We start from the raw sequence: 113215 nt of genomic DNA, 5'->3' as shown, positions 1-113215 counted from the left end.
GATGCGGCAGCGCTGCGACCAGGTCCTCCGCCCCGGCCATCTGGGGCACCTTGGCGGGGTTGACGAACGATCCGGCTTCCAGGTGCCGCAGGCCGGCGGCGACGAGCGCCTCCGCGATCGCGACCCGGTCGGCCACCGGCACCACGGCCGCCTCGTCCTGCAGGCCGTCGCGCAGCACCACGTCGGTGATGGTCACGCTCACCTCAGATCACCTTCCGCTCGCGGTAGCCGGACAGGCGGTCGGCGCCGATGCCGAGCAGCCCGCCGAGCACGGCTTCGGTGTGCTCGCCCAGTTCCGGGCCCGCCCACCGGACGTCGCCGGGGGCGCCCGGCAGGCGCGGCACCACGCCGGGGAAGCGGATCTCCTCCGGCTCGGACTCGACCACGACCTTGAGGGGGCGCAGCATGTCCCGCGCGCGGTAGTGCTCGTCCTCGGCGATGGCCCGCGCGTCGTGCACCGGCCCCGCAGGCACCCCGGCTTCGTTGAGGATCCGCACCGCCTCCGGCGCGGTGTGCGCCGAGGTCCACGCGGTGATGGCGGCGTCGAGTTCGTCTTCCCGGGCGGAGCGGGCGTCGCCGTCGGCGAGCGCCGGGTCCTCGGCCAGGTCCTGGCGGCCGACCGCGGTCATCAGGCGGCCGAACGCGCCGCTGGAGTTGCCCGCGATCATGACCGACTGCCCGTCGGCGGTGGGGTAGACGCCGCTGGGCACCACACCGGGCAGGTTCCCGGCCGTGCGCTCGCGCACCACGCCGTAGGCGTCGAAGTCCGGGATCAGCGACTCCATCATCATGAACACCGACTCGTAGAGCGCGACGTCGGCGACCCGTGGGCCGTCGTGGGGGAGACCGCGTGCCTTGCCCAGCAACAACATCAGCGCGCCGACGACGCCGTAGAGCCCGGCGGTGGCGTCGGCGATCGGCGCGGCCGGCCGCACCGGGGGACGGTCCGGGTGCCCGGTGACCTGCCGCAGCCCGCCGAAGGCTTCGGCGACGCCGCCGAACCCGGCGCGATCGCGGTAGGGGCCGGTCTGCCCGTAGCCGGAGATGCGGACGACCACGAGGTCCGGGTTCACCGCGGTGAGGTCGGCCGGCCCGAGGTCCCAGCGTTCCAGCGTGCCGGGGCGGAAGTTCTCGACCACCACGTCGCACTGCCGCACCAGGTCCAGGACGAGCGCGCGGCCCTCGTCCTTCTTCAGGTCCAGTGTGACCGACTTCTTGTTGCGCGCGATGGTCCGGAACAGCATCGACGTGCCGCCCCGGGTGCGGCGCCAGCCGCGCAGCTCGTCGCCGACGCCGGGCCGTTCGACCTTGATCACCTCGGCGCCGAAGTCGGCGAAGACGCGGGTGGCGAAGGGGGCGGCGATGAAGTTGCCGAGTTCGAGCACGCGGATGCCGGTCAGGGGAGCGTCGGCCACAACGCCTCCGTTCTCAAATAATGACTAACGCTGTCATTTAACGAGAAGGACCATAAGCCGCGAGAGCCCGGCGCCACAAGACCGGCGCGCGACTTCAGCGGTGGCGCAACGCCCTTTCCAGGGTTTCCGCGGCCGCGACCACGAGGTCGCCGTACTGCGCGCCCGGCCCGTCGCCCGACACCCGGAACACCGGGGCGGCCAGGCAGACCGCCGCGACCACGTCGCCGCGATAGCGCACGGGCGCGCTCACCGAACACAGGCCGGGGGTCCGCTCGGACACGCTCGCCACCCAGCCCCGGCCCGCGCCGGTGAGCGCCAGAGCCGCCGATCCCTTGTCCGACAACGGCAGCACCGTGCCCACGGGCACGGCGGCGCGCAGCTCGTGGGGCGACTCCTCGCTCGCCACGCACAGCCGGTCCTCGCCGCGCAGCACCCACAGCTGGGCCGTCTCGCCGGTCTCGGCGCGCAGCCCGGTGAGCACCGGCGTCGCGGCGGCCGTCAGCGCGGACGAGGCGAACCGGGGGCCGATGTGGTGGCGGCCGTCGTCGTCGCGGTGCAGCAGACCGTGCTTGACCATGGCGGACACCAGGCGGTGGGCGGTCGGCACCGACAGCCCCAGCGCGCGGGCGATCTCGCTGGCCCCCATCGGGTTCGCCTCGACCGCGTCCAGGATCGCGACCACCCGGTCCAGCACACCGACCCCGGTCGACACCGTCTCGCGCCGCTGCTCGTCGTCCGCCACGCCGACACCGTAGCGCCGCCGGTGCGTGGTCGCCGCGGCGGCTCGCTGGACAAAATGACCAGTGAAAGCGGCCAAACGCGGGGCAGAACGCGCACAGTGATCAGCGTCCGGGGCGACACTTGCGCAGCTTCGGCGCCGCCCCGCACCCTTCCGCCATGCACGAAGCTGATCTCCCCGCGCTCCACCGCCTGATGGTCGTGGCGCGCCGGCTCGACGAAGAGGCCATCGCGCTGCAGCGCCAGGGGGTGTTCCCCGCCTACGCGCCCGCCAGGGGCCAGGAGGCAGCGCAGGTCGGCAGCGCCGCCGCGCTCGACCTGGCCCGCGACTTCGCCTTCCCCTGCTACCGCGAGCTCGGCGTCGCGGTGGCGATGAGCGTCGACCTCGTCGGCTACCTCGCGACCCACCTCAACGTGTGGCACGGCGGGCTCTACGACCCGAAGGTCTCCCGGCTGGCGCCGTTCAACGCCGTCGTCGGCGGCCCCGTCACCCACGCGGTGGGCTGGGCGATGGGCGCGAAGTTCGACGACACCGGCGGCGTGGCGATCACCTATTTCGGCGACGGCGCCAGCTCACAGGGCGACGTGCACGAGGCGATGAACTTCGCCGGCGTCTACCGGCTGCCGGTGGTCTTCTTCTGCCAGAACAACGGCTGGGCGATCTCGGTGCCGGCCGCGGAGCAGGTGGCGGGCGGCTCGGTCGCCGCCCGCGCCGCCGGGTACGGCATCGAGGGCGTGCGCGTCGACGGCAATGACGTGGTCGCGGTGTTCGACGCGACCCGCGCCGCGCTGGACCGCGCCCGCGACGGCGGCGGCCCGACCGTGATCGAGGCGATGACCTACCGGCTGGGCCCGCACTCCACATCGGACGATCCCGGCCGGTACCGCACGCTGGAGGACGAGCGCGTGTGGCTCGACCGGGACCCGCTGACCCGTGCCGCCGCGCGGCTGTCCGCCGACGAGGTCGCCGCGGCCGAGGAGCACGCCGCCACGGTGGTACGCGGTGTCCGCGACGGCCTGCTGGCGCTGAAACCGCCGCCCGCCGAGGAGCTGTTCTCGTTCGTCTACCGCGAGCCCACGCCGGCCCTGCTGGAGCAGCAGCGGGTGTGGAAGGAGTCCCTCGATGCCTGAGTTCTCGTTGCAGCAGGCGCTGAACGTCGCCCTGTGCCACGCCTGCGAGGACGACGACCGGGTGCTGATCTTCGGCGAGGACGTCGGCACGCTGGGCGGGGTGTTCCGGGTGACCGACGGGCTGCGCGACAAGTTCGGGGAGCACCGCGTGTTCGACACCCCGCTGGCCGAGTCCGCGATCATGGGCATGGCGGTCGGGCTGGCGGTGGCCGGGTGGCGGCCGGTGCCGGAGATCCAGTTCGACGGCTTCAGCTACCCCGCGATCGACCAGATCGCCAACCAGGTCGCCCGCATGCACTACCGCAGCCGGGGGGTGCTGAACATGCCGATCACGTTGCGGCTGCCCAGTTTCGGCGGGATCAAGGCGCCCGAGCACCACGGCGAAAGCCTGGAGGCGCTGTTCGCGCACGTGCCCGGCCTCAAGGTCGTCGCGCCCGCCACCCCGAGCGAGGGCTACCACCTGCTGCGGCAGGCCATCGCCGACCCCGACCCCGTGATCTTCCTCGAACCCAAGTCCCGGTACTGGCACCGCGAAACGTTCGACCCCACCGAGCCGGCCGAGATACCGCCGCCCGGCACCAGCCGCATCGCCCGGCCCGGCGAGCACGGCACTCTGGTCGCATGGGGCGCGATGGTCGCCCGCTGCCTGCAGGCCGCCGAACTGGCCGCCGAGGACGGGGTCGAGCTGGAAGTCCTCGACCTGCGCTGGCTCAAGCCGATCGACGCCGACGGGCTCGCGCGGTCGGTGGCCCGCACCCGGCGCGCGGTCGTCGTGCACGAGGCGCCGCTGTCCGCCGGGCTCGGCGCCGAGGTGTCCGCGCTGATCACCGAACGCTGCTTCGCCGACCTGCGCGCGCCCGTGCAGCGGGTCACCGGGTTCGACGTGCCCTACCCGTCCGGAGCGCTGGAGGACGAGTACCTGCCCAGCGTCGACCGCATCCTGACCGCCGTGCAGACCACCCTGGAGTACCGCCGTGGCTGAAGTGACCTTCCCCCTGCCCGACCTCGGCGAGGGCCTGATCAGCGCCCGCGTGCTGGAGTGGCTCGTCGCCGAGGGCGACTGGGTCGAGCGCAACGCGCCGCTGGTCGAACTGGAGACCACCAAGTCCGCCGTCGAGATCCCCTCGCCCCAGTCCGGCCGCGTCGCCCGGCTGCACGTCGGCGAGGACGAGGAACTCGCGGTCGGCGCGCCGCTGGTCACCTTCACCGTGGAGGACGCCGGGATCGTCGGCACCGTCCCGGAGGAGCGCAAACCGCACCGGCGCGTCCGCCTGACCCTGCCGGAGGACTGAGGCGTGTTCGCCACCGCCGCCGACGGCACCAAGATCTGGTACGACCACGCCCCCGGGTCGCGGCCGGTGCTGCTGGTCCACGGCTTCGCCTCGGACAGCGCCCGCACCTGGGAGCAGACCGGCTGGTTGCGGGCGCTGGCCGGGCTCGGGCACGTGGCCGTGGATCTGCGCGGGCACGGGCAGAGCGGCAAGCCCGCCTCCGGGTATTCGCCCGGCGGTCTGGCGCGGGACGTCCTCGCCGTGCTCGACGACGCCGGGGTGTCCACTGTGGATGCCGTGACGTACTCGATGGGCGGCCTGGTCAGTTGGGAGCTGGCGCGCCTCGCCCCGGGACGGATCCGCCGGATGGTGCTCGGCGGCATCGGCGGGCGCCCCGCCGCCCGCGAGTCGATGGAGCGCGTGCGTGAGGCGCTGTCCGGCGGCGGCCTGGACGGCTGCGTCGCCGGGATGGCCGGCCACCGGCTCGGCGGCCCGCCGCCGGTGCCCGTGTTGTTCGCCGCCGGTGAGCAGGACGAGATCGCCACGGGCGCCCCGGAGTTCGCGGCGTCGCTGGGTGCGCCGTTCGTGTCGCTCGGACGGCGCACCCACCTCAACGCGGTGTCCAGCCGCAGGTTCAAGGACGCGGCGCTCGCGTTCCTCGCCCCCGCAGGATGACCAGCGCCCACTGGTACAGCGCGGGCCGGGCCATGGCCGGAGACTCCAGGCGGTCACCGCCGGGTCAGGCGGACCACCGGGTACTCGCGGTGGCTCTTGCGCTGGTACTTGCCGTAACGCGGCTGCGCCGCGACGATGCGCTGCCACGCCCGGTCGCGGTCGGTCCCCTCGAGCCGCTGCGGCTTCACCGGCACCCGGTCCGGACCGGACAGCTCGATCGCCGCCCGGTCCGGGCGCGCCATCAGGTTCGCGTACCAGTCCGGGTTCCGGTGGCCGCCGCCGGAGGCGACGAGCAGCCAGTCGTCGCCGTCGGCGAACCAGGTCACCGGTGTCTCCCGCGGCTGCCCGCTGCGGCGGCCGGCGGTGTGCAGGATCAGGACCTCCATGCCCATCATCCGGCCGCCCTTGCGGCGGATGCGGGTGACGGTGCGGGCGTTCATGCGCCGCTGGAACCAGAGTAAAGGCTTGCTCGCCATGCCGGACAGTCAACCGCGCGGCGCGGGCCGGTGCTTCTCGATTCCTGACCGGTTCGCGGGCGTGACCAGCCCGGACTCGTAGGCGAGCACCACCAGTTGCGCGCGATCGCGCGCGTGCAGCTTGGTCATCGCGCGGTTGACGTGCGTCTTCGCGGTCAGCGGGCTGATCACCATGCGCTCGGCGATCTCGTCGTTGGACAGTCCCTGCGCGACCAGCGCCACCGCCTCGCGCTCGCGGTTGGTCAGCTCGCCGAGGCCGGGGCCGGGGTGCAGCGGGCGGCTGACGTACCGGTCGATCAGCTTGCGGGTGATCGACGGGGCCAGCAGCGCGTCACCGCGGGCGGCGACCCGCACAGCGTGCAGGAAGTCCTCCGGCTGGATGTCCTTGACCAGGAACCCGGCGGCCCCGGCCCGCAGCGCGTCGAACACGTACTCGTCCAGGCCGTAGTTGGTCAGGATGACCACGTGCACCGCCGCGAGCGCCGGGTCCGCGGCGATCCGGCGGGTGGCTTCGATGCCGCCCACGACCGGCATCTGGACGTCGACGAGCGCGATGTCCGGCACGTGCTCGCGGGCGAGCGCGACCCCGGCCGCGCCGTCACCGGCCTCGGCGACCACCTCGATGTCGTCCTCGTTGTCCAGCAGCGCGCGGAACCCGCTGCGGATGAGCGGCTGGTCGTCCACCAGCAGGACGCGGATCACGGCACCCGCTCCACGGGCAGTTCGGCGTGGACGCGGAACCCGCCGCCGTCCCGGGGCGCGGCGACGAGGCGGCCGCCGAGCGCGGTGACCCGCTCCCGCATGCCGAGCAACCCGACTCCGGGCGACGGCGCCGCGTCCACGGTGGCCGTTCCGTCGTCGTCCACGCGGATCTCCATCGCGCCGGGCCGGTATCCGATGTGGACCGACGCGCTGGCGGCGCGCGCGTGCCGGGCCACGTTGGTCAGCGATTCCTGGACGATCCGGTAGGCGGTGCGCTGCACGGCGGCGGGCACCTCGTCCCGTTCGCCGTCGATCGTCAGCGTCGTCTCCAGGCCGGTGGATCGCGCGCGCCGCACCAGTTCCGGGACGTCGTCCAGCCCGCGCGGCGGGCTGGTGTCGTCGTCGCGCAGCGCCTCCAAGGTCGCCCGCAGCTCGCGGGCAGCCTCCCGCCCGGCGTCCCGGATCGCCAGCAGCGACTCCGGCACGTCCTCGCCGCGCTTGCGGGCGAGGTGCACGGCGACCTCGGCCTGCACCTTGATGACGGAGATCTGGTGGGTGAGCGAATCGTGCAGCTCGCGCGCGATGTGCAGGCGCTCCTCGTCGGCGCGGCGCCGCGCGGTCTCCTCCCGGGTGCGCTCGGCCTCGTCCGCCCGGCGCTCGGCCTGCCGCACCGCCTCGCCCGCCGCGCCGGCGGCGACCAGCCACGCCAGCTGGAGCACCTCCCGGGAGTGGGCGAACGCCGCGCCGACGGTCTCCTCGTGCGAGATCAGCAGCACGAACGGCAGCGCGGCCAGCATGACCACGGTGGCGGCCACCGCGGCGAGCCGCCGCCCGGCGCGGACGGCGGCGAACACCGCGAACAGGTAGGCCAGCGCCGGCACGACAACCCCGATCGCCTGGGCGCCCAGCGCGCTCAGCCCGGCCACCGCCAGCACGGCCACCGGCGCCCGGCGGTGCGCGGCCAGTGCCAGACCACCGGCGGCCAGCAGCGCGTAGCCCAGCGGCACGAGGGCCGGGGCGGGCGCCGACAGCGCGGTCACCAGGAGGATCGCCGCCATCCCGGCGCCGATCGCCCAATCCCCGGCGCGGATCGTCCCGTTGCCGGCGCGGATCACCCGGTTCCCGGCGCGGCTCATGCACGAAACCCTAGCCGGATCGTGGCGAGGGCGAGTCCTGCGCGTGGAGCATCCCGCCACTACCGCGGACGCAGTATTTCCGCTGGTCCTGCGGCGCCGGCGGCAGTGCGGATTGCCTGCGCTCGCCGGACGACCGGCGGCATGATCCGGCGCAGGATCACCGGTGTCGGAAAAACCGTTGCGGCAGAAGGAGTTCCCCATGTTCGTCCAGTACGCGCTCGCCCAGTCCGTCGGCGCCGGAACGCTCACCACCGGGCGGCTCGTCGGAACAGTTGCCGCGCTGGTGGCGCTGGCGGGGGTGATCGCCGGAGCGCTCGCGGTGGCCCGGCACCGGCGGCGGGGCGCCACCGCGGCACTGGCCGCCGGTGTGGCCGGCATGGCGACCGGCGGGATCGTGGTGGCGATGGCCGAGGGCGGTCCGGGCACCGGCTACGGCATCGTCGGCGGGTTAGCGGCGCTGGCCATCGGGCTGGTCGCCGCCGCGCTGGGCGGGCTCGGGCTGGCCCGCGCCCGCACCCGCGTCTGAAACCGGTCGCCCGGGCGGGCGGGCGCTGTTAGCTTGCGAAGCGTGGATCTCTTCTCACGCTCGTGGGCGGCGCTGCGGACCGCGGTCGCCGGGCTCGCCGACGACGACCTCGCCCGTCCGTCCGGCTGCGCCGGCTGGCTGGTGCGGGACCTGGTGTGCCACCTGATCATCGACGCGCAGGACGTGCTGATCACGCTGGTGACCCCGGCGGACGAGGAGCCGACCCGGGACGAGCTGACCTACTGGGAGGTCAGCGACGAGCCGCCGACCGGTGAGGACCCGCTCGACGCGCTGACCGTCCGGCTGGCCGCGGCCTACGGGGAGCCGTGGCTGCTGAAGTTCCACCTCGACGACGTCGGCTCCGCCGCCGGGCGCGCCGCGGAGCTGGCCGACCCGTCGGCGCGGGTGCGCACGCGCGACCAGGTCCTCACCGTGGCCGCCTACCTGTCCACCTGCGTCATGGAGTGGACGCTGCACCACCTCGACCTGGTGGCCCAGCTGCCGTCCGTGGCCGGGCCGCCCGCCGAGGGGCTCGCCGCGTCGCGCGAAATGCTGGAGAAGATCGCCGGGGCGCAGTTCCCCGAATCGTTCTCCGACGCGGACGCGTTGCTGGTCGGCACCGGGCGGCGGGCCCCCACCGAGGCCGAGCGGGCGGCGCTGGGCCCGCTGGCCGCGCGAGTCCCGTTCGTGCTCCGATGACGGCCGGGGTGATGCTGCCGCGGGATCTCGCGGCGGCGGAGATCGTGCCGTTCGCCCGGTGGGCCGAGGAACTCGGCTTCGGCGAGGTGTGGATCGTGGAGGACCTGGGCTTCCACGGCGGCATCGAGCAGGCGGCGACGGTGCTTGCGGTGACGTCCCGGATCCGCGTGGGGATCGGCATCCTGCCCGCCGGGGCGCGCAACGTAGCCTTCGCCGCGATGGAGCTGGCGACGCTGGCGCGGCTCCGCCCCGCGTTGTTCGCCGAGTACGCGCGGACGCTGACGGGGTTGCTGCGCGGAGAGCGGGTCCGCGTCGACGGCCGGTACGTGCGGCTCGACGGCGCCGGGCTGGAGACCGTCCCGGCCGCCCGGGAGGATCTCCGCCGCGGACGGGACCGGCCGCCCGAGGGCAGGTAGATGAGCCTGCGCTGGAAGGCGACGGCGCTGCCGAACACCACCGCCACGATGATGACGACCACCGCGGCGCCGATCAACAGCCGCCCGCGCACCACCCCATCATCCGCATGTGGCCGCAGTCACCGGCAGAATCGGGTCATCGTGTTAAAAAGGCTGCCAATATGATCGCGCGCTCCCCGACCGGGGTCGGCCACGGGGGAGCGCGACCAGGAGTACGTCGACGTACGACACCCGGCGTTCGTCGTCCAACCGTGGACGAGGTGATTCGATGCTGGTCGGAGTGCTGAAGGAGGCCACCCCCGGCGAAACCAGGGTGGCCGCGACGCCCGCGACGGTGGCCCAGCTGCTCAAGCTGGGGTACGAGGTCGTGGTGGAGCCGGGCGCCGGGGAGCTGGCGAGCTTCTCCGACGAGGCGTACGCCGAAGCCGGCGCCTCGATCGGGAACGCCGTGCAGGCGGAAATCGTCCTGGGGGTGAACGCGCCGGCCAAGGAGCAGCTGGACGCGATGAAACCGGGCGCGACGCTGATCAGCCTGCTGGCCCCGGCCCTGAACAACGAGCTGGTCGACGACCTGGCGAAGCGGCCCATCACGGCGATGGCGATGGACGCGGTGCCGCGGCTCTCGCGGGCCCAGTCGCTGGACGTGCTGTCGTCGATGGCCAACATCGCCGGGTACCGCGCGGTGGTCGAGGCGGCACACACGTTCGGCCGGTTCTTCACCGGGCAGGTCACGGCCGCGGGCAAGGTGCCCCCGGCGAAGGTCCTCGTCGTCGGCGCGGGCGTGGCCGGTCTGGCCGCCATCGGCGCGGCGGGCAGCCTGGGCGCGGTGGTGCGCGCGACCGACCCGCGGCCCGAGGTGGCCGACCAGGTCGCCTCGCTGGGCGGGGAGTACCTGTCCATCGAGGCGCCCGACGTCGAGGTCTCGTCCACGGGCTACGCCAAGGAGATGAGCGACGACTACAAGGCCCGCGAGCGGCAGCTGTACGAGGAGCAGTGCCGCGACGTGGACATCATCATCACCACCGCGCTGATCCCTGGGAAGCCGGCGCCGAGGATCATCACCGCCGACATGGTCGCCTCGATGCGGCCGGGCAGCGTGATCGTGGACATGGCCGCGGCCAACGGCGGCAACGTCGAGGGCACGGTCGCCGGCAAGGCCGTCACCACGGACAACGGGGTGACGATCCTCGGCTACACCGACCTGCCCGGGCGGTTGCCTGCGCAGTCGTCGCAGCTGTATGGCACGAACCTGGTCAACCTGATGAAGCTGGTGACGCCGGGCAAGGACGGCACGCCGGTGTTCGACCTGGAGGACATCGTCATCCGGTCGATGACCGTGGTCCGGGAGGGCGAGCTGCTGTGGCCGCCGCCCCCGGCGCAGGTGTCGGCGGCCCCGGCGCAGGCCGCGCCGAAGGCCGTCGCCAAGGAGCCGGAGCCGGAACAGAAGAAGCTGTCCCCGGCCGCGCGGATCGGGCTGGTCGCGGCGGCGGGCGCATTGCTGTTCCTGCTGGTCGCGGCGTCGCCGCCGGCGTTGCAGGGGCACCTGACGGTGTTCGCGATGGCGGTGGTGATCGGCTTCTACGTGATCGGGCACGTGCACCACGCGCTGCACACGCCGCTGATGTCGGTGACCAACGCGATCTCCGGGATCATCGTGGTCGGCGCGCTGTTGCAGCTCGGGCACGGCGGCGGGGCGGTGACCTGGCTGGCGTTCGCGGCGGTCCTGCTCGCCTCGATCAACATCTTCGGCGGGTTCGCCGTCACCCGGCGCATGCTCTCGATGTTCTCCCGCAGCTGAGCCCGATCAGGAGACCTGAACTCATGACTCTCGACACGATCGCGCAGGCGGCCTACCTGGTCGCCGCGTTGTTGTTCATCCTGGCGCTGGCGGGGCTGTCCAAGCACGAGACCGCCAAAACCGGCAACGGGTTCGGCATCGCCGGCATGGTCGTCGCGCTGGCCGCGACGATCGCGCTGGCCGTGCACCGCGACATCTCCACCCTCGGCGTGGTGCTGCTGGTGGTGGCGATGGTGCTCGGCGCCGCCGTCGGCCTGCAGCGCGCCCGCGTGGTGCAGATGACCGGCATGCCCGAGCTGATCGCGCTGCTGCACTCCTTCGTCGGTCTGGCCGCGGTGCTGGTCGGCTGGAACGGCTACCTGGAGGTCGAAGCGCATCCCGAGGGCGCCGAGGCGCGGACGCTCGCGGCGCTCGGACTCGGCGGGATCCACTCGGCCGAGGTGTTCGTCGGCGTGTTCATCGGCGCGGTGACGTTCACCGGGTCGATCGTCGCGTTCCTGAAGCTGTCGGCGCGGATCAACTCGAAGCCGTTGATGCTGCCCGGCAAGAACTTCCTCAACCTCGGCGCGCTGGCGGTGTTCGTCGCGCTGACGGTGTGGTTCGTCATCGACCCGCGGCTGTGGCTGCTCGTCGTGGTCACCGCGGTGGCGCTCGCGCTGGGCTGGCATCTGGTCGCCTCGATCGGCGGCGGGGACATGCCGGTGGTGGTGTCGATGCTGAACAGCTACTCCGGCTGGGCGGCCGCCGCGAGCGGGTTCCTGCTGGAGAACAACCTGCTCATCGTCACCGGCGCGCTGGTCGGCTCCTCCGGTGCCTACCTGTCCTACATCATGTGCAAGGCGATGAACCGCTCGTTCATCTCGGTGATCGCCGGCGGGTTCGGCCTGGAGAACACTGCGGCCGGGTCCGATGTCGACTACGGCGAGCACAAGGAGATCACCGCCGACGGCGCGGCCGAACTGCTCGCCGACGCGAGCAGCGTGATCATCACCCCCGGCTACGGCATGGCCGTCGCGCAGGCCCAGCACGGCGTCGCCGAGCTGACCCGGCGGCTGCGGGACCGCGGGGTCGAGGTCCGGTTCGGCATTCACCCGGTCGCCGGCCGCCTGCCCGGGCACATGAACGTGCTCCTCGCCGAGGCCAAGGTGCCCTACGACATCGTGCTGGAGATGGACGAGATCAACGACGACTTCGCCGACACCGACGTCGTCCTCGTCATCGGCGCCAACGACACGGTCAACCCGGCCGCGGCCGAGGACCCCGGCTCGCCGATCGCCGGCATGCCGGTGCTGCGCGTGTGGGAGGCCCGCAACGTCGTGGTGTTCAAGCGGTCGATGTCCTCGGGTTACGCGGGCGTGCAGAACCCGCTCTTCTTCCGCGACAACTCCGCCATGCTCTTCGGCGACGCGAAGGAACGGGTCGAGGACCTGCTGCGGGCACTGCCCGCCCCGAGCACGGCCGGGGCCGGGGCCCGCGCCGGGAACTGAGAACGGCGAAAGCGCTTCCCCGGCGGGCCCGCCGCACGTGGTCCGCCGGGGAAACGCCCGGGTAACAGACCAAGGCCGATCACCCGGTTGATCTACCCACCTGCTATGTTCGCGCTCCCCACCGTCGAGAACTCCACAAGGACAACGACATGGAAACCGAGAGCGACCAGCACGCTGCTTCAACCGACGTGATAAGCAGCGCGGCGCACGCCGCCCGCCTGGTCATGTTGGACACCATGGACGAGAAGATCCGGTACGCGTGCGAGACACTGGGTGAGCCGTCGACCTCCGACGTGCTGGCCTTCCTGGTGACCTACGGCGTGGTCACCAACCCCAAGCGCGAGCGCGCCGCGGTCGCGGAGAAGGTCGGCAAGTGGCGGGAGGAGCGCGGGCTCGGCGACACCGGGGACCTGCCGAGGCTGTCGGTGAAGATGCTGGCCGAGCTGGACGGCCGCAAGGAAGCCGACGCGGCCGCCGAGGCGGAGCCGCAGGGCGACGAGACCGACACGCCCACCGGGGAGATCACGGAGACCGCCGAGGCGGCCAAGCCGGCGAAGCGCAAGTCGCCGGAGGGGTCGCGCGGCTTCTACCTGGTGGCGTTCATGTCGCTGCTGGTCTCGGTGGACACCTCGTGGCGCTTCTTCGGGGAGAAGCTCGGGATCACCAACGTCTACGAGCGCGCCGCGATGTTCGCCGTGGTCGAGGTCGCGCTGATCGCGTGCGGGTTCGCGATGCGCGCCGAGATCCGCAGCCCCAAGGGCAAGCCGGGCCCGGCCCGGCTGATCCTGTGGGCGCTGTGCGCGGCGTCCGGCTACATGGCCTTCGACCTGGCCGGCCCGGTGTCCGGCCTGGCGCGGGTCACCCTCGGCCCGGTCCTCGGTGTGGTCATGCTGCACCTGGCCCTGGGCATCGAGCTGCGGCACACCCGCGCCCGCGTCACCACCTGGTCGCGGGTCAGCCGTGAGCTCAAGGAGCGCTTCCTCTCCCGCCTCGGCCTCGGCGACGACGAGCGCGACGCGCTGGCCCGGACCCGGGACCGCGCCGCCCGCCGCGCCGCGCACCTGGCCCGCGCGTCCTGGTTCACGCCGTTCCGCAAGACCCGGCTGGACCGGGCCCTGCGGGCGGCCAACGCCGCGCACGACGACCGGATGCGCGCCCGGCTGATGGCGGAGCTGGCCGCGGTCCAGCACGCCGATGAGCTGCGCAGGCTCGACCTGGCCTCGCCGTGGTCGGACTCGCTGTCCAACAGCCTGAAGTTCCTCAAGCGCTGACAACTCGTCCCGTCCGGAAACGGCCGCGTGCCGCCACGAGATCGTGGTAGCACGCGGCCGTTCCGCTGTGGACGGTCAGCGGCCGGGGCGGAAGACCGCTGTCCTTCTTGGGCTTGAACAGGTCGTGCCCGTTCGCGCCCGTCGAGCGGCAGCGTGCGCGTGACCCCGTGCCGGGTCAGTCGCCCGCGCCGACCTCGACCACCTCGCCGGGGAACTCGTGGCCCAGCGGGGCTCCTGGCGATGTTCCTGCCCAGCGGGCCAGCCCCGCGCTCGCGGAAGACCCGGAGGGCCGCCGGAGCTTGCCTGGGCAAACAGTCCGATTTATAGTCCCGCGATGGCAAGGGCCTCCGCCGTCCATCTGGTCAATCTGGACCTCAACCTGCTCGTGGTGCTGCGCGAGCTCCTGCGCGAACGCAACGTCACCCGCGCGGCGGCGCGCCTCGGCGTGACGCAGCCCGCGGTGAGCGCGTCGCTGGCGCGGTTGCGCCGCCACTTCGACGACGACCTGCTGGTGCGCAGCGGCAACGGCTACGTGCTGTCCCCGCTGGCCGCGCAGCTGACCGATCAGGTCGAGGCGATCTGCGGCGCCACCGAACGCCTCTTCGGCACCGGCCACGACTTCGATCCGGGCGTCTCCGGCCGCGAGTTCACGGTGTTCATGGCCGACTACACGATCGAGGTGCTGGGCTCCCGGCTGTCCGCGGTCCTGGCCGAGCAGGCGCCCGGCGTGCAGCTGCACGTCCGGCTGGTCCGCGAGGCGTTCGCCAGGGACATCGGGGGCACGATCCGCCTCATCGACGGCCTGGTCGCGCCCCCGGCCAGCCGGTTCGACCTGCCTGACGTGCGGTCGGTGGAGTTGTTCACCGAGCGGTGGGTGTGCGTCGTCGACGCCGCGAACCCGCATGTGACCGGGGACGAGCTGAGCCTGGCGCAGCTGGCGGAGATGACCTGGGTCGCGCCGTTCCAGCCCGACCGCGGGTTCGCCCCGGCCGCGCCGATGAGCCGCCAGCTGGTGTTGTTCGGCATCCAGCCACGCATCCGCGTCCGGGTGGAGAGCTACCAGGCGGTGCCGCACTTCGTGGCGGGCACCGACCGGGTGGCGCTGCTGCAGGAACGGCTCGCCCGGCGCGTCGCTCCCCGGCTCGGCCTGCGGGTCCTGCCGTGCCCTGGCGATCCGGAGCCGATCGTGGAGCGGTTCTGGTGGCACACCGACTACGACGGCGACCCCGCCCACCGCTGGTTCCGCGAGGTCCTGGTGTCGCTGGCCGCCGGTATCTGAACCACCATCAGCGCTGTTTATGCCCGCGCAGCACGATCTTCTATTTCCGGCCGCCCGGCGCACCCGCTTAGCGTGTGATCCATGCCGCACCCCCTCACCGAGCTCAAGGTCCACACGGTCCGCAAACCCCCCGGGCCCGCCACGCACCACGTCACCGCCGACGTCTGCGTGGTCGGCGCCGGGATCGCCGGCCTGTCCGCCGCCGTCGAATCCGCCCGCCTGGGGCGCTCGGTGGTCCTCGTCGACGCGCTGCCGGTGCTCGGCGGCCAGATGGTCAACTCGCTGATCGGCCTGTTCTGCGGGGTCTTCGGGAACGCTCCCGGCTACCGCCAGCTCACCCACGGGATCTTCGACGACATCTTCCGCGACCTGGACGCCACGGGCGACCTGTTCTACAACCGCCGGCACACGATCACCGTCGGCTACGACGAGGTCGCGCTGGGCCGGTGGGTCGAGAACACCGTGCGCGAGCACGGCATCCAGGTGATCACCGGCGCCTCGATCACCGGTGTGCACCGCGACGGGGAACGGATCGAGTCGGTCACCGTCGCGACCCGGTACGGCTCCGTCGAGGTCGGCGCGGTCGGCTTCGTCGATGCCAGCGGCGACGCCTCCCTGGTGTGGGAGGCGGGGCTGCCGTGCCGGCTGCCGGAGCGCGAGATCTACGGCTCCCAGCAGCTGGTCGTCGAGCACGTGGACGAGGACGGCACGCCGGACCCGGACGTGCTGGCCGAGCGGGTCGGCGCCAAGGCCGCGGAGTACGGCCTGCGCCGCCACGACGGGCTCGCGTTCTACTTCCCCGGCCGGGGCACCGCCGTGCTCAACATGACCCACATCGAGGCGCCGCTGGACCCGATCGCCGCCGCGCGCGCCCAGCTCGACGGCAAGGCGCAGGCCGACCGGGTCGTGGCGTTCCTGCGCACCGAGTTCCCGGAAGCGTTCGCCCGGGCCCGGGTGCGGGCCTACGGGTTCCCCGGGCGGCGTCAGACCCGCTGGGCGCAGGGCGCCCACCAGCTGACGCTGGACGAGGTGCGGTCCGGGAAACGCTTTCCCGACGCGGTCGCGCGCACCGCGTGGCCGGTCGAGCTGCACGACAGCCCGGAGGGCTACGTGTGGGAGACGTTCGGGCCGGACCACGTGCACTACGTGCCGCTGCGCGCGATGACGCCGCCGGAGGCGCACAACGTCCTGGTCGCCGGCCGCTGCGTCGACGGCGACGCGGCCGCCCTGTCGAGCATCCGGGTCATGGGCCCGTGCGGGGCGATGGGCATGGCGGCCGCGCACGCGCTGGACCTCGCGGGCAAGGACAGCGTGCACGACATCGACCACGGCGATCTCGCCGCCCGGTTGTCCGCCAACCTCGACGGCTGAGGAGGACAGAACCCTTGGTACGCAGCGACTTCCCGCCCGGCACCGTGCGCTGGGCGACCCGGCGCGCCCAGTGGCGCGCGCTCGGCCTCACCGACGACGACCTCCGGAAACCCAAGATCGCGGTGGTCAACTCCTCGTCGGACCTGGCCATCTGTTTCAGCCACCTGGACGAGATCGCCGCGCGGATCAAGAAGGGCATCGCCGCGGCGGGCGGTCTCGCGTTCGAGGTGCGCACGACCGCGCCCAGCGACTTCATCCACTCCGCGGGCCACGGCGGCGGCTACATCCTGTCCGCCCGCGATCTCATCGTCAACGACATCGAGGTCGCCGTCGAGGGCGCCCAGCTGGACGGCATGATCTGCCTGGCCAGCTGCGACAAGACCGCACCGGCGCAGCTGATGGCCGCCGGGCGGCTGGACATCCCCACGCTGCTCGTCGCGTGCGGCTACCAGCCCAGCGGGTGCTTCCGCGGCGGGCACTGCGACATCGAGGAGGTGTTCCTGCACGCCTGCGGGTCGTCCACAGTGGACGAGCTGACCGAGATGAGCGACGTCGCCGTCGGCGGGCCCGGGGTGTGCCCGGGCATGGGCACCGCGAACTCGATGCACATCGTCGCCGAGGCCCTCGGCATGGCGCTGCCCGGGACCACCCCGGTGGCGGCGAATTCGCCCGCGATGTGGGCCGCCGCCGACGACGCCGCCGCCCGGATCGTCGAGATGGTCGGTGAGGACCTGCGTCCGCGCGCCGTCCTCACCGAGGCGGCCTTCCGCAACGCGGTCCGGGTGACCCTGGCGGTCGGCGCGTCGATCAACACCGTCAAGCACCTCCAGGCCGTCGCGGCCGAGTCCGAAGTGGACGTCGACGTCCTCGGCCTGTACGCCGAGCTCGGCCCTGCCACACCGGTCCTGTCCGCCGTGCGGCCCAACGGCCCGCACACCATCGAGCAGTTCGAAGCCGCGGGCGGCGCGGCAGCCGTGATGCGCGCGCTCGGCGACCTGATCGACCCGTCGCCGGTGACGGTGACCGGCGCCACCGTGGGCGAGAACCTGGCCCCGGTCACCGTGGCCGATCCGGAGGTCATCCGCCCACGCGACCGGCCGTTCACCGGCCAGCCGCTGATCGTGGTCCTGCGTGGTTCCCTCGCCCCTTCCGGCGGCATCGTCAAGCTCGCCGTCGGCGACGAGCGGCCGGCCGCCTTCACCGGCCCCGCCCGCTGCTTCGAGTCGCAGGAGGACGCCGTGGCCGCGCTCGCGGACGGGCGGATCGCGCCCGGCGACGTCGTGATCGTCCGCGGGCTGGGCCCGCGTGGCCGCCCCGGCATGGGCATGGCCTCGCAGATCGTGTTCGCGCTCGACCGCGCCGGGCTCACCGGCCGGGTCGCGGTCGTCACCGACGGCCAGCTCTCCGGCCTGGTCAACCGCGGCATCGTGGTCGGCGAGGTGCGCCCCGAGGCCGCCGACGGCGGACCGCTCGCGCTCGCCCGCGACGGCGACACCGTCCACATCGACCTGCCCCGCCGGGTCTGCGACCTGCGGGTCGCCCCGGCCGAACTCGCCACCCGAAACCCCCAGCCGGCCCGGGACCACGAGGAGACCGGCTGGCTGTCCGTCTACCGCCGGACCGTGCGTCCCCTCGACGACGGCGCCGTGCTCCGTCCCTGACCTCACCCCGACAGGAGGCCGCAATGGCGCTGCCCGAAGTTCCCCCGTCCACCGCCATCGGCGAAGCCGACCAGCGACGGTCCGCCCGCGGCGGGGCGTTCTCGATGTTCGTCGACAGTTTCGACGTGTATCTGCCCGCGCTGGTCCTGCCCGCGGCGATGGCCTACTTCATGCCGCCCGACCTGCCCGCGTCGGTGCGCGCCACGTTCACCACCCTGCTGTTCACGGTCGGGCTGGTCGGCCGCCCGATCGGCAGCGTGATCTTCGGCAACCTCTCCGACCGCATCGGCCGCAAGCCGGTCACCATGATCAGCGGCTGGGGTTTCACCATCGTCACCCTGCTGATCGGCCTGCTGCCCGGGTACGGGTCCTGGGGCTACGGCGCGATCGCCGTGTTCGCGGCGCTCCGGCTGATCGGCGGGATCTTCCTCGCCGGCGGGTACGCCGCGCCGATCCCGCTCGCGCTGGAACAGGCGCCACCCGGCCGTCGCGGTCGCGTGGGCGGTCTCATCGGCATCGGCGCCCCGGCGTCGTTCCTGGTGATCAACACGCTTCTGCTCGGCATGCTCGACGTGCTCCCGCACAGCGGTTTCCTCTCCTGGGGCTGGCGGATCCCGTTCTTCCTCGGCTTCGCGCTCGGGGTGGCGTACCTGATGCACTACCGCCACGTCGTCGAGGACGACTCCGCGCGCACCGCCCGTCGGGGCGCCCGTCAGCCGGTGGTCGAGCTGTTCACCGCGCACCGGGCGCTGATCTTCAGCGTGTTCCTGTTCACCTGCGGCTACTGGTTCGCCACCCAGATGTCGGTGTCGTTCCTGCCGACGCTGCTCGTGCAGGTGCTCGACCAGAGCCCGCGGCTGTCGTCGGCCGTGGAGATCATCGGGTCGGTCTGCTCGATCGTGCTGATCATGGTGCTGGCCGCGGCCGGGCAGCGGTTCGGGCGGCGGGCGCTGCTGATGCGGTGGGCGCTGGTGCTGGCGTTCGTGGTCGGCGGCGCGTTCGCGCTGCTGGTCGTCGCCGCCCGGGCGGGCGCTCCGGTGTGGCTGATCGCGCTCATCGCGGTGGTGGCGAAGGTGCTGCCGTCGGCGCCGCTGGGCGTCATCCTGGTCTACCTCAACGAGCGGTTCCCCGCCTCGGTGCGGGCCAGCGGGTACGGGATCGGTTACATGTTCGGCCTGATCCTGCCCGGCCTCTACACCGTGTGGCTGCTCGCGTTGTCCGCGATCATGCCGTACGAGTTCACCCCGATCGTGCTGATCGTGTTCGGCGGCCTGCTGATGTTCGCGGCGGTGCGCCGCGGGCCGGAGACGAACCCGATGGGGCAACACGCGCCCGTCGTCGCGAGCGAGGTGGTTCGGTGATCCTCACCGAGGAGGAGAAGGCCATGCGCGACGGCGCCGAGGGCCCGGCCGTCGCGGCCGCGATGGACCTGCTCATCCGGTACGGCGACGCGCTGGGCGCCCAGCGGCTGTGCGACACCCGCAACGTGGCGGGCACCAGCACCCAGCCCTCGCCGCTGAAGGCGAAGCTGGTGGCCGAGGGCGGCTGGCACAAGGCGTTCGCCGTGCTCAACCTCGACTGCGACGATCCGGTCGAGATCCCGGACATGCGGGTGCCGACCTGCCAGCTGCAGCAGGGTTTCGGACCGGACTCGGCCGGCGTGGTGCCGTATCCGAAGGAGTTCGTGGAGCTGCAGAGCGACGCCGAGGCCTTCTACGGCCGGCGGGGCGTGAACATCCTGGCCACCTGCACGCCCTACCAGGTGGGCAACCTGCCGGTGCGCGGCGAGCACTGCGCGTGGATGGAGTCCTCCGCGGTGGTCTACTGCAACTCGGTGCTGGGCGCCCGGACCAACTGCGAGGGCGGCACGTCCACCGGGGCGGCGTCGCTGACCGGGAAGATCCCGTGCTGGGGCAACCACCTCGCGGAGAACCGGTTCGGCACCCACCACATCCGCGTCGAATCCGGAGTGCGCGACTTCCTCGACTGGGGCATGCTCGGGTACTTCGCCGGGGAGCTGGTGCAGGACCAGCGGCCGGTGGTCACGGGCGAGTTCACGCGGCCGGATCTTGTGGACCTCAAGCACTTCGGCGCGGCGGCGGCGTCCTCCGGCGGCGTGGAGCTCTACCACCTGCCCGGGATCACGCCGGAGGCGCCGACCGTGGAAGCGGCCTTCGACGGCCCCGTCCCCGACGCCGTCGTCTACGGCCCCCGCGAGCGGCGGGCCATCTACGAGAAGCTCAACGACCAGGGCCGGTCCACCGACGTCGACTTCGTGCTGCTCGGCTGCCCGCACGCCTCGATCGACCAGATCCGCGCCGCGGCGCGGGCGCTGGACGGCAGGCGCCTGCACTCGGGCACCCAGCTGTGGATCATGGCGCCGCGGGCGCTCAAGGCGGTGGCCGACCGCAGCGGCTACACCGCCGTGATCGAGAAGGCGGGCGGCAAGCTGCTGGCCGACTCGTGCCCGGCGATGTCGCGGGTGGCGCCGCCGGGCACGAAGGTGTTCGCCACCGACTCCGCCAAGCAGGCCCACTACCTGCCCGCGATTCTCGGTATCGAGGCGTGGTTCGGGTCGCTGGAGGACTGCGTGGACGCGGCGGTCACCGGGCGCTGGCGGGGTGGGCTGCGATGATCACGTTGCGCGGCCGGACCGTCGTGCGCGGCGTGGTCGAGGGCGAGGCGCTGGTGTCGCACGAGACGATCTCCGGCTGGGGCGGCATCGACCCCGCCACCGGCACGATCATCGAGCGCAGGCACGAGCTGTGCGGGGTGTGCTTCACCGGGAAGATCCTGGTCTTCCCCGGCGCGAAGGGCTCGTCCGGCTGGTCGGGTTTCTTCCAGTCCACCCGGCTGCTGGGCACCGCCCCGGCGGGCATGATCTTCACGGTGACCACGACGAAGGCCGCGCTGGGCGCCGTCGTCACCCGGGTCCCCACGCTGAGCGACCTCGACCAGGACCCGGTCGCGGTGATCCGCACCGGCGACCACCTCCGCCTCGACGCCGACCGCGGGATCGTGGAGATCACCCGGGGGTGAGGGCCGGCCGCCCGCGCACCGATGAGGTTTCCGCAGCGCGTCCGTCTGTACCGGTGAGACTCACGGGAGGCTGGCGCGATGCCGAAACTGACCTTTGCCATGAACGTGACCGTGGACGGCTACATCGCCGCGCCGGGCGACGACCTGGGCTGGAGTGGGGGTGAGGGACCGGACTCGTCGCCGGGCGACGAGCTGTTCCAGTGGTGGTCCGACCGGGTGGCGGCGACGGGCCTGTCGCTGTACGGGCGCAAGCTGTGGGAGGAGATGAGTTCCCACTGGCCGACCGCCGACGAGCAGCCCGGCGCCACACCGGCGGTGATCGAGTTCGCCCGCCGCTGGCGGGACATGCCGAAGGTGGTGTTCTCCTCGACGATCGACCAGGTCGGCTGGAACACCCGCCTGGTCACCGGCGACGCGGTCACCGAGATCACTCGGCTCAAGGCCGCGGACGCCGGCCCGATGGACGTCGGCGGCGCGACGCTCGCCGCGGCGGCCATGCGGGCCGGGCTGATCGACGAGTACGTCCTGGTCACCCATCCGGTGCTGGTCGGCGGCGGCACGCCGTTCTTCGCCGCGCTGGACAGCTGGGTGAACCTGTGCCTGGTGGAGACCCGGACGTTTCCCGGTGGCGTGGTGCTGACCCGGTACGAGACGAGGTGATCACAGTGCCGGGGGCAGGTCCAGCCAGGGTGTGCCGGTGGCGTCGAATCCGGTGAGCTCGGCGATCTCGCCGTCGACGATGTGCAGTAAGGCGATGGCGAAGAGCCGGTGTTCCGGGTGGCCGGGGGTGCGCAGGTAGAGTGCGGCGGCGGGCATGCGGTTGACGGTCGTGGCGATACCGCGCCAGTCGTCGTGGCCGGGCTGGAAGAGCCCGCCGGAGATCCAGCCGTCCACCGCGTGCTTGGCGGTCGTGGTCACGGTGCCCGGGTCGGGGAGCATCGCGAAGCGCAGGTCGTCGCGCAGCAGGGACGTCAGAGCGTCGAGGTCGTTGCGCTGGTGGGCGTCGATGTAGGACTTCACCACGCCGCGTTCGTCGCTGGACAGCTCGTGGGTGGCGGGGCTGCGCCAGTCGAGGCGGCGGCCGGGAAGCTGCGCGCGCATCGTCACGCGGGCGCGTTGCAGTGCGCTGGTCGTCGAGGCGACGGTCAGTTCGAGGGCCTCGGCGGTCTTCGGCGCCGGCCAGCCGAGGACGTCGCGCAGGATGAACACCACCCGCTGCCGCGGCGGCAGGTGCTGGACGGCGACGATGAACGCCAGCTCGATCGTCTCCCGCGCCACCGCCGAGTCCTGCGGGTCCTCGGGCAGCATCCGGTCGGGGTAGGGCTGCAGGTAGGGCAGCTCGGAGTCGGGGAGCCCGGACGGCACGGGTGTGCGGTTGTCGCGCTTGCCCAGGAAGTCGAGGCAGGCGTTCGTCGCGATCCGGTACAGCCAGGTCCGCAGCGTGGCGTGGCCCTGGAACGACTCCCGCTTGTGCCACGCGCGCAGGAACGTCTCCTGCGTCAGGTCCTGGGCGTCCTCGTAGTTGGCGAGCATCCGGTAGCAGTGCACCTGCAGCTCACGCCGGTGGCGCTCGGTGATGAGCGCGAACCGCGCCGCATCGCCCGAGCGGGCCGCCGCGATGAACGTGGCCTCGTCGGCGCCGAGCGGTCGAGCGTCGGTCATGGTCGCCAATCCTTCCACGAGGGGGTCACCAGAACCGACGACGTGGCAGAGGATTTCTGATCGGCGCCAGCGATGTTGCGGATCTTTGACGAGCGTCACCAGTGCGCTAGTCTCGGAGCATGTCCGGGGTGGCCGCGTTCCGATTCACCGACGATCAGCGGGAGTACCAGCGCTGGGTGCGCGACGCCGCCACCGGCAAGCTCGCCCCGCGCGGGACCGGGCGGGTGGACCGGGAGCTCGTCCGCACCCTGGGGGAGCTGGGGCTGCTCCGGGGACTGTTCGGCGGGGGCGCCGAACCCACGGACGCGGCCGCGGTGCAACTGTGCCTGTTGCGGGAGACGATCGCCCAGATCAGCACCGAGGCGGAGACCGCGCTGGCCCTGCAGGGGCTGGGCAGCTACCCGATCCTGCAGTCCGGTTCGGCCGAGCTGCGGACCCGCTGGATCCCCGCGGTGATCTCCGGCGAGGCCGTCGCCGCGTTCGCGCTGACCGAAGCCGGCGCGGGGTCGGACGCCGCGGCCCTGCGGCTGCGCGCCGAGCGCGACGGGGACGGCTGGGTGCTCACCGGCGAAAAGCTCTGGATTTCCAACGCTCCCGACGCCGACATCTACACGGTGTTCGCCCGCACCACCCCGGACGCCGGCGCCCGTGGGGTCACTGCCTTCGCCGTCCCCGGTGCCAGCGCGGGATTGTCCGGCGAGCCGCTGGACATGCTGTCGCCGCACCCGATCGGCCGGCTGGTGTTCGACGGGGTGCGGGTTCCCGCGGACGCCGTGCTCGGTGAGGTCGACCGCGGCTTCGCCGTCGCCATGCGCACGCTGGACCTGTTCCGGCCCAGCGTCGGCGCGTTCGCGGTGGGGATGGCGCAGGCAGCGCTGGACGCGACCGTCACCCACGTCCGCGAGCGCCAGGTGTACGGCGCGCCGCTGGCGAGCCAGCAGGCCGTGGCGCACCGCATCGCCGACCTGGCCACCGAACTCGAAGCGGCCCGCCTGCTCGTCTACGCCGCGGCCGCCGCCTACGACGACGGCGGCGAGCCGGAGCAGCAGTCCCGGCGGTCGGCCATGGCGAAGCTGTACGCCACCGAGGCCGCGCAGCGGATCGTCGACGGCTGCGTGCAGCTGCACGGTGCGGCCGCCCTGCGGCATGGGCACCCGCTCGAACACCTCTACCGCGACGTCCGGGCGCTGCGCATCTACGAAGGCGCCTCCGAGGTCCAGCGTTCCATCATCGCGCGCAACCTGATCGGCAGGGAGTACACCCGATGACCTACCGCTTCCACGCCTCGCCGCGGCTCACCGAGGACTGGCGGCACTTCCGGTTCGGCAAGGCCGACGGGGTGGCGACGGTGACGCTGGACCGGCCGGAGAAGCTCAACCCGCTGACCTTCGAAAGCTATGCCGACCTGCGTGACCTGCTCGCTGAGCTGCCGCACCACCAGGACGTGCGGGTGCTGGTGATCCGCGGCGAGGGCCGGGGTTTCTGCGGCGGCGGCGACGTCGAGGAGATCATCGGCGAGCTGATCAACATGGAACCACGCGACCTGATGCGGTTCACCAAGATGACCGGCGCGGTGATCCGGGCCATGCGGGAGTGCCCGATCCCGATCATCACCGCCGTCCACGGCATCGCGGCCGGAGCCGGCGCCGTCGTCGCGCTCGCCTCCGACTTCCGCGTCGTGAGCACCTCCGGGCGGTTCGCGTTCCTGTTCACCAAGGTCGGGTTGTCCGGTGGGGACATGGGCGCGGCCTACCTGCTGCCGCGCGTGGTCGGCCTGGGCCGGGCCACCGAACTGCTGATGCTCGGCGACACGATCGACGCCGAGACGGCCGACCGCTACGGCCTGGTGTCGCGGCTGGTCGCCGACGCCGACCTGGACACCACCGTCGCCGAACTCGCCCGCAGGCTCGCCGACGGCCCGGCACTCGCCCTCGCGCAGACCAAGTCGCTGCTGACCGCCGAACTGGACATGTCGATCTCGGCGTCGATGGAACTGGACGCGATGACCCAGGCCCTGCTGATGACCACCCGCGACCACGCCGAATTCCACGCCGCCTTCACCGAACGCCGCCCGCCGCGGTGGGAGGGGCGGTGAGGGTCGCGCTCGTCACCGGCGCCGGCCGTGGCATCGGTCGCGCGATCGCGCGGCGGCTCAGCGCCGAAGGCTGCCGGGTCGCGCTGGTGGCGCGCAACCGCGAGCAGCTCGACGAAACCGCTGCCGAGTGTGCCGGTCAGGTGCACGTGATTCCCGCGGACGTCACCGACGCGGACGCCGCCGAGCGTGTGCACGGCGAGGTCGAACAGCGGTGGGGTCCGGTGGAGATCCTCGTCGCCAACGCCGGCGCTGGCCACTCCGCCCGCCTGGAGCGCACCACCGACGCCGACTGGCAGCGGATGCTGGACCTCAACCTGACCGCGCCGTTCCGGTTCGTGCGGCGGTCGGTGCCGTCGATGCGCGCCGCGGGGTGGGGGCGGATCGTCGTCATGGCCTCCACGGCCGCGCGGCTCGGCGAGCCCTACATCGCCGCCTACACCGCCAGCAAGCACGGCGTGCTGGGCCTGGTGCGGGCCGCGGCGGCGGAACTGGCCCGCACCGGCGTGACGGTGAACGCCGTCTGCCCCGGCTACGTGGACACGCCGATGACCGAGCAGACGATCGCCACCATCGTGGCCACGACCGGGCGCAGTGCCGCCGAAGCGCGGGAGACGCTGGCGCGCAAGCAGCCGATCGGCCGGCTGATCCAGCCGGACGAGGTGGCCGAGGCGGTGTGGTTCTGCGTGCGGTCCGGCGCGGTGACCGGGCAGGCGATCCAGGTGGACGGAGGTGCGGAGCAGTGAGCGTGCAGCGGGTGAATCCGCCGGAGCTGGCGCCGCCGCGGGGGTTCTCCCACGCGGTGGTCGCGACTGGCACCACGGTTTTCCTGGCCGGGCAGACCGCGCTCGACGCCGACGGCCGGATCGTCGGCGGCACCGTGGTCGAGCAGTTCGAGCGGGCGTTGTCGAACCTGCTCGGCGCGCTGCGCGCCGCCGGTGGCGCGCCGGACCGCCTGGTCAGCCTCACGGTCTACGCCACCGATCTGGCCGGCTACCGGGCGCACGCCCGCGAGATCGGCGAGGTGTGGCGGCGCCTGGCCGGCACCGACTACCCGGCCATGGCCGCGATCGGCGTGTCCCGGTTGTGGGACGCCGAGGCGCTGGTGGAGGTGCAGGGCTTCGCCGTCGTCTGAGGCGGTCAGGCCGCCGCGCGCAGCGATTCGACGTAGTCGTGCGCGGGGCCGGCCAGCCTGCGCTGCAGCTCGAAGAAGGTGTCCGCCGCCCGGATGCCGATCCAGTCCGGCGGCAGCACGTCGAGCGGCAGCCCGGGCTCCAGGTAGGGCAGGCGGCGCCAGTCGGTGAGCGCGCCGACGTAGTCGGCGAACGCGCGGGCGCCGTCGATGCGGCGGCGCCGCCGGCAGCCGGCCAGGACCGGCCCGTGCTGGGTCAGGAACGCGTCGTAAAGCTCGCGCAGGCGATCCAGGTCCCACCAGTCGCGCACGCGGTCCGCGGTCGCGGCGAAGCCCGCGTGATCGGCCCGGAACAGCTCGACGTAGCCCTGCAGCCCTTGCCGGGCCAGGGTTTCGCGGGTCTCGTCGAGCAGGTGCGCCGGGGCGATCCACACCCCGGCCGACACGGTCCCGAACCCGAGCCAGGACAGCCGGGAGCGCAGCTGATGGCGTTTGTCGCGTTCGGACTCCGGCACGCTGAACACCACCATCAGCCAGCCCTCGTCCGCACTCGCGCGGCGGCGCTCGAAGATGCGGCGGTCGCCTTCGTCGAGGATTTCCCGTGCGGTGTCGGACAGTTCGTACCCGGCGACGCCCCCGACCTTCGCCGCGGTCAGCAGTCCCCGCCGCTTGAGGCGGAAGATCGACGAGCGCACCGAGGGCTCGTCCACGCCGCATTGCGCCAGCAACTGGATCAGCGAGGCGACGCTCATCCAGCCGCCCGCCTCCCGGGCGTAGAGGCCGTAGACGGTGACGATCAGCGCGCGTGGTTTCGGCGCGCGGTCCTCGGGATCGGCAGGCACGCGGGGCAGCTTATCGGGTGCGCCGCTTTCTGACGATTGCTTGACTGTCGTCACGAAGAGAGAATACTTGGCGTATGACCACCGTGGGTCCGGGGCTCAGCCCCTCCGCTCATGTCGACACCTTCTGCCGGGACCACCTCCCGCCGGCGCGGTTGTGGCCCGAACTCCTCCTCGACTTGCCGTACCCGCAACGGCTGAACTGCGGGGCCGAGCTGCTCGACGCGGTGATCGCCGAGCACGGGCCGGACCGCAGGTGCCTGCTCACCACCTACGGCCGGGCCTGGACCTACGGCGAGCTGCGCGACCAGGTCGACCGCACGGCGTGGGTGCTCACCGAGCAGCTCGGCGTCGTGCCCGGCCGGCGCGTGCTGCTGCGTGGCCCCAACACGCCGGCGCTCGCCGCGTGCTGGCTCGCCGTGATGAAGGCCGGCGCGGTCGCCGTGCCCACCATGCCCCTGCTCCGCTCGGCCGAGCTCACCACCATCGCCGAGATCAGCCAGGTCGGCCTCGCCCTGTGCGACGCGCGCTTCACCGACGAACTGCTCGCCGCGGACCTGCGCGGCGCGCCCGTGATCACCTACGGCACGGCGGCCCCGGACGATCTGGACGCGCGCACCCGCGGCGCGCCCGCCGGGTTCACCGCCGTCGACACCGCGGCCGACGACGTCGCCCTGCTGGCCTTCACCTCGGGCACCACGGGACGGCCGAAGGCCACCATGCACTTCCACCGCGACATCCTCGCGATCGCCGACACGTTCTCCCGGCACGTCCTCAAACCGCGCCCGGACGACCTGTTCACGGGGACGCCGCCGCTGGCCTTCACCTTCGGTCTCGGCGGGCTGCTCGTCTTCCCGCTGCGCGCCGGCGCGGCCACGCTCCTGATCGAAAAGGCGACACCGGACCAGCTCGCGGACGCGATCGAGGCCCACGAGGTCACCGTCTGCTTCACCGCCCCCACGGCCTACCGCTCCATGCTGCGCTCCGGTCGCGTGCGGGCGCTGAGCCGGTTGCGCCGCGCGGTGTCGGCGGGGGAGCACCTGCCCGAGTCGACCTGGCGGGCCGTGCACGAGGCGACCGGACTGGCGCTCATCGACGGCATCGGCTCCACCGAGATGCTGCACATCTTCGTCTCCGCCGCCGACGAGGACATCCGGCCGGGCGCGACCGGCCGCGCCGTCCCCGGCTACCGGGCCGCCATCCTCGACGACCATGGCGAGCCGTTGCCACCCGGCACTCCCGGCCGTCTCGCCGTGCAGGGCCCGACCGGCTGCCGCTACCTCGCCGACGACCGGCAGGCCGCCTACGTGCAGAACGGCTGGAACATCACCGGCGACACGTTCGTCGCCGACTCCGACGGCTACTTCCACTACCTGGCGCGCAACGACGACATGATCGTCTCCGCCGGCTACAACATCGCCGGCCCCGAGGTCGAGGAAGCGCTGCTCGCGCACGACGTCGTGCAGGAATGCGGGGTGGTCGGCGCACCGGACGAGGAACGCGGGCAGATCGTCAAGGCGTTCGTGGTCCTGCAACCGGGCGTCGCGGGCGACGGGGACCTGGTGGGCGAGCTCCAGGCGTTCGTCAAGCAGCGCATCGCCCCGTTCAAGTACCCGCGGGCCGTGGAGTTCGTGGACAGCCTGCCACGCAGCGCGACCGGAAAGCTTCAGCGGTTCAAGCTGCGGCAGCGCGCCGCCGCGCAGACCGGGTGAGGAGACGAGGATGCGGATCGCGGTCGTCGGCGGTGGCCCGGGCGGGCTGTACTTCGCCGCGCTCGCCCAGCAGCTGAGCCCCGGCGACGAGATCGACGTCTGGGAACGCAACGCCGCCGACGACACCTTCGGCTTCGGGGTGGTGTTCTCCGACGAGACGCTCGGCGGCATCGAGCACGCCGACGAGTCGATCTACCGGCAGATGGAGCGCGAATTCGCCCGCTGGGACGACATCGACGTCCACTACCGCGGCGAGGTGCTCACCAGCGGCGGGCACGGGTTCGCCGCGATGAGCCGGAAACGGCTGCTGCAGATCCTCCAGCACCGGTGCGCGGAACTCGGTGTGCGGCTGCACTTCCGCACCCTCGCCCCGGACGTCGGCCGGCTCGCCGCGGACTACGACCTCGTGGTCGCCGCCGACGGGGTGAACTCCGCGGTGCGCGCCCGGCACGCCGCGGTGTTCCGCCCGTCGCTGGAGTCCCGCCGCTGCGCCTACATGTGGCTCGGCACGGACAAGGTGTTCGACGCGTTCAAGTTCTACATCGTCGACACCCCGTACGGGGTCATGCAGATCCACGGCTACCCGTTCGACGCCACCGGCAGCACGTTCATCGTGGAGATGGCGGACGAGGTGTGGCAGCGCGCTGGGTTCAAGGCCTTCGCCGACCGCGAGTTCGCGCCCGGCGACTCCGACGAGAAGTCTATCGCGCTGGTGCGGGAACTGTTCGCCGACGTGCTCGGCGACGCCCAGCTGCTGGCGAACAACTCCCGCTGGATCAACTTCACCACCGTGCGCAACCAGCGGTGGCGCCACGGCAACATCATCCTGCTCGGCGACGCCGCGCACACCGCGCACTTCTCGATCGGCTCCGGCACCAAGCTCGCGATGGAGGACGCCCTCGCGCTCGCCGCGGCGCTGCACGAGCAACCGGACGTCGAGCGGGCGCTGGCCGCCTACGAAGCCGAGCGGCGGCCGGTGGTCGAGTCGACCCAGCGCGCCGCGCAGGCCAGCCTGGAGTGGTTCGAGAACCTGGGGCAGTACGTGCACCAGGAGCCGGTGCAGTTCACCTTCAACATCATGACCCGCAGCCGCCGGGTCACCTACGACAACCTGCGGGTCCGCGACCCGGAGTTCGTCGAGCGGGTCGACGAGTGGTTCGCCCGGCACGAGCAGCGGCGCGGCGACGGCGACGGCGACGTGCGCCCACCGATGTTCCAGCCGCTTCGGGTGCGCGGGCTGGAGCTGAAGAACCGGGTCGTGGTGTCCCCGATGGACATGTACCGGGCGACCGACGGCCTGCCCGGGGATTTCCACCTCGTCCACCTCGGCGGCAAGGCGCTCGGCGGCGCGGGCCTGGTGATGACGGAGATGGTGTGCGTGTCCGCCACCGGCCGCATCACGCCCGGCTGCACCGGGATCTACACCGCCGAGCAGACCCGGGCGTGGCGGCGGATCACCGATTTCGTGCACACCGAGACCACGGCGAAGATCGGCATCCAGATCGGGCACTCCGGCCGCAAGGGCTCCACGCGGCTGATGTGGGAGGGGATCGACCAGCCGCTGCCGGAGGGCAACTGGCCGGTCGTCGCGCCTTCGCCGCTGCCGTACCGGCCGGGGGTGAACCAGGTGCCGCGGGAACTGACCGTGCGGGACCTCGGCGAGATCCGGCAGCAGTTCACCGACGCGGCGGCGCGCGCTGCCGAAGCCGGGTTCGACCTGCTGGAACTGCACTGCGCGCACGGGTATCTGCTGTCGTCGTTCATCTCGCCGCTGACGAACCGGCGCACGGATCGCTACGGCGGTTCCTTGCGGGCGCGGCTGCGGTTCCCGCTGGAGGTGTTCGCGTCGATGCGCGAGGTGTGGCCCTCCGGCCGCCCGATGAGCGTGCGGATTTCGGCCACGGACTGGTGCGACAACGGGATCACGGCCGACGATGCGGTGGAGATCGCGGCCGCCTTCGCCGAGGCCGGTGTGGATCTCGTGGACGTCTCCACCGGCCAGGTCCACCCCGACGAGAAACCCGCGTTCGGCCGGTCGTACCAGACCCCGTTCGCCGACCGGATCCGCAACCGCGCCGGCGTCGCCACGATGGCCGTGGGCGCGATCTCCTCACACGACGACGTGAACTCGATCCTGCTCGCCGGCCGCGCGGACCTGTGCCTGCTCGGCCGCGCCCACCTCTACGACCCGAACTGGACCCTGCACGCGGCCGCGGAACAGGAGTTCACCGGCCCCGGCGCGGACTGGCCGCTCCCGTGGCGCGCCGGCTCCCGGCGCCCGCAAACCGGTCGCACGGAAGGCCCGAAGCCACGACTGGAACTCATCCGGCACGGCGAACCGGGCACGGCGCACCGCCGCTGGCGGCCCGGGCGGGAGTGATGCGCCGGAGGTCAGCCGCCGCTGTCGCGTAGCCGCCGGGCGCGCGATTTCCATTCGTGCCGCCGGAGCGCCCACCCCACCTCGCTGATGTCCTGGGCCGATTCCAGCTTCCGGCCGGACAGGTGTTTCGCCTGGTTGATCCGGTACCGCACGGTGTTCGGATGGATCACTAGCACCTTGGCCGCCGCCGCGGTGTTCATGCCGGCGGCGAGGAACGCGTCGAGGGAGGACACGAGTTCCTGCCCGAACTCGCCCTGTGCGAGCAGGGGCGCGAGGATCCGGTCGACCAGGTGGTCGCCGACCCCGTGCTCGGACGCGACCGCCACCCGCAGCGAGAGGTTCTCCAGCGTTTGCGGTCCCGCGCGGCCGAACTCGATCATCTGGCGCGCACCGCCCAGGAGTCCTGCCACTGCAGGGTGTCGGCGGCGTCCAGGATCCGGTCGGTGCCGGGCGGGAAGTGGTGCTCCAGCTTCGGCGCCGGGTAGGGCACGTCGAACCCGGTCACCCGGCGCACCGGGGCCTCCAGGTGGTGGAAGCAGCGCTCGGTCACGCGGGCGGCGATTTCCGCGGCCACGGACGCGAAACCGGGCGCCTCGGCGATCACGACGGCGCGCCCGGTCCGGCGGACCTCGGCGCAGACGGTGTCGTCGTCGAACGGGACGATCGACCGCAGGTCGACCATGCCCAGGTCGCGGCCTTCGGTGGCGGCCTGCTCGGCCGCGGCGAGCGCGACGGGCCGTAGGCGATCAGGGTGGCGTCCCGGCCGGGCTTGCGCACGATCGCCCGCCCGATCGGCGGGACGGCCTCGGCGACGCCGGCCTCCTCCTTGGCGCAGTAGCGCTTCTTCGGTTCGAGGAACACCACCGGGTCGGGGCTGTCGATCGCCGCACGCAGCAGGCCGTAGGCGTTGGTGGCCGGGGTGACGACGGTCAGGCCGGGGGTGTGGGCGTAGTAGGCCTCGGAGGAGTCGCAGTGGTGCTCCACCCCGCCGATGCCGCCGGCGTAGGGATGCGGACGACCATCGGCAGCCGCGGGTGCGGTTGCCCAGTTTGGCGACGTGGCTGGCGATGTGCTCGAACGCGGGGTAGGCGAACGCGTCGAACTGCATCTCCACCACCGGGCGCATCCCGTTCAGCGCCATCCCGACGGCCAGGCCGACGATGCCCGGCTCGGCGAGCGGGGTGTCGAAGCAGCGGGCCTCACCGAAGTCCCGGTGCAGGCCGTCGGTCACCCGGAACACGCCGCTCAGCTGCCCGACGTCCTCGCCGAAGACGACGACCCGGTCGTCGGCGGTCATGGCGTCGCGCAGGGCGGCGCGCTGCTCGGCCAGTTGCGGGGTGGGGGTCGCGTAGACGTGGGCGAACAGCTCCTCCGGGTCCACCGGGGTCTCGGCCCCGATCCCGGCTCGCACGTGCGCCGCCATCTCCTCAGCCGCGGCGGCGAACTCGGCTTCGCGTTCCTCGCCGAGCGCGCCGGTTTCGGCCAGGTGCGTGCGCAGGCGGGTCAGCGGGTCGCGTTGGACCCACCCGGCCTCTTCGTCGTCGGTGCGGTAGCGGGTGGCGTCGTCGGCATTGGTGTGGGAATCCATGCGGTAGGTGTCGGCGTCGACGAGCGTCGGCCCGCCACCGGCGCGGGCCCGGGCGACCGCCTCGCCGAGCACCACGGTGAGGGCGGCGAAGTCGTTGCCGTCGACCAGGACACCGGGCATGCCGTAGCCGACCGCCTTGGCCGCCAGCGACGGCGCCACCGACGGGCGGGCCAGCGGCACGGAGATCGCGTACTTGTTGTTCTGTCCTTGCCCTTGAGCCGGGCCGCGTGCGCGACGCCGACGGCGTGCAGCAGTTGTGTCGCGAGCGGGGTGGCCTGCGGGGTGACGCGGTGGGCGACCGGGTCGTAGCCGCAGTGCCAGTCGCCGCGCAGCATGGTCAGCACCTCGACGGCGGTCCACGCCGCGGGCGGCGACCGCCGCGGTGTCGCGGTAGGTGGGGAAACGCCAGTCGCCCTCGGCGAGGACCTGGGCGCAGGCGACCTGGCAGGCCTCCTGGCCGCGCGAGGACGGGTACACCGCGAGCCGTCCCTGCCGGACCAGCGCGCCGGCCCGCTCGTTGAGGCGGCGGGCCAGGAGCAGCCCGCGGTACCCGGCGACGAGCGCGGCAACGGGCGGCAACGGCTGCTCGCCGACGAGCGCGCCGCGCTCGTCGGCGAGCCGGACCGGGGCGGCCGCCTCGTCCGGAACTCGTGTGCTGGCGATGGACGACATGACAGGAAGGTCCCGTCAGCGTGTGCAGTTTGACCAGAGACACGGGACGAGTCGGGCCAATCGGCCAACTGCGGCGGGGAATCGGATCGGTTCTCTCCGGGACGGTGATCTCGGCGCCGGGAAGTGAGACGGATGGACACCCTGGACGACGTCGACCGCCGGATCGTCGCCGAGCTGCGCGCCGACGGGCGGCTGTCGGTGCGGGCCATCGCCGAGCGGGTGCGGATCTCGCGCGCGAACGCCTACGCCCGCCTGGAACGCCTCCCGGCGAGGGGAGTCATCACCGGGTTCACCGCCACCGCGGACCCGGTGAAGATCGGGTTGACCACCTCGGCGTACGTGAGCCTCACCGTGCGGCAGAACGGCTGGCGGGACCTCAAGGAGCGGCTGCGCACCATTCCCGAGGGTCCGGCACATGGCCCTCACCGGCGGTGAATCCGACGTGATGCTGCTGGTACGAGCCCCCGACAACGACGCGCTGCGCCGCGTCGTGCTCGAACAGCTGCAGGCGATCCCCGAGGTGCTCGGCACCCGCACGTTCCTGATCTCCGAGGGCTCGGCGAGCTGACCCCTGCGGGTGCCGGGCGCTAAAGCTGCGCTCACACTCTGCCGACACGCTGTTAAACGTGCTGCGCGGTCCGCTGGCACGGCACCCTCGGCCGATGCGGCGACGAATGTGGCGTCCGGTCGCGTCCGGCTGCGCGTGGTCTCGCCGGCGATCCGGCGGGCGTGCCGGTTCCATGTGACCTCCCTCGGAGCGGGACGCCGCGGCTGGTGACGACCTCGCTGCCCTGACCTGCGAGGCCGGGGCAGTGGGCGGGGTCCGGCAATCCTGGACAATCTGGTCGTCCCGCCCTGGAGCGTCGAATTCCGGATGACACGTGGGCACCGATGTCGCGAGATGGCCTCGGTTGCGAGCTACGACTGGTGGAAGTGTTGCGCATCTGGAAAGTCCTTGGCTCCGCTCCGTGTGATTCCAGCTCTTGCTTGGCTGGCCTCATTGTTATCGTCTCGCGCACTGCTGCTGCTGGTGATGTTTCCTTGTCGCCACTCTGCGGCCAGTTTGTCCCGCTTGTTCCAGAATTGATCGTTGGATTTGTTATGCGTGCTGACGCAGGTTCCTTTTCCGAACGTGTTCCCCGGGCTGGTGTTTGCTCGAACCGATGATCATCGATGGCCGAGTTGAGGCTTGGAACGGCTACCATCGCGCCGAGGTCCGCACTCTCGAAATCGAATGGGGAGTGGCCATTCGGGTCGGTATCGGGCAATCGTTTGAAGGCTCTGAACCGGTTGTTCATCTTCGCATACTGGAGCGTGACAACAAGGGGGAAGCGCCTTACGACGTGGTTCTGACACCCGGCGAGGCGGTCTACCTTGGCACGTCGATTGGCGCAGGGCAGCTCCGCCGCTGAGGAAGTCGCCAGCTGGGTCCGGCCGCGCAAAGACCGCTGAGGTGGGCGCCCAGCAGCGACCGTTTCTGGACCACATTGCCGACCATGCTGATGGTGTCGTCGGTCTGCGACCGCTGAACCCGCGGTCGTCCCGGTGTCATCGCGCGCACTGGTCGCTCATGTCGTCTCGTGGGTGAGCATCGAGCAGGGAGACGTGTGCGACCGGAACCTATCCGGGTCAACATGGCCGCGAGGATTCCGGTCAAGTGTGCGACGTCGGCCAAGGCCTGGGTCAGTTCGGGGCGGGTGTCGTACCGGATTTGCAGCGGTGCCCCTCCCGCGGTGTCGTGGATTCGAGCCTCTGAAGCTCCGCTCACGGTGGCCGACTACTCCGGCCAGCTTTCGGCGGTGAGGGGGCGGAAGATCTGCTTTCGCGTCTCGAAGTAGTGCGGGACCGGGCTCGCGGCGGTGCGGATCATTGTTTTCCGGAGCGTAGGAGTTCGACGAGGATCATCGCCACGCCGGCGATGGGCATGAGGAGAAGCCGTAGCATTCGGATCGCGCGGTTCGCGCGTCTCTCGTCGCGATGAATCAACGCGATGACCGTGGCACAGGTGAGCAGCAGCACGAAATCGAGGACGATCGCCGCGAAGATCCACTTCCATATGGCTGCTCCTCACCTTGGAGATTAGGTAAGGCGCAACCGTCAGGTCCCGCTTCGCTGTATACCCGATGAACATCGTTCAGGACAGAGTGAATCATCTATGAACGGCGTGTATACGGCACGTCATAGCTGTATTTTCGCAGCGTGGGGCCGTTTGGCTGGTGTTGAAATTCGCGCAAAAAAGTCGGGTCTTCGAGATCTTGCTGTCGGAGCTTCAGGTCAACTGCGTGCGGGTGCGCTGGACGTCCAGGCCTCCGGCCCTGGACGTCCAGCGGCGCGCCGACGAGCGTCGCGTCCACAGGGGATCATTGTCCTCGCTTGAAACGCGACCAGCGGTACTGACTGGGCATCGAACGACCGCCAAGCAGTCCGGCGCGGAGAATGCGCTCATCAGCGTCAAACTTCGGCCCCGCTGCCGGGTGCGTTGAGGCACGATGGTCGGATGGCCGGTGAGGAGCAGCGTGCCCTGGCGGGGCAGGAGCGACCGTTGCGCGAGAGGTCGTCGCAGCTGCGGCTGCGGGAACTGCTGCGCGAGGTGCAGGACCGCATCGAGGAGCTGGTCCAGTCGCGCGACCAGATGGACGGGCTGCTCGAGGCGATGCTCGCCGTCGCGGGCGGGCTCGAACTGGATGCCACCCTGCGGCGCATCGTGCACTCGGCGATCGAGCTCGTGGACTGCCGCTACGGCGCGCTGGGCGTGCTCACGCAGGACCGCGAGTCCCTGGCGGAGTTCGTCTACGAGGGCATCGGCGAGGCCACGCGCCGGGAGATCGGCGACCTGCCCACCGGGCACGGCCTGCTGGGCCTGCTGATCGAGCAGCCCAAGCCGATCCGGCTGGACGACCTGTCCCAACACGTCGCCTCGTCCGGGTTCCCGGCGCACCACCCGCCGATGAAGACCTTCCTCGGTGTGCCCGTGCGGGTGCGGGACGAGGTGTTCGGAAACCTCTACCTGACCGAGAAGGCCAACGGGCAGCCCTTCACCGAGGACGACGAAGTCGTCGTGCTGGCGCTCGCGGCCGCGGCGGGCATCGCGGTGGAGAACGCGCGGCTGTTCGAACAGGCCCGGCTGCGGCAGCAGTGGCAGGAGGCCACCAGCGAGGTCCGCGCCGAACTGCTGGCCGCCGCCGATCCGGCCGACGTCCTCACGCTCATCGCGACCCGGGCCCTGACGCTGGCGCGCGCGGACTACGCGCTGATCGCGCAACCCGAGGATCCGGACATGCCCCTGGAGGACGTGACGGAACTGGCGGTCACCGTGCACGCCGGGCCCGACCCGGGTCAGCTGACCGAGCGGATCCCGGTCGAGGGGTCGACCTGCGGGACGGCGTTCCGCGACCTCCAGCCGCGGCGGGTGGACAGCCTGGAGTTCGAGGTGTCCCCCGAGTTCGGTCCCGCGCTGGTGCTGCCGCTGCGCGCGTCCCGCACCTCGGTCTCCGGCGTGCTGGTGGTGGTCCGGCGCAAGGGCGACGCGGCCTTCGACAGCGCCCACCTGCCGTTGGCGGCGGCGTTCGCCGACCAGGCCGCGCTGGCGTTGCAGCTCGCGGAGGACCAGCGTTCGCTCAACGAGCTGAAGGTGGTCTCCGACCGCGACCGCATCGCCCGCGACCTGCACGACCACGTGATCCAGCGCCTGTTCGCCCACGGGCTGGCGTTGCAGAGCACGCACATGCGGTCCCGCAACCCGGACATCCAGCGCAGGCTGGCCGACATGATCGACGACGTGCAGAGCATCGTCGCCGAGATCCGCACCGCGATCTTCGACCTGCACGGCGGCCTGCACGGCACCGGGCAGCTGCGCAAACGGCTCAACGACATTATCGCCGAGATCACCGGCGACACCGGGCTGCGCACCACGGTGCGGATGTCCGGCCCGGTCGGCGTGGCGGGACCGGAGCTTACCGAGCACGCCGAAGCGGTTCTGCGGGAGGCGTTGTCCAACGCGGTCCGGCACGCCAGGGCCACGTCGCTGATGGTCACCGTCTCCGCCAGTGACGAGCTGGTCATCGAGGTGGTCGACGACGGGATCGGCATCCCGGACACCGTGGCCCGCAGCGGCCTGCACAACCTGTGCGAACGCGCCACCCAGGCGGGCGGCAGCTTCTCCGTCGCCCGGGCCGAGACCGGCGGGACGTGGCTGACCTGGGCCGCGCCGATTTCCTGACCGCGCCGGGCCGCTCCGGTCGGCGCGGGAAAGAGCCGAAGTGCCCCGCGGCAGGGGCCCGTCTGCCCTGCCCGCCGCGGGCGCCGGCCGGTCAGGATCGGGTCATGGCCGGATCGATCGGACCAGCGGTTCTCGCCGCTGTGGACGGCTCACCCGCGGCGCTCAACGCCGTGCGGTGGGCAGCGCGCGAGGCGTCACCGCGGCATTTGCCGCTCTGGCACGGGCACGTGTGCGCACTGCCGGCGGCACCCGGTAGTGGCGGCGACGACAGGGGCTCGCCTCCACCAGCCGGGCCCTGCTGGACCACTGCCGGTGCCCGGTCGCCGTGGTCCGCTGAGAACGTCGGGAGGATTGACATGCGCTGGTCACCGGTCGAGGTCGGGGCGCTCGCGCGAGCTGCGAGCTGCGCCCCCTCGGTCCACAACTCGCAGCCGTGGGCTCTGGAGGTCCCGGACGGGGTCTTGCGGCTGTACGAACGGTTCGACGTGTCGTTGCCGCGGCACGACCCGACCGGCCGCGACCGGGTGCTCTCCTGCGGTGCGGCGCTGGCAAACCTGGACCTCGCGGTGCGGGTCCTCGGCCGGCGGCCCGAGGTCGGGTTGCTGCCGTCGCCGGAGCGGCCGGACCTGGTCGCCGAGATCCGCGCCGCCGAGCCCGGAGAGGCCACGCCCGACGAGCTGACGCGCTACTCGGCGATCTTCCAGCGCAGCAGCTACCGCTCGCCGTTCGCGCTGCACCACGTCCCGCCCCGGGTCCTGCGGCTGCTCGGCGACACGGCGGCCGGGCCGGGCACCGAGGCGCGGCTCATCCAGCCCCGGACCGAGGCGGCGCCGCTGGCCGAGCTGCTGGCCCACGCCGGGCAGCTGCTCCGCGCCGACCGGGCCTACCAGCGGGAACTGACCGCCTGGACCGCCCAGCTGCGGGAACCACCGTCGCGGGAGACCACGCTGCCCTGGTCGGGCCTGGTGCGCGCGGACACGCACCTGCCCGACACGGTGACCCTGACCGAGCGGGTCGCGGCGGAATCCCTGCTGATCGTGCTCACCGCGGACGACACCCGGCGCGACCAGCTGCACGCCGGCGCCGCGCTGGAGCGCGCGTGGCTCACCGCCATCACCGAGGGACTGGTGGGCTCCGTGCTGACCCAGCCGCTGCACCTGCCCGAGGTGCGCGCCGGGCTCATCGAGAAGCTCGGGCTCCCCGGGTACCCGCAGGTGATCCTCCGGATCGGCTACCCGGTGACGGCCACCCCCGGCCGAGTGCCGGCGCCGACCAGGGCGGGAGAACGGGGATGAGCACCACCGCGGGGCCGTAACATCGAGCGCCCGCCGGTGGTGCCACCCGATCCGCCGCGCCCCGTCCCCCGCCGCAATGGCCGGATACCGCCTCAGGGCCCGCAGGACGGGGACCATCGGCCCTTCACCACCCGCCGTCGCCGGACAAGGCTGGGACACAGGGAGAACGACCGGCGAGAGGACGGCGTCATGGCCGCGATCGTGGTGGGGGTGGACGGCTCCGCGGGCAGTGCCGCCGCGCTGCGGTTTGCGGCGGACGAAGCGGCTCGGACCGGCCGGGAGGTGGTCGCGGTCCACGCCTGGAGCTATCCCGGTGGCGGGGCGACGGCCGATGCCGTGTTCACCGCGCACCGGCGGGCCCTCGGCGAGATGGTGGACCGCGCGCACCGCGACCAGCCGGACGCGAAGATCCGGCCGGAGGTCACCGAAGGCGAGCCGGCGCAGGTGCTGCTGTCCGCCGCGGAGGACGCGGCCATGCTCGTGCTCGGCAGTCACGGCTACGGGCGGCTCATGCGCGCGCTGGTCGGTTCCGTCGGCGCGCAGTGCCTGCGCCGGGCGCACTGCCCGGTGGTGATCGTGCCCGCCGCGCGCGCGGCCCGGCACCCGGTGGCCGAAATGGACTACCAGCCCGGCCCGATGGTCTGAGCGCGTGCTGGGGGAGGAGCGCCGATGTCACCGTTCACGTCGTGGCTGAGCAGGCAGTGGCGTCTGATCCGCCCCGGCCGCGGCTCGCTCGCCCGGAGGTGGGACCGCGCCGAGGCGGCCGTGCTCGCCACCGCGGTGCTCGCGGCGGTGTTCGCGGTCCCGGTGGCCGGTGTCGTCGTCTCCGATGTCCGGGCCGCCCAGATGGTGGTTTCCCAGCAGCAGCAGGCCGAACGGCGCGAGGTGGACGCGCTGGTGCTGGACGTGACCCCGCCCAGCCCCGACAGCGACGACGGGACCGCCACCGCGGTGTGGCGCCTGCCGGACGGCAGCGACCGCACCGGCACCGTTCCGGCCGGCCGCGGCACCGGGCCCGGCGACCGGGTGCCCGTCTGGGTCGACCCGGCCGGTGAGCCCGTGCCCGCGCCGCTGACCGCGAGCGGCGCACTGACCGTCGCTCTCGCCGCGGGGTTGCTGGCGTGGCTCGGCGTCGTGGTGGCGCTGGGGCTGCTCGTCGCTCTGGTGCGCGCCGGCCTCGGCCGGCTGCGGCTGGCGGCCTGGGAGCGCGAATGGTCCGAGCTCGGCAGCGACAAGACCCGGTGGTGAGGAAACGATGACCGTGCGGGAACACGCCCAGGAAACCCCTGCCCGCCCCGGTGATCGCGCGAGGCCCGTCGTGGTCGGCGTCGACGGATCCGGCTCGGCGCTCGACGCGGTGCGCTGGGGCGCCCGGGACGCCGCCCGGCTGGGCGTGCCGGTTCGCCTGGTCCACGCCTACCCGCGCAGCGACCGGGACTACCCCGCGCTGAGCATGAACGCGGACCAGATCCGCGCGGAACTGCGGGCCTGGGGCGCCGACCGGCTGCGGGTCGCCGAAGCGGTGGCGCGGGAGACCGCGCCCGGGGTGCCGGTGGAGCTGCGGCTGCACGAGGGCGATCCCCGGGTCGTGCTGCGCCGCGAATCGGAGCACGCCGCGTCGGTGCTCCTCGGGCACGACGGCGCGGGCGGGCTGAGCAGGCTCGTGTTCGGCTCCTGTGGCCTGGCCTTGACGGTGCACGGCCACCGCCCGGTCGTGGTCGTCCGCGGCCGCGTCGCCGACCAGGGGTCGATCGTGGTGGGCGTCGACGGCACCATCACCGCGGCCCGCTACGCCATGAAGATGGCCGCGCTGTACGGCACCTCGGTGACGGCGGTGCGGACGTGGCACGCGGCGCCCGGGGACCCGGTGGACCGGCACGACGCGGAACACCACGCGCTGGTCGCCCGGATGGCCCCGCTGACCGAGGAGTTCCCGGAAGTGCCGGTGGAGCACCTGGTGCTGCGCGGGCGCCCCGGGCACACCCTGCTCGCGTTCGGGCAGCACGCGCGCCTGCTCGTGGTGGGCACCCACGGCAGCAGCGCGTTCGCGGGGCTGCTGCTCGGGTCGACGAGCCAGTCCCTGGCCTTCCGGGCGCCCTGCCCGGTCGCGGTGGTGCCCGAAGATCCGGAAGACGCGTGAGGAGACGACGCCATGAGCGACATGGAAGACAGGACGGCGGCCCGGGAAGCGCGGCCGAGCGCGGCGTCCTGGACCGGCCATCCGGCGTCGGACCTGGCCGAGGCGTCGATGCGCCGCGACTTCGCCGGTGAGGCCTACCGGCAGCGCCCGCACACCCCGGACGGCATCCACCTCGCCGCCGACGAGCTGGCCGCCGTCGTCGGCGAACTGCGGCGGGTCTGCCCCGGCGCGGACCCGGCGCGGGTGCGTGCGATCGTCGACGACACGTACCGCAAGCTCGCCGCCGCCGCGAAGATAACCGACCACTTGATCCCGCTGACCCTGCACCGGGCGCGCGCGGTGCTCGAAGCGGAGTGAGGACCGGGGAAGGGCCTCGGGCGCCGGCCGGAGGCCCTTCCCGCAGGTAGATTTCGCAGTGTGCGAGCATCCGTTCGGTCATGAGGGGCTTCCGATTTCCGGCCCACCGGCAGGGACTACGGGACGGCACGAGCGCCGGTCAGGCCGCCATCGGCACGCCGGCGTCGGCGGCGCCGGCGAAGACGTCGTCGATGAGGACCACGGTCCGCCCGGCCCTGGCGAGCAGGGAGGCCGCGGCGGTCGCGCGGTAGCCGCTGGCGCAGTGCACCCACACCGGGCCCGCGGGGAGCTCGCCGATCCGGTGGGGGAGTTCGGGCAGGGGGATGTGCACCGCGTCGCGCACGTGGCCGTCCCGCCACTCGTGGGGCAGGCGGACGTCCAGCACCACCGCGGGCGGCGGGTAGGCGCCGGCGTGCCCGTGCCGGAGCGCGGCGGCCAGGTCGGCGAACAACGCCGCGGGCAGGCTCGCCAGCCGCCCGGACCGGCCGCCCGCCCATTCCACCGGGCCACCGCTGGCCGCGGCGGCGGGCCGGTCGATGCCGATGCGGGCCAGTTCCCGCTGCGCCTGGGCGACGTCCTCCGGGGTCTCGCCAAGCAGCGTGATCGGTGCGCCCCAGTCGATGAGCCAGCCCAGCCACGTCGCCATCGGGCCGTCGAGGCCGAGGCTCACGGTGCCGGCCAGGTGCGAGTGCACGAACGCCTTGCGGGAGCGCAGGTCCACCACCCACTCGCCGGCGTCGATGCGCTGCCGCAGTTCGTCCGGTCCGGCGGTGCGGGCCGGGGTGAGGTCGATGGGCTCGGGGCCGGCGGCATTCCGCGGCCCCATGTGCGCGTAGTAGGCCGGGTGGACGTCCAGGCCGGCCAGGGTCTGCTCGACGAACTCGCCTTCGACCAGGGTGAGCGCCGGGTTGTGCCGCCGTTCGCGGCCGATGGTGGAGGCTTCGCCGTCGGCCTGCCCGGCCGAGCAGAAGCTGCCGAACCCGTGGGTGGGCCAGACGGCCGCGCCGTCGGGCAGCAGGTCGGCGAGGCGGTGGGCGGACGAGTGCTGGTGGCGGGCCAGTTCGTGCGCGTGGTCCTGGCCGAGCAGGTCGGTGCGGCCGGTGGTGCCCAGCAGCAGCGACCCGCCGGTGAACACGCCCTCGGGCCCGTCCGGTCCGTCGAGGACGTAGGACAGGTGGTGGAAGGTGTGGCCCGGGGTGGCGACCGGCCGGATCCGCATCCGCCCGGACACCTCGATGACGTCTCCCTCGCGCACCGGAACGCGCTCGAACGGCACGTCGTCGGCCGCGGAAAGCCCGTAGCGCGCGCCGGTGAGCCGGGCCAGGTGCAGCCCGCCGGACACGTAGTCGTTGTGCACGTGGGTTTCCAGCACCCACGCGACGCGGACCCCGAGCCGGCCGGCCAGCGCGGCGATCCGGTCGATGTCGCGTTGCGGGTCCACCACCACCGCGAGTTCTCCGTCGTGGGCGAGGTAGCTGCGGTCGCCCAGCGACGACGTCTCGATCACCCGTCCATCCAGCATGGCCTTTCTCCTTCGGTTCGGCCTGGTCGTACCTCCGGGGTCAGGCCAGGGCCAGGAAGAGCTTCTCCAGCTCGGCTTCGGTCATGGGTGGCTCCTCCCCGCGGTCGCGTGCGGCCTGGCAGTGCCGCATGCCGCTGGCGACGATCTTGAACCCGGCGCGGTCCAGGGCGCGGGACACCGCGGCCAGCTGGGTCAGCACCTCCTGGCAGTCCCCGCCGTTCTCCATCATGCTGATCACCGCGGCCAGCTGACCCCGCGCGCGGCGCAGCCGCACGAGGGCGTCGCCGGTCAGTTCGGGTCCCATCTCCATCAGGCCACCTCCGCCTTCCGCACGCTCATCGCCTGAACAGGCGCCGCAACGCCCCGCCCCGCCCCTCGGGCTCGCACCGGCAGCGCTGCCCGGCGGGCACGTCCGCGAGCACTGCCTCCACGTGCTGGCCGCACCCGGCGTAGGTGGCCTTGCCGCACCGGGCACACGTCACACGGCGACACATCCGTGAACCTCCTTGGTCCGTGGCGTCCACGGTACCCCCGGGGGTATCTAGATCGCCATGGGTGAGCAGGCCCTGCGTGTCGGCGGCTCAGTGCAGCGGGAGGCTGACATGACGCGGTCGGTTCCTCCTTTGGAGGACCGGTTGACCCCCGGTGACCTTGTCGCGGAGCTGGCCGAACGCGTCCCGGACGTCGGTGGCAACGTGGGTCTGTGGCCGGGCCTCACGATCTACCGGTTCCACGAGCCGGCCGCCCCCACGTGGGAGGAAGTGCGGTCGCTCTCGTTGTGCGTGGTGAGCCAGGGCCGCAAATGCGTGACGGTGGATGGCGAACCGTACCTCTACGATCCCTTCAAGTATCTCGTCCTCAACAACCACCTCCACTTCCAGGCGGAGATCCTCGAAGCGAGCGCCGCGAAGCCGTTTCTCTCCTTTGTCCTGCAGATCGATCCCGTGATCGTCCGCAAGGTGTCGGTGGAAATGCTCGAGCAGCGGCGCAGCGAGATGCTCGCCGAGGCGACACCGCGGCGGTCGACGGCGTTCGTGTCGGCATTGGACGCCGGTCTGATGAGCTCGGTGATCCGTTTCCTGAGGGCCCTGACGACCGGGCCCGACCGCCGCATCCTGGCACCGGCCTACCTCCAGGAGATGGTCTATCGCGTGCTGCGGGCCGAGCAGTACGAGCGGCTTCTGGAGATCGCCGCGAGCCAGCAGAACCACGATCCGGTCGCCCGGGTGATCGCTTACCTCCACGAGAACCTGGCCGAGCCGGTCACCGTGGCGGACCTGGCCGATCCGGTCGCGATGAGCCCGTCGGCGTTCACCGTCCTCTTCCGGCAGAGCACGGGCAAGTCCCCCGTACCAGTTCCTGAAAGAGATGCGGCTTACCCGGGCTCGGGATCTTCTCGTGCGAGGCAGCGCCACGGTGGCCTCGGTGTCCCACGCCGTTGGCTACCCGCATGCATCGCACTTCATCAATGAGTTCCGCCGCCGCTTCGGGCTTTCCCCCGGGCCTACTGTGACTTGGCTGTTCTGCGGAGCGAGCTCGGGTGCCGGCCGGAAACCGCGCCGTAGTAAGCGACCCGGACTCACTGCCGCCAACAGGACAGCGAACCCGCCGCCGGCGACGCCCGCCGCGCCCTTCGAGGTCAGCAGCATGACCGCGAGGAGCCCGAGCTGCTGGGGGACGGTCAGCGGCGTGTCGGTGGCCTGCGCGATGTAGAGCGCGGCCAGCGACAGGCAGCGGAACAGCCGGAAGATGCTCAACCCGACGTAGGCGCGCAGCAGACCGCCGAGCACGACCACCACGAACAGGATCGAGGTGACGTAGAACAGCAGGATCAGCGAGCCGAGACTGGACAGTGTGGACAGTCCGAACGCGCCGACGGCGTAGGCCATCGCACCGAAGGCGCCGAGCGGGGCGGCCTTCATCACGAAGCTCAGCACCTTGAACACGACTTCGGTGAGCCGCTTCACGCCGGTGACGATCGGGTCGCCGAGCGGGCCGATCGCCTTGATCGCGATGCCGAACAGCACGGCCAGGAAGATGATCTGCAGGATGTCACCGTCGGTGAAGGCGCCGACGAAGCTGTCCGGCACCAGGTGGGTGAAGAACACCCACCAGTGCTGGGTTTCGCCGGTTTCGATGTAGCGTTCGGCGTTGCCCGTGGGGTGCGGGGTGGACGGGTCGGCGTCGACGCCGTCGCCGAGCCGCACGATGTTGATCGCGACCAGGCCGAACACCAGCGCGACGATCGTGCCGACCTGGAAGTAGGTCAGCGCTTTCAGCCCGGTGAGGCCGACCTTCTTCAGGTCCGCCACGCCGGCGATGCCGCCGATGATGGTGAGGAACACGATGGGGCCGATGAGCATCTTCATCGCGGCGATGAAGGTGGTGCCGATGGGCTGCATCGCCTCGCCCAGGCCGGGCGCGCGCCACCCGAGGACGATGGCGATCAGGACCTGCACGTAGAGCTGCCGGTACCAGGGCTTGCGGCGGCGCGGCGGGGCCGCGGGGGCGTGCGTCATTGCATCCTCCTCCGCGTCGGTGTGGGTGGGGGAGTCAGCCGAACACGTGCCGGGCGAGTTGTTCGCCCAGGCGTTCCAGCAGCGGGGCGGCCTCGGCCATGCACCGGCCTGGGTCCGGTTCGAGATCGGTGAGGGTGAACGCGCCCGCAAACCCGGCGGCGGTGACTTCGGCGGGAGTGAACCGGCTGCGCCCGGCCACGGCGTAGGCAGGCACCCCCGCCACGCGAGCGGCGGCGGCCACGCCCAGCGGCGCTTTTCCGCAGGCTCTGCCGGTCCAGCGATCCCTCGCCGGTGATCACGAGATCGGCCCGCGGCAGTCACGCCGGCAACCCGGTCAGGCGCAGGACGACTTCGATCCCGGGCACGCGGCGCGCTCCGAGGGTGAACAGGGCGAACCCCGCGCCAGGTCCGGCGGTTGCTGGAGCCGTAGGTCGCCATGCTCGCTGCCCGGGTGGCCACCCAGGCCGACCTCGCCCGCATCGGTGAGGTCCTGGACGCCGGTGGCGCGGCGGAGGACTTCGAGGGTTTCGAACGCTCCGACGCGCTGCTGCACCGTTCCATCGCGGTGGCCGCGCACAACGGTCTGCTGATGACGTTGTTCGACGTCATGAACACCGCGCGATCGCTGCCGGTGTGGGGAAGTCTCAAGCGCCGTACCTCGACGCCCGAACTGCGCCGCTGCTACCACCGCGAGCACAGCGACATCGTGGAAGCCCTCCGCGACCGCGGTCCCGACGGCGCCGCCGAGGCGATGCGCGTCCACCTCCAGCACGTCGGCGACACCTGCTCGGCCGCGGGTGAGCGCCGGCACCTCCTGGACCCGGGTCAGCTCGCCGGTGCGGGTCGTGTTTCCTTCGCGCGTCCGCGGGGTTGCTGGGCGTTCACCGCGAACAGCCGGTGCAGGAGCTGGATCGCCACCGAGCCCTCGCCGACGGCCGAGGCCACGCGTTTCACCGAGCCGTGCCGGACGTCGCCGGCGGCGAACACGCCGGGCATGCTCGTTTCGAGGAGCAGCGGGTTGCGCTGCAGCGGCCAGGTCCGGTCGCGGAGGTCGGATCCGGTGCGGACGAACCCCTGTTCGTCCCGGTCGACCTCGGGTGGCAGCCAGCGGGTGTGCGGCCGGGCCCCGATCATGATGAACAGGCCGTCCGCGCCGGTGGTCTCCTCGCCGCCGGTCAGGCGGTCGCGGAGCACGAGGTGGTCCAGCCGTCCGTCACCGCCGCCGCCCACGACCTCGGTTCCGGTGCGGACTTCCAGCCCGGGGGTCGCCGCGATCTCGCGCGTCAGGTACTGCGACATGCCGGCGTCCAGCGACGAGGCGCGGACCACGAGCGTGACGCTGCGGGCGTAGCGGGCGAGGTACAGGGCGGCCTGGCCGGCCGAGTTGCCGCCACCGAGCACGTACACGTCGCGGCCGGTCATGGCGGGCGCTTCCGAGGACGGCGGGCCGTAGAAGACCCCGGCGCCGCTGAGGGCTTCCAGAGCAGGCACCCCGAGCTGGTGGTAGCTCGCGCCGGTGGCCAGGAGGACCGCGCGGGTCCGCACGCGGGCGTCGCCGGACAGGGTGACGACCAGCGAGTCGCCCGCGCGCTCCACAGCGCGGGCCTGCCGCATGAACGCGAACTTCGCGCCGAAGACCCACGCCTGGTCGTAGGCCTGCTGGGCGAGGCGGCGGCCGCTGACGCCGCGGGGGAACCCGAGGTAGTTGCGGATCAGCGAGCTGGAGGTCGCCTGGCCGCCGAGCCCGCCTTCGTCGACGACCAGCGTGCTGAACCCCTCCGAGGCGCCGTACACCGCCGCGGACAGCCCGGCCGGCCCGGCGCCCACGATGACCAGGTCGAACTCCATCCGCTCGGGGCTCACCGGAGAGCCCGACGCCAACGCCAGCTCGGTGTTGCTCGGGTCGGTGAGGACCGTGCCGTCGGGGAAGAGGACGACCGGCAGCCGGATCCCGGCGCCCACCGTGGCCAGGCGTGCGCGGCCCTCGTTGGAGTCGGCCAGGCAGAACGAGTGCGGGATCGCGCAGCGGCCGAGGGCCTGGCGCAGCTCGTAGGCCCGGCCGGACCAGGTCTCGCCGATGACGTGGATGGTGTAGGGCGAGGTCCGCCGTGCCTCGGCCCAGTCCAGCAGCGAACTCGAGATCGCCTGGTGGAACGCTTCGTCCGGGGTGGCCATCGGCCGCAGGACGTAGTGGTCGATGAGCCCGCGGGCGATCGAGGTGTAGATCGCTTCGCCGGTTTCGCGGTCGCCCCAGTCGCCCCACGCGATCAGCAGCCCGCGTTTGGCGTGGGGGTGGAGGCGGCGCGTGCGGTCCAGCAGCTCGCTGCCGGTCATCCCGGGCAGCCACTGGCCAGCGAGGACGAGCGCGACCTCATCGCCCGCGCCGGCGAGTTCCTCGAGGACGGCCAGCGCCTTCTGGGGCGAGGACAGGCACACGATCCGGTAGTGCCGGGCGTAGCGCTCCCGCAGCTCCCGCTCGACATCCCCGAGTACGTCCGCATCCCCGTCGACGGCGACGAGCACTGCGCCGGACATCCCACGACTGTAACCGCTCGGCGGCCCGCTCGAAATGGCGTCACTCCGCCAGCAGGCCCCGGTACAGCGTCAGGTGTGCCCGCGCCGCGGCGCCCCAGCTGTAGGACGCCGCCAGCTGACGGCCGGGTTCTCGCAGGCTCTCCGGGTCAGCCAGCGCGGCTCGCATCTGGTCGGCCAGGCCGGCGGGGTCGGAGGCGAACCGGGCGGCGCCGTCGAACACCTCGCGCAGCACGGGGAGTTCACGGGTGACCACCGGGACCCCGGCAGCCAGCGCCTCCATCGCCGCGAGGCCGAAGCCTTCCTTGGTCGAGGGGAAGGCGAACACGTCCGTCGCCGCGACCAGGGGCGGCAGCGCGTCGTGGGCGACCGGGCCCAGCACCACCGGCTCCACGCCCAGCTCGGCGGCCCGCTTCTCCCACGCCATCCGGTAGTCGCGGTAGTCGAACAGCGTCTCGCCGCCCGCGATCACCAGCCGCACGTCCGGGTCGGTCTCACGCAGCAGCGCGTAGGCCTCCAGCAGGTCCAGCGAACCCTTGCGCGGCTCGATCCCGCCCACCGACAGCACAAACCGGCCCGACCACGCCGGATCCGGCGCGGCACTGGCGAACCGCTCGTAGTCGACGCCGTTCGGGATCACCGTCGCCTCGACGCCCCAGCCCTCGCGCAGCTCCCCGGCCACCGCGGCGGACACGCAGACGTGCGCGTACGGGCGGCGGATCGCGCGTTCGTGGCAGGCGACCAGCTCCGGCGTGGTGAAGTGGTCGATGTGGTGCACGGTGCGCACGACCCGCTCGACCGCGTTGGCGCTGATGCAGTCCTGGGCATGCACGATGTCGTAGCCGCCCGGGTCGAACGCCGCGCGCAGCACGTCGATCGAGCGCAGGATCCGCGGACCCACGCCCTCGCCCTCGACCTCCGGGAACGGCACGATCCGCACGCTCACCGCCGGGTCGAGGAGGCGGAAGAACCCGCTGTCCCCGCCGCGGCCCAGCGACCACACGGTCACCTCCGCGCCCTCGGCCGCCAGCGCCTCGGCCAGGGCCAGCGTGTGCACGACCCCGCCACGGGGCTTCGTCGAGTAGCTGAGCAGGGCGATCCTCACGTGCGGCTCCAGTAGGCGTCGGGTTTGCGTTCGGCCAGGTGGTGCAGCACCCGCCGGGCGGTGGCGACCTCGCCGGCGACGTCGACCTCGGCGATCGCGATGCCGGCCTTGCTCCAGGTGCGGGCCAGGATGTCCCCGCCGGGCCCGACCACCTTGGCCTGGCCCAGGAAGCGCATCCCGCCCATCGCGCCGGTCTGGTTCGACGAGGCCAGCACCACCTGGTTCTCCGCCGCGCGCGCCTGGTCGTAGAGGTCGAACAACCGGGCCTGCCGGTCCTGCGACATGCGGGGCGCGCGGTTGGTGATGCTGGTGGGCCACGCCGACAGGCAGGCGAGGATCTCGGCGCCGTCGAGGGCGAGGCTGCGCGCCGATTCGGGGAAGGTCTTGTCGTAGTCGATGAGCATGCCCAGCCGCCCCACCGGCGAGTCGAACGCGGCGAACGAGGTGCCGGCCGAGTAGGCGGCGACCTCGCCGGGCGGCTGGTGCACCTTGCGGTGCCTGCCGAGCACCCCGTCGCCGGTGACGCACACCGCCGCGTTGTAGCGCCGCTCGCCGTCGGCCTCGCAGTACCCGACGCACACCACCATGTCCGCGGCGAGCGCGGCGATCTTACGCAGGTGCGGGTCGTCCGGGGCGAGCGCGGGCGGGAGCGCGCCGGGGTCGGGGTGCCGCAGGTCGGCGAGGTACCCGCCGAGCGCGGCGTCCGGCAGCACCAGCAGCGCCACCCCCGAGGAGCGGGCGTGCTCGATGAGCGTGGCGATGCGCTGCAGGTCGAAGTCGAGGTCGCGGCCGAAGTGCGCGGCCACGGCTCCGATGCGGATGGTCCCCATCGCGTCAGTATCGCGCCGCGGCGAGTTCCTCCCCGCCGGTGGCCAGCGCCGGGTAGGCCGCCGGCCGCCGGTCCCGCAGGTGGCCCATCGACCGGCGCGCGGTCTCCAGCGCCTGCCGCACGTCGAGTTCGGCGACGGCGATGCCTGCGGCGACTCCGGTGCCGGCCAGGATCTCGCCGCCCGGGTCGACGACCTTGGCGCCGGCGACGAACCGCAGGTCGCCGAACACGCCGGACTGGTTGGCCGACAGCCACACGATCTGGTTCTCCAGCGCCCGCGCCTGGTCGAACAGGTCGAAGCGGCGTTTCCACCGGTCTTGCGCGAGGTCCGCGGCGGGGTTGGTGCGGCTGCCCGGCCACGCCGAGACGCAGACGCCGATCTCCGCGCCGTCCAGGGCCAGACTGCGGGCGGATTCGGGGAACGCCTTGTCGTAGCAGATGAGCATGCCCAGCCGCCCGACCGGCGTGTCGAACGCGGCGAACCCGTCGCCGGCGCGGTAGGTGGCGTCCTCCGACAGCGGCTGGTGCACCTTGCGGTGGTTGCCCAGCACGCCGTCGCCGGTCACGCACACGACGCTGTTGTAGAGCCGTCCGTCGGCGTGCTCGCAGTAGCCCGCGGCCACCACCATGTCCCCGGCGAGCGCGGCCAGCCGCTTGATCTCAGGGCCGTCGACGTCCAGGGCTGGTGGCCCGTCGGCGCCGCCGTCGAGGTTGGCCAGGTAGCCGCCGAGGCAGGCCTCGGGCAGGGCGAGCAGGCCGACGCCGTCCGCGCGGGCGGTGGCGATCAGGGCGGCGACGCGATCGAAGTCGCCCTCCAGATCGCGGTCGAAGGGCGCCGCGACCGCGGCCATCCGCAGGGTGCTCATGAGGTCCCCAATCCGGTCACCCCGGCCGCGATGGCCTGGGTCTGTTCTCCGTCCGGCCAGCGCAGCGCGACGCCGCGCCTGGCCACCAGCTCACCGCACTCGGCGCTCACCGCCGGTCCGGCGTCGAGCTCGTGCGGCCCGGTGGTGAGCATGGCGTAGCCGGGGAAGCAGGTGAGCCAGTCGCCGGCGCTCGCCCCGCGGGGCCGCGGCACGGCGGCCACGTCGAGGACGGCGCCGCAGCCGCTGGCCTCGGCGAGCATGCCGAGCGTTCCGGCGATGCCCGCCATCGACACGTCTTTCGCCGCCGCGGGCCGTGCCCGGGCGACGGCGGTCAGCATGGCGCGCAGTTCCGGTGTGCGGCGGGAGGTCGTGGAATCCCACTGCCGTCCGGCGTAGCCGGGCCGCCACCGTCCGCCGAGGTCGGCGGTGAGCCGCACCCGCTGGCCGGGCCGTCCACCACCGCCGGGCACCGGGGAGTCCGCGCGACCCAAGGCGGTCACCGCGAGCGAGGCGGGCACCCCGAGTTGCGTGTGGCCGCCGAGCACGGGCACGCCGTAGGCCTGGCTCGCCCGGCGCAGCCCGCCGAGCACGCGGCTGGCGAACGACGCGTCCCGCGCGCCGAGCGCGTCCAGCAGCCCGACCGGTTCGGCGCCCATCGCGGCGAGGTCGTTGACGTTGACCAGCACCGAGCACCAGCCCGCCCAGTCCGGGTCGCGCTCCACCATGGACGGCAGGATCGCGTCGCACGCCGCCACGACATCGCTGCCGGGCACCGGAACCCCGTCGTCGCCGACGAAACCGGGCACGCCGGTCAGCCCGGACAGCAGCGGCCCGAGGTCGCTCTTGGTCGCCCGGGCCAGCGCGGCGATGCGGCCGATCGGGTACCGCATCAGCACGTGCGGGGTGTCCGCCACCGTCACCGGCCGGACCCGGTCCCAGCCGAGCCGGGTGAACAGGCCCTCGTTGCGGGCCTGCACGGTGGCTTCGAACCGCAGCACCCCGGCGTTCTCGGCGTGCGCGCACGCGGCTCGCACCAGTGCCGGGCCGACCCGGCCCCGGCACGCGGGGTGCACCACGAGCCGCCCGCCGAGCCACCAGCCGATGTCCTCGGCGGTGGCCGGGCCGAGCCGGACGCCGCCGATGACCGTGCCCTCCCGGTCGCGGGCGACGAGGACGACCGTGCGCGGTTCGTCGTCACGGTCGTCGAGGTCGTGCCCCTCGAACAACCCTTGCTCGTGCACGAACACCTCGGTGCGCAGGGCGTGGTAGGCGCGCACCGCGGCCGCGTCGGCCGGTTCGATGTGGAAGGCGGGACGGCGGGCCAGCGTCGCCGAGTCGCCCAGCAGGGCCAGCACGTCGGGCATCACGTCAGGCTCCCGCCGCGCTCAGCACGCCGCACGCCCCGCAGGCCGCGCACCCGGCCTCCTGGTCCGCGCCGCGCATGTCCGCCTCCCGCAACAACTTCGCGACCCGCTCGCTCACGTCGCGCACCAGCGACGCGCGCGGGCCGGGCACGCCGTCCCGCCGCGCGAGGGTGCCGGCCATCGGCCGCATCGGCACCACGAACGGGTACACACCCCGCTCGATCAGCCGCGCCGCGCCGTCGACCAGCTCGTCCGGGTCCTCGCCGAGGCCGATCAACAGGTACGTGGAGACCTTGTTGCGGCCGAACACCCGCACCGCCTCGTCCCACGCGGCCTCGTACTCGGCCAGCGGCACCGAGCCCTTGCCGGGCATCCACCGCCGCCGGACCTCGTCGTCAAGCGACTCGACGTGGATGCCGATCGAGGTCGCGCCCACCGCGCGCAGGTCGGCGATCACCGACAGCTCGCCCGGCGGCTCGATCTGCACCTGCACCGGCAGGCCCGGCACCGCGTCGAGCACCGCCTTGACGCAGCGGACGAGGTGCCGGGCGCCGCGGTCCGGGCCCGCCGTGGTGCCGGTGGTCATCACCATCTGCCGCACCCCGTCGAGCCGGACCGCGGCCTCGGCGACCTCGGCCAGCTGCGCCGGGGTCTTCGCCGCGACGGTGTCCCCGGCCTTGAGCGATTCCTCGATGGTGCAGAACCGGCAGCGCTGATCCTCGGCGTAGCGGATGCACGTCTGCACGACGGTCGTGGCGAGCACGTCCCGCCCGTGCAGCAGCGCGATCTTGCGGTACGGCACGCCGTCCGCGGTGGTCAGGTCGTAGAACTTCGGGCGGGACACCGGTTCCACGGTCAGCCCGAGGTCGATCCGTCCCTTGTAGACGCGGCCGTCGCGCAGGGTGTAGGGGCTGTCCGGGTTCAGCGGCAGCGCCGCGTTCGCACCGTCGACGACGAGGTGCCCGTCGTCGCTCGGGCCGGCGCCCTTGCTGCGCCGCACGGGCGCGTCCCAGCGCACCCCGTGCACCGCGAGGTCGGTCCGGGCGTCCAGGTTGTCGGTCTTCACGCGCACTGCCTCCTCTTCCGTCAGCCCGGGGTCACCACATGTAGGTCGAGTTGATGATCGCCCCCTTGCGGGCGTAGTGGATGAGCGCGTCCTGCACGTCCAGCGGGTGCGTCGGGATGACGCCCTCGATCAGGTCCTCCTCCCGCAGCCCGTGCAGGGACAGGCCGAAGCGGCAGCAGTAGACCTTGCCGCCCTCCTTGATGAACGTCTTGAGCTGGTCGTTGATGTTGTGCTCGCCGGGGAACGCGGAGTTGCCGGTGGTCGGGAAACCACGGGTGGCCATGGCGTTCATCGAGCCGGGGCCGTAGAAGTAGATGGCGGACTCGAAGCCCTTGCGCAGCGCGCGGGTGGCCTGCAGGATCGCCACGAAACTCACCGACGACTCGTGCGCGATGCCGTGCACGAGCGTGAAGTACGACTGGCCGGGCTCGGCCTGGTAGTCCGGGAACACCTTGGTGCCGCCGTAGATGCTGGAGCCCTCCGGCAGCGACGGGTGCGGGATCTCGTTGAGGCTCTGCTGCTCGGTCTCAGTCAGCTCGGACACGATGAATCTCCTTGTTGTTGCGGGGTTGCCACGGGTGCGGATCACCCGTAGAGCTTGTCGAAGGTGCCGCGGAACACCAGGTCCGCGAGCTCGCCGTCACCGGCCGCGGCGGCCAGCCGGGCGTACTCGCCGGCCTGGTCGCCCCACGGCTCGTCGCTGGCGAAGAGGATCCGGTCGCCGCCGATGCCGCGGCGGTCGACCTCGGCGGCCAGCCAGCGCGGCGCGAAGCCGATCGCCCAGGACAGGTCGGTGTAGACCTGTTTGCCTGCCGCGATCCAGTCGAAGAACCGGCTGCCCACGAGCTTGATGTGGCCGCTCATGCCGCCGCCGAAGTGCACCAGGTGCACCTTGACGTCGTCGCCGTAGTGCTCGACCAGCGTGCCGACCTCGTCGATGTCGGACGCCGCGCCGGGCGAGGTGTGCACGTGGACGACCAGGTCGTGGTCGCGGGCGGCGGCGAAGATCCGGTCCAGGCCGGGGCGGCAGGCCGGGTCGGTGGGGCGGCCGCCGAGCAGGAAGCTCAGCTTCAGCGCCCGCACGCCCGGCTCGGTGGCCAGGCTCAGGGCCTTCGCGGTGCGCTCGGCGTCGCGCTCCAAGGGCGACACCCACAGCCCGGCGCGGATCCGGTCGTCGCGCTGCGCGGCTTCGACGCAGAGTTCGTTGAAGGAGAACGCGATCTCCGGATCCGGCACCCCGTAGTTGGGGATGACCAGCGCGCGCTCGGTGCCTTCGGCGTCGAGGTCGGCGATCAGCTCGTCGAGGGTGGCGCGGGCGCCCAGGTCCGGGTGCACGGCGGGCCCGCCGTAGAACGGGTAGGCGGGCAGCACGCCGAGGTGGCGGTGCGCGTCGTTGACCGGCATCAGGCCACCGTCCGGGGCGCGGTCCAGTACTCGTCGGCCGGGTAGGTGCTGTCGGGGGTGCCCGCGATCCAGTGCAGCCCGTCGGTGCGGCGGCTGGTGGAGGCGATGTGCGCGGCGAGGTACTCCGCGTCCTCGGCGACCCCGCAGAAGCGGCCGGAACCCCAGGTGTGCTGCCAGGGCAGGCCGATGAAATACAGGCCGGGGCAGCTGGTGACGCCGCGCTCGTGGGTGGGGTAGCCGCGGCCGTCGAACACCGGCACCTCGATCCAGCGGTGGTCGCGGCCGAAACCGGTGCTCCACACGACGGAGGTGATGCCGCTGGTGTGGAGGTCCAGTTCGGACGGTTCGGTGTCCGGCTGCCACACCGGGACGTACCGGTCCTCGTGTGGCGCGTCGATGGCGTGGGCGGTGATCCAGGTGTCGATGGAGTCCTTGATGCCTTCGGAGACGGCGTCGGCGGCGTCGAGGTTGTGGCTCAGGTCCTGGGCGAAGGTCAGCCGCCCGCCGTTGATTCCGGTGAGCCGGCCGTAGAGTCGCATGCCGTCGCGGGCGAAGGCGCGCAGGTCGATGTCGCGCCCGCCGTCGCGGCCGGTGACGTAGTGGTTGGCGCGGAAGCGGACGGCGTCGGCGTCGGCGAACTCGTCGATGCCGCGCCGGTAGTAGCCCATGTCGTCCAGCCAGGCCACGACGTCGCGGCCCCGGTAGCGGCGGGCCACGCGCGGCGCGCTGCCCACGGCCAGGTGCACGCGGCGGCCGGCCAGGTGCAGGTCTTCGGCGATCTGGCAGCCGGACTGGCCGGTGCCGACGACGAGCACCTCACCCGGCGGTAGTTGTTCGGGGTTGCGGTAGTCCGCGGAGTGGACCTGCACCACGTCCGAGGGCAGCCGCTCGGCCATCCGCGGGATCAGCGGCACCTGGTAGGGGCCGGTGGCGAGCACGACGTGGTCGGCGGTGAGCTCACCCTCCGATGTGGACACCTGGAACCCGCGTGTGGTGCGGCGCAGCCGGGTCGCCTCGATCCCTTCGATGAGCGGGAAGTCGAAGGCGTCCCGGTAGGTGCGCAGGTAGGCGACGATCTCGTCGCGCACCATGAACCCGTCGGGATCGTCGCCGGGGTAGGGGAACCCGGGCAGGCGGCACTGCCAGTTCGGGGTGACCAGGCAGAACGAGTCCCAGCGGCGGTCGGCCCACTCGTGGCCCGCGGTCTCGCGCTCCAGCACGACGTGGTCGATGCCGCGGGCGGACAGGCAGTGGCTCGCCGACAGGCCGGCCTGACCTCCGCCGACCACGACGACCGTGTGGTGGCCGTTCATCGCTCGAACCCCTCGACCACGACCCGGCCGTCCTCGAACGACTTCGCGCGGGCCTCGATGTCGGCCAGCTGGGCCGCGGCCTGCGCGCAGCCGAACCCGTAGATGCGGCGCACGCGCTCCGAGGCCTGGTTCAGCGCGGTGCGGCTGCGGTCGACGAACTCGGCGACCGGGTAGCTGTCCCCGGGGACGAAAAACTCCTCCACGACCGTGGAGGGCGAGTAGCATTGCTGAACGGAGGCGTCCGGCCAACGAACGCGAAAGACAATCTCCGGCACGGGTTTCCTCCCCATCTGCGGTGATGGGAGTAGTTCACCGGCCCGCGATGTCGGGGGCGTTGCCTCCGGAACACCGGCACGTTTCGGAACCCGGCTTTTGTTGCCAACGGGTTTCGCAGGTGCCGGATGTCGTCGTGCCGGGGGGTGAGTCCTGTCTGGCGTGGGGGAGCGAGCACGCCTGGGGTGCCGAGTCCGGAATGGCTGGCCGCCTGGGTGCGGGGGAGCGGCGGTCACGGACCACGCCGGGCCAAGCCGATGGTGGGCAGCGGCGAACGGGGGGCGGTTCAGGCGCCGGGCGTCATCGTGCCTGCGCTCACGCTTCGCCGGGGGTGGCGGGGCAGCAGGAGCGCGGGGACGATCAGCGCCGCGGTCATGCCGAACGCCACCCAGAACGCGAAACCGAACGACTCGGCCAGGATCGGGGCCACCGTCGCCCTCACGGCGGGCGGCATCGAGGTGATCTGGTTCGCCCCGGCGCCGACCGCTGGGATGCCGCGCGCGGTGAGTTCGCTGGTGAGGTGCTGGGTCAGCGCGGTCACGAGCAGCGCGCTGCCCAGCGACGCCCCGATCTGCTGGATCGCCGACAGCGTGGGCGCGGCACGGGACACGGCGCGCGGGTCGAGCTGCGCGTACGCGGCGGCGAACGTCGGCATCATCACCGAACCCAGCCCCAGGCCGCGCACGAACAGCACCGCGCTCAGCCACCCGTACGAGGTGCCGGTCCCGAGCATGCCCAGCGGCGCGGTCCCGAGCAGCGCGAGCACGATGCCCACCGGCACGACGAAGCCCGCCCCGACCCGGTCGGTCAGCCTGCCGGCGAGCGGCATCGCCACCATCGCCCCGAGTCCCTGCGGGGCGAGCAGCAGGCCCGCGGCCAGGGCGCCTTCACCCCGCACGGTCTGGTAGTACAGCGGCAGCAGGAGCAGGCCGCCGAACAGCGCGACGGCCACGAGGAAGATCGTCACCGTGCCGGCGGTGAAGTACCGGTCGGTGAACAGCCGCACGTCGATCAGCGAGGCGGGCCCCCGGGCAAGGCTGTGCCACGTGTACAGCGCGAGGCCGGCGCCACCGGCGATGAGCCAGGCGAGCACGCTCCAGTGCCCGAAACCGCCCTGGGAGCTGGCCCGCGACAGGCCGTAGAGCAGCACCACGAGGCTCCCGGACAGCAGCACGAGACCGCGCACGTCGATCCGGCCGGGGTGCTCCGCCTCGCCGCCGCCGGGCAGCTTCCACACCGCCAGCGCGACCGCGCACGCGGCCACCGGCACGTTGACGAGGAAGATCCAGTGCCAGCTGGTGTACTCGACCAGCAGGCCGCCGAGCACCGGGCCGAAGACCGGGCCGAGCAGCATCGGCACCCCGAGGATCGCCATCGCGCGCCCCAGCCGGGCCGGCCCGGCGGCCCGCGTGATGATCGTCTGCCCGCCCGGCAGGAGCATGCCGCCGCCGAGGCCCTGCACGACGCGGAACGCGATCAGGCTCTCGATCGACCAGGCGCTCGCGCACAGGGCCGAACCCGCGGCGAACAACACCACCGACAAGATCCACACCGGCTTGGTCCCGAACCGGTCCACGGCCCATCCGGTGAGCGGGATGACCAGGCCCACCGCCAGCAGGTACCCGGTCACGATCCACTGGGCCGTGGACAGGCTCGCGCCGAGCTGGCGGCTCACAGTCTCCAGCGCGACGTTCACGATCGTGGTGTCGAACACGACCATGATGAGCCCGCACACGACCACGAGCCCGGTGACGACGACCTCGCGATCGAGCTTCTCCGCACGCGCGGTGGTGGAGGGATCCATGACGGCTCCCGCATGCTGGTCCGGACGGTCCGCGACGAAGCTCCAAGCTACGCCCGCACCGGCCCGCATGCGAAGCGGTTTCCGCCCGCTACATCAGGCGAGCCGCTCCCGGGGCGAGACGAGGATCTTGACGTTGTCCTCCTTGTTGTCGATCAGCTCCCGGAACCCGCCGTCGACCAGGTCGTCGAGGGCGATCCGGCCGGTGATGAACTTCGACGCGTCGACCTTGCCCTCGCGCAGCAGCGCGATCGTGCCGGCGTGGTCGCCGCAATAGGCCAGCGAACCGACCAGGTTGATCTCGCTCATCACCAGGTCGTTGACCGTCACCCGCGGCACGTGGCCCCAGATCGCGACGTTGACCACGGTCCCGCCGGGGCGCACCGACGAGATCGCCGAGGCCAGGACCGCGTCGATGCCGGCGCATTCGAACGCCACGTCGGCGCCCGCCCCCTCGGTCAGGTCCCGGATCGCCTCGGTCGCGTCGTCGGTGGTGGGGTCGATGATGACGTCCGCGCCCGCGGGGCCGGCCTTCGCCTTGCGGGCGGCGGCCGGTTCCACCACAATCACCCGGCCGGCGCCGCGAGCCTTGAGCGCGGCGGCGGTGACGAGACCGATGGGGCCGGCGCCGTACACGGCCGCGGTGCCGCCCTCGGGGATCCCGGACAGCCGCACCGCGTGGTAGCCCACGGCCAGTGGTTCGACCAGGGCGCCGATGTCCGTGGGCAGGTCGCCGAGCTGGTGGATCCATCGCTGGTCGACCACACACCGTTCGGCGAAGCCGCCCTCGTTGCCGGACAGGCCGATGAAGCCGAGGTTGCGGCAGATGTTGTAGCGCCCGGCCTGGCAGGCGGCGCACTTGCCGCACACGTGGTAGGGCTCGACGGCCACACGGTCGCCTTCGGCGATGCCGGTGACGCCCGGCCCGACCGCGGACACCACGCCCGCGAACTCGTGGCCCATCACCACGGGCAGCCCGACCCCGGTGAGCGGGTGTGGTGATCCGGCCGGCGGGATGAAGATCGGGCCTTCCAGGTATTCGTGCAGGTCGGTGCCGCAGATGCCGCACCAGTCGACCGAGACCTCCACCTGCCCTGGCCCCACCCGCGGGTCGGGCACCTCGTCGATCCGGATGTCGCCGGGACCGTGGAACCGTGCGGCTTTCATGGGACCTCCTCGTCGCCGAACCGTGTGGTCGAGGGTGACGCGGTGGCGACGGCGCGGCCAGGGTTGCAACGAGTTGCACCGCCCGCCGGGGAAACGTCCCATACGGTGATTGCGTGACGCAAATGAACGCGGTGCCGACGGAGACGGACGCCGCCCTCGCCGTGTTGCGGTCGATGGTCGGCATCGCCGACGCGACGGTCGAGCGGGGGACCGCGGGGCTGACCCTGACGCAGTTCCGGGCACTGCGCGTGGTCGCCGAGCGCACCCCGGTCACGATGCGGCGGGTGGCCGCCGAGCTGGGCCTGAACCCGTCGTCGGTGACCCGCGCTTGTGACCGTCTGGAGGCGGCCAAGCTGCTGCAACGCGCCGCGAACCCGTTGAACAAGCGGGAAACCCTGCTCGCGCCGACGGCACGTGGACGCCGGTTGGTCGACCGCGTCGACCACGACCGCCGGTCCGTCCTGGCCGACGTGCTCGACCGGATGGAACCACGGGCGCGGGAGCATCTGGCGCGCGTGTTCGGCGCGTTCGCCGACGCCGCCGAGGCCGTCCTCCACCCCGGCGCCGACACCGCCCGGTGATTGCGCTGCGCAACCGAGGTGGTTTTCGCGTCGGGGGAGCGGGTAACCGGGCCGGGTGCGACGAGACGCGATCGCCGATCCGTGGGGCGCCCGCACGCCGTACGGACCCGGGCAGTCCTGGCCCGTGCGGGTCGATTCCCAGCTCGCCGACGGCCTGACCGAGGACGACGTCGACCGGTGGGTCCCGACGGCGGCGGTCCTCCACTCCAACGGCGACGGCCTCGAACTGGCCGTCAAGGACGGCCGCCTCGTCGGCGTCCGCGGCCGCGCCGCAGACCGGGTCAACCACGGCCGCGTCGACCCGAAGGACCTCTACGGCTGGCAGGCCAACGCCTCGCCGGACCGGCTCACCACCCCGCTGGTCCGCCGGGACGGGCGGCTCGTCGAGGCGAGCTGGGACGAGGCGATGGGCCTGGTCGCCGGCCGCAGCCGGGCCCTGCTGGACGAGCGCGGCCCCAGCTCGATCGGCTTCTACACCAGCGGCCAGCTCTTCTGCGAGGAGTACTACACGCTCGCCGCGATCGCGCACGGCGCCATCGGCACCAACCACCTCGACGGCAACACCCGCCTGTGCACCGCGACCGCGGCCGCCGCGCTCAAGGAGACCTTCGGCTGCGACGGTCAGCCCGGCTCCTACACCGACGTCGACCACGCCGACGTCATCGCCCTCTACGGCCACAACGTCGCCGAGACGCAGAGCGTGCTGTGGAGCCGCATGCTCGACCGGCTCGCCGGCCCGAACCCGCCGTCGCTGTTGTGCGTCGACCCGCGGGACACCCCGGTCGCCCGCGCGGCCACCGTGCACCTGGCGCCCCTGCCGGGCACGAACCTGGCCCTGATGAACGCGTTGCTGCACGAGATCATCGCCCGCGACTGGGTCGACCACGACTACCTGGACCGGTGCACCGTGGGCTTCGACCAGCTCGCCGCGCTCGTCGCGGACTACCCGCCCGAACGCGCGGCCGAGATCTGCCGCATCCCCGCCGCGCGCATCCGCGAAGCCGCGGCTCTGCTGGGCGGCGCGCAGCGGCTGCTGTCCACCGTGCTGCAGGGCTTCTACCAAGCCCACCAGGCCACCGCCGCGGCCGTGCAGGTGAACAACATCAACCTGGTCCGCGGCATGCTCGGCCGCCCCGGGCGCGGGGTCCTGCAGATGAACGGGCAGCCCACGGCCGAGAACACCCGCGAATGCGGCGCCGACGGCGACCTCACCGGGTTCCGCAACTGGGCCAACGATGCGCACGTCACCGAACTGGCGGACCTGTGGAACCTCGAGGTGAAGCAGATCCCGCACTACGCCCCGCCGACGCACGCGATGCAGATCTTCCGCTACGCCGAGAACGGCAGCCTGCGCCTGCTGTGGGTGTCGGCCACCAACCCCGCGGTGTCGCTGCCCGACCTCGCGCGCATCCGGTCCATCCTGTCCCAGGACCGGTTGTTCCTCGTGGTCCAGGACGTCTTCCTGACCGAGACCGCCGAGCTGGCCGACGTGGTGCTGCCCGCGGCGATGTGGGGCGAGAAGACGGGCGGGTTCACCAACGCCGACCGCACCGTGCACCTGTCGGAGAAGGCCGTCGACCCGCCCGGGCAGGCCCGGCCGGACCTGGACATCTTCCTCGACTACGCCCGGCGCATGGACTTCCGCGACCGCGACGGGCAGCCGTTCCCGCCCTGGCACGATGCGGAGACGGCGTTCGAGGCGTGGAAGCGGGCCAGCGCCGGACGGCCCTGCGACTACACCGGGCTCAGCTACGGCAAGCTGCGTCAGCGCGCGATCCAATGGCCCTGCGACGCCGAACACCCCGACGGCACCGAACGGCTCTACGTCGACGGGAAGTTCTTCGCCCGGCCCGGCTACTGCGAGGACTACGGGCGCGACCTCGTCACCGGCGGGCCCGCCGACCAGAACGAGTACCGCGCGGTCAACCCGGACGGCAAGGCCATGCTCAAGGCGGCGGAGTACCTGCCGCCACGCGAGATGCCGTCCGCCGAGCACCCGTTCGCGTTGATCACCGGGCGGACGATCTACCAGTTCCACACCCGCACCAAGACCGGCCGGGTGCCGGAACTGCGGGACGCGGCTCCTGAGGTGTGGGTCGAGATGTCCGAACAGGACGCGAAGGCCCACGATCTGTCCGAAGGGGACCTCGCCGAGATCACCACACCACGCGGCGCGGTCCGCGCCCGGGTGCGGATCCGCGGCATCCGGGACGGGGTGCTGTTCCTGCCGTTCCACTACGGCTACTGGGGCACCGACGACCCGTCCGGGCGGCACCGGGCGGCCAACGAGCTCACGATCACCGACTGGGACCCGGTGTCCAAGCAGCCGCTGTTCAAGACAGCGGCCGCGGCGATGCGCCGCGCGGAGGGGACCCGATGAAGATCGCCCTCGCCCTGCGGGAACTGCACCGAGCCGAGAAGGCGCTGGTGCGTGACCTGCTCAAGATGTCCGACCGGCACCACGCCGAACCCGAGATCCACCACGTCGCCCGCGATCTGGCCCGCTGGTCCCGCGACCACGTCCGGGCACTGGCCGACGCCGGCCGCCCCTACGGCCTGGAGCTGGGCGCCGAGGTCGCCGAGCGATCGGGCCCGCTGGCGCCGGTGCGCACCGCGGTGAGCGAGTTGCTCAGCACACGGCCCGAGCCGGGTGTGCTGTTGCTGGCCGACCTGCGTCGCTTGCACCGGGCGTGTGCCGGGTGTCGCTGGACTGGGAACTGCTGGCGCAGGGAGCGCAGGCCGTCAAGGACGACGACCTGCTGGCCCTGGCGAGCCGCTGCCACCCGCACGCACTGCGCCAGCTGAAGTGGACCAACGCGATGCTCAAGCAGCTGTCCCCGCAGGTGCTGGCCGGCTGAGCCGGGCGGCGGGCAACGCCAGGGGCGTGTTCGGCGAAGATCGCGCCGGTCGGCGGGATGGGTTGTCTGGTAGTCGTTGCCGCACGGCGCGATTCCCCGCCGTTGCTCGACGCGATGCCGCAGGTGCGGGGACGCCGCCGGTCGGGCGAAGCCGCGGCGAGCACGGGTGTCTGACGGCCCTCTCCTGTCCCGCCGGTTGGCCGGCTGCGCCGTCGGTGTGGAGTTGCGGGCCGAGCCGTCGTCCAGCTGACTCTCGATTCATGACGTCGACGGCCGTCTCCGCGGATGTTCGACGGACGCCACCGCAGGGTTCACCCATGTCGGTGAAGCTTAACCCCTTGACGAAGCTTTTATGTAGCGATCTACTAACGGCCGCGTCAAAGATGACACATTTCGCTGGAGGCTTCCCGATGGACCGCCTACCGCATCGCCGCCTGGTGGGTGTTCCCGTCCTCGTCGCCGCTCTGGTGGCGGGCGGTGTGCTCGCCGCGCAGCAGGCGTCGGCTGCCATACCGCAGGTGCTGCCGACCGGGCCCGCGCTGCTCAACGAACCGCCCGCGCGGGCACCGCAGTTCGAGAACGCCGGCATCTGGCGGGCGCAGCCCACGGAAGTCTGCATGAGCAGCGCGTACCGCGAAGGGGAGTTCCTTTACCAGGGCTGCCCGTGGGACGACCACGGCGGCGGGCCCGAGTACAGCTGGCCCGCCAACACCATGCTCCGCAACTACACCTACCCGGACGACCCCGCGTACCGCGCCAACGCGGCGGACCTGATCGAGTTGCGGGTCAAACCCCTGGCGGACTCGACGGCCTTCCGAATCACCTACAACACGATGACCGGCCCCGAACTGGTCGCCACCACCCTCGCACTCGGCGGCTCGACGGCGCCGCGGGCGGTGCCGCACGGGGCGAACACGGTGATGCCTGCGCAGGTGTTCGTCACCGTGCACGGCGCCACCGCGGACGTCACCGACGCCGAGACCGGCCGGAAGCTGGCCGAGGCACCGGTGCGCGTCGATGTGCCGCGGCGGCAGGTCGAGGTCCGGGTGCCGCACGGTGCGTTCGACCCGGCCGGGCAGCAGGTCCGGGTCGCCGCCGCGACCGGTCTGTGGGACCGGGCCGGGGACCGCTACCTCGTCCCGCGGGCCACCGCGGACCCGGACCACCCGGGCGGCGCGCCGGTCGGTGTCGCCAACCCGTCGGCGTTCTTCGACTCCGCGTTCCGCTACGACGAGCCGATGGACAGCGCGTGGCGCGACCGGCTGCAACTGGCCGCTATCGGCCAGGGGGACCTGAGCCCGTTCTTCGCCGAGGTCGACTTCGCCAAGCTCGCGTCCCGCGTCGACGACGACATGACCGGGCAGCGCGGCGGCGTACCCGCGCACGGCTACATCCAGCGCATCTTCGCCAGCCACTTCGAATCCGCACAGGGCCGGCGTTTGCCGGGAGAACCCGGACAACCGCCCACCGGAGCGTCCACCCGGCAGGGCGGACTCCAGATCGGCGGCGAGACGGTCAGCGGCGAGTTCGGCTGGGTCTGCCGCGACGGCTGCGTGCCCGACCTCGCCGGGCGCCTGCAGCGCTACATCATCTACGTGCCCCGGACACCGGCCCCGGCGACCGGGTACACGTCGCTGACCTGGGTGCCCGGCTACGCGCTCACTCCTGGCGACCAGGTGCGCGGCGGCAAGGACCTGTTTCACGCCGTCGGCGACCGGCCGGACGCGCCGACCGTCGTGATCGCCGTCGACGCGCGTGGCGCGGACAACTGGGCCTACGGGCAGATGGGCGCGAGCGTGTTCGAAAGCATCGCCGACGCCGCCGCGCACTACCGGCTCGACCCGGCCCGGCGAGTGATGGCCGGCTTCTCCAGTGGCGCCTACAGCGCGAACAAGCTGGCCCTGCAGTTCCCGGACGCGTTCAGCAAGGCCTTCATCTGCGACGGCCTCGACCGGGCGCCGTCGTTTCCCGGGGTCAACGGGATCGCGGACACGCTGTCGGTGGACACGATCACCCAGCACGAGGCGGGCTCGGAGCTCACCCCGCTGCTGCCGTCGCGGCGCAACCAGCCGGTCATGGAGTGGGCAGGGGGCAACGACGACTTCATCCCGTACCCGATCACTCGTGCGCGGGGCGACGCGTATGCGGCAGGGGACTTCTACGACTACGAGTTCATCAGCTGGCTCGGTCTCTCCGCCGAGCACATGGTTCAGTGCAACAGCGGCACCTGGGACGTGCTGACCCGATGGCTCGGCGACGGATCCGGCCCGGGCGCACCGTCGCACGTCACCTACGTGCGCAACCCGAAGATGGACGACCCCGCCTCCGGCTTGGTCGGCGACAAGGCCTACTGGCTGTCCGGCATCCAGACGCGCAGCACCGACGGCGCGCTCGGCATGATCGACGTCGTCTCGCACGGTTTCGGCCGGGCGGACGCGGCGGGGCCGGCGCAGAAGACGTCGATCGGCGCGACCTCCGGCACCACGGCCCCGGTCAACCCCTACGTTCGGGAGTACCGTCACCTGCCGGAGGGTGCGGATCGAGCCGAGGCGAACGTCCTGGACATCACGGCGACCAACATCCGCTCGGTCACCGTCGATCCCGCCGCGGCCGAAGTGGACTGCGACGCGACGCTGAACATCACCAGTGACGGTCCGCTGGAGGTCACGTTGCTCGGCTGCCCGGGCGCGGCCCCGGCCGCGCAGCGGTCCGATCAGGGCGCCACGGACACGACCTCGGAGCTGCCGCAGGTGCCGAATCTGCCGTTGTCCGGTGTACTGCCACCACTGCCGCTGCCGCCGACCACGAAGGACCCGCTCGTCCCGTTCGGCCCGGTCGAGCTTCCGCTCCTCTGACGCGCCCGGCCCGGAAGGTCACCACCGTCGCGGTGGTGACCTTCTGTCGTTCCGGGCGGTACTTTTGTGACATACATGCGTCGGCCGCGCGCGAAGTGCATCGTGTGCGTGGTATGGCTGGCACATCGGGCGGATGGTTTCCGGAGGTGGCTTGTGAAGGCACGGTCATTGGTGTTCGACCTGTTCGGCGACTACTTGCGCTACCGGGGCGGGGAGGTGCGCCTGCGGCACCTGGTCGCCCTGATGGCGTGCTTCGACGTCCCGGAGCCCACGGTGCGCGTGGTGGCGGCCCGGCTGCGCAAGGAGGGGTGGCTGAGCAGTCGGAAGGAGGGGCGCGAGACCGTCTACGAGCTGACGGGCGCCGCGTGGGAACTGCTGGACGAGGGCCGCGATCGCATCTTCGACCGGGCGCGTGGCCCGTGGGACGGGCAGTGGCACATGGTGCTGTATTCGGTGCCGGAGTCCGAGCGCGCGGTGCGTGAGCAGCTGCGCAAGAAGCTCGCGTGGTTCGGGTTCGGCCCGCTGTCCGCGTCGGTCTGGGTGAGCCCGCACGACAGGGCGCCGCGCATCCGCGAGGCCTTCGCCGACGAGCCTTCGGTGCGTCTGGACATCTTCCGGTCGCGATCGGCCGGCCTGGAGGAGGACCGGGACATCGCCGCGCGGGCCTGGGAGCTGGGCGAGCTGGACCGGGACTACGCGGAGCTCCTGCGGCGGTACCGCCCCCGGCTGGGCCGGTACCGCTCGGGAAACCTGACCGGTCGGCACGCGCTGACCGAGCGCATGCGGCTGGTGCACGACTACCGGCGCTTCCCGTTCCGCGACCCGGATCTGCCGCCGGAGCTGCTGCCCGAAGGCTGGCGCGGCCGGCAGGCCCACGAGGTGTTCCTGGAGGCGCACGGCCTGCTCCGGGGTGCCGCCGAGGCCTACGTGGACGAGCTGCTGGGCACCGACAGGGTCGTGGTCGAGCAGCCGGGCTGACGTGATGCGTGCCAGTTTCTAGACGTTCGTCGGTTGTATGTTGTATGTTGAGCCCGGTGCCGCTGAAGCGGCGTCGTACGGGTTCAACGAGGAGCGTGGTGCTCATGTCAGTGCCGACTGACACGCCTCATCGATCCGGTCTGGTCGTCGTGGGTCTGTGTTTTCTCACGATCGTCTTCGACGGCTACGACCTCATCGTCTACGGCTCGGCGGTGCCGAGCCTCCTCGCCGAGCCGGGCTGGTCCCTGGGGCCGGCGCAGGCCGGCGCCATCGGCAGTTACGCCCTGATGGGCATGCTGATCGGTGCGCTGGGCGCTGGCGCGCTCACCGACCAGGCCGGCCGCCGCCGGATCATGCTGGCCGGCATCACCTGGTTCTCGGTGATGATGGTGGCCTGCGCGCTGGCCCCCAACGCCGGACTGCTTGGGCTGTTCCGCTTCCTGGCCGGGCTCGGGCTGGGCGGCGTCATCCCCAGCGCGATCGCGCTGACTGTCGAGTACGCGCCCCGAGGGCGGCGGCAGCTGTACAACGCGCTGATGTTCGTCGGCTACTCGGTCGGCGGCGTGCTCGCCGCGGTGTGCGCCCTGGCGCTGGCCGCCGACCACGGGTGGCGGCCGCTGATGGCGATCGGCGCCGCGCCGCTGTTGATCGTGCTGCCGCTGGCCTGGCGGTTCCTGCCCGAATCGGTGAGCTACCTGCTGGCGAAGGGCCGCGACGGCGACGCGCTGATCCAGGCCCGGCGCTACGGCGTCGACCTCGACGCGGTCCGCGCTGAGCTGAGCGTTGCCACCCCGCGGGTTTCGGCCGGGCCTCGAACGTTGTTCCAGCGGGGCTCCCTGACGGCGACGCTGCTGTTCGGCGCCGCGAGCTTCTGCGGACTGTTGCTGGTCTACGGGCTCAACACCTGGCTGCCGCAGCTGATGCGCCAGGCCGGCTACCCCCTGGGCTCGGCGCTGGCCTTCCTGCTGGTGCTCAACCTCGGCGCGATCGTGGGCGGCGTGCTGGCGTCCCTGCTGGCCGACCGGTTCGGCCCCAAACCCGTGACCGTGTCGGCGTTCCTGCTCGCCACGGTGTGCCTGCTGGTGCTGAGCCAACGCGTAAACGAGGCGGTGCTGTTCGCGGCGGTGGGTGTTGCGGGCCTGGGCAGCGTCGGCACGCAGATCCTGGTGAACGGGTTCGTGGCCGTGCACTACCCGGCCCCGGTCCGGGCCACGGCCCTGGGCTGGGCGCTCGGGGTGGGCCGGGCCGGCGCGATCGTGGGCCCGCTGTTCGGCGGCTGGGTGCTGGCCTCGGGCATCGGCTTCGAGTGGAACTTCTACGGCTTCGCGGTGCCCGCGCTGGCGGGCGCGCTGCTGATCGGCCTCATCCCGCGTGCGCTGCGGCGCCGCACCGCCACCACGGCGAGTGAACTGACTGTGCGAACGGAGACGACATGACCTCGACTGCCCCGGCCGGCATCACCCACGGCCAGACGACCTCGGCGGACGGCACGGCCCTCGGCTACTTCCGGCGTGGGTCCGGGCCCGCGCTCGTCATCACTCACGGCAGCATCTCCACTTCGGACCAGTGGATCCCGGCCACCGAGCACCTGGCCGGGCACTTCACCTGCTACGTCCACGACCGGCGGGGCCGCGGGCGCAGCGGCGACACCGCGGCGTACGACCTGGCGGCCGAGGTCGCCGATATCGCGGCGATGATGGCGATCGCCGGTCCGGGCGCGCACTTGCTCGGGCACTCCTACGGCGCGCTCTGCACGCTGGCCTACGCCGAGACCCACGGGGTCGACGGCACGCTGCTGCTGTTCGAACCGCCGCTCGCGGTGGACGGGCCGGTCGCCGGGGCGGGCCTGGCCACCTATCGCACGCTGGTCGAGGCCGGAGACCTGGAGGCGGCCCTGGAGTTCGCGCTGGTCAACTTCGTCCGGGTGCCCGCCGAGGCCGTCCCCGAGATCCGGCGGACGCCGCTGTGGGAGTCGGCGGTGCCGCTCACCCCGAGCTGGGTTCGGGAGCTCGAGCAGATCGACAGCCTCGGCGACGACCTCACCCACTACGGCGCCATCACGACACCGGTCCACCTGATCGCGGGCACGGCCACCACGCCGTTCCTCTTCGAGTCGGCGCACGCGCTTACCGGTGTGCTGCCCCGCTCGGGGATCACTGAGCTGCCTGGTCTGGACCACTTCGCGCACCTCGTCGACCCGGTCGGATTCGCCGCGGTCGTGCGCGGCGCCATCGGCCGGTGACGGGCCTGACGAAGGAGGAATCGACGACATGACCTCGACCGTTCCGGAGATCACCCCGGAGGAGCAGGCGCAGCTCGACGAGCTGTACGCCGCCTTCGATGCGGCGAGCATGACTCCGCTGTGGACGCAGATCGGCGGTCTTATGCCGACCACCCCGCGGCCGGACGCGGTGCCTGCGCTGTGGCGCTGGTCGACACTGCTGCCGCTGGCCGAACGGGCGGGCGAGCTCGTCCCGGTCGGGCGCGGCGGAGAGCGTCGCGCGATCGCCCTGACCAACCCGGGGCTGCCCGGCACTCCGTACGCCACTCCGACACTGTGGGCGGCGATCCAGTACCTCGGCCCGCGCGAGGAGGCTCCGGCACACCGTCATGTGCAGACGGCGTTCCGTTTCGTGGTTGACGGCGAGGGTGTCTGGACCAACGTGGAGGGTGATCCGGTCGCGATGCGGCGGGGTGACCTGCTGCTGACCCCGGGCATGCACTTCCACGAGCACCACAACACCACGGACAAGCCGATGGCGTGGATCGACGGGCTGGACATCCCGCTCGTGCGTTACCTCGACGCCGGCTTCTTCGAGTTCGGTCCCGACGAACTGTCCACGAAGGAGACCCCCCGGGCCTCGCGCAACGAGCGGCTGTGGGGCCACCCCGGCCTGACCCCGGTCGGCGCACCCGCTCCGAAGGCGTCCCCGCTGATGGCTTACCGCTGGGAGCACACTGACGCCGCGCTGCGCGCGCAGCTGGAGCTCGAGGACGAGGGCCACCCTGGCGTTGTCGAACCCGGGCACGCTGTCGTTCGTTTCACCAATCCAGCCACCGCGGGGGACTGCTTGTCCACGATCCGCTGTGAAATGCACCGGTTGCGCGCGGGCACCCGGACTGCGGCGGTCCGTACCGCGGGTTCGGCCGTGTGGCAGGTGTTCGAAGGTTCGGGCGTCGTGACCGTCGGTCCCGAGCGCTACGAGGTGGGCAAGGGTGACCTGTTCGCCGTCCCGTCCTGGGCGCCGCTGTCCTTCGACAGCGAGGCCGGGCTGGACGCCTTCCGTTTCTCCGACGACCCCGTGTTCGAGGCGCTGCGCCTCGGCCGCACTGCCCGAGAGGACATCACCGCGTGAAGCTCGCGACCATTCGCACCGAGACCGGCACCGCCGCCGTGCGGGTCGACGCCGACGTGGCCGTGGAGCTCGGCGCGCCCGACCTGGGTGCCTTTCTGAACCGGCCGGGCTGGAAGGCACTCGCGGAGAAGGCCGACGGGCCGCGCCACGACCTGGACGGGCTCGACTACGCCCCGGTGGTTCCGCGACCGGAGAAGATCTTCTGCGTCGGGCTGAACTACCGCACCCACATCTTGGAGATGGGGCGCGAGCTGCCGGCCTACCCGGCGCTGTTCGCCAAGTTCGCTCGCGCCCTGGTCGGGGCCAACGACCCGGTGGTGCTGCCCGCCGGTTCCGAGCAGGTGGACTGGGAGGCCGAGCTCGGCGTGGTGATCGGTGCCGAAGTCCGGCACGCGAGCCCGGAAAAGGCCGCCGCCGCGATCGCCGGGTACACCGTCGTCAACGACGTGACCGCCCGCGACTTCCAGTACCGGTCGGTGGAGTGGCTGCAGGGCAAGACGTTCGAACGCAGCACCCCGGTCGGACCGTGGCTGGTGACCGATGCCCGGCCCGGTGAGATCAGCTGCACCGTCGACGGTGACATCGTCCAGAAGGCTGACACCGGCGACCTGGTGTTCGACGCGGCGGCCCTGGTCGCCTACATCTCGCAGATCGTCACGCTGGTCCCCGGCGACCTCATCGCCACCGGCACGCCCGGCGGCGTGGGGCACGCCCGCAAGCCTCCGCGTTACCTCGCCGAAGGCTCGAAGGTGGTCACGCGCGTCGAGGGCGTCGGTGAGCTGCACAACACGATGATCAAGGAGTTCTGATGCGCGTCGCCGTCGCGGGAGGCGGTCCCGGCGGGCTGTTCCTCGCCACGCTGATCCGGCGGGCCGACCCGTCGATCGAGGTCACCGTGTTCGAACGCAACCGGGCCGACGACACGTTCGGGTTCGGGGTGGTGTTCTCCGACTGCACCCTGGCCGGGATCCACGAGGCGGACCCGGTGCTGCGCGAGGCACTGACCGAGCACGGCCGGCACTGGGACGAGATCGAGGTGCGCCTCAAGGGCGCGCGGATCCGCTGCGGTGGCAACGGGATGGCCGCGATCGTCCGCAAGACGCTGCTCGCGCTGATGCAAGCCCGCGCCCGGGATGCCGGTGCGGAGCTGCGGTTTTCCAGCGAGGTCGCGCTGGACGACCTGGTCGGCTACGACCTCGTGGTCGCGGCCGACGGAACCGGGTCGAAGATCCGCGAGCAGCTGGAGGCGGATCTCGGCGTGCGGGTGGAGACCGCGACGGCGAAGTTCATCTGGTTCGGCACCGACTACCTCTTCGACGGGCTGACCTTCGTGCACGAGCGCGGCCCGGACGGGGTGTTCGCCGTGCACGGGTACCCGATCTCGGCCGAGGTGTCGACGTTCATCGTGGAGACCGACGAGGCGACCTGGCGGCGTGCCGGGCTGGATGAGTTCGACACGTCCCAGCCGCCCGGCGTGAGCGACCTGAAGTCCAAGGACTACCTGGAAAAGCTGTTCGCGGACCAGATCGCGGGGAAGCGGCTGCTCACCAACAACTCGCGCTGGGGCAACTTCCGCACCCGCCGCACTCAGCGGTGGCACACCCTGAAGCCGCGGCCGGTGGTTCTGCTCGGCGACGCCGTGCACACCGCGCACTTCTCGGTGGGTTCGGGAACGAAAATGGCGATGGAGGACGCGATCGCGCTGTCCCGCGCGCTCACCGAACACCGGAACGACCTCGCCGCCGCGCTGGCCGCCTACGAGGAGGCCGCGCAGCCGTCGGTGCGGAAGATCCAGGACTCGGCGCGGCCGAGCCTGGCATGGTGGGAGCACTTCGGCCAGTACTACGACACCTTCCAGCCGTGGCAGTTCGCCTACCACTTCCTGTCCCGCAGCATCACCGACGCCCGGCTGGCCCGGCGCGCCCCCGACTTCGTCGAGGCCACGCACCGGGCGTGGGTGACCGAACACGGCGCCGAGCCCCTGCAGGCGCCCTTCACCGCGGGCGGCTGGTCCACCCCGGGGCGGCTGGTCAAGGTCGCTGTCGCCGCGGACGGAACCCCGGTTCGCGTTCTGGGCTCCACCGAGCTGCCGCTGCAGCAGGGGGACGGCCCGTGGGGCGCGGTCATCGCGGCGCCGAAGTCCGAAGAGGACCTGCCCGCCGTGTACGAGAAGCTGGCCGCGACGCCGGGCTCGCCGGTGCTCGTCGCCGTGCACGGCGGAACACCGCTCACCCGCACCCTGGTGTGCGAGCGCGCCCGGATGGTCGAGGGGATCCCGGCCCTGCTGGTCGATCCCGGCATGGACCGGGACCAGGCCGTGACCGCCGTCCTGTCCGGCCGCGCCGACCTGATCGGGGGTGTGGCGTGACCAGCACACTCCCGGTCGGGCAGCGGACCGATTGCGCACTGGCCCCGATGTTCACTCCTCGCGGCATCGCCGTGGTCGGTGCGTCGAGGACCCCGGGCAAGCTGGGCGCGACGATGGCGCGTTCACTGGCTTCGTTCGCCGACGGCGGCGGGCACCTGGCACTGGTCAACGGCCGCGACGAGACGATGCACCCGTCGCTGGGCGCCGCGACCGGAGCGGGCCCGGTGGACCTGGCGATGATCTGCGTCCCCGCCGCCGCGTGTCCCGGTGTCCTCGCCGAGGCCGCGCAGGCCGGGGTGCGTGCCGCGGTGATCTGCGGTGGCGGGTTCGCCGAAGCCGGTGGCGCGGGCATCGAGCACCAGGAGGCCGTGGCGCAGGTGGTGCGGGAGACCGGGATCCGCGTGCTGGGCCCGAACACGAGCGGGTTCCTGGCGCCGCACGCGGGGGTCACGGCCAGCTTCGTGCCGGGCGTGGCGGGGATCCGCCCGGGCCGGGTCGCGGTGGTGGCGGCCAGCGGCGGTGTCAACCACGCGGTGTCGTTCCTGCTGACCGAGGCCGGTCACGGGATCAGCCTCGCCGTGGGACTGGGCAACGGGGTCGATGTCACCGCACCGGACATCCTGGACTACCTGGCCGAGGATCCGCACACCGGCGCGGTCGCGCTGCACGTCGAGTCGGTCGCCGACGGTCCCCGGCTGGTGGAGTCGGTGCGGTGCCTGGCCCGCAAGCGCCCGGTCGTGGCCCTGGTGGTGGGGCAACACGATGTCGGCGCCTTCGCCGCCTCCCACACCGGTGCGCTGGCAACCTCGTGGCGCACCACCCGGGCGGCCCTGGCCCAAGCCGGCGCGGTGCTGGTCGCCGACGAGCGCGAGCTGGTCGACGCGGTCGGCGCGCTGGCCGTCACGCGAGCCCGGCCCGCGGACGATCCCGGTGTCGGCGTGGTCACCGCGCAGGCCGGCCCCGGCCTGCTGCTGCTCGACGACCTGCGCGGACGCCGTGTTCAGGTGCCGGAGCTGGAGGAGGAGACCCAGCGCAGGCTCGCGGAGCTGTTGCCTCCGTTGACGTTCCAGCGCAACCCGGTGGACACCGGCCGTCCCGGGCCGGAGCTGGGCGAGATCCTCGCCACCGTCGCCGCCGACCCCGGTGTCGACGTGATCGCCGGGTACGCGCTGCACGAGCCCGACGCCGTGAACCTGGCGGAGGCGGCACGTCGTGGCCTCACCCGAGAGGTGCCGGTCGTGTTCGGCGTCGGCGGCAGCGGCGAAGAGGTTGCCGCGGAACGCCGGGCGCTGCTGGACGCCGGGATCGCGGTCGCGGCGGACGCGCGCGGCGTCGCCACGGCGACGGGCGCGCTGATCGCCGACGCAGCGGCACGTGCCCGCGACGGCGTAACAACTGCGCCGGTGCCGGTTCCGTCCGGAATCAGCGGCCCTCACGACGAGAACCAGGCCAAGGACGTGCTCGGCCGGCTCGGGATCGCGACCACGCCGCGACGGGTCTGCGCGAACCGGGCGGACGCGCACGCCGCGCTGCGGGAACTCGGTGGCCAGGTGGCGGTGAAGATCCTCGACGCCACCGTCCTGCACAAGACCGAGATCGGCGGCGTGCACTTGAACGTGCGCACCCCGGACGAGCTCGACTCCGCACTGGACGCGCTCGACGCTGCCGGAGCGCGGCGTTACCTGGTCGAGGCGATGGCGCCGTCCGGTGTGGACCTGGTGCTCGGCGCGCGGCGGGATCCGGTGTTCGGGCCGATCGTGCTGTTCGGACTGGGCGGTACGACGGCCGAAGCGCTCGCCGATGTCGCGATCCGGCTGGCGCCGCTCAGCCCGGCCGAGGCCGCGGCGATGCCGGACGAACTGGCCGGCCGCGCCCTGCTCGAGGCGTGGCGTGGTGGTCCCGTGCTCGACGCGAAAGAGCTGGGTGCGGTCGTCAGCGCCCTCGGGCACCTGCTGGTGGACAACCCCGGCCTCGACGAGATCGAAATCAACCCGCTGCGGCTGACCCGCGACGGCCTCGTCGCGCTGGACGCCGTGATCATCCCCAGGGAGGCCGACGATGCCCAGCCCGATCAGTGACCACACCGTCCCCTGGCCCGACGCCGACGCCGAGCGTTTCGTCGAGGCCGGCTACTGGGCGGGGGCCCCGCTCGGAGACCTGCTGCGAGGGGTCGCCGAACGCACCAAGGATGCGCCCGCGCTCATCGACGCCGCGGACGGCACCCGCCTGAGCCACGCCGAGCTGACCGAGCGGGCGGACGCGGCCGCGGTGCGCCTGCTCGACCTGGGGCTCGCCCGCGGCCACCGGCTGATCATGCAGCTGGGCAACGGGTGGGAGTTCGTGGTGCTCACCCTGGCCTGCCTGCGCGCCGGGATCGTGCCGGTGATGGCGCTGACCGCGCACCGCCGCACCGAGCTGACCTACCTCGCCCGCCACGCCGAGGCCACCGCGATCGCCGTACCCGACGTGCTGCGCGACTTCGACCACCAGGTTCTGGCCCACGAGCTGGGCCCGGCGGTGCGGGAAGTGACCGGCGAGGCGTGGCACGTGCTCGTCGCGGGGGAGAACCTTGCCCCGGGCAGCGTGGACCTGCGCGCTCTCTGCGGCCCGAGCACGGACCCGGCCGCCGACCGGGCGCGGCTGGACGGGGCCGGGCCGGACAGCCGGGACGTCGCGGTGTTCCTGCTCTCCGGCGGCACCACCGGGCTGCCCAAGCTGATCGCCCGCACCCACGACGACTACGCCTACAACGCCCGCATCGCAGTCGAGTACGCCGCGCTCGGCCCGGACGCGGTCTACCTGGTCAGCCTGCCGGCCGGCCACAACTTCCCGCTGGCCTGCCCGGGCATCCTCGGCACGCTGCTCGCGGGCGGACGGGTCGTCATGCTGCCCTCGCCGGAACCGGTGCGGGCCTTCGCCACGATCGCGGCCGAAGGCGTCACCCACACCGCGGTCGTCCCCGCGGTTGCCGCGCGGTGGCTCGAACACGCCGCCGAGCACGGCGCCGGTGAACTGACGAGCCTGCGGGTCCTGCAGGTCGGCGGGGCGCGGCTGGCCGACAACCTCGCTCACCGAATCAAGCCCACGCTGGGCACGAGGCTGCAGCAGGTGTTCGGCATGGCCGAGGGACTGCTCAACGTCACCCGGCTCGACGACGACGAGGAGGTCATCTGCACCACGCAGGGCCGCCCGGTCTCACCCGCCGACGAGGTGCGCCTGGTCGACGCCTTCGACATCGACGTCCCGCCCGGCGAGCCCGGCTCGCTGCTCACCCGCGGCCCCTACACCCCCCGCGGCTACTACAAAGCCGCCGAGCAGAACACCCGCGCCTTCACCGCCGACGGCTGGTACCGCTCCGGTGACATCTGCCGGATGACACCCGAGGGCAACCTGATCGTCGAGGGCCGGGACAAGGACATGATCAACCGCGGCGGGGAAAAGATTTCCGCCGAGGAGGTGGAAAACCTCGTCTACCAGCTCCCGTCGGTGCGCCAGGTCGCCGCCGTCGCGATGCCGGACCCGGTGCTTGGCGAACGGGTCTGCCTCTACGTCGTGCCCAAGCCCGGCGCCACCATCACGCTGGACGAGATCCGCGAGTCCATGGAGCGGCTCGGGGTCGCGAAGTTCAAGCTGCCCGAGCACCTGGTGCTGGTCGACGAGCTGAAATCCACCAAGGTCGGCAAGATCGACAAGAAGGCGCTGCGCGCCGACATCGCCGACCGGCTCTCCCCGGGCGTCACGGCGTGACCGGACGGCACGACGTCGGGGTGCCCCTGAGGTCGATGCGTGACGGCACCGCGCTTTTGCCGACGTGCGCGGGGCCAGACGGTGCCGCGTTCGCCTGGCCCGAAGGTGGGGTGTGCGTCGATCAGCCGCGTCGAGCACGTCCGGCCGCCCGGGCCGGCGACACGTTCCGGTTCGCAGCGACGCGCGGCCGCACGCAGACGGGTACGGGCAGCCGAACACGGCCAGTCGAGGGAGGTTGACGTGCCTGTCATTCCCCGTCCGGTACGACCAGGCCCTCCGCCCGGCAGCATGGCGGTCGAGCGGCCCGCTCGCGGTGAACCGGCAGGGGCCGCGGTGTTCGACGAGTGACCTGCTCGCCATCGAGGCCCCGAGGGTGCCCGACAGCCGTTGTCACCCCTGGTAGGGGGGCCGGGTCCGCGAGGGGTGAGCGGGCCGGTGGGAGGATGGCGCCCGTGACGGCGAGTACCAACGACATCGACAAGGCGGCCGGCCTGCTGCGCGCCGGGCGCTTGGTGGCCCTCCCCACCGAGACGGTCTACGGCCTGGGCGCCAACGCCGAGGACGCGGCCGCTGTGACGCGGGTGTTCCAGGCCAAGGGGCGCCCGCCGTCGCATCCGTTGATCGTGCACATCGGCGGCGCGGACCTGCTGGGGGAGTGGGTCGAGGACGTGCCCGAGACGGCGCGCCTGCTGGCCGAGCGCTTCTGGCCCGGGCCGCTGACGCTGGTGCTCCGGCGGGCGAGCCGGGTGCCGCTGGAAGCGACCGGCGGCCTGGAGACCGTGGCCGTGCGGGTGCCCGGCCATCCCGTCGCGCTCGCGCTGCTGTCGGCGTTCGGCGGCGGGGTCGTGGCCCCTTCCGCCAACCGCTTCGGCTCGGTCAGTCCCACGACGGCCGAGCACGTGCGGGCCGAACTCGGCGACGTGGTCGACTTCGTGCTGGACGGCGGCCCCTGTGACGTCGGTGTGGAGTCGACCATCGTCGACGTCACCGGCGAGACCCCGAGCGTCCTGCGGCCCGGTGGGGTGACGCGCGAGGACCTCGAAGCGGTGCTGGGGCGGCCCGTCGCGGTCCCGTCGACGAGCCACGTCCGGGTGCCGGGCCAGCACCCCTCGCACTACGCGCCGCAGGCGCGGGTCGTGCTGGTCGAGCCGGAAAAGGTCGTCGTCGAAGCGGAGCTCGCGCAGGAGCAGGGACACAAGGCGGGTGTCCTGCTGCCGCCTTCGTCCGGCGACGGTCCCGCGGCGGTGCACGCGGTGGTGCCGGTCCCCGGCTCGATGGCCGCCTACGCGCGCGGCCTCTACGGGTTCCTGCGCGAGTTCGACCAGCGGGGCTGCGACCTCGTGGTGGCGTCCCTGCCGCCGGAGGAGGGGCTTGGTCTTGCGATCGCCAACCGGCTGCGCCGCGCCGCCGGGCCCCGCGACGCGGGGTGACGCGCGGTCAGCGGCGCACCCGGTAGCGCAGGTGCAGCACCCGGTTGCCCTGGATGACCACCTCGGGATCCTCCAGCAGGTGCTGCGCGTCGACCGGCCCGAAGTAGCGCTTGCCGGACCCGAACACCACGGGGACGACGTCCATGCGCACCTCGTCGACCAGGCCCGCGGCGAGCACCTGGCCGCCGACGTCACCGGCGGCGACCTCGACCAGGCGGTCGCCCGCGAGCTCCTGCGCCTTGGCGATGGCCGCCTCGACACCGTCGACGAAGTGGAACGGCGCCCCGGCGTCCCAGCCCTCGGGCGGCGGCCGGTGCGTCACGACGACCACGTGGTCGATCCCGCCCGGGGGCTTCCCGTCCCAGCCGTCGGTGAGGTCGAAGACGTGGCGGCCGGCGATGGTCACCCCAATCTGGTCCCAGTACGCCCGCGTGTAGTCGTAGGAAGTCTGCGACACCTTCACCGCCCCGCTGTCGTCCAAGGGGACGTCACCGCTGGTCAGCCAGTCGAACAGCGGTCCGGGCTGGTCGTTTTTGTCCGCGATGAAGCCGTCCACTGACACCGAGCTGTACATGACCACCTTGCCCACGGGGCTCGCCTCCTCTGCTTGGGTGCCCCGGAAACTAGCGGGTCGTGAGCCGCGGCTCTTGTAAGAAATCAATCGGCGGGCAGCGGCCAGCCCTCCAGCGCGTGGCCGGGGTGTTCGCGCAGGAACCGCCGCCGGACTTCGAGGTACCGGGTCGGCGTGAGCCCGGTGAACTCCCGCAGTTCGTGGCCGAAGTGGGCCTGGTCGAAGTAGCCCGCGGCGGCGGCGAGGCCGCCCCAGTCGACCGGCCCGGCGGGGTCGATCGCGAACACGGTGGCGAGGAGGCGGTGGGTGCGGGCCAGCCGCTTCGGCGTGACGCCGACGAGCTGCTTGAACCGGTGCGCCAGATGGGTGCTGCTGATACCGGCTGCCACGGTCAGGTCGCCGATCGCCACGGCCCCGCCTGCCGCCGCGATGACGCTGCTCGTGTGGCGGACCAGCCCCAGGCCTGCGGTCTCGCGCAGCCGTCGCCGCAGCTCCTCCTCGAGCAGCGTCAGCATCTCGTGCGGTCCGTCCGCGGTGGCCAGCCGGTCCTGGAGTTCGGCGACGGCGGGCCGGCCCCACACTTGCTCCACCGTCACCGGCCGGTCGCACAGCTCGGCCGCGGGCATCGGCAGGAACGGCGCCAGCCCCCACGGCTTGAAGTGCACGCCGACGGACGAGGTCCAGGGTGGGTAGCCGAACTCCAGCGCGCGGGTGGGCGTGGTGAGCACGCAGCCGTCGGCGTAGGAGGCCGTCTCGATGTCGGCGCCGGCGCGGATGCGGAACGGCGCCCCGAGGTTGACGACGAGCAGCGCCGACGGCGCCGGCGGCAGCGTCAGCCGGGCGTACGGCGGCGCGCCCGCCAGGTAGTAGAGGTCGTCGATCAGCCCGTCCAGCGGCGGCCGCGGCACTCTGGACACGTACTCCACATCCACAGCATCGCGGACGCAGGCCACGGTGGTAAGACCGAATCGTACCGGCCTCACCGCCACCGAACATCCATGACAGCTGCTCGCCGGCGCAGCTCCTGCGGGGACCGCCGCTTGCGGTTCCGCCCCGGCTGCTCGGGCGCCGCGGTGGTGCCCGGCGGGGGTCGCCGCCACCTCGATCCGCCGCTGCGGTGCCGGGGCAGGTAGGTGGCCGACGTGCTCCCGGACAGGACCTAGTCCGGGGTGGGCAGCCCGTGCGCCGCGAGCCAGGCGCTGGCCCGGCGGGGCGACGCGCGGGCCAGCCACGCGTCCTGGACGACCTCGGCCAGCTCGTCGTAGCCGAGCCGGCCCACATCCGCCTCCAGCAGCAGCACCGACGGGTGCCCGCGGAAGTGGGGCGTGGTGAAGAACGGCGAGCGCTCGTCGGCGACGAGGGCCTCCTTGTCGGCCTCGAAGCGGACCCAGAACACGATCACGTCGGGGTAGCGCTCACCGGTCACCGGGTCGGCGGCGTCCGGCCGTGGGTTGCGGAAGAACACGAACGACCGGCCGCCGACCTGGTAGACGGGCCTGCCCCGGGTGCCTTCGACGCGCTGGACGTGCGGCATCGCCATGGCCAGGTCGTGCACATCCTGGACCCGGGCGCGCCTGCCGGTCAGCCGACCGCCTCGTCGGTGGGCCCGAGGCCGGTCTCGTCGACCGACGACGTGCCCCCGTCGGCGAGGCGCTGCCGCAGCAGGGCCTTCCCCTGCTCGGCCCCCGTGCGGCTCTCGCCCCGCGCGCGGCGGAAGAACTCGGCCAGTTCGGTGTCGCCATCCCGCTTGGCGTCGGCGATGTACCGCTCCAGCCGCAGCGTGTTGCTGAGGCAGGCCTCGACGAACCAGATGATGTTGTAATCCTTGTCCCGCGTGCCCGTGACGTGCCCGGTCTCGCTCGTCGACATCGGGTCCTCCTGCCGGGTTGGCGGAAGTGGGTACCCACACTGGGCCTGGTCAAGCATGCGCGCGCGGCCTGCGCAACCGCGAGATCGCCGACCAGCTGTTCCTGTCGCCGCGCACCGTGAGCTCGCACCTGCACAACGCCTACCCGGAGCTCGGCGCGAGCGGGCGGCACCAGCTGCGGGAGGTCGCCGGCGACCCGCGGTGAACCGGTCAGGAATCGAGAAGCGCAGGTCAGGGCGCGGCGAATACCGTTCCTGTCATGACCTCGACCCACACCATCACCCTGGAGGTGGCCGACACCGCGGCCGCCGAGCGCTTCTACACCGCCGCTTTCGGGCTCGGCTCCCGGCTCCGCGTGCGGGCCGCCCAGGAGCAGACCACCGGCTTCCGCGGCTTCACCCTCTCGCTGATCGTGTCCCAGCCCGCCGACGTGGAGCTGCTGTTCCAGTCCGCGGTGGACGCGGGCGCCACCGTCCGCAAGCCCGTCGCCAAGAACATGTGGGGTTGCGGCGGCGTCGTCCAGGCCCCGGACGGCACGATCTGGAAGGTCGCCACCCCGGCGAAGAAGGACACCCGCCCCGCCTCCCGCGAGGTGCAGAACATCGTGCTTTTGCTGGGCGTGTCCGACGTGGCCGCGAGCCGCAAGTTCTACACCGACCACGGCTTCACCGTGGCGAAGAGCTTCGCCCGCATGTACGTCGAGTTCGCCGCCGGGGAAGGCCCGATCAAGCTGGGTCTGTACCGCCGCCGCGCGCTGGCCAAGGACGCCGGGGTGCCCCCGGAGGGAGACGGCGCGCACCGCATCGCCATCGGCGGTGGCGGCGGCTCGTTCACCGACCCGGACGGGTTCGTCTGGGAGGCCACCACGTCCGCGGCGCTGTCCTGATGTGCTTGCACGAGCCGCCGGCGCACCTGCGGCCGGCGGCCGCCGGAGACGAGCCCCCTCAGCCCGCCGTGAGCGCGGTGACCAGCCCGGCCAGCCCGTCCACTTGCAGGTCGAACGAGTCGGACCCCGTGGGCGCGTCCCCGACCGGGCGGTGCACGTAGGCGGTCCGCATGCCCACGCCTGGGCGCCACGCAGGTCCCAGGCGTGGGCGGCGACCATCAGGACCCGCTCCGGCGCGCGGCCGGCGACGTCGATGGCGTGCCGGTAGATCTCCGGCGCCGGCTTGTAGGCCCGCACGTCGGCGCTGGACAGGGCCTGGTGCCAGCGCAACCCGGCGTGCGCGTTGAGCCGCAGCAGGGCGGCGTGGCTCGCGTTGGACAGGGCGAGCACGGGGAACCGGCCGGACAGCTGTTCGAGACCGCCGGCGGAGTCGGGCCACGCGGGGAGCGGCGGTCCCGCGCCGGCCAGCCGGGCGATCACCGCTGGATCGGTGATCCCCGCGCGGCCGGCCACCAGCCGGGCGGCTTTGGCGTCGAGGACCTCGGAGCCGGCGTAGGCGCGTTCGCCCCGCCCGATGCGCGCCTGCTCGGCCTCGATGTGCTCCTGCCACACGGCGAGGAGTTCGTCCCCGGCGGCCGGGGCCGCCTCGCGGATCGCCGCCCGCAGCCCGGACGGCTCGTCGACCAGCGTGCCGAGCAGGTCGAAGACGACCACCTCGATGTCGTGGATGCCGGACACGCTTCCCCCTCGTCACCAGTCGGCCTGGTGACGATCTTGCCCGCGCTGGGGACGCGTGTCGAAACGGCGGTCACTCCCGCGCGCGGGCGAGGATCCGGTCCAGCGCGCGCCGCACCGCGTCCGGCACGTCGTCGCCACGCAGGTCGTCCCGGAACTGCTCGTTCAGGCCGCCCGGCGTGGTGTGCCGGGCGGCCATCACGGTCAGCGAGTCCGGCCGTTCGAGCAGCGAGCGGCCCAGCTCGCCGAAGACGTGCGTCACGAAGGCGTTGGCCGCGTCGTGGTCGACGCCCTGCCCGGCCATCCAGTCCACGACGGTCGCCAGGTAGTCCAGGTGCGCGGCGAACGTCGCGGTCGCGCCGAGGAACGTCTCCAGCGCCGCCTCGTCGCCGGGCACCAGCACACTGCCCACGCGTGTGAAAAGCTCGCGCGCCGCCGCGTTCTCCGGGTACACCACGGTCAGGCTGCGGCGCCGCGTGGCCTGGGGCAGCGGGATGGACCGGACCACCTCGCCCGCCGGTGCGGACCACGCGCGCAGCCGCTCCACCGGCACTCCGGACGTCGCGCTGACCAGCACGTGCTCCAGCCGGAACGCCAGCTCTGCCAGCACGTCCCGCGCGACCGGGGCGGGCACCCCGAGCACGACCACCGGCGCGTGGTCCAGCACCTCCTGGTTGCTCGCGCACACCCGCACGTTCGGGAACCGCTCGGCGAGCGCGGCCGACACGGCGCGCCCGCGCGGCGACAGGAACACCTCCGGCGGATCGTCGCCCGTGCTCAGGCCCTCCACGATCGCGGCGGTGATCTCGCCGGCGCCCACGAATCCGTATCGCATCGTCACACCGCTCGCAGATCCTCTTCGACGGCTGCCAGTTCGGCAGGCGTGCCCTGCACCTTCGGGCCGGTGAACCACCGGCGCGCCGAGGCGAACCACCACACCGCCGCGCCGCCGAGCACGACGAGGAACGCGATCGGCGTGTAGTTGAACGTGCCGACCGTGACCGGGTAGGCCTGCGGCAGCATGAACAACACGAAGATGACCGCGACCCACGCAGTCGCGACGACGCCGACCGGGCGGCCCCACCGCCCCAGGTGCCACGGTCCGCGCTCGAACTCCGCGCCCCTGCGTACCCGCAGGAACACCGGGATGACGTAGGCGACGTACAGCCCGACGGTCGCGATCGAGGTGACCGCGGCGTACGCGGTGGCGCTCCACAGGTAGGGCAGCGCGAGGACCAGCGCCCCGGCCGCGGCCAGCCACACCGAGTTCGTCGGCGTGCGGGTGCGCTTGTTGATGCGGTGCCACACGCGGGATCCCGGGATCGCGCCGTCCCGGGCGAACGCGTAGATCATCCGCGAGTTCGCCGTCACCGACGCCATCCCGCAGAACAGCTGCGCGCCGATCGCGATCAGCAGCAGGAACTTCCCGGTGGTCGCGCCCGCGGTGTCGAGGAAGATCTGCGCGGGCGGCACCCCGGTCGGGGAGTTGACCGCGCCGTCGTAGTCCTGGATCGCGAAGGTGAGGCCCAGCAACAGGATCCAGCCCGCGACGAGCGACACCAGGATCGAGTTGACGATTCCGCGCGGGCCCGCCGTCGCCGCGTTCTTCGTCTCCTCCGTCATGTGCGCCGAGGCGTCGTAACCGGTGAGCGTGTACTGCGCGACCAGCAGCCCGAGCGCGAACACGTACGGCGCGAAACCCCAGCCGGTGTTGTTCACGAAGTGGCCGAACACGAACGACGCGGACTGGTGCTTCTCGGGCACGAACACCAGCACCCCGACGATCACCAGGACGCCGGCCAGGTGCCACCACACGCTGACGTTGTTCAGCACGGCCACCAGCCGCACGCCGAAGGTGTTCAGCAGCCCGTGCACCGCGAGGATGATCGCCAGCAGCAGGATCGTGTGCCCGGGCGTCGCGGCGAACCCGAACTGCAGGTCCAGGAAGGCGTTGAGGAACAACGCGGCGCCGAAGTCGATGCCGGCGGTGACCGCGACCTGGCCGATGAGGTTGAACCACCCGGTGAACCACGACCAGGCCGCGGCCGAGCGCCGCGGTGCGAGCTTCGCCGCCCAGTAGTAGAGCCCGCCCGCAGTGGGGTAGCTGGAGCACACCTCCGCCATGCCGAGGCCGACGAGCACCACGAACACCCCGACCAGGGGCCAGCCCCAGACCATCGCGGCGGGACCGCCGGTGTCGAGGCCGAACCCGTAGAGCGTGAGGCAGCCGGACAGGATCGAGATGATGGTGAAGGAGACGGCGAAGTTGGAGAACGCCGACATCGTCCGTCTGAGCTCCTGGGCGTAGCCGAGCTGGTGCAGCCGGGTGCTGTCGGAGTCCACGGGCTCACCTCGGTGTTCAGTTCACGGGTGCGGAAACGGTAGTGCTCACCCGCGCGGAGCGTCAAGGTCCACCCGGGTGTCCACAACGGACTCCGCTGCGCCGGTCGGCGGAACGTGGCGCAGCAGGTGGACGATCAGCGCGGCCACCACGGCGAGCGCGGCGGCGCTGATCGCGGCGACCAGGTGCAGCCCGCCGGTGAACGCCTCGCGCGCCGGGGCGAGCAGCGCCCCGGCCAGGTCCGCGGGCAGGTCGCGGGCGGCGGCGACCGCGTCGGCGAGGCTTTCCCGCGCGGCGCCGGCGGCCCCGGCCGGAACGGTCTCCGGCGGGGTGAAGCGGCTGGTGTAGACCGCGGCGCCGATGCTGCCGAGCGCGGCGAGCCCGAGCGCGAACCCGAACTGGCCGCTGGTCTCGTTGAGGGCGGCGGCGGAGCCCGCCTTCTCCGCCGGCGCGGAACCCATGATCAGGCCGGTGCTCAGGGTGACCAGCGGGCCGGAGCCGAGGAAGATCAGCGCGAACCCGGTCGCCACGGTGCCTGGCCCCAGCGCGGCGCCGGTCCGGGTGAGCACGATCAGCCCGCACACCGAGACCACCAGCCCGGCGCCGATCAGGTACGCGGGCCGGAACCGGCGCGCGAGCACCGGCGACACGACGAACGACACGGTGTTCGCGGCGATCGCGGGCATCATCCACAGCGCCGCGCCGAGCGGGGAGAGGCCTTCGACCAGTTGCAGGTCCTGGGTGATGAACAGCATCAGCGCGCCCATCAGCAGCGTGCCGGACATCATCGCGCCCAGCGCCGTGCTGAACGACCGGTTCGCGAACAGCCGCAAGTCCAGCAGCGGGTGCTCCAGGCGTCGCTGCCTGCGGCCGAACACGACCGCGAACCCGATCCCGGCGGCCAGGCTCGCCAGCGGCAGCGGCCGCCAGCCGTCCTGGGCCAGTTCCTTGAGCCCGTGGATCGCCGGGATCACCGCGGCCAGCGACAACGCGACGCTGACCAGGTCCGGTTTTCCGGCGTCCGGGTCGCGGTACTCGGGCAGCAGGACCGGGCCCGCGACGAGCAGCAGCGCCATCGCGGGCACGCCGAGGAGGAACACCGAGCCCCACCAGAAGTGCGCGAGCAGGGCGCCGCCCGCCACCGGGCCGATCACCGCCCCGGCCGAGAAGCACATGCCCCACAGCCCGATCGCCAGCCCCATCTGCCGCGGGTCGCGGAAGAGGGTGCGGATCAGCGACATCGTGGAGGGCGCGAGGACGGCGCCGGCCACCCCGAGGACCGCGCGCGCCGCGATCAACATCAAGGGGGTGGAGGCGAAGGCAGCGGCGATCGAGGCGGCCCCGAACGCGGCCGCGCCGATGAGCAGCAGCTTCCGGCGGCCGATCCGGTCGCCGAGCGTGCCCATCGTGATGAGGAACCCGGCCATGAGGAAGCCGTAGACGTCGGTGATCCAGAGCTGCTCGACGCTGCTCGCGCCCAGGTCGGCGGCCAGGTGCGGCAGGGCGAGCAGCAGGACGTACACGTCGATGGAGACGAGCAGGGTGGGCAGGGCGAGCACGGCGAGCGCGAGCCACTCCCGCCGCCCGGCCTTCGCCGGGATCGCGTGGGTCATTCCATGTCCTTCCGGTCCGCGATGGTTTTCACGGACAGGTCGGAGCGGTCGCCGGGTTCTCGACACCCGGCGCGTGGCGGGTGGGGTTGGCTTCGTCCGGTGTCGTGCCACCCGGTGGGTGGCAGTGGGGTGGTGCGGGTGGCGGTCCGGCGGGGCGGCCCGGCTGCCGGGGTCGGGCGCCCGCTGCTGGCTCGTCCGGATCCCGCGAATGATCGGTGGTCACTGCCGGGTGCAGGGAGCCGCCGGGGTCTCGACATCCGGCGGCCGCCGCGCTCAGTTCGCGGCCACCTGCGCGAACCGCCGGGTGACGCGGGCGTCGGTGGACACCACGGGCGACTCGGTGCGCACCCAGCCCTCGCCGCCGAAGTAGCGCCGCACGATCTGCTCGGCCGTGCGGGTCGCCACGGCCTGGCTGGTCAGCGTCGGGTTGGGGCCGCCGAGCGCGTTGGCCAGCGCGGAGTTGTCGGCGACGAACAGGCGCCGCACCCAGCGGGCCTCGGCCGCGTCGTCCAGCACCGAGTCGCGTTCGGACAGTCCCATCCGTATCGACGAGTGGACGTGCAGGATCAGCGGCGGCCAGTCGATCCGGAACACCTTCCGCGCCCCGGCCGCGCGGACCACCTCGACCGCCTTCCGGGCCAGGAACTCCCTATTCGCCACGGTGCGCGCCGAGCGCGCCCGCTGCCGCATCTCGACCTTCGCCACCGGCCCGTGCTCGTCCGCGGGCAGCGCCGACAGCGTCGCCCGGTTGTGCGGCTCGACGTCGTCGTCGGTCATGACCAGGATGTTGAACAACCGGTCCGCGCCGTGGGTCAGCACCTCCTTGAGCTCCTCACCCATCAGCCGCCCGGTGGGGCCGTCCCACGGGCCGGTGAAACCGCGTCCGTTGCCGTACTGCCCGCGGATTCCGCTGTCGGAGAAGGTGAGCGCGAACTGCTGGATCGCCGGCGGCAGCCCGACGTTCATGATGCCGCCGCGGCCGGGGAAGTCCGCCCGCGCCGCCGACGCCGCGCCCTTGGTGGACCCGGTGTAGTCGTCGAACAGGCCGATCACCCAGTCGAAGTAGTGGTCGGTGTAGCCGCGGCCGACCCAGTCGTTGGGGTTGGGCAGCCCGCTGTTGAACCACAGCCGCGGGTTCTCGGTGCAGCCCGCGGACAGCACCACCACCCGGGCGTCCTCGGTGTGCTCCTCGCCGGTGGTGACCGAGCGCCACGACACCCCGGTCGCGACCGTCTCGCCGCCGCGCTGCTCGGACCGGATGCGGGTGACGAAGGCGTCGGTGACGAGCGAGACCGGCTTGCCGTGCGGCGACCACGCGTCGGCGGTCAGTGCCATCGGCATGTAGGAGTTGTCCGCGGACCGCTTCGCGGCCATCGTGCGCGGCGCGCCCGCCGGGTGCTTGCAGCCCTGGAAGCAGTAGCCGCAGAAGGTGCAGCCGGTGGCCAGCGGCCACTGCACGCGCGGGTCGTCGTGCCCGCTGAACCGGCCCGCGGTGCCGCCGGGCGGCAGGATCGCGTTCTCCTGCGGCCGGTAGGAGTCGCCGGTCGTGGTCTTCGTGGTCGGCAGCGCCATGCCGAGCTTCTCGCAGCCGCGGAAGAACACCGACTCCTTCGTGCCCATCGCCGCGGTGTGCACCGGCAGGGTGGCCTCGACCCATTCGTAGTAGGGCACCAGGTCGGCGTAGGTGAAGGGGAACAGGTGCGCGGTGTCGTAGGCGGCCGCGTCGCTCCCGTCGTACCCGGCGAACACGCCCGGGTAGGCGCGCGGCGAGTTGCCGAAGTAGTGCTGCGTGGTGCCGCCGACCCCGGCCAGCTGCCACAACAGCGAGTTCTGCGGGGTCTCTCGGAACCACGCCGGCCGGGAGCGGTCCGCCGGGCCGAACCGCATGAAGCCGGTGAGCGGGTTGTTCGCGTCGTTCTCGTAGTGGGTCCAGTCGGTCTCGGGGTCGGCGTACCCGCCCGCTTCGAGGACGAGCACGTCCAGGCCGCGGGCGGCCAGTTCCTTGGCGACCACCGAGCCGCCCGCCCCGGCGCCGATGACGATGACGTCACGCATCAGACGTTCTCCACCTTCGTGCGGCCCTGGTAGTACCCGAGGAAGTCGTCCCAGCCGTGCACCACGCCGTGCGGCTGGTAGCCGGACAGCTGCCAGCCGACCGGGCGCGCGCTGATCGTCTTCGTGGCCGGGTCGAACACCGCCCACTCGCAGCTGCTGCCGTACGCGGCGAACTCCAGCACCGCGCCGGCCACGAACTGCAGGACCCCGGACACCGAGGCGCGGAGCGGCTCGGGCAGGTTCGCGTCCAGCAGCGCGACGAGCCCGGCGTGCGGGCCTTCGAGTTGTTCGAAGACGCGGCACTTGTCGGCGTAGGACAGCCGCGCGAACGGGGAGAGGAACGCGCCGCCGAGCGCGAGCGGGTTCACCTCGGTGGCGACCAGGTTCAGCAGCATCGCGATCAGCGAGGACAGCGGCAGCGTGTCGTCGTTCTTCAGCAGCGTGCGCAGGGCCGTGTCCAGTGTCCGCACGCCGCTGAGCGGCAGGTCCAGCAGCGCGGATGGCAGTGGCGTGCCGGACAGCCCGGTGGCCAGGCTCTGGGTGAGCGGCGTGGCGAGCTGGTCCGGGAACGGGACGTACTCGTCGAGTGCCTTGATCAGGAAGTCGGTGGCCTTGGCCTCCAGCGCGCCCGGTTCGGTGCGTGGCGTGCCCTGGGCGCGGGAGTAGGCGTCCGGGCCGGGGCAGGTCATCACGACCAGCCCGTTGAGGGTGTCGCGCGCGAGTTCGGCGAGCACCGGGCGGAGGGCGGCGACCACGTCGGTCAGGCCCGCGGCGCGGACCGGTCGCGGTGCGGCCGTGGCGGTCCCGGGGAGCAGGCTCCCCGCGGCGACCGCGGCGCCCAGCACCCCGATCCTGGCCAGGAAGGCCCGGCGGCCGACGTCGTTGTCAGCGTGTGGCATCGATGTTCTCCTGTGGTGGGCGGCGCGTGCCCGGCGGCGGTGCCGGGGTTGCGCCGAATGGCGCAATCCTCGGTGAACCCTTCACCGCAGCCCATGTCCCCGGCGACAACTCGTCACCGCAGGGTTTGTGCCGGGGAACAAAGCGGGCGCATCTAAGCTGCCGGGGTGCCAACGGACAACTCGGGCATCGACGCCCTGGTCACCGCGCTGCTCGGCGAGCTCGACGACCTCGCCGACGCGGTTTCCGAACGCATCCGCCGCGAGGTCGTGCTCTACCAGGCCGGTGATCCGGTGCCTGTCGGGTCGCTGCGGCAGTCGGTGCTGGACAACGCCGAACTGATCCTGCGGCAGTTCGTCAGCGAGCACGCGCCCGACCTGTCCGCGCCGTGGGCCACCGGACGCGAGCGAGCCCAGCAGGGTGCGCCGTTGCCGGAGGTGGTGCGGGCCTACCGCGTCGGGTTCGCGCACCTGTGGGACGCGCTGGTGGCCAGGGCGCGGGCGTCCGAGGTGGACGACCGGGTTCTGGTCGACTTCGCGGCGACGGTGTGGCGGCTGGTCGGGACCTACACCGACGCGATGGCCGACGCCTACCGGGACACCGCCTCGCAGATCATGCTGGAACGCGAGCACGAGCGGTCGATGCTGGTCGAGGCGCTGTTCACCGGTGTGCTCGGCAGCCAGGACACGCTGTGGGAGGCCGCGCAGACGCTGGGACTGCCGGTGGAGGGCTGCTTCGTCGTCGTGGCCGCCGAGAACCCGGAGCTGGGGAAACGCTCTCTGGTGGGCATCGAGCCGCGGCTGCGGGCGGGCGGGATCCGTTCGGCGTGGCGGCTCTCGCCCGAGGAGCACATCGGTGTGCTGGCGCTGCCGTACCCGTCGCTGGGGGAGCGGCTGCCGGACCTGCTGCGCGGCGGGGCCACCGTGCGGATCGGCCTCAGCCCCGCCTACCCGCACCTGCGGGAAACCCCGCGGGCGTTGCGGCTCGCGCGACTGGCGCTGGGCACCCTGCCGCCGGGGCAGGCCGACGTCGCGCCCTGGGACGACGCGCCGGTGGCCGTGCTGATCGCCGCCGCGCCCGGGGAGGCCGAGCGGGTCGCGAGCACGGTGTTCGGCCCGCTGCTGGACCTGCCGCCCGCCGACCGGAAGGTGCTGGTCGACACCCTCGACGCGTGGTTCGCCTGCGGCGGGTCCGCCGCGGAGGCGGGCAAGCGGCTCTACTGCCACGCCAACACGGTGCGCTACCGGTTGCGGCGGGTTGAGGAGCTCACCGGGCGCGGGCTGGGCGATCCGAAGGCGGTCGCCGAACTGGCGACGGCGCTGCAGGTCGTGCGGCTGCTGCCGGTGCGCGGCTGACGCTACGGTCGGGTGATGACCGATGACGCAGGCTCGCGTCCCGCGGCGTGGCGGGACGGGTGGACCGAGGGGCCGGACCCGCTGTTCGGCGAGCCCGGGCAGCGGACCGGGGACTACCGGACACTGACCTACGAGGTGACCGGGCGGATCGCCCGGATCACGTTCGACCGGCCGGAGCGGGGGAACGCGATCACCGCCGACACCCCGTTCGAACTGGTCGACGCGGTGGAACGCGCCGACCTCGACCCGGGCGTGCACGTGATCCTCGTTTCCGGGCGGGGCAAGGGTTTCTGCGGCGGCTACGACCTGTCGATCTTCGCCGAGCAGGGTGCGGCGCCGGAAGGCCAGGACCGCGCGGGGACCGTGCTGGACGCGGCCGCGCAGGCACGCAACCACGACCCGTCCCGGCAGTGGGACCCGATGGCCGACTACGCGCTGATGAGCCGGTTCAACCGCGGTTACGCCAGCCTGCTGCACGCGAACAAGCCGACGGTGGCGAAGCTGCACGGGTTCTGCGTGGCGGGCGGCACGGACATCGCGCTGCACTGCGACCTGATCGTGACCGCCGACGACACCCGGATCGGCTACCCGCCCACCCGGGTGTGGGGCGTGCCCGCGACCGGCCTGTGGGCCCACCGGCTCGGCGACCAGCGCGCCAAGCGGCTGCTCTTCACCGGCGACCTCATCACCGGGCGGCAGGCGGCGGAGTGGGGGCTGGCGGTGGAGTCCGCGCCCGCGGAGTGGCTGGACGAGGTGACCGAGGCGCTGGTGGCCAGGATAGCGCTGCTGCCGGTGAACCAGCTGATGATGGTGAAGCTCGCGGTGAACAGCGCGCTGACCACGCAGGGGATCCACAACTCGGCGGTGATCAGCACCGTGTTCGACGGCATCTCCCGGCACACGCGCGAGGGCTACGCCTTCCAGGAGCGCGCGCGGCGGGAGGGGTTCCGCGCGGCGGTGCGGGAGCGGGACGAGCCGTTCGGGGATCAGAAGCGCGGGTGATCGAGCCGCCGGGCGCGCCGGTCGGTGACGGCGAGCCAGGCGATGGCGAAGGTGTCGCCCTCCGGGAGGCCCACCGCGACGTCGCCCGGCCGCGGCGCGCCCGCGACCCACAACCGCCGACGGCGCAACAGTTCGGCCGCGACGTCCGGCGGGCAGTACTCGATGTGGAAGCGACCGCGCAGCCCGTCCGGGAACACCACCCACCCGGACACCGGCCCGTCGACGTCGGTGGCCATCGTCGCGGCGGCGATCGAGGTCCACGGCCCGGCCGCGAGCAGCCGCACCACGCGCGCGACGCGAGTCCGCCAGAGCGCGGTGGCCGCGATGGCGAGCAGGACCGGCGCCGCCAGCACCCACGGCAGAGCCCCGCCGATCAGGACGGCCGCGGCGCCTTCGAGCCCGGCCCCCGCGGCGACGACGGCCACGAACACGACCGTGCGCAGGCGCAGCCTCCGTTTCAGCGAGGACCGGGACGGGGTGCGGGTCGCGTGGGCGACCCTGAGGGTGGCGCGGGCGAACTCGTCACCCCCGGGCTGTCCGGCCAGGACCTTCCCGGGAGCGGCCGCGGTGACGTGGAGCGTGCCGGCGCGCTCGATCTCCCTGACCACCTCGCGAGGGGGATCGTGCAGCGTGAAATACGCCCGCGCGCCGTCCGGAAAGGTCACGGTTCCCGTCTCGCCGGAGCCGTCGTCGAACCGGGCGGGAAGCGCGGTTCGCGGACCGGCGAGCAGCCGGAGCGTGCGCACGGCCCGTCCCCAGCGCACCACGAGGGCCACCACCAGGCCCACCGCGAGAGCGGCCACGAACGCGGCGTACAGCACGTCCGTCCCGTGCGGCGGGTGGTCGGCCAGTCCGATGAGGACGGCCACCACACCGAGCAGCGCGAACGGGAGCGCGACGATCGTCCGGTTGCGGCTCGCCCGCATCCACAAGCGCGACCACGGCCGCGACTCCCACTCGCCGGTGACCCAGGACGGCACCCGCCGGACGAACACCAGCACCAGCGTCGCGGCGAAGCCCGCCGGAAGCCCCACCGCGGTGGTCGAATCCCACCCGCCGCCGGCCAGGTGCACCGCGGCGACCACGGCGAAGACCGCGAACAGCCACCAGCGCGGACCCCACCCGCGTTCCTCCACCGTCTCCTCCACACGTCTTCGCGCGCAGCGTAACCGGCCGCGCGCTCTGACGCGTGATCATTTCCCGCGGATCAGACCTCGGCCGATTCCACGTTCCGCGCCAAGGCTTTCGCCGGCCGGGTGCGTGGCCCGAAGATCGCCAGCACGACCGCGCCCACCATCCAGGTGCCCGCGATGAACAGGAACACCGCCTGGTACCCGCTGCCGTTGTACAGCGACGACACGATCAGCGGCCCCGCCGCGTTCGACAGCCGTCCGAGGCCGTACGACACTCCGGTGCCCAGGGAGCGGCCGCGGGTGTCGAACAGCTCCGGCGAGTACGCGTACCCGAGCGCAGTGTAGCCGCGCTCGAACAGGTTCACCAGGAACCCGAACACGACGATCAGCAGCGGGTTGAACGTCAGCCCGTAGCACAGCCCGCACAGTGCGATGACCGTGCCGAACACCACCAGGCACCACTTGCGCTCGAACCGGTCGGTGACCAGGGCGGCCAGGTACGACCCGAGCGGCGCGCCGACCGTCGTGAGCGCCACGTAGAACACCGACTTCTCGACGCTGAAGCCCTCCTTGGCCAGCAGCGTCGGCGCCCAGCTGGAATACCCGAAGAACCCGATGGTCTGCGTCACCCACAGCACGGTCAGCAGCAGCGTCGGCAGCAGGTACTTCTTGCGCAGCAACAACCGCAACGGCGCCTTGGCCACCGGGGCCTCCTCCACCGGCGGCGCGGGCTCCGGCAGCGGCCCCTTCTCCGCGGCGACCTGCGCCTCGATCTCCCGCAGTACCGCGTCGGCCTTCGCGTGGTCGCCGCGGCTTTCGTACCAGCGCGGCGATTCCTTGAGGCGCCGCGTGAACAGCACCAGCAGCACCCCGAGCGCGCCCCACAGGTACACCAGCCGCCAGGACCAGTCGTTGATCGGCACCACGGCGCTCGCGATCAGGTTGGTCACCGGCGTGCCGCAGATGCCGATCACGATCGCGTAGGCCTGGTACTTGCCGCGGTTCGCCGCGGGGTAGAGCTCGTTGACGTAGATGACCGCGACGACCGTCATCGCCGACAGCCCCGCCGAGGTCAGGACGCGGAACACGCCCAGCGACACGATGTCCCAGGAGAACACGGCCGCGAACGAGAACACGCCGAACCACACGGTGGTCAGCAGCAGCGCGTTCTTGCGGCCCCACCGGTCGGCGATCGTGCTCGCCACGATCGACCCGAAGAACATGCCCACGAACGACAGCGAGGTCACATACGCGACCTGGTCGACGGTCACGCCCCACAGTTTGATCAGCTTGGGCGCGGTGGTGGCGAAGCTGTTGATGTCGGCGAACTCGAAGAAGTAGGCGAACGCGACCGCGAACAGGGTTATCTTGTGGAACCGGCCGATCGGCAGGCGGTTCAACCGGTTCAGCGCGTTGGCGTGCTGCATTGCATGCCTTTCCGGGGAAGGGGGAGGCTCAGGCGGTTTCGCCGGGCCAGTACAGGCGCATCGGGTTGTCGACGAGCAGTTTCCGCTGCAGCGCGGCGGTTTCGGCGATCTGCGGGACGTAGTCGACGAGCAGGCCGTCGTCGGGCATGTGATCGGTGAGGTTGGGGTGCGGCCAGTCCGTGCCCCATAGCACGCGGTCCTCGAACTCGGTCACGACGCGGCGGGCGAAGGGCACCACGTCGGTGTAGGCGCGACGTTCGCCGTGCAGCGCCGGGGGACCGGACACGCTCAGGCGCTCCGGACAGCTCACCTTCACCCACACGTCGTTGCAGTCCACGAACCGCAGGAACCGGCCGAACTCCGGGCCGTCCACGGGGTTCCGCACGTCCGGCCGTCCCATGTGGTCGACCACGAGCGGCGCGGGCAGTGACCCGAAGAAGCCGGCGAGCTCGGGCAGGTCGGCCGCCTCGAAGTAGAGCACCACGTGCCAGCCCAGCGGCGCGATTTTCCTGGCGATCGTGCTCAGCGCCTCGTGCGGCGCGGCGTCCACGAGCCGCCGCACGAAGTTGAACCGCACGCCCCGCACACCCGCCGCGTCCAGCTCCCGCAGCTCGGCCTCGCTGACCTCCGGCCGGACGGTCGCGACCCCGCGTGCCCGCCCGCCCGAGGCCCGCACCGCGTCGACCATCGCGGAGTTGTCCGCGCCGTGGCAGGTGGCCTGCACGATGACGTTGCGGCTGACGCCCAGGTGGTCGCGCAGCGCGAACAGCTGCTCCTTGCTCGCGTCGCAGGGCGTGTACTTGCGCTCCGGCGCGAACGGGAACTCCGCCTGCGGCCCGAACACGTGGCAGTGCGCGTCCACGGTGCCCGGCGGCAGCTGGAAGCGCGGGGTGGACGGGTCGGCGTGCCAGTCGAGCCAGCCCGGGGTCTTCGGCGCGGTCACCGGCCCTGGCCCTTCAGCAGCGCGTCCAGCCGGGGGTAGACCCGGCGGGCGTTGTGCTCCCTGATCGCGGCCCAGTCCTCTTCGGACAGTTTCGCCGCTTCGGCGTAGCGCCGGGTGTCGTCGAAGTGGTGGCCGGTGCGCGGGTCGACGCTGCGCACCGCGCCGATCATCTCCGAGGCGAACAGGATGTTGCGGGCCGGGACGACCTCGAAGAGCAGGTCCGACCCCGGCTGGTGGTAGACGCAGGTGTCGAAGAAGACGTTGTTCAGCACGTGCTCCTCCAGTTCCGGCTTGCCCAGCGCCATCGCCAGGCCGCGGAACCGGCCCCAGTGGTAGGGCACCGCGCCGCCGCCGTGCGGGATGATCAGCCGCAGCTGCGGGAAGTCGCGGAACAGGTCGCCCTGCACGAGCTGCATGAACGCGGTGGTGTCGGCGTTGAGGTAGTGCGCGCCGGTGGTGTGGAAGGCGGGGTTCACGCTCGTGCTCACGTGCACCATGGCCGGGATGCCGTACTCGACCATTTTCTCGTAGACCGGGTACCACGAGCGGTCGGTCAGCGGCGGGGCCGTCCAGTGGCCGCCGCTCGGGTCGGGGTTGAGGTTCAGCGCGACCGCGCCGTACTCCTCGACGCAGCGGGTGAGCTCCGGGATGCAGGTCGCCGGGTCCACGCCGGGGGACTGGGGGAGCATCGCGGCCGGGACGAACCGCTCCGGGTACAGCGTGCTGACCCGATAGCACAGCTCGTTGCAGATCGCGGCCCACTCGGCGGAGGTCTCGAACCCGCCGATGTGGTGGGCCATGAACGACGCGCGCGGGGAGAAGATCGTGAGGTCGATGCCGCGCTCGTCCATCAGCCGCAGCTGGTTGGGCTCGATCGTCTCCCGCAGCTCGTCGTCGCTGATCCGCAGGCCGGCGCGGGCCGGCGCGGGGCCGGAGCCGTCCAGCGCGGCGATCTGCTGGTCGCGCCACGCCCCGAGGGCGGGCGGGGCGGTCGTGTAGTGGCCGTGGCAGTCGATGATCAAGGTCGTTCCTCGCACGTCGTCGTTCTCTGTCCATACCCTAACGGTCGACGAAATTGTTCACAATCTCTTCGTCAAAATTGGTGCGACAGAGCTGGCTTTGGTGGAGCGAGCGGGGCCTGGGCCACAGTGCGCCTTGATCTCCCGATGCCGCCCGAGCCGCCCGCGGAATCGTCCTTCCTCTCTCTGCGACCCCGGAGTCCGGGTCGTCCCGTTCCTGCGCTGTCCGCGCCGTCTTCCCTTTGGCGCACCACCATGCCCTGTCATGGCATTCTCGACATTCACGGCAAGACCGCCACCCTCGGCGGCACCACTGTCCCCTTCGGACTCGTCCGCGCGCACGGCCTCCGGCGCGGTGACGAGATCCTGCCGGAGGGGCAGGACCTGATTTCCGTCAACGGCGCCGATCCCGGGGCCGCCGTCCCGAGTTCGACCGGCTCACCCGGTTCAGCCGGACGAGCGGCTCGTGCTGGAGACCGGCCGCCACCGGCTCACCGCCCGCGTGCTCGACCTCGCCGCGCCGATCGGCAAGGGGCAGCGCGAGCTCGTCGTCGCGCCGCCGCGCACCGGGGAAAACCGCTGTCCTGCAAGCGGTCGCGCACGCCGTCGCCACCAACCACCCGGACGTGCACCTGATGGGTTGCTCGCCGACGAGCGGCCGGAGGAGGTCACGGGCATCAGCCGCTCCGTGCGCGGCGAGGTGATCGCGTCCACCTTCGACCGCGCGCCGGCCGAGCACACCGCCGGCAGGCTTCCCGGCCAGCCGGTTGCCACCGCAGAGATGCTCGGCGAGGCTCTGGCCGGCCGCTCGCCGGTCGACTCGTCGTGGGGGGAGGAGCTGAGGCAGGTCCTGAATGAGCTGCGTGAGCACCGGGTGGTGGAGGCGTTCAGCTTTGCCACCGCCCTCGGGCTCGGTCTGGAGGCGCTGCCCGAGCGGCACCGGCCGGTGACCGCGGCGGCGCTGGTCGAGGCCGGGTTCGTCGGCACCGATCTGTGCCGGTCCATGAGGCGCCCGCTACCGGCCGACGACCTGCCACGGATTCCCCAGGTCCGGATCGAGGCCCGCGGTCGTGGGGTCGGGCGGGCACTGCTCGGCTCGGCGCTGCAGCTACCGACCGAGCCCGGCGCCTCCGAAGTGATCTTGTTCGTCGACGACGAGCCTGGCGGTGAGCGGGATCGGACGGCGGCCAACCGGCTCTACGACGCCAGCGGGTTCATCGACTACCTGATCCGCCGCCACGATCCCGGGCCGGCCCTGTCCGCCGGGCAGAGCGGGGGACCTTCGGCCCTATGACGCCTTACCGGCCCGGGTGACCCTGAACTGCGGCAGGACTCCCCCACCCGAGGTCGCGGCATGGCGGAACGAGTCGGCACCACCACCAATCGCGGCGCCGGAGCGCTGGAACGCACCGGACGGCGCTGTGCGGCGCACCCCTGGCGCGTGGTGGTGGTGTGGCTGCTCGTCCTGGCCGGCGCGACGGTGGCGAACGCGCTCGCCGGCGGCATCTACAGCGACGACTTCACGCTCCCCGGGTCCGAGTCCGGCCGCGGGAGCACCGTCCTCACCGAAAACGGCGTCGTCGGCGGGGCGACGACCGCCCGGGTGGTCTTCACCGTGGACACCGGCTCGGTGGGCACCAGCGAAGCCGCCATCGAGCAGTCCGCCGCTGCGGTGCGTGCCGTGCCGCACGTGGTTTCGGTGTCGGATCCGCTCTCCCCCGCGACCACCTCGCCCGACGGGCGTACCGCGTTCGCCACCGCGCAGTTCGACGACAAGCCGGCGAATCTGGGCGAGGACCTGGTCGACAACATCGACAACGCGACGAACCCGGCCCGCGCGGCGGGGGTCGGCGTCGACTACGCCGGCACCCTCGGCGAGGCGGCCGCGCACGCCGGCGACCTGCGCTCGGAACTGATCGGCATCGTCGTCGCGCTGCTGGTGCTGCTGGTCGCGTTCGGCAGCGTGCTGGCCGCCGGGCTGCCGGTTCTCACTTCGATCATCGGTGTCATCACGGGTCTCGGCCTGCTCGGGCTGCTCGCCGGCTGGGTCACGTTCGCGACGGCGTCACCCACGCTGGCGATCATGATCGGCCTCGGCGTCGGCATCGACTACGCGCTGTTCCTCACGACCCGGTTCCGCCAGCGCCTCCTCGACGGCGAGGACCCGGTGACGGCGGCCGGCCGCACGGTCGCGACCAGCGGGCGGTCCATCCTCATCGCCGCGACCACCGTGGTGATCGCCTTGATGGGCCTGTTCGCCGTCGGTGTCGCCTTCATCGGCAAACTCGGGCTCGCCGCCGCCATCACCGTCGTCGTGGCCGCCACCGCCGCCACCACCCTCGTCCCCGCGCTGCTGGGGCTGGTCGGACGCCGCATCGACCGTTGGCACGTGCGGCGTCCGGTGGCCGAGCAGTCCGCCGACGGATCCGAAAGCGCCTGGCACCGGTACGCGGTCCGGATCGACCGGCACCCGTGGTGGTACCTGTGCGGCGGCGTCCTGGTCGCGGGTGTGCTGGCGATCCCGGCGTTCTCCATGCAACTCGGGCACATCGACCAGGGCGCCGACCCCGGGGGCAGCACGACACGGCTGGCTTACGACGCGCTCGGCGCCGGGTTCGGTCCCGGTGTGAACGGGCAGTTCACCGTGGTCGTCGTGCCCGCTGGAACCGTCTCCCGGGACACGCTGGCGGCATCGGTGCAGCAGGCGCTCGTGACGACCCCCGGCGTCGCCTCGGCCACTCCGCTCACGGCGAGCCCGGACGGTGCCGTCCTGTTGTCGACGGTCACGCCGACGACCGGGCCGCAGGACGCCGCGACCGACGAGCTGCTGACCAGGCTCCGGACGCAGACCCTGCCGCCGGTGCTGGCGGGATCGACCTCCTACGTCACCGGCATGACCGCGGGGCAGCTCGACTTCCGCGACGTGGTGGCCGCCAAGCTGCCGCTCATCATCGGCGTCGTGGTGGCAGCGGCGTTCGTGTTGCTGCTGCTGTCCTTCCGCAGTCCGGTGCTCGCCCTCAAGGCCGCGGTGCTGAACCTGCTGTCGATCGCCGCCTCCTACGGCGTCATCGTCGCGGTGTTCCAGTGGGACTGGCTCGGGTCCGTGTTCGGGGTGCCCGAGCCGGTGCCGATCGAGTCCTACGTGCCGATGATCATGTTCGCGATCGTGTTCGGGCTGTCCATGGACTACGAGGTGTTCCTGCTCTCGCGCGTCCACGAGGCGTGGCTGCGCACGCGGGACACCCACCGGAGCGTCGCCGACGGGCTCGCGGTCACCGCACGTGTGATCACCTCGGCCGCGCTGATCATGATCTGCGTCTTCTTCGCGTTCCTGACCTCACCGAACGTGGTCATCAAGATCCTCGCGCTGGGCCTCGGCGTGAGCGTGCTGATCGACGCCACGCTCATCCGCCTGGTCATCGTCCCGGCGGCGATGTTCCTGCTCGGCAAATACAGCTGGTGGCTGCCCGGCTGGCTGGACCGCACCCTGCCCCACCTCGAACCGGAACCCGAACTCGAAGCGGCCCGGGCCTAGACGAGTGATGCGTGACTCGGTCAGTGGTCGTAGGTGGTCAGGGATCGGGTGATGGGTTGGCCGGTGGCGCGGTTGTGCCGGATGGCGGCGGTGAGGGCCAGGAGGCGTTGGGCGATGCGGACGCCGACGCCTTCGATGGTGCGGCCGCCGTGTTGTTCGAGGGTTCAGTTGGCCTTTGAGGGTGTCGTTGACTGACTCGACGAGTTGGCGGATGGACCTGAGCAGCGGCTCACTGGGATGGGGCTTGCGGTTGCGGTAGGACGGCCGGATCAGCCGGACCACAAACTGATCTTGAGCACCCTTGCCCTCACTCCGGGCACCACCCCAACTTAGGCACTACTCGTCCAGCTGTGCGACGTCTTCGGAACCGACCCGCCCCAGCTCGATCAGTTCCTGACGAACGCGAGCAGAAAGCTCCGCCGCGTCCTCGTTGGTCTTGACGACCAGGACGGATTCGCCGCCTTCGAGGCCGTCGGCGAGGTGGCCGCGGACCGCGGCCTCGGCCACCTCCGCCCTGGTGCCGCCGCGGAGCCGGCCGTGCCGGTCGTACTCGGCCAGCGCCGTCTCGTCGCCGGCGCGGAACTTCAGCGACGCTTCCTGCTCCCACTGGTTGCGGAACCGCACACCTGCGCTGACGATGGAGCACCGGCAACGCCGAGCTCCGGCTCGACCGCGCCCTCGCCGACCACCGCGTGCACCCGGCGATCGACCTGTTCGCGTCCGGCGCCCGCCGCGACGAGCTCCTGCTGGCGCCCGCGGAGCTGACGGTGATGACGGAGGTCCGGCGCGCCACCGAGCAGTTTCTGAATCGGCTCCGGGCGACGCGGTCGAACGCGGAGTTCGTCGCGCGGGTGTCGGCGACCCTGTCTGTGCCCGCGGCGGCCTGACTGCGCCGGAAATGGGAGGAACTCCGGCGGGTCCGCCCGCTACGCTCCGGCCCGTGAGCGCACGCTTCTGTGATCTCCCGCTGGCCGAGCGCATCGAACGCGCCGAAGCGCGGCGGATGGCCGAAGCGACCGAGGAAGCGCGGAAGCGGCCCGGCTCGGCCGCGTTCGTGCTGCCCGTCGCCGGGGGAGTGGCGACGTTCGCCGAGGCCGGGTCGCCGCTGAACTAGGTCGCCGGCCTCGGGTTCGGCGGCGTGCCCGACGCGGAGTCCCTGGCGGGTATCGAGAAGGCCTTCGCCGCGGTGGGCTGCCCGGCACAGGTCGAGCTCGCGCACGTTGCCGATCCCGCGATGGGGCCGCGCTCACCGCTCGCGGGTACCGGCTGGAGTCCTTCGAGAACGTGCTGGGCCGCGACCTACGCGGCGCGGCGGACCGCGTCCGGCCGCCGGGTGTGGAGATCCGGCTGAGCGACGACGAGTTCGCCGCCTGGCTCGACGTCGCGGCGGACGGCTTCGGCCACCCGGACGACCAGGACCCGCCGTCCGACCAGCAGTTCCCGCGCGAGGTTCTCACGCGGGCGATACGCGACCTGTCCGAGGGGAACGTGCGGCGGTACGTGGCGCTGTGCGACGGGTTCGTCGCCGGTGTGGCCAGCATGTGCGTGGTGGACGGCCTGGCCCAGTTCACCGGGGCCGCGACCCTGCCTGCCTACCGGCGGCGGGGCGTCCAGACCGCCCTGCTGTCCGCCCGGATCGCCGACGCGGCCGGGGCGGGCTGCGACCTCGCTGTCGTGACCACCCAGCCGGCGTCCCGATCGCAGCACAACGCGCAGCGGCAGGGCTTCGAGCTGCTGTACACCCGCGCGGTGCTGGGGACGCGCGGTGCCGGTTCGTGAAGGGAACCGCCCGTGGCGAAGGTCTTCGACGACCTGCTGCGCGACTTCCTGTGCGAGCAACCGCGTGGTGCGGTTCCACGTCGACTTCCCGGACGTGACCGCCCTGCGCCATGATGCATCGAACCACGGCCCGATCGGCTGCGAACCGGACACCGTCCGTGCTCGCCACGACACGAACGTGGACACTAACTTGATTTGTTCCAGACAAGTGCTCTAGGGTCTGCCGCGTGACGTCGGAGGACTTCGAGGCGCAGCTGCGGGCTGTCTCGTTGCGCGTGACCCGGCCCCGCCTGGCGGTGCTGTCCGCGCTGCGCGACAACCCGCACGTCGACACCGAGAAGGTGATCGAGCTGGTGCGCGCCGACCTTCCGACCGTCTCGCACCAGGCCGTCTACGACGTCCTGCGGGCACTCACCGACGCCGGGCTGATCCGGCGCATCCAGCCGGCCGGCGCGAACGCCCGCTACGAGTCCCGGGTGGGCGACAACCACCACCACGTCGTCTGCCGCTCCTGCGGTGCGATCGCCGACGTCGACTGCACCGTCGGCCACGCCCCCTGTCTCACCGCCTCGGACGACCACGGCTTCGTGATCGACCAGGCGGAGGTCGTCTTTTGGGGCGTGTGCCCCGACTGCTCGGCCGCCGCAGTTCCCAACGAAACCGCCAGCTCGGAAGGCAAGTAGATGAGCGACACCCAGGACAACACCCCCTCGAGCGCGCAGGGGGTGGACAAGAAGGCGGCGGCCGGGTGCCCGGTCGCGCACGATTCGGTGACCTCGCACGGCAGCGAGAGCGAGAACCCGGCCATCGACTCGCCGACCCCGAAGTCGAGCGGGCGTCCGCGGACCAACCGCGACTGGTGGCCCAACCAGCTCGACCTGTCGGTGCTGCACGCCCACGACTCCAAGAGCAACCCGCTGGGCAAGGACTTCAACTACGCCAAGGAGTTCGCCAAGCTCGACGTCGACGCCCTCAAGCGCGACATCGAGCAGGTGCTGACCACCTCGCAGGACTGGTGGCCCGCCGACTTCGGCCACTACGGCGGCCTGATGATCCGCATGAGCTGGCACTCCGCGGGCACCTACCGCATCCACGACGGCCGCGGCGGCGCCGGTGACGGCGCGCAGCGCTTCGCCCCGCTGAACAGCTGGCCGGACAACGCCAACCTGGACAAGGCGCGCCGCCTGCTGTGGCCGGTCAAGCAGAAGTACGGCCAGAAGATCTCCTGGGCCGACCTGCTCGTGCTGGCGGGCAACGTGGCACTGGAGTCGATGGGCTTCAAGACCTTCGGCTTCGGCTTCGGCCGCGAGGACGTCTGGGAGGCCGAAGAGGTCTACTGGGGCCCCGAGGACGACTGGCTGGGCGACGAGCGCTACGTCACCGACTCGGAGATGGTGCCCGAGCTCGGCGCCACCGAGATGGGCCTCATCTACGTCAACCCGGAGGGCCCGCGCGGCAGCGCCGACTACATGGCGGCGGCGCACTTCATCCGCGAGACCTTCGGCCGCATGGCGATGAACGACGAGGAGACCGTCGCCCTCATCGCCGGTGGCCACACCTTCGGCAAGACCCACGGCGCGGGCATCGCCGACGACCACGTCGGCCCCGAGCCGGAGGCCGCCCCGCTGGAGGCGCAGGGCCTCGGCTGGCTGAGCACCCACGGCAGCGGCAAGGGCCCGGACACGATCACCAGTGGCCTCGAGGTGACGTGGACCGACAAGCCGACCCAGTGGAGCAACCGCTTCTTCGAGATCCTGTTCGGCTACGAGTGGGAGCTCACCACGAGCCCCGGCGGCGCCAAGCAGTACGTGGCGAAGGACGCTCCGGAGATCATCCCGGACCCCTACGACCCGAACAAGAAGCACAAGCCGACCATGCTGACCACGGACCTGGCGCTGCGGTTCGACCCGGTCTACGGCAAGATTTCGCGCCGGTTCCTGGAGAACCCGGACGAGTTCGCGCTGGCGTTCGCCAAGGCGTGGTACAAGCTGCTGCACCGCGACATGGGCCCGGTCAGCCGCTTCCTCGGCCCGTGGGTCCCGGAGCCGCAGCTGTGGCAGGACCCGGTGCCGGCCGTCGACCACGAGCTCGTGGGCGAGTCGGACATCGCCGCGCTGAAGGCGAAGGTCCTGGAGTCCGGCCTGACCACCGCGCAGCTGGTCACCACCGCGTGGGCGTCGGCGGCGAGCTTCCGCTCCACCGACAAGCGCGGTGGCGCGAACGGCGCCCGCATCCGCCTCGAGCCGCAGCGGAACTGGGAGGTCAACCAGCCCGAGCAGCTCGCGCCGGTGCTGGAGAAGCTGGAGGCCATCCAGCGCGAGTTCAACGAGGCGGGCGGCGCGAAGATCTCGCTGGCTGACCTGATCGTGCTGGCCGGCTCGGCCGCCGTCGAGAAGGCCGCGCGTGACGCGGGCGTCGAGGTGACCGTGCCGTTCCACCCGGGCCGCACCGACGCCAGCCAGGAGCAGACCGACGTCGAGTCGTTCAAGGTGCTGGAGCCGCGTGCCGACGGGTTCCGCAACTACCTGCGGGCCGGGGAGAAGCTCCAGCCGGAGGTGCTGCTGGTCGACCGCGCCTACATGCTGGACCTGACCGCGCCGGAGATGACCGTCCTGGTCGGCGGCCTGCGTGCGCTGGGCGCCAACTACGGCGGCGCCAAGCACGGCGTGCTCACCGACCGGCCCGGCGTGCTCAGCAACGACTTCTTCACCAACCTGCTCGCGCCGGGCACCCGCTGGAAGGCGTCGGAGTCGGAGGAGAACGTCTACGAGATCCGCGACGTGGCGACCGACGAGCTGAAGTGGACGGCCACCCCGGTCGACCTGATCTTCGGCTCCAACTCGCAGCTGCGGGCCCTCTCGGAGGTCTACGCCAGCGACGACGCGCGCGAGAAGTTTGTCAACGACTTCGTCGCGGCCTGGACGAAGGTCATGGAACTGGACCGGTTCGACCTGGCCTGATCCAGTCACCGCAGCGGCGAGCCCGGCTGATCCGTCTCGGACCGGCCGGGCTCGTCCCGTTGCGGGACTGTTGGTTGGCGCGTCCTCGACGCGGCGGAGTTCGACCGCCGCGTCGAGGACCTGATCGCGCGCACCAAGGAGGTGCCACTGGCCGCGGGCGCTGCGGAGATCTTCCACCCCGGCGAGATCGAAACCCGCGCCGAGGCCGCCGGGCGGCGTTCGAGGTCGAGCACCGCTCCGCCCCGCACTACGCGGCCTGGCGAGCCGCCGCGGCGCGCTGCCTCCGGCCCGGCAGCCAGGTCAACACCTTCGCCACGCCCGCCTTCCCCGCCGACATCCCGGAAAACCCCGGATCCGGCTGACGCACGGCGAGGGCCGTGGGACGGCCCCGTCGCACCGTCCACGGCCCTCGCCCGCGGTCACTGGTACAGCGCCGCCTGGATCTTGGGGTCGTTGATGTTGCTCTTGTCGTACCAGTAGTACGCCGTGTCGATCCGCTTCGGCAGCTGCTCGCCGTTGATGGCCTTCAGCGAGGCGTCCACCAGCTGCCTGCCCATGTCCACCGGGTCCTGCGTCACGGCGCCCGCCATCAGGCCGCTGTTGATCGCGTCGATCTGGGCCTGCCCGGAGTCGAACCCGACGATCGTCAGGCCCTGCCGCCCGCTCTCCTGCACGCCCTTGATCACGCCGATCGCCGAGCCCTCGTTGGAGGCGTAGATCCCCTTCAGGTCCGGGTTGGCCGCGATGATCGACTTGGTGATGTTGGCCGACTCCAGCTGGTCGCCGCCGCCGTACTGGGGCGCGAGCACCGTGATGCCGGGCGCGTTCTTCGCCATCCAGTCCAGGAACCCGTCCCGCCGGTCCTTGCCGGACAGGCTGGTCTGGTCGTGCACCACGAGCGCGACCTTGCCCTGCCCGCCGATCTGCTCGGCCAGGCGCTTGGCCGCCTCCGCCGCCGCGGCCTTGTTGTCCGTGGCCACCGTCGTGACCGGGATGTCACTGTCCACCCCGGAGTCGAACGCCACCACCGGGATGTTCTGCGCCTTCGCCTGCTGCAGCAGGGGAGCGGCGGCGCGGGAGTCCAGCGCCGCGAACCCGAGCGCCTGCGGCGACTTGGCCAGCTCGTTGGTGAGCATGTTGACCTGCTGCTCGACGTCCTTCTCGGTGGCCGGGCCGACGAACGTCGTGCGCGCGCCCTTCGCGGCGGCCTCGTCCTCCGCGCCCTTCTTCACGGCCTGCCAGAACTGGTGCTGGAAGCCTTTCGACACGATGGCGATGAGCGGCCCGTTCCCGCCGCCCGCGGTGCCGCCGCCCTGGCCGCACGCGGTCATCGTCAGCGCCAGCACGGCGCCGGTGACCGCCGCGACGATCTTCTGCGTCCTCATCAAGAACTCCTTTGTTCTCTCAGGCTTCCCGTTTCCGGATCCGGTCGGTGTAGACGGCCACCAGGATCACGCAGCCGAGGATGACGTTCTGCCACTCTTGCGGGATCGACATGATCTGCAGCCCGTTGTTGAGCACCGAGATGATCAGCGCGCCGATCAGGGTGCCGATGATCGACCCCTTGCCGCCGGACAGCGAGGTCCCGCCGATCACCACGGCGGCGATGGCCTGCAGCTCGTACCCCATGCCGGTCGCCGGCTGCGCCGAACCGAGCCGGGCGGAGATCATCACGCCGGCCAGGCCGGTGAACAGCCCGGCGAACGCGTAGATCCCGACCTTCCACTTGCGGACGTCGATGCCGGACAGCGCCGTCGCTTCCTCGTTGCTGCCGATCGAGTAGGTGTAGCGGCCGAGCACCGTCTTGGTCAGCAGCACCCCGGCGATGATCGCGATCGCGGCGAGGATCAGCACCGCGTTGGGCACGTTCGGGATGAGGTTGCCCGCCGAGATCTCGATGTAGCCGGGCGAGTCGCTGAAGTAGATCGGCGTGCTGTGCGACAGCACCAGCGCCAGCCCCTCGGCGACCAGCATCATCGCCAGCGTCGCGATGAACGGCGGGATCTTCAGCAGCGCCACGTTGATCCCGTTGACCAGCCCCATCAGCCCGCCGAACAGGATCGCCAGCGGCACGCCGATCCCCAGCGGCAGTCCGGAGTTCACGATGAACACGCCGGACATCACCGCGCACAACGCCATGCCGGTACCGATGGACAGGTCGATGCCGCCGGTGATGATGACGAACGTCGTGCCGATCGCGAGCGTCCCGATCACCACCGTGGAGAACAGGATCGCGATGAAGTTGCCGTAGGAGAAGAAGAACGGGCTGACGATCGAGAAGAACGCGTAGATCACGATGAGGCTGGCGAACGCCAGCAGCTGTTGCAGCCTGCTCCTGATCGCGCCGGTCACTCCGCCGGCCCGCTGCCGCTCCGTCACCGGAGCCTTCACCGTGGTCATGACCGACCTGCCTTCTCTTCGGGGGCGAGACCGAGCTCGGCGGCGTCGGCCGGGTTTTCGTCCGGCCGCAGGGTGGCGTAGTGCATGATGTTCTCCTGGGTCGCCTCGGTGGAGTCGAGCACGCGGGTCACGCGGCCTTCGCTCATCACCACGACGCGGTGGGACATGCGCAGGATCTCCGGGAGCTCCGAGGAGATCATGATGATCGACTTGCCCTGCCCGGTGAGTTCCCGCAGCAACTGGTAGATCTCCTCCTTCGCGCCGACGTCGATGCCGCGCGTCGGCTCGTCGAAGATGAGCACGTCGCAGTCCTTGGCCAGCCACTTGGCGATGACGACCTTCTGCTGGTTGCCGCCGGAGAGGTTCTTCGTGGTCTGGTCGAGCGACGGGGTCTTGATCCGCAGCGCGCCGATGTAGCGATCGGCGGTGGCGCGCAGCGCGCCGTCGCGCACGAACCCGGCCCTGGTGAACTGGTCCCGCAGCGCGGACAACGCGATGTTGGCCTTGACGTCCTGGTCGAGCAGGAGGCCGAACCGCTTGCGGTCCTCGGACAGGTAGCCGATGCCGAGCTTGGCGGCGTCGGCCGGGGTGCCGATGCGGACCTGCTTGCCGTGCAGGGTGACCGTGCCGGCCTCGGCCTTGTCCGCGCCGACCAGCGCCCGCGCGACCTCGGTGCGGCCGGCGCCCATCAGCCCGGCGAACCCGACGATCTCGCCCTGGCGCAGGTCGAACGACACGTCTTTGAGCAGGTCCCGGGTGCGCAGGCCCTCAACCCGCAGCACAACGTCGCGGTCCGCGCGCACCCCCTCCGGGCGGGCTTCGGTGTTGATCGCCCGGCCCACCATCAGCGCGATGATGTCCGAGGTGGCCGCGGTGGCGATGTCGAGCGTATCGATGTACTCGCCGTCGCGAATCACGGTGACCCGGTCGGCGATGCGCTTGATCTCCTCCATGCGGTGGGAGATGTAGATGACGCCGGTTCCCGGCCGTACGAACCGGCGGATCAGCTCGTGCAGCGTCTCGACCTCGGCGTCGTTGAGCGCGGCGGTGGGCTCGTCCATGATCAGCACGCGCGGGTCGTAGGACAGCGCCTTGGCGATCTCCACCATCTGCTGGTTGGCCACGGTCAGTTCGCCGACCACGGCCCGCGGATCCAGGCGCAGGTGCAGCCGGTCGAGCAGCTCGGCGGCGTCGGCGTTGAGCTTGCGCTCGTCGAGCAGCAGCCGCCCGCGGCGCGGTTCCCGGCCGATGAAGATGTTCTGCGCCACGGTCAGGTGCGGCACCAGGTTGAACTCCTGGTGGATGATGCTGATGCCCAGCTCCAGCGCGTGCCGCGGCCCGGCGGGCTGGTAGGGCTCGCCGCCCAGCCGGAACCGGCCCGCGTCGGCGGTGTGGATGCCGGACAGCAGCTTCATCAGGGTGGACTTGCCCGCGCCGTTCTCGCCGACCAGCGCGAGCACCTCGCCGGAGCGCAGCTCCAGCCGCATGTCGTACAGCGCGCGGACGCCGGGGAAGCTCTTGTCCACGCCTTCGACTTCCAGCAACGGTTCCGTCATCGTCGCGACCTCGCTCATCGCACCCGCTCCGGCACCCGGTAGACCGCGCTCGCGGTCCCCGACAGCACCCGCGCCCGGCCCGGCGCGGGCAGTTCGCCGATCAGCGCGGACAGGACCTCCCAGGCCCGGCCGTACCCGCCGTGCGGGACGGTCATCGGCCAGTCCCCGCCGTACATCAGCCGGTCCGGCCCGAACAGCTCGAACGCCGCCTCGACCGCGGGCCGCGCGGACTCCACGGTCAGCGGCTCGCCGGGTCGCTGCAGCCCGGAGATCTTCGCGACCGTGTTCGGGCGCGCGGCCACCGCGCGCAGTGTGGCGAGCCAGTCGCGGAACCCCGCCCGGTCCGCGGGTGGCTTGCCGAGGTGGTCGACCACGATCGTCAGCTCCGGCAGGGCGGCCGCGAGGTCGGCGACCTGGCGCAGGTGCCGCGGCCAGGCGTCGGGGACGTCGAACGGCAGGCCCCGTTCGGCGAGCAGGGCCAGCGAGCGGCGCACCGCCGGCAGGTCGAGGAAGTCCGCGCGCGGGTCGTCGTGCACCAGGTGCCGCACGCCGCGGAACGCCGGGTGCCGCTGCCACCGGTCGAGCCGGCGCCGCGCGGTCTCCGGGTCGTCCAGGCGGACCCAGCCGACCACGCCGGCGATCCAGTCGTGGGCGTCGGCCTGGGCGAGCATGAACTCGGTGTCGGCCTCGGAGTCCTCCGCCTGGACCAGGACGGCCGTGGCGATCCCGGCGGCGTCCAGTTCCCGCCGCGCCTGTCCGGCGGTGAAGGTCTGGTGCAGCGGGCTGCCGGGCGGCAGCCACGCGTAGTCGCTGACGGTGAGGTCCCACAGGTGCAGGTGGGTGTCCACGACGTGCTCGGTCATGTCCGGATCAGCCCCTTGTCCCGCAGGGTGGTCCACAGGTCGGCGGGCACGGCGGCCGCGAGCCGCCGGGCGTTCTGCCGCACTTCCTCCGGGGTGGCCGCACCGGCGACCACCGCGCGCACCGCCGGGTCCCGCAGCGGGAAGTGCAGCGCGGCCGTGGGGAGGTCGACGCCGAACTCGGCGCAGATCGCGGCGATTTCCCGCGCGGTGTCGAGGACGTCCGGGGGAGCGGCGGCGTACTCGTAGCGGCCGGCGGGCTCCGGCGTGGCGAGCAGGCCCGAGTTGAACACGCTCGCGACCGCCACGCCGATCGACCGGGCGTGGCACTCGGGCAGCACGTCGTCCAGCGCGGGCTGGTCGAGCAGCGTGAACCGGCCCGCGACCATCAGCAGGTCGACGGTGCCGGTGCGGGCCGCCGCGGCGAGCGCGGCGACCGATTTCGACCCGACGCCGATCGCCTGGACGACGCCCTCGTCGCGCAGGGTGGCGAGCGCGGGCAGGCCGGACGCCAGCGCGGGCCCGAGGTCGTGCTCCTCCGGGTCGTGCAGGTAGACGATGTCGACGGAGTCCAGGCCGAGCCGGGCCAGCGAGTCGTCGAGGCTGCGCCGCACCCCGTCGGCGGAGAAGTCCCACACCCGGCGGTGGTCGGCGGGCACGGCGAAGTGGTTCGCCTCGTCCAGCCGGTTCGCGCCGTCCGGATCCGGCACCAGGAGCCGGCCGACCTTGGTGGACACCACGAACTCGGCGCGCGGCTTGCCCGCGAGGAAGGCGCCCAGGCGGCGTTCGGACAGGCCGAGCCCGTAGTGCGGGGCGGTGTCGAAGTGCCGGACCCCGGCGTCCCACGCGGCGTCCAGCACCGCGTGCGCCTGCTCGTCGCTCATCGGCGCGTACAGGTTGCCCAGGTTCGCGCCGCCGAGCGCGAACGGGCCCGGCACCTCAACCATGGGCGTACTCCGCGAGCGAGGACGCGTGCATCTCGGTGCCCGCCCCGGGGGCCTTCGGCGCGAAGTAGCGTCCACTGTGGACGTCGACCGGGGTGACGAAGTGCTCGTGCAGGTGGTCGACGAACTCGATCATCCGGTCCTCGGTGGTCCCGGACACGGCGACGAAGTCGAACATCGCCAGGTGCTGCACCGCCTCGCACAGGCCGACGCCGCCGGCGTGCGGGCAGACCCGGACACCGAACTTGGCGGCCAGCAACAGGATCGCGACGTTCTCGTTGACCCCGGCCACCCGGGTGGCGTCGAGTTGCAGCACCGACAGCGCCCCGGCCTGCAGGAGTTGTTTGAACAGCACCCGGTTGGCGCCGTGCTCACCGGTGGCGACCGGGATCGGCGCGACCGCCTTGGCGATGGCGGCGTGGCCGAGGATGTCGTCCGGACTGGTGGGCTCCTCGATCCAGGCGAGGTCGAACGGGCGCAGCCGCTCGACCCAGGCGATCGCGTCGCCGACGTCCCAGCGCTGGTTGGCGTCCACCGCGATCCCCACGTCCGGGCCGCACACCTCGCGCGCGATCCGCAGGCGGCGCAGGTCCTCGTCGAGGTCGGCGCCCACCTTGAGCTTGATCTGGCGGAAGCCGTCTTCGACCGCTTCCCGGCACAGGCGCGCGAGCTTGTCGTCGTCGTAGCCCAGCCACCCGGGGGTGGTGGTGTAGGCGGGGTAACCCTCGCTGACCAGCCGCGCTTCCCGTTCGGCGCGGCCGGGCTGGGCCGCGCGGAGGATCTCCAGCGCCTCGTCGCGGGTCAGCGCGTCGGTCAGGTACCGGAAGTCGACCAGGTCGACGATCTCCTCCGGGGTGAGCGAGGACAGCAGCTGCCACAACGGTTTGCCCTCCCGCTTGGCGCGCAGGTCCCACAGCGCGTTGACGGCCGCGCCGATGGCCATGTGCATGATCCCCTTCTCGGGGCCGAGCCAGCGCAGCTGCGAATCGTGGACCAGTTCGCGCCACAACCCGCCCAGGTCCGCGAGCGTGGCGTCCACGTCGCGGCCGAGGAGGTGGCCCTCCAGCGTGCGAAGCGCGGCGACCTGGACGTCGTTGCCGCGGCCGATGGTGAAGACGAACCCGTGGCCCTCCAGGCCGTCGCCGGCATCGGTGACCAGCCGCAGGTAGGCGGCCGAGTAGTCCGGGTCCGGGTTCATGGCGTCGGAACCGTCGAGCGTCTGCGACGTCGGGAACCGGACGTCGTGCGTGTGCAGGGCGACGATGCGTGCCACGGACCCACTCCCTTGTACGCCTCGGTGACGACGCCGACGATAGAGATCCGATGTCTCCGCCGTCAAGGCTCGCGCGGGGCCGGAAAGGTGCCCTAGGATCTTGGCGAGCTCAATGAAGAGACCCGACCAATACCGTGAGGAAGTGAACCGTGCACCTCGTCCGCCTCGGTCCCGCCGGCCAGGAACGACCCGCTGTCGTCGCCGATGGCACGACCTACGACCTGACCGGGCTGACGGCCGACGTCGACGGCGCGTTCCTCGCCGGGGGCGGGATCGCGGCGGCCCGGGCCGCTCTGGACGCCGGCGAGCTGCCGGAACTGCCGGACGCGGACACCCTGCGGGTGGGCTCGCCGATCGCGCGGCCCGGCGCGATCATCTGCATCGGGATGAACTACGCCGAGCACGCCGCCGAATCGGGCTCGGCGCCGCCGGACGTGCCGATCATGTTCCTCAAGACGCCGAACACGCTCGCCGGGCCGCACGACCCGGTGACGATCCCGCCCGGCAGCGAGCGCACCGACTGGGAGGTGGAGCTCGGCGTGGTGATCGGCAAGCGGGCGCTGTACCTCGACTCGCCGTCGCAGAGCCTGGCGCACGTCGCCGGTTTCGTGCTCGGCAACGACGTGTCCGAGCGGGAGTACCAGCTCGTCGATTCCGGCGGGCAGTGGAGCAAGGGCAAGTGCGCGCCCGGGTTCAACCCGCTCGGGCCGTGGCTGGCGACGCCGGACGAGGTGGACCACACCGGGCTGCGGTTGCGCAGCTGGGTCAACGGCGATCCGCGCCAGGACTCCACGACCGCGGACATGATCTTCGGGGTCGAGCACCTGGTGTGGCACCTGAGCCGGTACCTGGCGCTGGAACCGGGCGACGTGATCATGACCGGCACGCCGCAGGGCGTCGCGCTGTCCGGGAAGTACCCCTACCTGCGGCCGGGGGACGTGGTGGAGCTGGAGATCGAGGGCCTGGGCAGGCAGCGGCAGGAGTTCGTCGCGGCGGAGGTGGCGTGATGGGCGAGTTCGACGGGCTGGTCGCCGCGGTCACCGGTGGGGCGTCGGGGATCGGGGCCGCGATCGTGGCGGCGCTGCGCGAGCGTGGCGCGCGGGTGGCGGCGCTGGACCTGACCGAGGTCGACGACGGCGTGCGGGTCGACGTCACCGACGACGAGTCGGTGCGGCAGGGCATTTCCGCCGTGGTGGACCGCTTCGGCGGGCTGGACATCGTGGTCAACAACGCGGGCATCGGGGCGCAGGGCACAGTCGCCGACAACGACGACGCGGAGTGGCTGCGGGTGCTGGACGTGAACCTGCTCGGGATGGTGCGGGTGAGCCGGGCGGCGCTGCCGCACCTGCGCCGGTCCCGCGCTGCGGCGATCGTGAACGTCGGCTCGATCGCTGCGACGGCCGGGCTGCCGCAGCGCGCGTTGTACAGCGCGTCGAAGGGCGCGGTGGCGGCGTTGACGCGGGCGATGGCCGCCGACCACCTGCGGGAGGGGATCCGGGTCAACTGCGTGCATCCCGGCACGGCAGACACGCCGTGGATCGGGCGGCTGCTGGAGCGGGCGGACGACCCCGAGGCGGAGCGAGCGGCGCTGCAGGCGCGGCAACCCCACGGGCGGCTCGTGTCGCCGGCGGAGGTGGCGCACGCGGTGGTCTACCTGGCGAGCCCGCTGGCGACGTCGACGGCCGGGGTGGGCGTGGCCGTGGACGGCGGGATGCAGGACCTGCGGCTGCGGCCGCGCTGAGCGCGCCTTCTCACGGCTCACGCAGAACCGCGACGGGCCGCCGATCGTCCACGGCGCGGTTCACGCCGAACAGCCCGATGGGCCGCTACTCGACCAGGGTCTGGCGTAGCCACTGCTCCACGCCGGCGATGTGGACCGTCGCGGCGGCGCGGGCCACGTCGGGTTGCCGGGCGGCCAGCGCGTGCAGGATGGCGCGGTGCTCGGCGAGCGTCCGCTCCGTCACGCCCTCCTGCGTGATGCCCCGCCACGTCCGCGCCCGCTGCGTGCGCCCGGACAGGCTTTCCAGCAGCGAGGCCAGCACGGAGTTGCCGCAGCCACCGGCGATGCGGCGGTGGAACTCCAGGTCGTTCTCCACCAGCTGGTCCACCGTGGGCCGGTCGCCGAGCGAGTCGAGCAGCTTCGCGAGGTCCTCGAGGTCGGAGTCGGGCATGTGCCGCGCCGCCATCTCGGTCACCGCGGGTTCGATGACGCGGCGGGCTTCCAGGAACTGCAGCACGGTGTCGTCGCGGTGGAAATCCACCACGAAACCCATCGCGTCCATCAGCAGCGAGGGCTCCAGGCTCGTCACGTACGTCCCGTCGCCGCGGCGCACGTCCAGCACGTGGATCAGCGACAGCGCGCGCACCGCCTCGCGCAGCGAGTTGCGTGACAGGCCGAGCCGGTCGGCGAGGTCGGCCTCCCTGGGCAGGCGGTCGCCGGGGCGCAGCTCGCCGTCCACGATCATCTGCTTGATCGCCTCGATGGCGTCGTCGGTGACGGACATGCCGCTCAGCGTTCCTTCCCGGCCAGCTGCCCGGCGAGGCTCCACACCAGCGGCAGCCCGTCGTCGGCGCCGGAGTAGTCGTCCGGCGTGGCGTGCAGCGGCCCGACGGTCTCCTGCCAGCGGACGTTGGCCGGGTGGTCCCGCAGCGCGTGCCGCATCCGCCGGTAGTCCTCGACCTCGACGAGGTGGAACAGGTGCGTGCCGTCGCGCCAGATGCGCCAGTTGCGGACGCCACTGCCGACGAGTGCGGCCGCCACATCGGAGGGGATGGACCGGTGCACGGCCTCGTAGTCCAGCTCCGAGCCCGGCTTCAGCTCCGTGTGCAGCGCGATCTCCGGCATACCCGCTCCTTGTCCACGACGTAGACGCAGGATACATCGGATCTTTCGCGGATCAGTGGAGGATGTTCACGGCCCGTGCGACGACCAGCACCACCAGCACGAGGGA

At 72.3% G+C, this 113215-nt stretch carries 107 protein-coding genes and 7 pseudogenes (2 of these 114 running past the window's edge); 61 read left to right on the top strand and 53 right to left on the bottom strand.

Annotated features, from left to right (window positions below; genetic code table 11):
* The 3 genes from AMETH_RS18520 to AMETH_RS18510 all read right to left on the bottom strand — a co-directional run.
* Positions 1-202, bottom strand: the beginning of a protein-coding gene (locus AMETH_RS18520) for a hydroxymethylglutaryl-CoA lyase (protein ID WP_017982622.1). 656 nt of this gene lie to the left of the window's left edge; 202 of the gene's 858 nt are visible here — the first part of the coding sequence; it begins with the start codon at positions 200-202; its stop codon lies beyond the left edge, outside the window.
* Position 203: 1 nt separating this feature from the next.
* Complete coding sequence (locus AMETH_RS18515) at positions 204-1415, bottom strand: CaiB/BaiF CoA transferase family protein (protein WP_017982621.1); 1212 nt, start codon at positions 1413-1415, stop codon at positions 204-206.
* 94 nt (positions 1416-1509) lie between these two features.
* Positions 1510-2157 carry an IclR family transcriptional regulator gene (locus tag AMETH_RS18510; RefSeq protein ID WP_017982620.1) on the bottom strand — a complete coding sequence of 216 codons (648 nt, stop codon included), beginning with the start codon at positions 2155-2157 and terminating at the stop codon, positions 1510-1512.
* 155 nt (positions 2158-2312) lie between these two features.
* Between AMETH_RS18510 and AMETH_RS18505 the strand changes: the two genes are divergently transcribed.
* Genes AMETH_RS18505 through AMETH_RS18490 form a run of 4 tightly spaced genes read left to right on the top strand, consistent with a single transcriptional unit; the run spans position 2313 to position 5230 of the window.
* Positions 2313-3284 carry a thiamine pyrophosphate-dependent enzyme gene (locus AMETH_RS18505; protein ID WP_051079530.1) on the top strand — a complete coding sequence of 324 codons (972 nt, stop codon included), beginning with the start codon at positions 2313-2315 and terminating at the stop codon, positions 3282-3284.
* The gene (locus AMETH_RS18500) at positions 3277-4266 is read left to right on the top strand and encodes an alpha-ketoacid dehydrogenase subunit beta (RefSeq protein WP_017982618.1); all 990 of its coding nucleotides are present in this window, start codon (positions 3277-3279) and stop codon (positions 4264-4266) included. The genes AMETH_RS18505 and AMETH_RS18500 overlap by 8 nt, the downstream gene beginning before the upstream one ends.
* The gene (locus AMETH_RS18495) at positions 4259-4576 is read left to right on the top strand and encodes a biotin/lipoyl-containing protein (protein ID WP_017982617.1); all 318 of its coding nucleotides are present in this window, start codon (positions 4259-4261) and stop codon (positions 4574-4576) included. Before AMETH_RS18500 ends, AMETH_RS18495 begins: the two co-directional genes overlap by 8 nt.
* A 3-nt stretch (positions 4577-4579) precedes the next feature.
* Positions 4580-5230 carry an alpha/beta fold hydrolase gene (locus AMETH_RS18490; protein WP_017982616.1) on the top strand — a complete coding sequence of 217 codons (651 nt, stop codon included), beginning with the start codon at positions 4580-4582 and terminating at the stop codon, positions 5228-5230.
* Between the two features lie 53 nt (positions 5231-5283).
* Here the strand turns inward: AMETH_RS18490 and AMETH_RS18485 are convergent, their stop codons facing one another.
* The 3 genes from AMETH_RS18485 to AMETH_RS18475 are packed head-to-tail and all read right to left on the bottom strand — an operon-like array spanning position 5284 to position 7544.
* Positions 5284-5706 (bottom strand): nitroreductase family deazaflavin-dependent oxidoreductase, encoded by a 423-nt coding sequence (locus AMETH_RS18485; protein WP_038532209.1) that lies wholly within the window; start codon positions 5704-5706, stop codon positions 5284-5286.
* A 9-nt stretch (positions 5707-5715) separates the two neighbouring features.
* Positions 5716-6408, bottom strand: a complete 693-nt coding sequence (locus AMETH_RS18480) for a response regulator (protein WP_017982614.1) — start codon at positions 6406-6408, stop codon at positions 5716-5718.
* Positions 6405-7544, bottom strand: a complete 1140-nt coding sequence (locus tag AMETH_RS18475; RefSeq protein WP_017982613.1) for a sensor histidine kinase — start codon at positions 7542-7544, stop codon at positions 6405-6407. Before AMETH_RS18475 ends, AMETH_RS18480 begins: the two co-directional genes overlap by 4 nt.
* Before the next feature lie 199 nt (positions 7545-7743).
* On the opposite strand from AMETH_RS18475, the gene AMETH_RS18470 reads away from it, so the two are divergent.
* From AMETH_RS18470 to AMETH_RS18410, 13 genes are all read left to right on the top strand, one after another.
* Positions 7744-8070 carry a DUF6223 family protein gene (locus AMETH_RS18470; RefSeq protein ID WP_026153147.1) on the top strand — a complete coding sequence of 109 codons (327 nt, stop codon included), beginning with the start codon at positions 7744-7746 and terminating at the stop codon, positions 8068-8070.
* A gap of 42 nt (positions 8071-8112) precedes the next feature.
* Positions 8113-8769: a maleylpyruvate isomerase N-terminal domain-containing protein gene (locus AMETH_RS18465; RefSeq protein ID WP_017982611.1), complete on the top strand. Its 657-nt coding sequence runs from the start codon at positions 8113-8115 to the stop codon at positions 8767-8769.
* The gene (locus AMETH_RS18460) at positions 8766-9185 is read left to right on the top strand and encodes an LLM class flavin-dependent oxidoreductase (protein ID WP_017982610.1); all 420 of its coding nucleotides are present in this window, start codon (positions 8766-8768) and stop codon (positions 9183-9185) included. The genes AMETH_RS18465 and AMETH_RS18460 overlap by 4 nt, the downstream gene beginning before the upstream one ends.
* Positions 9186-9453: 268 nt before the next feature.
* Entirely contained in the window at positions 9454-10983 is a 1530-nt protein-coding gene (locus AMETH_RS18455) for a Re/Si-specific NAD(P)(+) transhydrogenase subunit alpha (protein WP_017982609.1), read from the top strand.
* 23 nt (positions 10984-11006) lie between these two features.
* The gene (pntB, locus tag AMETH_RS18450; protein ID WP_017982608.1) at positions 11007-12470 is read left to right on the top strand and encodes a Re/Si-specific NAD(P)(+) transhydrogenase subunit beta; all 1464 of its coding nucleotides are present in this window, start codon (positions 11007-11009) and stop codon (positions 12468-12470) included.
* Between the two features lie 149 nt (positions 12471-12619).
* Complete coding sequence (locus tag AMETH_RS18445) at positions 12620-13741, top strand: hypothetical protein (protein ID WP_017982607.1); 1122 nt, start codon at positions 12620-12622, stop codon at positions 13739-13741.
* 334 nt (positions 13742-14075) lie between these two features.
* On the top strand, positions 14076-15020 hold the full coding sequence (locus AMETH_RS18440; RefSeq protein ID WP_017982606.1) for a LysR family transcriptional regulator: 945 nt from the start codon (positions 14076-14078) through the stop codon (positions 15018-15020).
* Positions 15021-15101: 81 nt separating this feature from the next.
* On the top strand, positions 15102-16391 hold the full coding sequence (locus tag AMETH_RS18435) for an FAD-dependent oxidoreductase (RefSeq protein ID WP_017982605.1): 1290 nt from the start codon (positions 15102-15104) through the stop codon (positions 16389-16391).
* A gap of 14 nt (positions 16392-16405) precedes the next feature.
* The gene (ilvD, locus tag AMETH_RS18430) at positions 16406-18052 is read left to right on the top strand and encodes a dihydroxy-acid dehydratase (RefSeq protein WP_017982604.1); all 1647 of its coding nucleotides are present in this window, start codon (positions 16406-16408) and stop codon (positions 18050-18052) included.
* 23 nt (positions 18053-18075) lie between these two features.
* Positions 18076-19413, top strand: coding sequence for an MFS transporter (locus tag AMETH_RS18425; RefSeq protein ID WP_017982603.1), 1338 nt, complete (start codon positions 18076-18078; stop codon positions 19411-19413).
* Positions 19410-20687 carry an aconitase X gene (locus AMETH_RS18420; protein WP_017982602.1) on the top strand — a complete coding sequence of 426 codons (1278 nt, stop codon included), beginning with the start codon at positions 19410-19412 and terminating at the stop codon, positions 20685-20687. The genes AMETH_RS18425 and AMETH_RS18420 overlap by 4 nt, the downstream gene beginning before the upstream one ends.
* Positions 20684-21091, top strand: a complete 408-nt coding sequence (locus AMETH_RS18415; RefSeq protein ID WP_017982601.1) for an aconitase X swivel domain-containing protein — start codon at positions 20684-20686, stop codon at positions 21089-21091. Before AMETH_RS18420 ends, AMETH_RS18415 begins: the two co-directional genes overlap by 4 nt.
* 78 nt (positions 21092-21169) lie before the next feature.
* Positions 21170-21751: a dihydrofolate reductase family protein gene (locus tag AMETH_RS18410; RefSeq protein WP_026153144.1), complete on the top strand. Its 582-nt coding sequence runs from the start codon at positions 21170-21172 to the stop codon at positions 21749-21751.
* Here AMETH_RS18410 and AMETH_RS18405 read toward each other — a convergent pair whose 3' ends face one another.
* Positions 21752-22753 carry an RNA polymerase subunit sigma-70 gene (locus AMETH_RS18405; RefSeq protein ID WP_017982599.1) on the bottom strand — a complete coding sequence of 334 codons (1002 nt, stop codon included), beginning with the start codon at positions 22751-22753 and terminating at the stop codon, positions 21752-21754.
* 119 nt (positions 22754-22872) lie between these two features.
* Between AMETH_RS18405 and AMETH_RS18400 the strand changes: the two genes are divergently transcribed.
* Genes AMETH_RS18400 through AMETH_RS18385 form a run of 4 tightly spaced genes read left to right on the top strand, consistent with a single transcriptional unit; the run spans position 22873 to position 25980 of the window.
* Positions 22873-24021, top strand: a complete 1149-nt coding sequence (locus AMETH_RS18400) for an acyl-CoA dehydrogenase family protein (RefSeq protein WP_017982598.1) — start codon at positions 22873-22875, stop codon at positions 24019-24021.
* Positions 24018-24848 carry an enoyl-CoA hydratase family protein gene (locus AMETH_RS18395; protein ID WP_017982597.1) on the top strand — a complete coding sequence of 277 codons (831 nt, stop codon included), beginning with the start codon at positions 24018-24020 and terminating at the stop codon, positions 24846-24848. Before AMETH_RS18400 ends, AMETH_RS18395 begins: the two co-directional genes overlap by 4 nt.
* Positions 24845-25591 (top strand): SDR family NAD(P)-dependent oxidoreductase, encoded by a 747-nt coding sequence (locus tag AMETH_RS18390; protein WP_017982596.1) that lies wholly within the window; start codon positions 24845-24847, stop codon positions 25589-25591. The genes AMETH_RS18395 and AMETH_RS18390 overlap by 4 nt, the downstream gene beginning before the upstream one ends.
* Entirely contained in the window at positions 25588-25980 is a 393-nt protein-coding gene (locus tag AMETH_RS18385) for a RidA family protein (protein WP_017982595.1), read from the top strand. The genes AMETH_RS18390 and AMETH_RS18385 overlap by 4 nt, the downstream gene beginning before the upstream one ends.
* Positions 25981-25985: 5 nt before the next feature.
* Here the strand turns inward: AMETH_RS18385 and AMETH_RS18380 are convergent, their stop codons facing one another.
* Complete coding sequence (locus AMETH_RS18380; RefSeq protein ID WP_017982594.1) at positions 25986-26819, bottom strand: PaaX family transcriptional regulator; 834 nt, start codon at positions 26817-26819, stop codon at positions 25986-25988.
* 74 nt (positions 26820-26893) lie between these two features.
* Here AMETH_RS18380 and AMETH_RS18375 point away from each other — a divergent pair, with 74 nt between their 5' ends.
* On the top strand, positions 26894-28528 hold the full coding sequence (locus AMETH_RS18375) for an AMP-binding protein (protein ID WP_017982593.1): 1635 nt from the start codon (positions 26894-26896) through the stop codon (positions 28526-28528).
* A 10-nt stretch (positions 28529-28538) separates the two neighbouring features.
* Positions 28539-30908 (top strand): bifunctional salicylyl-CoA 5-hydroxylase/oxidoreductase, encoded by a 2370-nt coding sequence (locus tag AMETH_RS18370; protein ID WP_017982592.1) that lies wholly within the window; start codon positions 28539-28541, stop codon positions 30906-30908.
* 11 nt (positions 30909-30919) lie between these two features.
* On the opposite strand, the gene AMETH_RS18365 is transcribed toward AMETH_RS18370, so the two are convergent.
* The 3 genes and pseudogenes from AMETH_RS18365 to AMETH_RS18355 form a co-directional block, all read right to left on the bottom strand.
* A complete protein-coding gene (locus AMETH_RS18365; RefSeq protein WP_017982591.1) occupies positions 30920-31288 on the bottom strand; it encodes a helix-turn-helix domain-containing protein in 369 nt (122 codons plus the stop codon).
* Positions 31285-32238 (bottom strand): annotated as a pseudogene (locus AMETH_RS42125) (alpha-ketoacid dehydrogenase subunit beta). The gene AMETH_RS18365 and the pseudogene AMETH_RS42125 overlap by 4 nt, the downstream one beginning before the upstream one ends.
* 105 nt (positions 32239-32343) lie before the next feature.
* A pseudogene (locus AMETH_RS18355) lies at positions 32344-33168 on the bottom strand (thiamine pyrophosphate-dependent enzyme); the annotation flags it as partial.
* A 132-nt stretch (positions 33169-33300) separates the two neighbouring features.
* On the opposite strand from AMETH_RS18355, the gene AMETH_RS18350 reads away from it, so the two are divergent.
* The 3 genes from AMETH_RS18350 to AMETH_RS38040 all read left to right on the top strand — a co-directional run bounded on the left by AMETH_RS18350 (position 33301) and on the right by AMETH_RS38040 (position 34580).
* A complete protein-coding gene (locus AMETH_RS18350) occupies positions 33301-33603 on the top strand; it encodes an Lrp/AsnC family transcriptional regulator (protein WP_410468209.1) in 303 nt (100 codons plus the stop codon).
* On the top strand, positions 33584-33736 hold the full coding sequence (locus tag AMETH_RS42640) for an Lrp/AsnC ligand binding domain-containing protein (RefSeq protein WP_017982590.1): 153 nt from the start codon (positions 33584-33586) through the stop codon (positions 33734-33736). Before AMETH_RS18350 ends, AMETH_RS42640 begins: the two co-directional genes overlap by 20 nt.
* 595 nt (positions 33737-34331) lie before the next feature.
* Positions 34332-34580, top strand: a complete 249-nt coding sequence (locus AMETH_RS38040; protein WP_156131685.1) for a hypothetical protein — start codon at positions 34332-34334, stop codon at positions 34578-34580.
* 454 nt (positions 34581-35034) lie between these two features.
* On the opposite strand, the gene AMETH_RS38035 is transcribed toward AMETH_RS38040, so the two are convergent.
* On the bottom strand, positions 35035-35187 hold the full coding sequence (locus AMETH_RS38035; RefSeq protein WP_017982588.1) for a hypothetical protein: 153 nt from the start codon (positions 35185-35187) through the stop codon (positions 35035-35037).
* Positions 35188-35665: 478 nt separating this feature from the next.
* Between AMETH_RS38035 and AMETH_RS18345 the strand changes: the two genes are divergently transcribed.
* From AMETH_RS18345 to AMETH_RS18320, 6 genes are all read left to right on the top strand, one after another.
* Positions 35666-37387 carry a GAF domain-containing sensor histidine kinase gene (locus AMETH_RS18345; protein WP_017982587.1) on the top strand — a complete coding sequence of 574 codons (1722 nt, stop codon included), beginning with the start codon at positions 35666-35668 and terminating at the stop codon, positions 37385-37387.
* Between the two features lie 356 nt (positions 37388-37743).
* The gene (locus AMETH_RS18340) at positions 37744-38682 is read left to right on the top strand and encodes an Acg family FMN-binding oxidoreductase (protein WP_017982586.1); all 939 of its coding nucleotides are present in this window, start codon (positions 37744-37746) and stop codon (positions 38680-38682) included.
* 189 nt (positions 38683-38871) lie between these two features.
* Positions 38872-39327: a universal stress protein gene (locus AMETH_RS18335; RefSeq protein ID WP_017982585.1), complete on the top strand. Its 456-nt coding sequence runs from the start codon at positions 38872-38874 to the stop codon at positions 39325-39327.
* A 24-nt stretch (positions 39328-39351) separates the two neighbouring features.
* Positions 39352-39930 carry an Rv1733c family protein gene (locus AMETH_RS18330; RefSeq protein WP_017982584.1) on the top strand — a complete coding sequence of 193 codons (579 nt, stop codon included), beginning with the start codon at positions 39352-39354 and terminating at the stop codon, positions 39928-39930.
* A gap of 7 nt (positions 39931-39937) precedes the next feature.
* Positions 39938-40822, top strand: coding sequence for a universal stress protein (locus tag AMETH_RS18325; protein ID WP_081617553.1), 885 nt, complete (start codon positions 39938-39940; stop codon positions 40820-40822).
* Positions 40823-40834: 12 nt separating this feature from the next.
* Positions 40835-41179 carry a three-helix bundle dimerization domain-containing protein gene (locus AMETH_RS18320; protein WP_017982582.1) on the top strand — a complete coding sequence of 115 codons (345 nt, stop codon included), beginning with the start codon at positions 40835-40837 and terminating at the stop codon, positions 41177-41179.
* A 139-nt stretch (positions 41180-41318) separates the two neighbouring features.
* Here the strand turns inward: AMETH_RS18320 and AMETH_RS18315 are convergent, their stop codons facing one another.
* On the bottom strand, positions 41319-42701 hold the full coding sequence (locus tag AMETH_RS18315; RefSeq protein ID WP_017982581.1) for an MBL fold metallo-hydrolase: 1383 nt from the start codon (positions 42699-42701) through the stop codon (positions 41319-41321).
* A 40-nt stretch (positions 42702-42741) separates the two neighbouring features.
* A complete protein-coding gene (locus AMETH_RS18310) occupies positions 42742-43011 on the bottom strand; it encodes a metal-sensitive transcriptional regulator (protein WP_017982580.1) in 270 nt (89 codons plus the stop codon).
* 241 nt (positions 43012-43252) lie between these two features.
* On the opposite strand from AMETH_RS18310, the pseudogene AMETH_RS18305 reads away from it, so the two are divergent.
* Together AMETH_RS18305 and AMETH_RS42115 are read left to right on the top strand one after the other, a co-directional pair.
* Positions 43253-44038, top strand: a pseudogene (locus tag AMETH_RS18305) (AraC family transcriptional regulator); the annotation flags it as partial.
* A gap of 31 nt (positions 44039-44069) precedes the next feature.
* A pseudogene (locus tag AMETH_RS42115) lies at positions 44070-44162 on the top strand (helix-turn-helix transcriptional regulator); the annotation flags it as partial.
* Here AMETH_RS42115 and AMETH_RS36975 read toward each other — a convergent pair.
* Positions 44144-45220, bottom strand: coding sequence for a cation:dicarboxylate symporter family transporter (locus AMETH_RS36975; protein ID WP_017982578.1), 1077 nt, complete (start codon positions 45218-45220; stop codon positions 44144-44146). The pseudogene AMETH_RS42115 and the gene AMETH_RS36975 sit on opposite strands and share 19 nt — an antisense overlap.
* A gap of 34 nt (positions 45221-45254) precedes the next feature.
* Positions 45255-45434, bottom strand: coding sequence for a glycerate kinase (locus AMETH_RS39230; RefSeq protein WP_267283437.1), 180 nt, complete (start codon positions 45432-45434; stop codon positions 45255-45257).
* Between the two features lie 222 nt (positions 45435-45656).
* On the opposite strand from AMETH_RS39230, the pseudogene AMETH_RS42635 reads away from it, so the two are divergent.
* Positions 45657-45929 (top strand): annotated as a pseudogene (locus AMETH_RS42635) (FCD domain-containing protein); the annotation flags it as partial.
* Positions 45930-46045: 116 nt separating this feature from the next.
* Here AMETH_RS42635 and AMETH_RS18285 read toward each other — a convergent pair.
* From AMETH_RS18285 to AMETH_RS18230, 12 genes are all read right to left on the bottom strand, one after another.
* Positions 46046-47755, bottom strand: a complete 1710-nt coding sequence (locus AMETH_RS18285) for an NAD(P)/FAD-dependent oxidoreductase (RefSeq protein WP_017982575.1) — start codon at positions 47753-47755, stop codon at positions 46046-46048.
* Between the two features lie 40 nt (positions 47756-47795).
* Positions 47796-48857: an MSMEG_0565 family glycosyltransferase gene (locus AMETH_RS18280; RefSeq protein WP_017982574.1), complete on the bottom strand. Its 1062-nt coding sequence runs from the start codon at positions 48855-48857 to the stop codon at positions 47796-47798.
* Complete coding sequence (locus AMETH_RS18275) at positions 48854-49687, bottom strand: carbon-nitrogen hydrolase family protein (RefSeq protein WP_017982573.1); 834 nt, start codon at positions 49685-49687, stop codon at positions 48854-48856. The genes AMETH_RS18280 and AMETH_RS18275 overlap by 4 nt, the downstream gene beginning before the upstream one ends.
* A 4-nt stretch (positions 49688-49691) precedes the next feature.
* Positions 49692-50552 carry a carbon-nitrogen hydrolase family protein gene (locus AMETH_RS18270; RefSeq protein WP_017982572.1) on the bottom strand — a complete coding sequence of 287 codons (861 nt, stop codon included), beginning with the start codon at positions 50550-50552 and terminating at the stop codon, positions 49692-49694.
* Positions 50549-51916, bottom strand: coding sequence for an MSMEG_0567/sll0787 family protein (locus tag AMETH_RS18265; protein ID WP_017982571.1), 1368 nt, complete (start codon positions 51914-51916; stop codon positions 50549-50551). Before AMETH_RS18265 ends, AMETH_RS18270 begins: the two co-directional genes overlap by 4 nt.
* A 4-nt stretch (positions 51917-51920) precedes the next feature.
* Complete coding sequence (locus AMETH_RS18260) at positions 51921-52982, bottom strand: MSMEG_0568 family radical SAM protein (protein ID WP_020486705.1); 1062 nt, start codon at positions 52980-52982, stop codon at positions 51921-51923.
* A 31-nt stretch (positions 52983-53013) separates the two neighbouring features.
* Complete coding sequence (locus AMETH_RS18255) at positions 53014-53526, bottom strand: MSMEG_0572/Sll0783 family nitrogen starvation response protein (RefSeq protein WP_017982569.1); 513 nt, start codon at positions 53524-53526, stop codon at positions 53014-53016.
* Between the two features lie 41 nt (positions 53527-53567).
* Complete coding sequence (locus AMETH_RS18250; protein ID WP_017982568.1) at positions 53568-54386, bottom strand: amidohydrolase family protein; 819 nt, start codon at positions 54384-54386, stop codon at positions 53568-53570.
* On the bottom strand, positions 54386-55699 hold the full coding sequence (locus AMETH_RS18245) for an MSMEG_0569 family flavin-dependent oxidoreductase (RefSeq protein ID WP_017982567.1): 1314 nt from the start codon (positions 55697-55699) through the stop codon (positions 54386-54388). Before AMETH_RS18245 ends, AMETH_RS18250 begins: the two co-directional genes overlap by 1 nt.
* Positions 55696-55989: an MSMEG_0570 family nitrogen starvation response protein gene (locus AMETH_RS18240; RefSeq protein WP_081617552.1), complete on the bottom strand. Its 294-nt coding sequence runs from the start codon at positions 55987-55989 to the stop codon at positions 55696-55698. Before AMETH_RS18240 ends, AMETH_RS18245 begins: the two co-directional genes overlap by 4 nt.
* A gap of 269 nt (positions 55990-56258) precedes the next feature.
* The gene (locus AMETH_RS18235; protein WP_017982565.1) at positions 56259-57776 is read right to left on the bottom strand and encodes a DHA2 family efflux MFS transporter permease subunit; all 1518 of its coding nucleotides are present in this window, start codon (positions 57774-57776) and stop codon (positions 56259-56261) included.
* 93 nt (positions 57777-57869) lie between these two features.
* Positions 57870-58940: a 2,3-butanediol dehydrogenase gene (locus tag AMETH_RS18230; RefSeq protein WP_017982564.1), complete on the bottom strand. Its 1071-nt coding sequence runs from the start codon at positions 58938-58940 to the stop codon at positions 57870-57872.
* A 122-nt stretch (positions 58941-59062) separates the two neighbouring features.
* On the opposite strand from AMETH_RS18230, the gene AMETH_RS18225 reads away from it, so the two are divergent.
* The 13 genes from AMETH_RS18225 to AMETH_RS18165 all read left to right on the top strand — a co-directional run bounded on the left by AMETH_RS18225 (position 59063) and on the right by AMETH_RS18165 (position 77113).
* Positions 59063-59521, top strand: coding sequence for a MarR family winged helix-turn-helix transcriptional regulator (locus AMETH_RS18225; RefSeq protein ID WP_017982563.1), 459 nt, complete (start codon positions 59063-59065; stop codon positions 59519-59521).
* A gap of 55 nt (positions 59522-59576) precedes the next feature.
* The gene (locus tag AMETH_RS18220) at positions 59577-61901 is read left to right on the top strand and encodes a molybdopterin oxidoreductase family protein (RefSeq protein ID WP_020486704.1); all 2325 of its coding nucleotides are present in this window, start codon (positions 59577-59579) and stop codon (positions 61899-61901) included.
* Positions 61898-62326: a hypothetical protein gene (locus AMETH_RS18215; RefSeq protein WP_223842849.1), complete on the top strand. Its 429-nt coding sequence runs from the start codon at positions 61898-61900 to the stop codon at positions 62324-62326. Before AMETH_RS18220 ends, AMETH_RS18215 begins: the two co-directional genes overlap by 4 nt.
* Positions 62327-62816: 490 nt before the next feature.
* The gene (locus AMETH_RS18210; RefSeq protein ID WP_038532204.1) at positions 62817-65234 is read left to right on the top strand and encodes a hypothetical protein; all 2418 of its coding nucleotides are present in this window, start codon (positions 62817-62819) and stop codon (positions 65232-65234) included.
* Between the two features lie 153 nt (positions 65235-65387).
* On the top strand, positions 65388-66212 hold the full coding sequence (locus AMETH_RS18205; protein WP_026153138.1) for a PaaX family transcriptional regulator: 825 nt from the start codon (positions 65388-65390) through the stop codon (positions 66210-66212).
* A gap of 104 nt (positions 66213-66316) precedes the next feature.
* Complete coding sequence (locus tag AMETH_RS18200) at positions 66317-67648, top strand: MFS transporter (protein WP_038533198.1); 1332 nt, start codon at positions 66317-66319, stop codon at positions 67646-67648.
* Positions 67645-68454, top strand: a complete 810-nt coding sequence (locus AMETH_RS18195; protein WP_017982557.1) for an alpha/beta fold hydrolase — start codon at positions 67645-67647, stop codon at positions 68452-68454. Before AMETH_RS18200 ends, AMETH_RS18195 begins: the two co-directional genes overlap by 4 nt.
* 28 nt (positions 68455-68482) lie before the next feature.
* On the top strand, positions 68483-69568 hold the full coding sequence (locus AMETH_RS18190; RefSeq protein ID WP_017982556.1) for a cupin domain-containing protein: 1086 nt from the start codon (positions 68483-68485) through the stop codon (positions 69566-69568).
* Positions 69565-70377 carry a fumarylacetoacetate hydrolase family protein gene (locus tag AMETH_RS18185; protein ID WP_017982555.1) on the top strand — a complete coding sequence of 271 codons (813 nt, stop codon included), beginning with the start codon at positions 69565-69567 and terminating at the stop codon, positions 70375-70377. Before AMETH_RS18190 ends, AMETH_RS18185 begins: the two co-directional genes overlap by 4 nt.
* Positions 70377-71936, top strand: a complete 1560-nt coding sequence (locus AMETH_RS18180) for an FAD-dependent monooxygenase (RefSeq protein WP_017982554.1) — start codon at positions 70377-70379, stop codon at positions 71934-71936. Before AMETH_RS18185 ends, AMETH_RS18180 begins: the two co-directional genes overlap by 1 nt.
* Positions 71933-74014, top strand: a complete 2082-nt coding sequence (locus AMETH_RS18175; RefSeq protein WP_017982553.1) for an acetate--CoA ligase family protein — start codon at positions 71933-71935, stop codon at positions 74012-74014. Before AMETH_RS18180 ends, AMETH_RS18175 begins: the two co-directional genes overlap by 4 nt.
* Entirely contained in the window at positions 73995-75683 is a 1689-nt protein-coding gene (locus AMETH_RS18170; RefSeq protein ID WP_017982552.1) for a (2,3-dihydroxybenzoyl)adenylate synthase, read from the top strand. The genes AMETH_RS18175 and AMETH_RS18170 overlap by 20 nt, the downstream gene beginning before the upstream one ends.
* Positions 75684-76126: 443 nt before the next feature.
* Positions 76127-77113 carry an L-threonylcarbamoyladenylate synthase gene (locus tag AMETH_RS18165; protein ID WP_038532201.1) on the top strand — a complete coding sequence of 329 codons (987 nt, stop codon included), beginning with the start codon at positions 76127-76129 and terminating at the stop codon, positions 77111-77113.
* Between the two features lie 7 nt (positions 77114-77120).
* On the opposite strand, the gene AMETH_RS18160 is transcribed toward AMETH_RS18165, so the two are convergent.
* The 4 genes from AMETH_RS18160 to AMETH_RS18145 form a co-directional block, all read right to left on the bottom strand.
* A complete protein-coding gene (locus AMETH_RS18160; protein WP_017982550.1) occupies positions 77121-77702 on the bottom strand; it encodes a dihydrofolate reductase family protein in 582 nt (193 codons plus the stop codon).
* A 68-nt stretch (positions 77703-77770) separates the two neighbouring features.
* Positions 77771-78592, bottom strand: coding sequence for a helix-turn-helix domain-containing protein (locus tag AMETH_RS18155; protein WP_017982549.1), 822 nt, complete (start codon positions 78590-78592; stop codon positions 77771-77773).
* Between the two features lie 251 nt (positions 78593-78843).
* Positions 78844-79239 (bottom strand): MmcQ/YjbR family DNA-binding protein, encoded by a 396-nt coding sequence (locus AMETH_RS18150; RefSeq protein ID WP_209436790.1) that lies wholly within the window; start codon positions 79237-79239, stop codon positions 78844-78846.
* A gap of 26 nt (positions 79240-79265) precedes the next feature.
* On the bottom strand, positions 79266-79553 hold the full coding sequence (locus tag AMETH_RS18145; protein WP_017982547.1) for a hypothetical protein: 288 nt from the start codon (positions 79551-79553) through the stop codon (positions 79266-79268).
* 26 nt (positions 79554-79579) lie between these two features.
* Between AMETH_RS18145 and AMETH_RS36960 the strand changes: the two genes are divergently transcribed.
* Together AMETH_RS36960 and AMETH_RS18140 are read left to right on the top strand one after the other, a co-directional pair.
* A complete protein-coding gene (locus AMETH_RS36960; RefSeq protein ID WP_017982546.1) occupies positions 79580-79756 on the top strand; it encodes a helix-turn-helix domain-containing protein in 177 nt (58 codons plus the stop codon).
* Positions 79757-79810: 54 nt separating this feature from the next.
* Positions 79811-80437, top strand: coding sequence for a VOC family protein (locus AMETH_RS18140; RefSeq protein WP_017982545.1), 627 nt, complete (start codon positions 79811-79813; stop codon positions 80435-80437).
* A gap of 58 nt (positions 80438-80495) precedes the next feature.
* Here AMETH_RS18140 and AMETH_RS18135 read toward each other — a convergent pair.
* From AMETH_RS18135 to AMETH_RS18110, 6 genes and pseudogenes are all read right to left on the bottom strand, one after another.
* Positions 80496-81175, bottom strand: a pseudogene (locus tag AMETH_RS18135) (haloacid dehalogenase type II).
* Between the two features lie 70 nt (positions 81176-81245).
* Entirely contained in the window at positions 81246-82007 is a 762-nt protein-coding gene (locus tag AMETH_RS18130; RefSeq protein ID WP_038533196.1) for an NAD(P)-binding domain-containing protein, read from the bottom strand.
* 2 nt (positions 82008-82009) lie between these two features.
* A complete protein-coding gene (locus AMETH_RS18125; RefSeq protein ID WP_017982542.1) occupies positions 82010-83515 on the bottom strand; it encodes an amino acid permease in 1506 nt (501 codons plus the stop codon).
* 45 nt (positions 83516-83560) lie between these two features.
* A complete protein-coding gene (locus AMETH_RS18120) occupies positions 83561-85126 on the bottom strand; it encodes an MFS transporter (protein WP_017982541.1) in 1566 nt (521 codons plus the stop codon).
* 273 nt (positions 85127-85399) lie between these two features.
* Positions 85400-87181 (bottom strand): GMC family oxidoreductase N-terminal domain-containing protein, encoded by a 1782-nt coding sequence (locus AMETH_RS18115; protein ID WP_017982540.1) that lies wholly within the window; start codon positions 87179-87181, stop codon positions 85400-85402.
* A complete protein-coding gene (locus tag AMETH_RS18110) occupies positions 87181-88080 on the bottom strand; it encodes a hypothetical protein (protein WP_017982539.1) in 900 nt (299 codons plus the stop codon). The genes AMETH_RS18115 and AMETH_RS18110 overlap by 1 nt, the downstream gene beginning before the upstream one ends.
* A 165-nt stretch (positions 88081-88245) precedes the next feature.
* Between AMETH_RS18110 and AMETH_RS18105 the strand changes: the two genes are divergently transcribed.
* Both AMETH_RS18105 and AMETH_RS18100 read left to right on the top strand, forming a co-directional pair.
* Positions 88246-89433, top strand: a complete 1188-nt coding sequence (locus AMETH_RS18105) for a PucR family transcriptional regulator (protein WP_017982538.1) — start codon at positions 88246-88248, stop codon at positions 89431-89433.
* Between the two features lie 15 nt (positions 89434-89448).
* Positions 89449-90435 carry a crotonase/enoyl-CoA hydratase family protein gene (locus AMETH_RS18100; protein ID WP_017982537.1) on the top strand — a complete coding sequence of 329 codons (987 nt, stop codon included), beginning with the start codon at positions 89449-89451 and terminating at the stop codon, positions 90433-90435.
* On the opposite strand, the gene AMETH_RS18095 is transcribed toward AMETH_RS18100, so the two are convergent.
* The 4 genes from AMETH_RS18095 to AMETH_RS18080 are packed head-to-tail and all read right to left on the bottom strand — an operon-like array spanning position 90420 to position 94975.
* Entirely contained in the window at positions 90420-91583 is a 1164-nt protein-coding gene (locus tag AMETH_RS18095; RefSeq protein WP_017982536.1) for a hypothetical protein, read from the bottom strand. The two genes, AMETH_RS18100 and AMETH_RS18095, sit on opposite strands and share 16 nt — an antisense overlap.
* Positions 91584-91642: 59 nt before the next feature.
* Positions 91643-92995: an MFS transporter gene (locus AMETH_RS18090; RefSeq protein WP_017982535.1), complete on the bottom strand. Its 1353-nt coding sequence runs from the start codon at positions 92993-92995 to the stop codon at positions 91643-91645.
* A 28-nt stretch (positions 92996-93023) separates the two neighbouring features.
* Positions 93024-93938 carry an amidohydrolase family protein gene (locus AMETH_RS18085; RefSeq protein WP_017982534.1) on the bottom strand — a complete coding sequence of 305 codons (915 nt, stop codon included), beginning with the start codon at positions 93936-93938 and terminating at the stop codon, positions 93024-93026.
* Entirely contained in the window at positions 93935-94975 is a 1041-nt protein-coding gene (locus tag AMETH_RS18080; protein ID WP_223842848.1) for an amidohydrolase family protein, read from the bottom strand. The genes AMETH_RS18085 and AMETH_RS18080 overlap by 4 nt, the downstream gene beginning before the upstream one ends.
* Before the next feature lie 448 nt (positions 94976-95423).
* On the opposite strand from AMETH_RS18080, the gene AMETH_RS38745 reads away from it, so the two are divergent.
* Both AMETH_RS38745 and AMETH_RS18065 read left to right on the top strand, forming a co-directional pair.
* Positions 95424-96251 (top strand): GNAT family N-acetyltransferase, encoded by an 828-nt coding sequence (locus AMETH_RS38745; protein ID WP_051079410.1) that lies wholly within the window; start codon positions 95424-95426, stop codon positions 96249-96251.
* Positions 96252-96311: 60 nt separating this feature from the next.
* Positions 96312-98492, top strand: a complete 2181-nt coding sequence (locus AMETH_RS18065) for an MMPL family transporter (protein WP_017982531.1) — start codon at positions 96312-96314, stop codon at positions 98490-98492.
* A 20-nt stretch (positions 98493-98512) separates the two neighbouring features.
* Here AMETH_RS18065 and AMETH_RS38025 read toward each other — a convergent pair.
* Both AMETH_RS38025 and AMETH_RS18060 read right to left on the bottom strand, forming a co-directional pair.
* A pseudogene (locus AMETH_RS38025) lies at positions 98513-98771 on the bottom strand (IS982 family transposase); the annotation flags it as partial.
* Between the two features lie 57 nt (positions 98772-98828).
* Complete coding sequence (locus AMETH_RS18060) at positions 98829-99116, bottom strand: hypothetical protein (protein ID WP_017982529.1); 288 nt, start codon at positions 99114-99116, stop codon at positions 98829-98831.
* Positions 99117-99184: 68 nt separating this feature from the next.
* On the opposite strand from AMETH_RS18060, the gene AMETH_RS18055 reads away from it, so the two are divergent.
* From AMETH_RS18055 to katG, 5 genes are all read left to right on the top strand, one after another.
* Complete coding sequence (locus tag AMETH_RS18055) at positions 99185-99379, top strand: hypothetical protein (RefSeq protein WP_017982528.1); 195 nt, start codon at positions 99185-99187, stop codon at positions 99377-99379.
* 53 nt (positions 99380-99432) lie between these two features.
* Positions 99433-99606 (top strand): hypothetical protein, encoded by a 174-nt coding sequence (locus AMETH_RS40310; protein WP_223842847.1) that lies wholly within the window; start codon positions 99433-99435, stop codon positions 99604-99606.
* A gap of 170 nt (positions 99607-99776) precedes the next feature.
* Positions 99777-100271, top strand: coding sequence for a GNAT family N-acetyltransferase (locus tag AMETH_RS40305; RefSeq protein WP_223842846.1), 495 nt, complete (start codon positions 99777-99779; stop codon positions 100269-100271).
* 227 nt (positions 100272-100498) lie between these two features.
* Complete coding sequence (locus AMETH_RS18045; RefSeq protein WP_017982527.1) at positions 100499-100954, top strand: Fur family transcriptional regulator; 456 nt, start codon at positions 100499-100501, stop codon at positions 100952-100954.
* Positions 100955-103231 carry a catalase/peroxidase HPI gene (gene katG, locus AMETH_RS18040; protein ID WP_017982526.1) on the top strand — a complete coding sequence of 759 codons (2277 nt, stop codon included), beginning with the start codon at positions 100955-100957 and terminating at the stop codon, positions 103229-103231.
* Positions 103232-103650: 419 nt separating this feature from the next.
* Here the strand turns inward: katG and AMETH_RS18035 are convergent, their stop codons facing one another.
* Genes AMETH_RS18035 through AMETH_RS18010 form a run of 6 tightly spaced genes read right to left on the bottom strand, consistent with a single transcriptional unit; the run spans position 103651 to position 110264 of the window.
* A complete protein-coding gene (locus AMETH_RS18035) occupies positions 103651-104616 on the bottom strand; it encodes an ABC transporter substrate-binding protein (RefSeq protein ID WP_017982525.1) in 966 nt (321 codons plus the stop codon).
* Between the two features lie 19 nt (positions 104617-104635).
* Positions 104636-105631, bottom strand: a complete 996-nt coding sequence (locus AMETH_RS18030) for an ABC transporter permease (RefSeq protein ID WP_017982524.1) — start codon at positions 105629-105631, stop codon at positions 104636-104638.
* On the bottom strand, positions 105628-107205 hold the full coding sequence (locus tag AMETH_RS18025; RefSeq protein WP_017982523.1) for a sugar ABC transporter ATP-binding protein: 1578 nt from the start codon (positions 107203-107205) through the stop codon (positions 105628-105630). The genes AMETH_RS18030 and AMETH_RS18025 overlap by 4 nt, the downstream gene beginning before the upstream one ends.
* Positions 107202-108050, bottom strand: a complete 849-nt coding sequence (locus AMETH_RS18020; RefSeq protein WP_017982522.1) for an amidohydrolase family protein — start codon at positions 108048-108050, stop codon at positions 107202-107204. Before AMETH_RS18020 ends, AMETH_RS18025 begins: the two co-directional genes overlap by 4 nt.
* Positions 108047-108994, bottom strand: a complete 948-nt coding sequence (locus AMETH_RS18015) for an aldo/keto reductase (protein ID WP_017982521.1) — start codon at positions 108992-108994, stop codon at positions 108047-108049. Before AMETH_RS18015 ends, AMETH_RS18020 begins: the two co-directional genes overlap by 4 nt.
* Positions 108987-110264 carry an L-fuconate dehydratase gene (locus AMETH_RS18010; protein WP_017982520.1) on the bottom strand — a complete coding sequence of 426 codons (1278 nt, stop codon included), beginning with the start codon at positions 110262-110264 and terminating at the stop codon, positions 108987-108989. The genes AMETH_RS18015 and AMETH_RS18010 overlap by 8 nt, the downstream gene beginning before the upstream one ends.
* 149 nt (positions 110265-110413) lie before the next feature.
* Between AMETH_RS18010 and AMETH_RS18005 the strand changes: the two genes are divergently transcribed.
* Positions 110414-111271, top strand: a complete 858-nt coding sequence (locus AMETH_RS18005) for a fumarylacetoacetate hydrolase family protein (RefSeq protein ID WP_017982519.1) — start codon at positions 110414-110416, stop codon at positions 111269-111271.
* A complete protein-coding gene (locus tag AMETH_RS18000; protein WP_017982518.1) occupies positions 111271-112005 on the top strand; it encodes an SDR family NAD(P)-dependent oxidoreductase in 735 nt (244 codons plus the stop codon). Before AMETH_RS18005 ends, AMETH_RS18000 begins: the two co-directional genes overlap by 1 nt.
* A gap of 85 nt (positions 112006-112090) precedes the next feature.
* Here AMETH_RS18000 and AMETH_RS17995 read toward each other — a convergent pair whose 3' ends face one another.
* The 3 genes in view from AMETH_RS17995 to AMETH_RS17985 are tightly spaced (at most 52 nt apart) and all read right to left on the bottom strand, a layout consistent with a single transcriptional unit that may run on beyond the window.
* A complete protein-coding gene (locus tag AMETH_RS17995; RefSeq protein ID WP_017982517.1) occupies positions 112091-112768 on the bottom strand; it encodes a FadR/GntR family transcriptional regulator in 678 nt (225 codons plus the stop codon).
* Positions 112769-112773: 5 nt separating this feature from the next.
* Positions 112774-113109, bottom strand: coding sequence for an L-rhamnose mutarotase (locus tag AMETH_RS17990; RefSeq protein ID WP_017982516.1), 336 nt, complete (start codon positions 113107-113109; stop codon positions 112774-112776).
* A 52-nt stretch (positions 113110-113161) separates the two neighbouring features.
* Positions 113162-113215: the end of a DUF1345 domain-containing protein gene (locus AMETH_RS17985; RefSeq protein WP_017982515.1), read on the bottom strand. It continues 627 nt past the right edge of the window; 54 of the gene's 681 nt are visible here — the last part of the coding sequence; the start codon falls outside the window, past its right edge; it ends in the stop codon at positions 113162-113164.

Source organism: Amycolatopsis methanolica 239 (assembly GCF_000739085.1).
GTDB classification, from domain to species: Bacteria; Actinomycetota; Actinomycetes; order Mycobacteriales; family Pseudonocardiaceae; genus Amycolatopsis_E; species Amycolatopsis_E methanolica.
The sequence above is the reverse complement of the archived record's forward strand: the minus strand, read 5'-3'. Positions and strand labels throughout refer to the sequence as shown.

Coding starts and splice junctions, on each gene's coding strand:
- AMETH_RS18505 (WP_051079530.1), top strand. CDS start 2,313: ATGCACGAAGCTGATCTCCCCGCGCTCCACCGCCTGATGGTCGTGGCG.
- AMETH_RS18500 (WP_017982618.1), top strand. CDS start 3,277: ATGCCTGAGTTCTCGTTGCAGCAGGCGCTGAACGTCGCCCTGTGCCAC.
- AMETH_RS18485 (WP_038532209.1), bottom strand. CDS start 5,706: ATGGCGAGCAAGCCTTTACTCTGGTTCCAGCGGCGCATGAACGCCCGC.
- AMETH_RS18475 (WP_017982613.1), bottom strand. CDS start 7,544: ATGAGCCGCGCCGGGAACCGGGTGATCCGCGCCGGCAACGGGACGATC.
- AMETH_RS18470 (WP_026153147.1), top strand. CDS start 7,744: ATGTTCGTCCAGTACGCGCTCGCCCAGTCCGTCGGCGCCGGAACGCTC.
- AMETH_RS18460 (WP_017982610.1), top strand. CDS start 8,766: ATGACGGCCGGGGTGATGCTGCCGCGGGATCTCGCGGCGGCGGAGATC.
- AMETH_RS18455 (WP_017982609.1), top strand. CDS start 9,454: ATGCTGGTCGGAGTGCTGAAGGAGGCCACCCCCGGCGAAACCAGGGTG.
- pntB (WP_017982608.1), top strand. CDS start 11,007: ATGACTCTCGACACGATCGCGCAGGCGGCCTACCTGGTCGCCGCGTTG.
- AMETH_RS18445 (WP_017982607.1), top strand. CDS start 12,620: ATGGAAACCGAGAGCGACCAGCACGCTGCTTCAACCGACGTGATAAGC.
- AMETH_RS18440 (WP_017982606.1), top strand. CDS start 14,076: ATGGCAAGGGCCTCCGCCGTCCATCTGGTCAATCTGGACCTCAACCTG.
- AMETH_RS18435 (WP_017982605.1), top strand. CDS start 15,102: ATGCCGCACCCCCTCACCGAGCTCAAGGTCCACACGGTCCGCAAACCC.
- AMETH_RS18425 (WP_017982603.1), top strand. CDS start 18,076: ATGGCGCTGCCCGAAGTTCCCCCGTCCACCGCCATCGGCGAAGCCGAC.
- AMETH_RS18415 (WP_017982601.1), top strand. CDS start 20,684: ATGATCACGTTGCGCGGCCGGACCGTCGTGCGCGGCGTGGTCGAGGGC.
- AMETH_RS18410 (WP_026153144.1), top strand. CDS start 21,170: ATGCCGAAACTGACCTTTGCCATGAACGTGACCGTGGACGGCTACATC.
- AMETH_RS18405 (WP_017982599.1), bottom strand. CDS start 22,753: ATGACCGACGCTCGACCGCTCGGCGCCGACGAGGCCACGTTCATCGCG.
- AMETH_RS18400 (WP_017982598.1), top strand. CDS start 22,873: ATGTCCGGGGTGGCCGCGTTCCGATTCACCGACGATCAGCGGGAGTAC.
- AMETH_RS18395 (WP_017982597.1), top strand. CDS start 24,018: ATGACCTACCGCTTCCACGCCTCGCCGCGGCTCACCGAGGACTGGCGG.
- AMETH_RS18375 (WP_017982593.1), top strand. CDS start 26,894: ATGACCACCGTGGGTCCGGGGCTCAGCCCCTCCGCTCATGTCGACACC.
- AMETH_RS18370 (WP_017982592.1), top strand. CDS start 28,539: ATGCGGATCGCGGTCGTCGGCGGTGGCCCGGGCGGGCTGTACTTCGCC.
- AMETH_RS18365 (WP_017982591.1), bottom strand. CDS start 31,288: ATGATCGAGTTCGGCCGCGCGGGACCGCAAACGCTGGAGAACCTCTCG.
- AMETH_RS18350 (WP_410468209.1), top strand. CDS start 33,301: ATGGACACCCTGGACGACGTCGACCGCCGGATCGTCGCCGAGCTGCGC.
- AMETH_RS42640 (WP_017982590.1), top strand. CDS start 33,584: ATGGCCCTCACCGGCGGTGAATCCGACGTGATGCTGCTGGTACGAGCC.
- AMETH_RS38040 (WP_156131685.1), top strand. CDS start 34,332: ATGATCATCGATGGCCGAGTTGAGGCTTGGAACGGCTACCATCGCGCC.
- AMETH_RS18345 (WP_017982587.1), top strand. CDS start 35,666: ATGGCCGGTGAGGAGCAGCGTGCCCTGGCGGGGCAGGAGCGACCGTTG.
- AMETH_RS18340 (WP_017982586.1), top strand. CDS start 37,744: ATGCGCTGGTCACCGGTCGAGGTCGGGGCGCTCGCGCGAGCTGCGAGC.
- AMETH_RS18335 (WP_017982585.1), top strand. CDS start 38,872: ATGGCCGCGATCGTGGTGGGGGTGGACGGCTCCGCGGGCAGTGCCGCC.
- AMETH_RS18330 (WP_017982584.1), top strand. CDS start 39,352: ATGTCACCGTTCACGTCGTGGCTGAGCAGGCAGTGGCGTCTGATCCGC.
- AMETH_RS18325 (WP_081617553.1), top strand. CDS start 39,938: ATGACCGTGCGGGAACACGCCCAGGAAACCCCTGCCCGCCCCGGTGAT.
- AMETH_RS18320 (WP_017982582.1), top strand. CDS start 40,835: ATGAGCGACATGGAAGACAGGACGGCGGCCCGGGAAGCGCGGCCGAGC.
- AMETH_RS18315 (WP_017982581.1), bottom strand. CDS start 42,701: ATGCTGGATGGACGGGTGATCGAGACGTCGTCGCTGGGCGACCGCAGC.
- AMETH_RS18310 (WP_017982580.1), bottom strand. CDS start 43,011: ATGGAGATGGGACCCGAACTGACCGGCGACGCCCTCGTGCGGCTGCGC.
- AMETH_RS36975 (WP_017982578.1), bottom strand. CDS start 45,220: ATGACGCACGCCCCCGCGGCCCCGCCGCGCCGCCGCAAGCCCTGGTAC.
- AMETH_RS18285 (WP_017982575.1), bottom strand. CDS start 47,755: ATGTCCGGCGCAGTGCTCGTCGCCGTCGACGGGGATGCGGACGTACTC.
- AMETH_RS18275 (WP_017982573.1), bottom strand. CDS start 49,687: ATGGGGACCATCCGCATCGGAGCCGTGGCCGCGCACTTCGGCCGCGAC.
- AMETH_RS18270 (WP_017982572.1), bottom strand. CDS start 50,552: ATGAGCACCCTGCGGATGGCCGCGGTCGCGGCGCCCTTCGACCGCGAT.
- AMETH_RS18265 (WP_017982571.1), bottom strand. CDS start 51,916: ATGCCCGACGTGCTGGCCCTGCTGGGCGACTCGGCGACGCTGGCCCGC.
- AMETH_RS18250 (WP_017982568.1), bottom strand. CDS start 54,386: ATGCCGGTCAACGACGCGCACCGCCACCTCGGCGTGCTGCCCGCCTAC.
- AMETH_RS18245 (WP_017982567.1), bottom strand. CDS start 55,699: ATGAACGGCCACCACACGGTCGTCGTGGTCGGCGGAGGTCAGGCCGGC.
- AMETH_RS18240 (WP_081617552.1), bottom strand. CDS start 55,989: ATGGGGAGGAAACCCGTGCCGGAGATTGTCTTTCGCGTTCGTTGGCCG.
- AMETH_RS18235 (WP_017982565.1), bottom strand. CDS start 57,776: ATGGATCCCTCCACCACCGCGCGTGCGGAGAAGCTCGATCGCGAGGTC.
- AMETH_RS18230 (WP_017982564.1), bottom strand. CDS start 58,940: ATGAAAGCCGCACGGTTCCACGGTCCCGGCGACATCCGGATCGACGAG.
- AMETH_RS18225 (WP_017982563.1), top strand. CDS start 59,063: ATGAACGCGGTGCCGACGGAGACGGACGCCGCCCTCGCCGTGTTGCGG.
- AMETH_RS18215 (WP_223842849.1), top strand. CDS start 61,898: ATGAAGATCGCCCTCGCCCTGCGGGAACTGCACCGAGCCGAGAAGGCG.
- AMETH_RS18200 (WP_038533198.1), top strand. CDS start 66,317: ATGTCAGTGCCGACTGACACGCCTCATCGATCCGGTCTGGTCGTCGTG.
- AMETH_RS18195 (WP_017982557.1), top strand. CDS start 67,645: ATGACCTCGACTGCCCCGGCCGGCATCACCCACGGCCAGACGACCTCG.
- AMETH_RS18190 (WP_017982556.1), top strand. CDS start 68,483: ATGACCTCGACCGTTCCGGAGATCACCCCGGAGGAGCAGGCGCAGCTC.
- AMETH_RS18180 (WP_017982554.1), top strand. CDS start 70,377: ATGCGCGTCGCCGTCGCGGGAGGCGGTCCCGGCGGGCTGTTCCTCGCC.
- AMETH_RS18170 (WP_017982552.1), top strand. CDS start 73,995: ATGCCCAGCCCGATCAGTGACCACACCGTCCCCTGGCCCGACGCCGAC.
- AMETH_RS18165 (WP_038532201.1), top strand. CDS start 76,127: ATGGCGCCCGTGACGGCGAGTACCAACGACATCGACAAGGCGGCCGGC.
- AMETH_RS18145 (WP_017982547.1), bottom strand. CDS start 79,553: ATGTCGACGAGCGAGACCGGGCACGTCACGGGCACGCGGGACAAGGAT.
- AMETH_RS18140 (WP_017982545.1), top strand. CDS start 79,811: ATGACCTCGACCCACACCATCACCCTGGAGGTGGCCGACACCGCGGCC.
- AMETH_RS18130 (WP_038533196.1), bottom strand. CDS start 82,007: ATGCGATACGGATTCGTGGGCGCCGGCGAGATCACCGCCGCGATCGTG.
- AMETH_RS18120 (WP_017982541.1), bottom strand. CDS start 85,126: ATGACCCACGCGATCCCGGCGAAGGCCGGGCGGCGGGAGTGGCTCGCG.
- AMETH_RS18115 (WP_017982540.1), bottom strand. CDS start 87,181: ATGCGTGACGTCATCGTCATCGGCGCCGGGGCGGGCGGCTCGGTGGTC.
- AMETH_RS18110 (WP_017982539.1), bottom strand. CDS start 88,080: ATGCCACACGCTGACAACGACGTCGGCCGCCGGGCCTTCCTGGCCAGG.
- AMETH_RS18100 (WP_017982537.1), top strand. CDS start 89,449: ATGACCGATGACGCAGGCTCGCGTCCCGCGGCGTGGCGGGACGGGTGG.
- AMETH_RS18090 (WP_017982535.1), bottom strand. CDS start 92,995: ATGCAGCACGCCAACGCGCTGAACCGGTTGAACCGCCTGCCGATCGGC.
- AMETH_RS18065 (WP_017982531.1), top strand. CDS start 96,312: ATGGCGGAACGAGTCGGCACCACCACCAATCGCGGCGCCGGAGCGCTG.
- katG (WP_017982526.1), top strand. CDS start 100,955: ATGAGCGACACCCAGGACAACACCCCCTCGAGCGCGCAGGGGGTGGAC.
- AMETH_RS18035 (WP_017982525.1), bottom strand. CDS start 104,616: ATGAGGACGCAGAAGATCGTCGCGGCGGTCACCGGCGCCGTGCTGGCG.
- AMETH_RS18030 (WP_017982524.1), bottom strand. CDS start 105,631: ATGACCACGGTGAAGGCTCCGGTGACGGAGCGGCAGCGGGCCGGCGGA.
- AMETH_RS18025 (WP_017982523.1), bottom strand. CDS start 107,205: ATGAGCGAGGTCGCGACGATGACGGAACCGTTGCTGGAAGTCGAAGGC.
- AMETH_RS18020 (WP_017982522.1), bottom strand. CDS start 108,050: ATGACCGAGCACGTCGTGGACACCCACCTGCACCTGTGGGACCTCACC.
- AMETH_RS18015 (WP_017982521.1), bottom strand. CDS start 108,994: ATGGTTGAGGTGCCGGGCCCGTTCGCGCTCGGCGGCGCGAACCTGGGC.
- AMETH_RS18000 (WP_017982518.1), top strand. CDS start 111,271: ATGGGCGAGTTCGACGGGCTGGTCGCCGCGGTCACCGGTGGGGCGTCG.
- AMETH_RS17995 (WP_017982517.1), bottom strand. CDS start 112,768: ATGTCCGTCACCGACGACGCCATCGAGGCGATCAAGCAGATGATCGTG.
- AMETH_RS17990 (WP_017982516.1), bottom strand. CDS start 113,109: ATGCCGGAGATCGCGCTGCACACGGAGCTGAAGCCGGGCTCGGAGCTG.